The organism is Desulfomonile tiedjei, assembly GCA_016212925.1.
GTDB lineage: Bacteria > Desulfobacterota > Desulfomonilia > Desulfomonilales > Desulfomonilaceae > JACRDF01.
This window is the reverse complement of the sequence record JACRDF010000048.1, coordinates 57,672-173,014: the sequence shown is the minus strand read 5'-3', so window position 1 is coordinate 173,014 and position 115,343 is coordinate 57,672. Positions and strand designations below refer to the sequence as shown.

General features: G+C 53.8%; 97 protein-coding genes and 1 tRNA gene (2 of these 98 cut by a window edge). 66 read left to right on the top strand and 32 right to left on the bottom strand.

Annotated features, from left to right (window positions below; all coding sequences use genetic code 11):
- The 13 genes from HY913_21565 to HY913_21505 form a co-directional block, all read left to right on the top strand.
- A protein-coding gene (locus HY913_21565) for an FAD-dependent oxidoreductase (GenBank protein ID MBI4965881.1) crosses the window boundary here: on the top strand, positions 1 to 2,605 show its 3' portion. 1,832 nt of this gene lie to the left of the window's left edge; only the last 2,605 of its 4,437 coding nucleotides appear in the window; the start codon falls outside the window, past its left edge; it ends in the stop codon at positions 2,603 to 2,605.
- Between the two features lie 85 nt (positions 2,606 to 2,690).
- Entirely contained in the window at positions 2,691 to 3,239 is a 549-nt protein-coding gene (locus HY913_21560) for a 4Fe-4S dicluster domain-containing protein (protein MBI4965880.1), read from the top strand.
- A 94-nt stretch (positions 3,240 to 3,333) separates the two neighbouring features.
- Positions 3,334 to 4,185 (top strand): CoB--CoM heterodisulfide reductase iron-sulfur subunit B family protein, encoded by an 852-nt coding sequence (locus HY913_21555; GenBank protein ID MBI4965879.1) that lies wholly within the window; start codon positions 3,334 to 3,336, stop codon positions 4,183 to 4,185.
- Between the two features lie 265 nt (positions 4,186 to 4,450).
- On the top strand, positions 4,451 to 7,459 hold the full coding sequence (locus tag HY913_21550; GenBank protein ID MBI4965878.1) for a CoB--CoM heterodisulfide reductase iron-sulfur subunit A family protein: 3,009 nt from the start codon (positions 4,451 to 4,453) through the stop codon (positions 7,457 to 7,459).
- 164 nt (positions 7,460 to 7,623) lie between these two features.
- On the top strand, positions 7,624 to 8,052 hold the full coding sequence (locus HY913_21545) for a hydrogenase iron-sulfur subunit (GenBank protein ID MBI4965877.1): 429 nt from the start codon (positions 7,624 to 7,626) through the stop codon (positions 8,050 to 8,052).
- Positions 8,049 to 9,179 carry a (Fe-S)-binding protein gene (locus tag HY913_21540; protein MBI4965876.1) on the top strand — a complete coding sequence of 377 codons (1,131 nt, stop codon included), beginning with the start codon at positions 8,049 to 8,051 and terminating at the stop codon, positions 9,177 to 9,179. Before HY913_21545 ends, HY913_21540 begins: the two co-directional genes overlap by 4 nt.
- 201 nt (positions 9,180 to 9,380) lie before the next feature.
- On the top strand, positions 9,381 to 9,551 hold the full coding sequence (locus tag HY913_21535; GenBank protein ID MBI4965875.1) for an FAD-dependent oxidoreductase: 171 nt from the start codon (positions 9,381 to 9,383) through the stop codon (positions 9,549 to 9,551).
- Positions 9,552 to 9,680: 129 nt separating this feature from the next.
- Positions 9,681 to 10,814, top strand: a complete 1,134-nt coding sequence (locus HY913_21530) for a CoB--CoM heterodisulfide reductase iron-sulfur subunit A family protein (protein MBI4965874.1) — start codon at positions 9,681 to 9,683, stop codon at positions 10,812 to 10,814.
- A gap of 13 nt (positions 10,815 to 10,827) precedes the next feature.
- A complete protein-coding gene (locus tag HY913_21525; protein MBI4965873.1) occupies positions 10,828 to 12,510 on the top strand; it encodes a CoB--CoM heterodisulfide reductase iron-sulfur subunit A family protein in 1,683 nt (560 codons plus the stop codon).
- Between the two features lie 71 nt (positions 12,511 to 12,581).
- Complete coding sequence (locus HY913_21520; protein ID MBI4965872.1) at positions 12,582 to 13,022, top strand: hydrogenase iron-sulfur subunit; 441 nt, start codon at positions 12,582 to 12,584, stop codon at positions 13,020 to 13,022.
- 72 nt (positions 13,023 to 13,094) lie between these two features.
- On the top strand, positions 13,095 to 13,919 hold the full coding sequence (locus HY913_21515) for a 4Fe-4S dicluster domain-containing protein (GenBank protein MBI4965871.1): 825 nt from the start codon (positions 13,095 to 13,097) through the stop codon (positions 13,917 to 13,919).
- A gap of 242 nt (positions 13,920 to 14,161) precedes the next feature.
- Entirely contained in the window at positions 14,162 to 14,425 is a 264-nt protein-coding gene (locus HY913_21510; protein MBI4965870.1) for a hypothetical protein, read from the top strand.
- 386 nt (positions 14,426 to 14,811) lie between these two features.
- Positions 14,812 to 15,351, top strand: a complete 540-nt coding sequence (locus HY913_21505) for a hydrolase (GenBank protein ID MBI4965869.1) — start codon at positions 14,812 to 14,814, stop codon at positions 15,349 to 15,351.
- A gap of 455 nt (positions 15,352 to 15,806) precedes the next feature.
- Here the strand turns inward: HY913_21505 and HY913_21500 are convergent, their stop codons facing one another.
- The 3 genes from HY913_21500 to HY913_21490 form a co-directional block, all read right to left on the bottom strand.
- Positions 15,807 to 16,331, bottom strand: a complete 525-nt coding sequence (locus HY913_21500) for a nuclear transport factor 2 family protein (protein ID MBI4965868.1) — start codon at positions 16,329 to 16,331, stop codon at positions 15,807 to 15,809.
- 9 nt (positions 16,332 to 16,340) lie between these two features.
- Entirely contained in the window at positions 16,341 to 21,815 is a 5,475-nt protein-coding gene (locus HY913_21495) for a hypothetical protein (protein MBI4965867.1), read from the bottom strand.
- A 349-nt stretch (positions 21,816 to 22,164) separates the two neighbouring features.
- Positions 22,165 to 23,079 (bottom strand): polysaccharide deacetylase family protein, encoded by a 915-nt coding sequence (locus HY913_21490; protein MBI4965866.1) that lies wholly within the window; start codon positions 23,077 to 23,079, stop codon positions 22,165 to 22,167.
- 337 nt (positions 23,080 to 23,416) lie between these two features.
- Here HY913_21490 and HY913_21485 point away from each other — a divergent pair, with 337 nt between their 5' ends.
- Complete coding sequence (locus HY913_21485) at positions 23,417 to 23,614, top strand: hypothetical protein (protein MBI4965865.1); 198 nt, start codon at positions 23,417 to 23,419, stop codon at positions 23,612 to 23,614.
- A 154-nt stretch (positions 23,615 to 23,768) separates the two neighbouring features.
- Here HY913_21485 and HY913_21480 read toward each other — a convergent pair whose 3' ends face one another.
- Positions 23,769 to 24,443, bottom strand: a complete 675-nt coding sequence (locus HY913_21480) for a TraR/DksA family transcriptional regulator (GenBank protein MBI4965864.1) — start codon at positions 24,441 to 24,443, stop codon at positions 23,769 to 23,771.
- A gap of 524 nt (positions 24,444 to 24,967) precedes the next feature.
- Between HY913_21480 and HY913_21475 the strand changes: the two genes are divergently transcribed.
- The 27 genes from HY913_21475 (at position 24,968) to HY913_21345 (ending at position 53,633) form a co-directional block, all read left to right on the top strand.
- Positions 24,968 to 25,486, top strand: coding sequence for a hypothetical protein (locus HY913_21475; protein ID MBI4965863.1), 519 nt, complete (start codon positions 24,968 to 24,970; stop codon positions 25,484 to 25,486).
- 186 nt (positions 25,487 to 25,672) lie between these two features.
- Entirely contained in the window at positions 25,673 to 26,350 is a 678-nt protein-coding gene (locus HY913_21470) for a protein-L-isoaspartate(D-aspartate) O-methyltransferase (protein MBI4965862.1), read from the top strand.
- 205 nt (positions 26,351 to 26,555) lie between these two features.
- Entirely contained in the window at positions 26,556 to 27,170 is a 615-nt protein-coding gene (locus HY913_21465) for a LysM peptidoglycan-binding domain-containing M23 family metallopeptidase (protein ID MBI4965861.1), read from the top strand.
- A gap of 518 nt (positions 27,171 to 27,688) precedes the next feature.
- Positions 27,689 to 28,504 (top strand): endonuclease/exonuclease/phosphatase family protein, encoded by an 816-nt coding sequence (locus tag HY913_21460; protein MBI4965860.1) that lies wholly within the window; start codon positions 27,689 to 27,691, stop codon positions 28,502 to 28,504.
- A 20-nt stretch (positions 28,505 to 28,524) separates the two neighbouring features.
- The gene (locus HY913_21455) at positions 28,525 to 28,950 is read left to right on the top strand and encodes a hypothetical protein (GenBank protein MBI4965859.1); all 426 of its coding nucleotides are present in this window, start codon (positions 28,525 to 28,527) and stop codon (positions 28,948 to 28,950) included.
- 79 nt (positions 28,951 to 29,029) lie between these two features.
- A complete protein-coding gene (locus tag HY913_21450) occupies positions 29,030 to 30,697 on the top strand; it encodes a dihydroorotate dehydrogenase (GenBank protein MBI4965858.1) in 1,668 nt (555 codons plus the stop codon).
- A gap of 205 nt (positions 30,698 to 30,902) precedes the next feature.
- Positions 30,903 to 32,108, top strand: coding sequence for a cation:proton antiporter (locus tag HY913_21445; protein MBI4965857.1), 1,206 nt, complete (start codon positions 30,903 to 30,905; stop codon positions 32,106 to 32,108).
- Positions 32,080 to 32,502 (top strand): universal stress protein, encoded by a 423-nt coding sequence (locus HY913_21440; protein ID MBI4965856.1) that lies wholly within the window; start codon positions 32,080 to 32,082, stop codon positions 32,500 to 32,502. The genes HY913_21445 and HY913_21440 overlap by 29 nt, the downstream gene beginning before the upstream one ends.
- A 270-nt stretch (positions 32,503 to 32,772) precedes the next feature.
- Complete coding sequence (locus HY913_21435) at positions 32,773 to 33,258, top strand: cyclic nucleotide-binding domain-containing protein (GenBank protein ID MBI4965855.1); 486 nt, start codon at positions 32,773 to 32,775, stop codon at positions 33,256 to 33,258.
- A gap of 471 nt (positions 33,259 to 33,729) precedes the next feature.
- Positions 33,730 to 34,197: a hypothetical protein gene (locus tag HY913_21430; protein MBI4965854.1), complete on the top strand. Its 468-nt coding sequence runs from the start codon at positions 33,730 to 33,732 to the stop codon at positions 34,195 to 34,197.
- Entirely contained in the window at positions 34,187 to 35,728 is a 1,542-nt protein-coding gene (locus HY913_21425; protein ID MBI4965853.1) for a PAS domain S-box protein, read from the top strand. Before HY913_21430 ends, HY913_21425 begins: the two co-directional genes overlap by 11 nt.
- A 42-nt stretch (positions 35,729 to 35,770) precedes the next feature.
- Positions 35,771 to 37,189 carry a sigma-54-dependent Fis family transcriptional regulator gene (locus HY913_21420; protein ID MBI4965852.1) on the top strand — a complete coding sequence of 473 codons (1,419 nt, stop codon included), beginning with the start codon at positions 35,771 to 35,773 and terminating at the stop codon, positions 37,187 to 37,189.
- 291 nt (positions 37,190 to 37,480) lie between these two features.
- A complete protein-coding gene (locus tag HY913_21415; GenBank protein MBI4965851.1) occupies positions 37,481 to 37,867 on the top strand; it encodes a response regulator in 387 nt (128 codons plus the stop codon).
- A 22-nt stretch (positions 37,868 to 37,889) separates the two neighbouring features.
- Positions 37,890 to 39,056, top strand: a complete 1,167-nt coding sequence (locus tag HY913_21410; protein MBI4965850.1) for a sulfite exporter TauE/SafE family protein — start codon at positions 37,890 to 37,892, stop codon at positions 39,054 to 39,056.
- Between the two features lie 84 nt (positions 39,057 to 39,140).
- Positions 39,141 to 39,737: a hypothetical protein gene (locus HY913_21405; GenBank protein MBI4965849.1), complete on the top strand. Its 597-nt coding sequence runs from the start codon at positions 39,141 to 39,143 to the stop codon at positions 39,735 to 39,737.
- A 97-nt stretch (positions 39,738 to 39,834) separates the two neighbouring features.
- On the top strand, positions 39,835 to 41,928 hold the full coding sequence (locus tag HY913_21400; GenBank protein ID MBI4965848.1) for a molybdopterin-dependent oxidoreductase: 2,094 nt from the start codon (positions 39,835 to 39,837) through the stop codon (positions 41,926 to 41,928).
- Positions 41,929 to 41,954: 26 nt separating this feature from the next.
- Positions 41,955 to 42,467: a 4Fe-4S binding protein gene (locus tag HY913_21395; protein ID MBI4965847.1), complete on the top strand. Its 513-nt coding sequence runs from the start codon at positions 41,955 to 41,957 to the stop codon at positions 42,465 to 42,467.
- Positions 42,468 to 42,494: 27 nt separating this feature from the next.
- On the top strand, positions 42,495 to 44,450 hold the full coding sequence (locus tag HY913_21390; GenBank protein ID MBI4965846.1) for an FAD-dependent oxidoreductase: 1,956 nt from the start codon (positions 42,495 to 42,497) through the stop codon (positions 44,448 to 44,450).
- Between the two features lie 300 nt (positions 44,451 to 44,750).
- Entirely contained in the window at positions 44,751 to 45,479 is a 729-nt protein-coding gene (locus tag HY913_21385) for an epoxyqueuosine reductase (protein ID MBI4965845.1), read from the top strand.
- Positions 45,480 to 45,493: 14 nt separating this feature from the next.
- Positions 45,494 to 46,105: an NUDIX hydrolase gene (locus HY913_21380; protein ID MBI4965844.1), complete on the top strand. Its 612-nt coding sequence runs from the start codon at positions 45,494 to 45,496 to the stop codon at positions 46,103 to 46,105.
- Between the two features lie 547 nt (positions 46,106 to 46,652).
- On the top strand, positions 46,653 to 47,093 hold the full coding sequence (locus HY913_21375; protein ID MBI4965843.1) for a hypothetical protein: 441 nt from the start codon (positions 46,653 to 46,655) through the stop codon (positions 47,091 to 47,093).
- A gap of 316 nt (positions 47,094 to 47,409) precedes the next feature.
- Positions 47,410 to 48,141, top strand: coding sequence for a class I SAM-dependent methyltransferase (locus HY913_21370; GenBank protein ID MBI4965842.1), 732 nt, complete (start codon positions 47,410 to 47,412; stop codon positions 48,139 to 48,141).
- A gap of 330 nt (positions 48,142 to 48,471) precedes the next feature.
- A complete protein-coding gene (locus tag HY913_21365; GenBank protein MBI4965841.1) occupies positions 48,472 to 49,413 on the top strand; it encodes an SDR family oxidoreductase in 942 nt (313 codons plus the stop codon).
- Positions 49,410 to 50,462, top strand: a complete 1,053-nt coding sequence (locus HY913_21360) for a flippase-like domain-containing protein (GenBank protein MBI4965840.1) — start codon at positions 49,410 to 49,412, stop codon at positions 50,460 to 50,462. Before HY913_21365 ends, HY913_21360 begins: the two co-directional genes overlap by 4 nt.
- Positions 50,463 to 50,510: 48 nt before the next feature.
- The gene (gene bioA / locus HY913_21355) at positions 50,511 to 51,932 is read left to right on the top strand and encodes an adenosylmethionine--8-amino-7-oxononanoate transaminase (protein MBI4965839.1); all 1,422 of its coding nucleotides are present in this window, start codon (positions 50,511 to 50,513) and stop codon (positions 51,930 to 51,932) included.
- Positions 51,933 to 52,110: 178 nt separating this feature from the next.
- Complete coding sequence (bioD, locus tag HY913_21350) at positions 52,111 to 52,821, top strand: dethiobiotin synthase (GenBank protein ID MBI4965838.1); 711 nt, start codon at positions 52,111 to 52,113, stop codon at positions 52,819 to 52,821.
- A 38-nt stretch (positions 52,822 to 52,859) separates the two neighbouring features.
- Positions 52,860 to 53,633, top strand: a complete 774-nt coding sequence (locus tag HY913_21345) for a histone deacetylase family protein (protein ID MBI4965837.1) — start codon at positions 52,860 to 52,862, stop codon at positions 53,631 to 53,633.
- 195 nt (positions 53,634 to 53,828) lie between these two features.
- Here the strand turns inward: HY913_21345 and HY913_21340 are convergent, their stop codons facing one another.
- The 4 genes from HY913_21340 to HY913_21325 all read right to left on the bottom strand — a co-directional run bounded on the left by HY913_21340 (position 53,829) and on the right by HY913_21325 (position 59,438).
- Positions 53,829 to 56,444, bottom strand: coding sequence for a DNA translocase FtsK (locus tag HY913_21340; protein ID MBI4965836.1), 2,616 nt, complete (start codon positions 56,442 to 56,444; stop codon positions 53,829 to 53,831).
- A gap of 797 nt (positions 56,445 to 57,241) precedes the next feature.
- Entirely contained in the window at positions 57,242 to 58,036 is a 795-nt protein-coding gene (locus HY913_21335) for a hypothetical protein (GenBank protein ID MBI4965835.1), read from the bottom strand.
- A gap of 45 nt (positions 58,037 to 58,081) precedes the next feature.
- Positions 58,082 to 58,939 carry a 3-hydroxybutyryl-CoA dehydrogenase gene (locus HY913_21330; GenBank protein ID MBI4965834.1) on the bottom strand — a complete coding sequence of 286 codons (858 nt, stop codon included), beginning with the start codon at positions 58,937 to 58,939 and terminating at the stop codon, positions 58,082 to 58,084.
- 307 nt (positions 58,940 to 59,246) lie between these two features.
- Positions 59,247 to 59,438: a hypothetical protein gene (locus HY913_21325; protein ID MBI4965833.1), complete on the bottom strand. Its 192-nt coding sequence runs from the start codon at positions 59,436 to 59,438 to the stop codon at positions 59,247 to 59,249.
- Positions 59,439 to 59,859: 421 nt separating this feature from the next.
- Here HY913_21325 and HY913_21320 point away from each other — a divergent pair, with 421 nt between their 5' ends.
- From HY913_21320 to yqeC, 14 genes are all read left to right on the top strand, one after another.
- Positions 59,860 to 60,198 carry a DUF4388 domain-containing protein gene (locus tag HY913_21320; GenBank protein MBI4965832.1) on the top strand — a complete coding sequence of 113 codons (339 nt, stop codon included), beginning with the start codon at positions 59,860 to 59,862 and terminating at the stop codon, positions 60,196 to 60,198.
- 194 nt (positions 60,199 to 60,392) lie between these two features.
- On the top strand, positions 60,393 to 60,809 hold the full coding sequence (locus tag HY913_21315) for a roadblock/LC7 domain-containing protein (protein MBI4965831.1): 417 nt from the start codon (positions 60,393 to 60,395) through the stop codon (positions 60,807 to 60,809).
- A 77-nt stretch (positions 60,810 to 60,886) separates the two neighbouring features.
- Positions 60,887 to 61,528 carry a GTPase domain-containing protein gene (locus tag HY913_21310; protein ID MBI4965830.1) on the top strand — a complete coding sequence of 214 codons (642 nt, stop codon included), beginning with the start codon at positions 60,887 to 60,889 and terminating at the stop codon, positions 61,526 to 61,528.
- Positions 61,529 to 61,550: 22 nt separating this feature from the next.
- On the top strand, positions 61,551 to 62,828 hold the full coding sequence (locus HY913_21305; GenBank protein MBI4965829.1) for a hypothetical protein: 1,278 nt from the start codon (positions 61,551 to 61,553) through the stop codon (positions 62,826 to 62,828).
- Positions 62,829 to 62,849: 21 nt separating this feature from the next.
- A complete protein-coding gene (locus tag HY913_21300; GenBank protein ID MBI4965828.1) occupies positions 62,850 to 64,634 on the top strand; it encodes a protein kinase in 1,785 nt (594 codons plus the stop codon).
- 29 nt (positions 64,635 to 64,663) lie between these two features.
- The gene (locus HY913_21295) at positions 64,664 to 65,392 is read left to right on the top strand and encodes a flavodoxin family protein (GenBank protein MBI4965827.1); all 729 of its coding nucleotides are present in this window, start codon (positions 64,664 to 64,666) and stop codon (positions 65,390 to 65,392) included.
- Positions 65,389 to 67,695, top strand: a complete 2,307-nt coding sequence (locus HY913_21290; protein MBI4965826.1) for a VWA domain-containing protein — start codon at positions 65,389 to 65,391, stop codon at positions 67,693 to 67,695. The genes HY913_21295 and HY913_21290 overlap by 4 nt, the downstream gene beginning before the upstream one ends.
- A gap of 378 nt (positions 67,696 to 68,073) precedes the next feature.
- On the top strand, positions 68,074 to 69,186 hold the full coding sequence (locus HY913_21285) for a DegT/DnrJ/EryC1/StrS family aminotransferase (GenBank protein MBI4965825.1): 1,113 nt from the start codon (positions 68,074 to 68,076) through the stop codon (positions 69,184 to 69,186).
- Positions 69,187 to 69,259: 73 nt separating this feature from the next.
- Positions 69,260 to 69,973 carry a glycosyltransferase gene (locus HY913_21280; GenBank protein ID MBI4965824.1) on the top strand — a complete coding sequence of 238 codons (714 nt, stop codon included), beginning with the start codon at positions 69,260 to 69,262 and terminating at the stop codon, positions 69,971 to 69,973.
- Positions 69,973 to 70,347, top strand: a complete 375-nt coding sequence (locus HY913_21275; GenBank protein MBI4965823.1) for a hypothetical protein — start codon at positions 69,973 to 69,975, stop codon at positions 70,345 to 70,347. The genes HY913_21280 and HY913_21275 overlap by 1 nt, the downstream gene beginning before the upstream one ends.
- A gap of 5 nt (positions 70,348 to 70,352) precedes the next feature.
- Positions 70,353 to 71,108: a methyltransferase domain-containing protein gene (locus HY913_21270; protein ID MBI4965822.1), complete on the top strand. Its 756-nt coding sequence runs from the start codon at positions 70,353 to 70,355 to the stop codon at positions 71,106 to 71,108.
- A 2-nt stretch (positions 71,109 to 71,110) separates the two neighbouring features.
- Positions 71,111 to 71,719 carry a class I SAM-dependent methyltransferase gene (locus HY913_21265; GenBank protein ID MBI4965821.1) on the top strand — a complete coding sequence of 203 codons (609 nt, stop codon included), beginning with the start codon at positions 71,111 to 71,113 and terminating at the stop codon, positions 71,717 to 71,719.
- Positions 71,720 to 71,932: 213 nt separating this feature from the next.
- The gene (locus HY913_21260; GenBank protein MBI4965820.1) at positions 71,933 to 72,283 is read left to right on the top strand and encodes a hypothetical protein; all 351 of its coding nucleotides are present in this window, start codon (positions 71,933 to 71,935) and stop codon (positions 72,281 to 72,283) included.
- The gene (yqeC, locus tag HY913_21255; GenBank protein MBI4965819.1) at positions 72,274 to 73,062 is read left to right on the top strand and encodes a putative selenium-dependent hydroxylase accessory protein YqeC; all 789 of its coding nucleotides are present in this window, start codon (positions 72,274 to 72,276) and stop codon (positions 73,060 to 73,062) included. Before HY913_21260 ends, yqeC begins: the two co-directional genes overlap by 10 nt.
- A 189-nt stretch (positions 73,063 to 73,251) precedes the next feature.
- Here yqeC and HY913_21250 read toward each other — a convergent pair whose 3' ends face one another.
- The 19 genes from HY913_21250 to HY913_21160 form a co-directional block, all read right to left on the bottom strand.
- Entirely contained in the window at positions 73,252 to 75,600 is a 2,349-nt protein-coding gene (locus HY913_21250; protein MBI4965818.1) for a molybdopterin-dependent oxidoreductase, read from the bottom strand.
- Complete coding sequence (locus HY913_21245; GenBank protein MBI4965817.1) at positions 75,597 to 76,085, bottom strand: (2Fe-2S)-binding protein; 489 nt, start codon at positions 76,083 to 76,085, stop codon at positions 75,597 to 75,599. Before HY913_21245 ends, HY913_21250 begins: the two co-directional genes overlap by 4 nt.
- 57 nt (positions 76,086 to 76,142) lie before the next feature.
- Positions 76,143 to 77,030, bottom strand: coding sequence for a xanthine dehydrogenase family protein subunit M (locus tag HY913_21240; protein MBI4965816.1), 888 nt, complete (start codon positions 77,028 to 77,030; stop codon positions 76,143 to 76,145).
- 267 nt (positions 77,031 to 77,297) lie between these two features.
- Entirely contained in the window at positions 77,298 to 78,518 is a 1,221-nt protein-coding gene (locus HY913_21235; GenBank protein ID MBI4965815.1) for an ABC transporter substrate-binding protein, read from the bottom strand.
- A gap of 153 nt (positions 78,519 to 78,671) precedes the next feature.
- Positions 78,672 to 79,154, bottom strand: coding sequence for a response regulator (locus tag HY913_21230; GenBank protein ID MBI4965814.1), 483 nt, complete (start codon positions 79,152 to 79,154; stop codon positions 78,672 to 78,674).
- 100 nt (positions 79,155 to 79,254) lie between these two features.
- Positions 79,255 to 79,422: a hypothetical protein gene (locus tag HY913_21225; GenBank protein MBI4965813.1), complete on the bottom strand. Its 168-nt coding sequence runs from the start codon at positions 79,420 to 79,422 to the stop codon at positions 79,255 to 79,257.
- 3 nt (positions 79,423 to 79,425) lie between these two features.
- Positions 79,426 to 80,766 (bottom strand): phenylacetate--CoA ligase family protein, encoded by a 1,341-nt coding sequence (locus HY913_21220; protein ID MBI4965812.1) that lies wholly within the window; start codon positions 80,764 to 80,766, stop codon positions 79,426 to 79,428.
- Positions 80,767 to 80,850: 84 nt separating this feature from the next.
- Positions 80,851 to 82,152, bottom strand: coding sequence for a TRAP transporter large permease (locus tag HY913_21215; GenBank protein ID MBI4965811.1), 1,302 nt, complete (start codon positions 82,150 to 82,152; stop codon positions 80,851 to 80,853).
- Positions 82,149 to 82,634, bottom strand: a complete 486-nt coding sequence (locus tag HY913_21210; GenBank protein ID MBI4965810.1) for a TRAP transporter small permease — start codon at positions 82,632 to 82,634, stop codon at positions 82,149 to 82,151. Before HY913_21210 ends, HY913_21215 begins: the two co-directional genes overlap by 4 nt.
- A 66-nt stretch (positions 82,635 to 82,700) precedes the next feature.
- Positions 82,701 to 83,723, bottom strand: coding sequence for a TRAP transporter substrate-binding protein (locus HY913_21205; GenBank protein MBI4965809.1), 1,023 nt, complete (start codon positions 83,721 to 83,723; stop codon positions 82,701 to 82,703).
- 524 nt (positions 83,724 to 84,247) lie between these two features.
- A complete protein-coding gene (locus HY913_21200; protein MBI4965808.1) occupies positions 84,248 to 86,293 on the bottom strand; it encodes a sigma 54-interacting transcriptional regulator in 2,046 nt (681 codons plus the stop codon).
- A gap of 93 nt (positions 86,294 to 86,386) precedes the next feature.
- A complete protein-coding gene (locus HY913_21195; GenBank protein MBI4965807.1) occupies positions 86,387 to 87,118 on the bottom strand; it encodes an IS630 family transposase in 732 nt (243 codons plus the stop codon).
- Positions 87,119 to 87,379: 261 nt separating this feature from the next.
- Positions 87,380 to 88,666 carry a carboxypeptidase regulatory-like domain-containing protein gene (locus HY913_21190; GenBank protein ID MBI4965806.1) on the bottom strand — a complete coding sequence of 429 codons (1,287 nt, stop codon included), beginning with the start codon at positions 88,664 to 88,666 and terminating at the stop codon, positions 87,380 to 87,382.
- Between the two features lie 1,185 nt (positions 88,667 to 89,851).
- Positions 89,852 to 90,169 carry a sugar biosynthesis protein gene (locus tag HY913_21185; protein MBI4965805.1) on the bottom strand — a complete coding sequence of 106 codons (318 nt, stop codon included), beginning with the start codon at positions 90,167 to 90,169 and terminating at the stop codon, positions 89,852 to 89,854.
- 114 nt (positions 90,170 to 90,283) lie between these two features.
- Positions 90,284 to 91,432: a cysteine desulfurase gene (locus HY913_21180; GenBank protein MBI4965804.1), complete on the bottom strand. Its 1,149-nt coding sequence runs from the start codon at positions 91,430 to 91,432 to the stop codon at positions 90,284 to 90,286.
- 153 nt (positions 91,433 to 91,585) lie between these two features.
- The gene (locus tag HY913_21175; GenBank protein MBI4965803.1) at positions 91,586 to 91,759 is read right to left on the bottom strand and encodes a hypothetical protein; all 174 of its coding nucleotides are present in this window, start codon (positions 91,757 to 91,759) and stop codon (positions 91,586 to 91,588) included.
- A 2-nt stretch (positions 91,760 to 91,761) separates the two neighbouring features.
- On the bottom strand, positions 91,762 to 93,105 hold the full coding sequence (locus HY913_21170) for an AMP-binding protein (protein ID MBI4965802.1): 1,344 nt from the start codon (positions 93,103 to 93,105) through the stop codon (positions 91,762 to 91,764).
- Between the two features lie 348 nt (positions 93,106 to 93,453).
- Positions 93,454 to 93,630, bottom strand: coding sequence for a hypothetical protein (locus HY913_21165; protein MBI4965801.1), 177 nt, complete (start codon positions 93,628 to 93,630; stop codon positions 93,454 to 93,456).
- Positions 93,631 to 93,719: 89 nt separating this feature from the next.
- The gene (locus HY913_21160; GenBank protein MBI4965800.1) at positions 93,720 to 93,959 is read right to left on the bottom strand and encodes a hypothetical protein; all 240 of its coding nucleotides are present in this window, start codon (positions 93,957 to 93,959) and stop codon (positions 93,720 to 93,722) included.
- 360 nt (positions 93,960 to 94,319) lie between these two features.
- Here HY913_21160 and HY913_21155 point away from each other — a divergent pair, with 360 nt between their 5' ends.
- From HY913_21155 to HY913_21125, 7 genes are all read left to right on the top strand, one after another.
- Positions 94,320 to 95,564, top strand: coding sequence for a tyrosine--tRNA ligase (locus HY913_21155; GenBank protein MBI4965799.1), 1,245 nt, complete (start codon positions 94,320 to 94,322; stop codon positions 95,562 to 95,564).
- A gap of 232 nt (positions 95,565 to 95,796) precedes the next feature.
- A complete protein-coding gene (locus HY913_21150; protein MBI4965798.1) occupies positions 95,797 to 96,270 on the top strand; it encodes a hypothetical protein in 474 nt (157 codons plus the stop codon).
- 51 nt (positions 96,271 to 96,321) lie between these two features.
- On the top strand, positions 96,322 to 96,984 hold the full coding sequence (locus HY913_21145) for an ankyrin repeat domain-containing protein (protein ID MBI4965797.1): 663 nt from the start codon (positions 96,322 to 96,324) through the stop codon (positions 96,982 to 96,984).
- Positions 96,985 to 97,227: 243 nt separating this feature from the next.
- Positions 97,228 to 98,019 carry an IclR family transcriptional regulator gene (locus tag HY913_21140; GenBank protein ID MBI4965796.1) on the top strand — a complete coding sequence of 264 codons (792 nt, stop codon included), beginning with the start codon at positions 97,228 to 97,230 and terminating at the stop codon, positions 98,017 to 98,019.
- Between the two features lie 78 nt (positions 98,020 to 98,097).
- Complete coding sequence (locus HY913_21135) at positions 98,098 to 98,646, top strand: (2Fe-2S)-binding protein (protein ID MBI4965795.1); 549 nt, start codon at positions 98,098 to 98,100, stop codon at positions 98,644 to 98,646.
- On the top strand, positions 98,636 to 100,924 hold the full coding sequence (locus HY913_21130) for a xanthine dehydrogenase family protein molybdopterin-binding subunit (GenBank protein ID MBI4965794.1): 2,289 nt from the start codon (positions 98,636 to 98,638) through the stop codon (positions 100,922 to 100,924). The genes HY913_21135 and HY913_21130 overlap by 11 nt, the downstream gene beginning before the upstream one ends.
- Positions 100,921 to 101,931 (top strand): FAD binding domain-containing protein, encoded by a 1,011-nt coding sequence (locus tag HY913_21125; protein ID MBI4965793.1) that lies wholly within the window; start codon positions 100,921 to 100,923, stop codon positions 101,929 to 101,931. The genes HY913_21130 and HY913_21125 overlap by 4 nt, the downstream gene beginning before the upstream one ends.
- A 381-nt stretch (positions 101,932 to 102,312) precedes the next feature.
- Here HY913_21125 and HY913_21120 read toward each other — a convergent pair whose 3' ends face one another.
- Together HY913_21120 and HY913_21115 are read right to left on the bottom strand one after the other, a co-directional pair.
- Positions 102,313 to 103,818, bottom strand: coding sequence for a hypothetical protein (locus HY913_21120; protein ID MBI4965792.1), 1,506 nt, complete (start codon positions 103,816 to 103,818; stop codon positions 102,313 to 102,315).
- Positions 103,818 to 105,815, bottom strand: coding sequence for a hypothetical protein (locus HY913_21115; GenBank protein MBI4965791.1), 1,998 nt, complete (start codon positions 105,813 to 105,815; stop codon positions 103,818 to 103,820). The genes HY913_21120 and HY913_21115 overlap by 1 nt, the downstream gene beginning before the upstream one ends.
- 841 nt (positions 105,816 to 106,656) lie before the next feature.
- On the opposite strand from HY913_21115, the gene HY913_21110 reads away from it, so the two are divergent.
- Positions 106,657 to 106,733: transfer RNA gene (locus tag HY913_21110), tRNA-Pro, on the top strand.
- Between the two features lie 199 nt (positions 106,734 to 106,932).
- Here HY913_21110 and HY913_21105 read toward each other — a convergent pair.
- Together HY913_21105 and HY913_21100 are read right to left on the bottom strand one after the other, a co-directional pair.
- Positions 106,933 to 107,253 (bottom strand): type II toxin-antitoxin system RelE/ParE family toxin, encoded by a 321-nt coding sequence (locus HY913_21105; protein MBI4965790.1) that lies wholly within the window; start codon positions 107,251 to 107,253, stop codon positions 106,933 to 106,935.
- On the bottom strand, positions 107,253 to 107,516 hold the full coding sequence (locus tag HY913_21100) for a type II toxin-antitoxin system Phd/YefM family antitoxin (GenBank protein MBI4965789.1): 264 nt from the start codon (positions 107,514 to 107,516) through the stop codon (positions 107,253 to 107,255). Before HY913_21100 ends, HY913_21105 begins: the two co-directional genes overlap by 1 nt.
- A gap of 1,125 nt (positions 107,517 to 108,641) precedes the next feature.
- Between HY913_21100 and HY913_21095 the strand changes: the two genes are divergently transcribed.
- Positions 108,642 to 110,333, top strand: a complete 1,692-nt coding sequence (locus HY913_21095; protein ID MBI4965788.1) for an AMP-binding protein — start codon at positions 108,642 to 108,644, stop codon at positions 110,331 to 110,333.
- 484 nt (positions 110,334 to 110,817) lie between these two features.
- A complete protein-coding gene (locus HY913_21090) occupies positions 110,818 to 113,913 on the top strand; it encodes a DEAD/DEAH box helicase (protein ID MBI4965787.1) in 3,096 nt (1,031 codons plus the stop codon).
- Here the strand turns inward: HY913_21090 and HY913_21085 are convergent.
- Positions 113,891 to 114,094: a hypothetical protein gene (locus tag HY913_21085; protein ID MBI4965786.1), complete on the bottom strand. Its 204-nt coding sequence runs from the start codon at positions 114,092 to 114,094 to the stop codon at positions 113,891 to 113,893. The genes HY913_21090 and HY913_21085 overlap by 23 nt on opposite strands.
- A gap of 672 nt (positions 114,095 to 114,766) precedes the next feature.
- On the opposite strand from HY913_21085, the gene HY913_21080 reads away from it, so the two are divergent.
- Positions 114,767 to 115,343, top strand: partial view of a GMC family oxidoreductase gene (locus HY913_21080; protein ID MBI4965785.1) — the start only. 1,100 nt of this gene lie beyond the right edge of the window; 577 of the gene's 1,677 nt are visible here — the first part of the coding sequence; the start codon lies at positions 114,767 to 114,769; the stop codon falls past the right edge of the window.

Genomic DNA, 115,343 nt, shown 5'->3' with positions numbered 1-115,343 from the left:
AAACGAGGCCCTGAGAGAGGCTAACCGATGCCTCAACTGCGGCGTGTGCTCCGAATGTATGGAGTGCGTCAAGGCGTGTCCCGCGCAAGCAGTGGACCACACCATGACGGATGAATTCCTGGATGTGGAAGTCGGGACCGTGATCCTTTCCCCCGGTTACGAGATGATCGATCCCGAGAAAATTCGCGGTGAGTTTTCTTACGGAATCGCGCCCAATGTCCTCACCAACATGGAATTCGAGAGGATGCTGAGCGCTTCCGGTCCCAATGCCGGTGAAGTGAAGCGTCCTTCGGATGGGCATCACCCCAGGAAGGTCGCGTGGATACAGTGTGTCGGTTCCAGAGATCCTCAAAGGGGCATGCCGCATTGCAGCTCCATCTGTTGCATGGCTTCCATAAAAGAGGCTGTAATTGCAAAGGAACACGACAACAACATCGAGCCCACCATCTTCTACATGGACATTAGAGCTTACGGAAAGGATTTCGACGCTTACTACGAACGAGCGAAAAAAGACGGCGGCGTCCGCTTCATCCATTCCATGATCAGCCGCGTGGTGGAAGATCCGCTGACCAATAATCTCAGCATTACTTACCTCGATGACAATCAAAAGCTGGTCACCGAGACCTTCGACATGGTGATTCTTGCGGTTGGTTTGAAGACGTCCGAGCAGTCACGTGCACTCGCGGAAAAGGTCGGTATTGACCTTAACGAGTCCCAATTCTGCTCTACCACTTCCTTTGAGCCGGTCCAGACAAGCCGAGCGGGCATTTTTGCCGCAGGAATGTTCCAGGGCCCCAAAGACATCCCGCAGACGGTCATGGAAGCTTCGGCAGCCGCGGGAGCTTCATCGAAGCTTCTCAGTTCGGCCAGAAATACGCTTACCACAAAGCAGGAATTCCCGCCTCAGCGAGATGTCACAGGCGAGGAGCCCCGCATCGGGGTGTTCATTTGTCGCTGCGGCATCAACATTGCCAACACGGTGAATGTTCCGAAAGTTGTGGAACATGTCAGGACCCTGCCGAATGTGGTTTATGCGGATGAGAAGCTCTTCACCTGTTCCCAGGACACGCAGGAACAATTCCTCGATATCATTAAAGAGTACAACCTCAACCGTGTGGTGGTTTCCGCGTGCAGCCCGAGGACTCACGAGCCGATGTTCCAGCTCACTATGGAGAAAGCAGGGCTGAATCCGTATCTGTTCACAATGACCAACATTCGGGATCAGTGCTCCTGGGTTCACGCCACCCATAAAGAGGAGGCGACCCTTAAGGCCATGGATCTGGCCAGAATGGCAATCGCTCGGGCTAGACTCCTGGCGCCCTTGCAGAAGTCCAAGATGCCTGTGGTTAGCAATGCCCTGGTTTTGGGCGGAGGCATTTCAGGCATGACCGCCGCGTTGAATCTTGCTGACCAGGGGTTCCAGGTTTACCTGTCTGAACAGAGCGACAGGCTTGGCGGAAATGCCATGTCCATCGAGAAGACGATTCATGGGGAGCCGGTAAAGCCTTTCCTTACGGACATGGTCGGCAGAGTGGAATCACACCCCAAGATCAGCCTGTTCAAGAACGCGAAATTCTCCGACCTTACAGGCCATGTGGGCCACTTCAAGGGAATGATCACCTCACAGGGCCAAGAACCGGTGGAAGTTGATTTCGGCGCGGCTGTAATCGCCACCGGTGCGGTGGAATCCAAACCCACCGAGTACCTGTACGGCGAGCATCAAGCAGTTGAAACGCAGCATACCCTCGAAGAGCGAATCCTGGCAGGTGATCCCACGCTTAAAGAGATCAAGAACGCTGTGTTCATACAGTGCGTAGGCTCCAGATGCGAGGAGCGCCCGTGGTGTTCCAAGGTTTGCTGTTCAGCATCCGTGCGCCTGGCAGAGCGTCTGCGCGAGATCAATCCCAATGTAAATAACTATATAATTTACAGGGACTTGAGAACCTACGGGCTACTGGAGAAGTTTTACACCGAGTCCCGTAGGGCCGGCACGATCTTCATACGATACGAACCGGAAGCAAAGCCTCGGGTGGAAGCGGCCGGCAATAAGGTCAATGTCGTGGTACACGACCCGGTTGTGGATCAGGACATTACCATCCCCGCGGACCTGCTGACCCTGGCCGCGGCCATTGATCCGGCGCAGTCCAACAAAGAAATCGGGCAGCTTTTCAAAGTCACGGTCAATTCGGCCGGGTACTTTGTGGAAGCACACATGAAACTGCGCCCGGTGGACTTCACCACTGAGGGTGTTTTCCTGGCCGGGCTTGCACATTATCCCAAGCCCATTGACGAATCCATAGCTCAGGCGACTGCGGCGGCCCAGAGGGCCAGTATTTTGATCAGCCAGAAAGAGCTGACTTTCCCCGGCGTCATATCAAAGGTTGAACCGGACAAGTGCGCGGCCTGCTTGACATGTGTAAGACTCTGCCCATACGGCGCTCCTCGTATAAGCGAAGAGACTCACAAGGCCGAGATTGTCCCCGCTTTGTGTCAGGGTTGCGGGATATGCTCTTCGGTGTGTCCGGGTAGAGCCATAGATCTTCAGCATTTCAGAGACGACCAGGTGTTCCAGGAGATTGATGCTCTCCTGGAAAGCGCTTCATAGTGAACGGTTGAGAAACGTGGTTCAATGAATTCCAATTAGGATTGTGTCTCCCCGACGGGAGCAATCCTCAACACAGGAGACGACGATGCAGCAAGGCAGTCCGAACGCGCCGACCGGGAAGGTAGGCCCATTGGCCCATGATCTGGCCTCGGTAATTCATCAGTGTTATCAGTGCGGCAAATGCTCCGCAGGATGCCCCGTAGCCCCCGAAATGGACCTGCTCCCGCATCAGATGGTGCGACTGGCCGTTCTGGGAGATGTGGACAAGATAGTGGCTTCCGAGAGCATTTGGTTGTGCCTCACTTGCCACACTTGCGGGGCCAGATGCCCGAACGGCATTGATGTGCCGGCTCTCTTGGATCCGATCCGCCACCAGGTCCTTCAGAAAAAGATCGAGACCAAGGAATCCCAGGTGCCGACTTTCCATGAGACGTTTCTCAAGACTATACGTACTTTTGGGCGAGTGCACGAACTGGCTCTCATCGGCATATACAAGATGAAGACCAAGTCCTATTTCAGCGACATGGAATTGGGCTGGAAGATGTTCCGAAAAGGCAGGATACACCTCCTGCCCCACCGATCGAAGAACATCGGCCAGGTGAAAGAAGTTTTCAACAAGTCGTCAATGAAATGACCCGCTGAGGTAAAAGGCATTCCTCAGTGCCCATTCATAAAGTCCTCCGCACCCGGGCAACCTGGAACGCGGGCGGACGCTTAGAGGATTAACAATGGAACTCAGTTACTATCCCGGATGCACTTTGACAGGTTCGGCCGTCGAGTTGGACGAATCGTTCAGGAACGCCGCAGCGAAACTGGATGTGACGCTCCACGAGCTACCCGATTGGACTTGCTGCGGAGCTTCTTCGGCCCACATGGTCGACGCGTATCTCGAAACCGCTCTACCCGCGCGGGACCTCCTGACCGCTGAAAAGCTGGGCCGAGATGTAGTCGCGCCGTGTGCAGGTTGCCACGTACGGATGAAGGCAGCCTCCAAGCACATACTCGCCGAAAAGGAATTGCAGGCTCAATTTCCTTTCAAGGGCGAAATCAACGTCCTGGCCGGCATGGACATGTTTCACCTTGAGGAACTGCGCAGCAAATTGAAAGAGCGCGTTCAAAAACCGCTAAAGGACCTCCGGGTGGTTCCGTATTACGGGTGCCTTGCCGTCCGACCCCTTGAGGTAGTGGAACCCGAAGACCCCGAAAATCCTGTGCAGATGGACCACATCCTCGAACTCATGGGCGCCGAAGTGCTCAACTGGCCGTATAAGACCGATTGCTGTGGCGGCTCCCTTGCGTTGACCCGCACGGATCTCGTCCTGAAACTCTCCGGCAAGCTTTTGGACATGGCGATCCTCGTTGGAGCGGACGCGATGGTCACTTTCTGTCCCATGTGCCAGGCCAACCTGGACACCAGGCAAGCGGACCTCTCCAAAGCCACGGGCAAGCTCTATGAAATGCCCATCCTGTACCTGACTGAACTGATGGGTGTGGCGTTTGGGGATTCAAAAGTGAGAAGCTGGTTCGGCAAGCATATGGTGTCACCGGAAAAGGTCCTGGCCGCGAAAGGACTGGTTTAGGATATTCCGGGGAGACCGAACAAAAAGGGTCTCCCCAGACCCCTCTCCAAAAACTCTTATATCATGTCCGCTGGAGAGCTTCCGCAGTAAGCGGAAGCTCTCCAGCGGAAAAGATAGGGAGTCTTTTGAAGGGAGCACCAGGGAGACTTTCTTTTACATAAAAGTCTCCCACAGATTCTCAAAAAGCTCGCACAAAGGTGTGCTGAATGATTCTTAAGGCCCGCATCTCAGGAGGGGCGTCGTGAGTGATAGAATTGGCGCGATAATGACCGTCGGTGGCGGCATCGGCGGAGTCCAGGCCTCGCTGGACTTGGCCGAATCCGGATTCAAGGTCTACCTGCTGGAAGAAAAGCCATGCATCGGCGGAGTCATGGCCCAACTGGATAAAACCTTCCCGACGAATGACTGTTCTGCATGTATTTTCTCCCCCAAGCTCCAAACACTGGCTCAGAATCCGAATATTGAGGTCCTGGCCTACAGCGCGTTGGAAGGAATTGAGGGCGAGGCCGGAAATTTTCGGGTAAAGGTTCGCCGGAAAGCAAGGTTCGTCGACCCGGCGAAATGTACCTCCTGCGGCACTTGCGCTGAGAAGTGCCCTACCAAGGTCCCGAACGAGTACAATTTCGGCCACGACGTCCGCAAAGCCATCTATAAGGATTACCCGCAGGGCATACCTTCCGTTTACACGATTGACACCAAGCATTGCCGTATCTTCCAAGGAAAGAAATGCAGCGTCTGCCAAAAGATGTGCCCGGCCGGCGCAGTCGATTACGAGCAACAGGATGAGATCGTTGATGTGGAAGTCGGCGCAGTAATACTTGCGCCGGGATACGAACTGTTCAATACGGCCCATATTTCGGAATACGGACACGGGCGTATGCCCAATGTGGTCACTAACCTGGAGATGGAGCGTATCCTGAGCGCTTCAGGGCCGTTCGGTGGAGAGGTTAAGCGTCCATCGGACGGACGGCATCCCAAGAAGATGGCGTGGATACAGTGTGTCGCTTCGAGGGACCGCAGGAAAGGCATGCCCCATTGCAGTTCCGTATGCTGCATGGCTTCCATAAAGGAAGCAGTCATTGCCAAAGAACATGACGCTTCTATTGAACCCACGATTTTCTACATGGACATACGAGCCTACGGCAAGGACTTTGACAAATATTACGAACGAGCCAAAGGCGACGGCGGCGTGCGATTCATCCGTTCCATGGTAAGTCGGGTGGTCGAAGATCCGATCACTCGCGACTTGCAGATTACCTACGTGTCCGAGGACGGCAAACTGATCACCGAAACCTTTGATATGGTGGTCCTTGCGGTGGGAATAAAGCCGTCGAACTCTACGCTTGAAACAGCGGGCAAGCTGGGCGTCAAACTTGAGGAGAACCACTTCTGTGACACCGGAACATTCGAGCCCGTGCAGACTTCCAGGCCCGGTGTTTTCGTTGCAGGCGCGTTTCAAGCGCCCAAGGATATTCCTCAGACCGTCATGGAAGCTTCCGCGGCTGCGGGCGCGGCGGTGAAAATGCTGGCTGCCGAGCGGAACACCCTAACCGTCAAAAAGGAACTGCCTCCGGAAAAAAATGTCGTCGGTGAGGACCCAAGAATCGGCGTATTCGTCTGTAGGTGCGGGATCAACATAGCTTCCACGGTAAACGTTCCCGAGGTGGTCGAGCAGGTAAAGGAATTGCCGGGCGTAGCTTATGCCGGCGAGAACCTCTTTACATGCTCACAGGACGCGCAGGTTCTGATCAAAAAGATCATAGAGGACAATAACTTAAATCGCGTCATAGTCGCCTCTTGCACCCCTCGCACACATTTGCCCTTGTTCCAGGAAACCGCCAGAGAAGCCGGATTGAACAAGTACCTGGTGGAAATGGCCAACATTCGAGAGCATTGCTCCTGGGTCCACATGCACGAGAAAGAAAAGGCGACCGAAAAAGCCGTGGACCTCATCCGAATGGCCGTGGCTCGTAGTCGTTTGCTGGAGCAAGTTCAGGATCAGCAGTTGGGCATGGTTCAATCCGCTCTTGTGATCGGTGGAGGTGTCGCGGGCATGACATCCGCCCTCAACCTCGCGGAGCAGGGATTCCCTGTTCACGTGATGGAAGCCACCGACAAGCTTGGCGGGAACGCTTGGAGATTGGCCCATACTCTGAAGCGTGAAGACGTGCGGCCTTTTTTGGAGGAGCTGGTCGCGAAGGCCACTTCCCATGAGAACATTACCGTGCACCTTAATTCCCGGATCGAAGATGTGGAGGGCTTCATAGGCAGTTTCAAGACCACGATTGCGGACAACACCGGACAAACCAGTGAAATCCAGCACGGCGTGACCGTCATAGCCACCGGCGCGAGCGAATGGAAGCCGGATATTTACGGGTACGGCAGTGATCCGCGGATCAGAACGCAGCTCGAGATGAGTGAAGCCATGAGGGCTCAAGATCCCTCGGTGCTCAAGGCAGACACCACGGTATTTATCCAGTGTGTAGGTTCCCGTTGCGCGGAACGCCCGTGGTGCAGCAAGGTCTGCTGCAATCACGCGGTGAAGGAAGCTCTTGCGTTGAAGGAGGCCAACCCCGAGGCAAATGTGTTTGTGTTGTACAGAGACATCCGCACGTTCGGCCTCAATGAGCCTTATTACGAAGAGGCTCGCCGAATGGGTGTAGTCTTCGTCCGTTACGAACCTGAAAACCCTCCCGTGGTGGAGATGGGCAAGAAGATAGCAGTAAGGGTCAAGGACCTGATCCTCGGCGGGACTATGGCCTTGCAGGCGGACAGCTTGGTGCTCGCCGCGGCTATCATCCCCAACGATTATAACAAAGAGCTGGCCCGGCTTTATAAGGTATCCACAAACGAAGACGGGTTTTTCCTGGAAGCCCATATGAAGCTCAGGCCGGTCGATTTCGCGACCGACGGGGTCTTTCTGGCGGGATTGGCTCATTATCCCAAGCCGCTGGACGAAACCATAGGCCAGGCCGAGGCTGCCGGCGCTCATGCGGCCCAGGTTTTGGCACGAGGCTATGTTGAAGCGCCGGGTATGGTCTCTGTGGTCAATCCGTTCCTTTGCCGTGGATGCGGCCGATGCGTCGAGGTCTGCCCGTTCCACGCTCCTGAGCTTAAAGAAATCGCGGCGGGAATATCGAAATCGGAAGTCAACCCCGCTCTGTGCAAGGGATGCGGAGCCTGCGGTGTAGCTTGCCCCACCGGCGCTGCGGAAGTCCGACACTTCAAAGACGACCAGATCGGCGACATGATCGACGCTGCTATGATGGGTTGAGAGACGAGTGTGGGAGGGAACTTTTTGCAAAAAGTTCCCCCCACTCCCCCCTCAAAAACTCCTGCATCATTGAGTGTTCCGCTCCGAGACTTCGTGGGATGTGACGGAATAGGCAAGTTATTTTCTTGTTTTTGACTTCAAAGACTCTTCTTTCTGGAGAAGAAATGACAGCAGAATTTGATCCCAAAATCATAGCTTTTGCGTGCAACTGGTGTTCGTACGCTGGCGCGGATCTGGCGGGTGTGGGAAGAATGCAGTATCCGCCAAGCATCCGGCTGATCCGGCTCATGTGCTCCGGTATGCTTGTGCCGTCGTACGTCCTCAAGGCCTTTGAAAAAGGGGCGGACGGCGTCCTTGTCACCGGTTGACACCTCGGTGAATGCCATTACCTGGAAGGTAATGAAAAGGCGACAAAGGTTATCGAGAAAACCCGCAAGCTGATGAAGCTGCTTGGTATAGAAGACGGCCGTCTGCGCAAGCAATGGGTGTCCGCATCGGAAGGATCGCGGTTTGCAGAGACTGTCCGGGAATTCACTGAAGACATTCGAAAGCTGGGAAGGAACCCACTTTCAAAAAGAGAGACCGCGGCATGAACTTACCTGAGATCGTTGATCAGACTCGGGCCTACTATTGCCTTGACTGTGGTATTTGCACGGGTAGCTGTCCTGTTTCACGCGTCACACCCGAGTTTTCACCTCGTTTGATGGTCGAAAAGGTCCTGATGGATGAAGAAGAGAACCCCCTGGAAGACGTAAACATATGGTCTTGCTTGTCATGCGGCCAGTGCAGCTCCAGGTGCCCTTCCAAAATAGATTATCCCGAGTTTGTCCGCATGGTCCGCGAAGAGGCCGTGCGTCAAGGAAAGGGAGGCGTTCCCGCGCACCGAGGTCTCTTTCAGACCATCATGAGGCTCCAGACCCTGGACATCAAGCAGAGCAAGACCGACTGGGCCAGGGAAGCCGGTAGAATTTCCGAATCCGGCGATACTTATTATTTCGTGGGCTGTTCCCCGTTTTTTGACGTGGAATTCCAGACAGACTGGAACCTCGACGTGATGGACGGCCCGAGAGGCGTCCTGAAGCTCCTCAATACCATGGGCATCGAACCGGTTATCCACGACGACGAGCGTTGTTGCGGCCATGATCTGCTCTGGAACGGCGACAAGGAGAACTTCGCCCGACTTGCCGAGCGCAACGTGAAGCTCATAAAAAGCCTCGGTTGCAAGCGGGTGGTTTTCCACTGCCCCGAAGGATACCTCACGTTTAAGAAGTATTATCCCGAGGTGCTTGGCGATCTCGGCATCGAGATAGTCCACTTTTACGAGCTTCTGGCAGCGGAAGTGAAGTCCGGAGCCATATCCTTCGCTCCTTCGGATGGGGTTTTGACCTATCACGACCCATGCAGATTGGGCCGTCAGGCCGGAATCATCGAGCAGCCTCGCGACCTGATCCAGGCTATCCCCGGTATAGAGTTCAAGGAGATGCAGCACAACCGTGAGAACGGCATTTGCTGCGGCACGAGCGCTTGGATGGGATGTTCGAGTTGTTCCAAGGCGATTCAAAAGAACAGGCTTGCAGAGGCTGTTGCGACGGGCGCGGACACGCTCGTGACGGCCTGCCCCAAGTGCCGTTTGCATTTGAGCTGTGCATTGCGAGATATGGACATCGAACTGAAAATCCGTGACATAAACGATTTGCTTGCACAGACCCTCAAGATCTGATCGGAAAAAACCGGCGGAATGCCACCGTTAGCATGGAGAAACGCTATACTGTGCTGCATTGATATTGTGGTCACCTTTGTTGTAGGGGCACGGCATGCCGTGCCCCTACCAAAACAAAACGCGAACCGATGATGTGCTACTGTCGATTCGCATGGTCATAGAGGGTAATTCGGCGCCACGAACCCCAAGGATGGTAACGAAATGGCTTCAAACGAAGTTCTCATAATCGGCGGTGGGATAGCAGGCATGCAAGCCGCTCTGGATCTCGGTGAAATGGGAATCCAGGTCCACCTGGTGGAGAAAAACCCCAGCATAGGCGGCAAGATGGCCCAACTGGACAAAACCTTTCCCACCAACGATTGTACCATATGAATTCTCTCGCCTAAGCTGCTGGATGTCGGTCGGCATCCCAAGATAAATCTTCTGGCTTACAGCGAGGTAACTGAATTCTCGGGTCAGGTGGGCGACTTTCGGGTAAAGGTTCACCGTAGGCCCCGTTTTGTGGACTCCAGCCGGTGCACCGCCTGCGGAGCGTGCGCGGAGAAGTGCCCTACCAAGGTGCCGAACGAGTTCAACTTCGGCCTGGATGACCGCAAGGCTATCTACAAGGACTACGCGCAGGGAATTCCGTCGGTCTACACAATAGATCCCAATTCTTGCAGGGTCATGCAGGGGCAGAAGTGCGGTGTGTGCGCGAAAGTCTGCCAGGCCAAAGCAATTGACTACGAGCAGAAGCCAACGGAAGTTGACCTAAACGTGGCTGCCGTTATTGTCTCCACGGGATATGAGCTTTTCGACGCGACACAGATCTCCGAATACGGGTACGGACGCCTCCCGAACGTGATTTCCTCGTTGGAGATGGAACGCTTGCTCAGCGCGGGCGGTCCGACAAAGGGCCATCTCACGAGGCCATCCACGATTCGAGGCGAGGCTCGTCTCAAAGAGATCCCAAAGCTCATGAAGAAGGCGGAGAAATCAGAAGATCCAAACGATATGGCACGCCTTGTGGAAGAACAGAAACGCCTCGAAGAGCAAGTCCACAAATATCATACAGCTAAGAAGCTGGGATTCATCCAATGCGTGGGATCCAGAGACTTCCGGTTCCATAAGTACTGTTCCAGCTATTGCTGCATGCACTCGATCAAGGAAGCGATTATCGCCAAGGAACACGAACCCCAAACCGAATCCTATATTTTTTATATGGATCTTCGGACCGTGGGCAAAGGATTTGAAGAGTACAAGGTTCGGGGCGCTAAGGTTTCCGGATTGAAGTACGTCCGCGGCCGCGTGGCTGAAATCCTCCAGGATGAGGATCTAAATCCCGTGATTTATTACGAGGATACCGAGCAGCGACGAGTTGTGGAAATGACGTTGGACATGGTGATTCTAGCCAACGCGTGCTCGGCCCCGAAGGGAATCGGCCAGGTGGCGGAACTTTTCGGCCTGGAGCTTGAAGAGAACAATTTTGTTAAAACACATCCGAATAGGCCCCTGGACACGAACGTTCCGGGAATATTCACATGTGGGTGTGCCCAAGGCCCGCTAGACATTCCCGAATCGGTGGCACAAGCCAGCAGTGCAGCGGCCCGAGCCGCAGAAGTGGTCATGACCGGCGGCCAGGCACTGGCCGTTTGATGGAGTAAAGAGATTGAAAGACGAAGCAAAATCCAGTGACGTCCGCGTGGGCGTTTTCATTTGCGATTGCGGGTCCAATATCGCCGGATATCTGCAAATGAAGGAACTGGTCGATTACGCCAAGACCCTTCCCAATGTGGCGTTCGTCCAGGAAAACCTATACACGTGCTCCGAAGGCGGCATAAACGAAATAAAAGAGGCCATTCCGCGGGAGAATTTGAATCGTGTCGTGGTGGCCTCCTGTACCCCGAGGACCCACGAACCGCTGTTCATGAGCGCGTGTGAAGAGGGCGGCATTAATCCGTACCTCTTCGAAATGGCCAACATCAGGGATCAATGCTCCTGGGTTCATATGCGGGAGGGCGAAAAGGGCACCGAACGGGCCAAGGGCCAGATAGCCATGGCAGTGGCGAAGGCAGCCAAACTCAGGCCGCTAAATCGTATCCAGCTCAGCCTTTTCCATCGGGCCGTGGTGATCGGCGGCGGTGTTGCAGGGATGTCCGCGGCAATGGCCCTGGGCAACATGGGATACGAAGTGGATCTGGTCGAAAAACAGGATAAGCTCGGCGGTCTGCTAAACGACCTCAATATGATCCTCCCCTCGAATGAGCCGCCATCAACCTTGGTTAACGACCTGTCGGAACGACTCAAGAACAACCCTAAAGTGACCATCCATACTCGATCCGAGGTGAAGAAGGCCGAAGGGTACGTGGGAAACTACGCGGTGACCCTGAACGATAACGGCACGGAAAACCAGGTCAAAGCCGGGGTAATTATTGTTGCTATCGGCGGGCGTGTTCTTAAACCTGAAGGGCTCTTCGGTTACGACGGCAACAAGGTCATCACCCACCTGGAATTGGAGGGTATGCTTCGCGCGGGAAGCCTTCCGGACACCAAGAAAGTGGTGATCGTTCAATGCGTCGGTTCCAGGTGCGAAGAGCGGACCTATTGTTCACGTATCTGCTGCATGACGGCCGTGAAGAACTCCATACTGCTCAAAGAGGCTAATCCTGATATCTCGATCACCATTCTGTATCGGGACATGCAGATGTATGGCGTAGAAAACGAGGACATGTTCCGACGATCCAAGGAATTGGGCGTGCGTTACGTGACCTACGATCCTGAGCGGCCTCCGACGGTTGAACAAGGCCAGGTCAAAGTGTATCACCTTCGGATGGGCAAACAGATCGCGATGCCTGCAGATCTGGTGGTCCTGTCCACTCCGTTGATAGCACAGGAGGACGCGAGCGACATCTCCACAATGCTGAAGGTGCCCTTGAACGAAAACGGCTTCTTCCTGGAAGGACATGTGAAGCTGAAGCCCTTGGACTTTGCAACAGACGGCGTTTATCTCTGCGGAAACGCGCGCTTCCCGTCAACGATCAGAGAAGCGGTGGCTCAGGGTCTGGGCGCGGCCTCAAGGGCCGCGGGGGTCCTGTCCAAGGAGGCGTTGTTTACCAGCGGCATAGTCGCAGATATCAGTCCTGAGACGTGTTGCGGATGTCTCGGATGCATAAAGGTTTGTCCGTACGGAGCCATAAACTACCTCGACGAACAGGGCATATGCCAGGTTAACAAGGTGCTTTGCAAGGGCTGCGGTGGATGCGCGGCAACCTGCCCGTCAGGAAGCGCCAGGCTCGACGGATTTTCCAACGAACAGATTTACGCGCAGATCGAGCAGGCCCTGGCCGGATAGAATCCAAGCCCTCCGAGGCTGTTTGAACAAGCGAGCTGGAACAAGAACATAAGCCCTTAAAGGGAGTGACAATGTCCGACGAACAGTTTGAACCTACTATAATCGGCTTCCTGTGCAACTGGTGCGCGTACGCGGGAGCGGACCTTGCCGGGGTGAGTCGTCTGCAATATCCCGCGAACCTGCGGACCATAAGAACGCTTTGTTCAGCAACGGTCGGACCGCACCAGATCTTGAAAGCGTTCCAGAAAGGCGCGGACGGCGTCTTCGTAGGCGGCTGACACGTCGGAGATTGCCATTACCTGTACGGTAATTACATGACGGTCAAAAGAATCGCTTTCATGAAGCAGCTCCTGGAATTTTCCGGAATTGACCCGGAGCGTCTGATGCTCAAGTGGGTTTCCTCCGCCGAAGGACCTCGCTTTGCCAAGGTCGTCACAGAATTCGTCGAGAAGATCCGTGGTCTTGGCCCGTCGCCGTTGAGCAACCCGGCGGTCATGGAGAAAGCCGGCTAATTTGTCGCTTCTCCTTTTGTGGAGCCGCTTCTAACGTCCATCGTCAAATAGAACCTTGTACTGAGAGATAAAATGATCGAGCAAGTAGCAGCGCACGTCAAAACACTTTTGGAAGACGGAAAGATAAATGCTTTCCTAGGCCTCAGGAACGAGAACGGAAACATCGTCCCGCATTTGTACGAAAATCCGGCAGACCTCAGCGACGGCCTCAGCATAGGCGACCTGGAAGGACCCGGTGACTCCCGGTATCCGATTGCCAAGATTCTGATGACCGTGGTCAGTAGTACTCCGGACAAGGTGATCGGTGTTTTGCTCCGAGGATGCGATGAACGCGCCCTGAATGAGCTGCTGCGCTGGAATCAGATGACCCGGACCGAGCAGATAGTAAGGGTCGGAATAGCCTGTCCCGCAGAGTTGGCACAAGCCCATGAATGCCGCAAACCTTTCCCCGATGAGTTCGTGGCAGGCGTAAAGGCTGAACCGGTCAAAAACGCCACCGTGGATGACGTCATGGCCTTGGATCTGCTCGGCAGGCTGGATTATTGGAAGAAAATATTTGACCGTTGCATAAAGTGCTACGGTTGCCGCGACGTGTGCCCTGTGTGTTTTTGCAATGTCTGCACCCTCGAAGAGAACGCTTTGATTCGGACCGGCGATCTGCCCCCGGAAAATCCGATGTTTCACTTGACGAGGGCGGTTCACATGGCGGGTCGCTGTATTGACTGCAATTTGTGCACCGAGGTTTGTCCCGCTGAAATACCCTTGCGAACCCTCTACAAAAAGGTGGCAGAAATAGTACGGGATGAATTCGGGTATATCACGGGAGAACCCGGCGAAGGGAAGTCTCCTCTTAATATCCTCGGGCCTGATCCGGGGCACACCGCGGCGAACGAATAAAAGTTCTTGCAAAACCTGACAAACCGTTGAAGAATCATCGGGGGGACGTTTCTGTAAAAGCGGACTCCCCAAGCCACTCCCGACAAACTCTTAAGTTGGAAGCGCGTCCGGCGCTTGATGGTTTATGCCCGTTCATCGGGCGGTTCCCGGCATTGTTACCAAGAATCGCATGGAAAAGAGGTTATGCCCCTTTGTAGGATCGCGGACCATGACCGATTGATTCTGTCGTGCCAGGCCAAGACATGAACCAGAAGCCCAAAACTGCCACCACTGTGTTCTATCCCAAAAAGATCATCATGGAGTGCCCTTTCTGCGGGATGACCTTGATCAAGACGGATTATCTGCGGATCCGCAAATTACTCGAAGAGACGGACTTGCCCATCGGCAAGGTATGTTCCAAATGCGGTGGCGTGGCTGTGATCCGGCTGAATACAAGGGCCAGGGAAATCCTTCTCACCCGATTGGAAGAGCAAGGCATTTCCCCTGACGCGAAATCCGCCGGTTGAAACACACGAACATATTTTCGAGCAGCGAAGTTTCCGGGCAAATCTCTTTGCGTAATGGATTGTTGCCTCAACTCCGCAGGTCTTGCCATGCCGTGGAAATATGGTTCCGAGGCTTTGTCTCATGATGGTTCTGAACATTGTTATTGCGGGGAGTACTATCCCGCGGTCAGCGGGAAAGAAATCTCATTTTCAGTAGGACCGGCATCTTGCCGGTCATTTGAAATGACAGGCTGGAAGCCTGTCCCACCAATGGAGATTGCTTCAGGCTAAGCCGTCGCAATTGTAGATACGTGGTACGTCGCAGCATCAAACGGAGCTAAAGGCATAGTTCGCTGTGCAAGAACATTGCCGGTCGCACTTCACTCATTCGCAAGGAGTCAACAAAAATGCTTGCCATAGAAAATACAATCCTCGTTTTGGTGGATGTTCAAGAAAAACTGGCTCGCGCAATGCACGAAAAAGATGCTCTGTTGGAAAGCACCGTAAAGCTTATTCAGGGCGCGAAGGTCCTGGGCCTTCCGATCATGATGACGGAACAGAATCCCAAGGGATTGGGCAACACCGTGCCTGAGGTGGCGGAGCTGCTTTCCGACCTCCGTCCGGTGACCAAGCTGAGTTTCAGTTGCTGCGGTGAAATCCGTTTCATGGAGCAGCTCGAGGAACTCAATCGCAAACAGGCGCTGGTGGCCGGAATCGAGTCACATGTCTGTGTTTATCAGACCGTAATGGACCTCGTGAACCTGGGGTACGACGTGCAGGTAGTCGCGGACGCTGTGGCATCCCGCACTGCGGAAAACAAGGCCATCGGCCTGGAGAGGTGCAAAGAACTGGGAGCGTCTATTACGAGCACTGAAACCGCCCTGTTCGAACTACTCCGGGTCGCGGAGGGCGAAAAGTTCAAACAGATGTTAAAGGTAGTGAAATAGCAAGGGAGAGCCCGCGTAGGATGCGGTGATCAATGGGAACCGTCCCGCGAGGAGTGGGATTCGTGTTCTTTTCGCGAGCGATGCGGTTCACTTCGTTCACCACATCCTACGCTATAGTGATTCTCAAAAGTTTTGACGTTTTGCAGGTGGTGTTCAACAAATGAGGGTTGTGTCCTGTGTGCCACTGCTGGGCAAGCCAGCAGTGGCACACAAGCCATAGTTCCCGTCGCTGTTTGTGGGATGGAAACAGACAAAATTTCTGGCAACAGCCATAATTGAACAATCCGTTGTGTAACGGAGTCTCCTCGGTGCCCCTTTGCAAGAAATTCTATATATATTACTCGCATGGTGGCTTCCGCTGTCAGCGGAAGCCACCATGCGAGTAGGTTATAGAAGTTTTTGGAGAGGGGTGCGGGGAGGAACCTTTTTTCAAAAAGGTTCTCTCCGCAAATTCCCTACTTCTTCTCTCCGGGCTTTGCTTCAGGCTTCGGCTCTTCTTCCTGCGGCGGTTCCGGCATCGGGAATGAGAGGTGGGACTGGACCAGCAGCCACTTGCCGTCACGTTTCTCCAAGACTCCGGTCCAATGTGCGGGCAGAGTGACCTTCTCTTCTCCTGTGTCCACGCTGACGGCACACTGAGCAGCGAACCACGCCACATCTCCTTTGGCGCCGACCAACGTCGAGGTATATTTTATTGAAGCGCCCTTGATTTGACCAAACTCCTGCTCGTACGCGGCCTTTATCGCTGCCTGGCCCACCACCGGCTTTTCGGAATCCCCATCAATGAACACCACTTCCGCGTCCGGCGCGATCAGCGCCATTGTACCTGCCACATCTTTGCTCTCATAGGCCTTGGCGGAGAGATCCAGGTACTCTTTCACTTCCTTTTCTATTTGAGGGTCGGCCTTTCCGGCTATTACGGGCGAAAATGCCGCCATAAGCACGCACAACGCCAGCCCGACACAATTTGTCAATCGCATGTTTTCCTCCTATTTCTCTCCTGAGAGTATCCGGACCCTTTCCCCAAGGGTCTTGCCGAATGTGTCCGGAGCGTACATGAGAGATATTCTAGAGCCCGGCATCCAAAAATCCCCTTCGGCCACGGCTCTGGCAAGGTAAGAATATCTGAAGTTGCCCGTCCAGGCGTGGTTTTTGAAAACCCTGACGCTGTCATCGCGAAATTCGAAATAGCTCGGAGTGAAATCAGAGAATCCATCCCCGCGATAAGCACCTTCACGCGATGATTTCTCCGCTTCCACGCCTTCGGTTTTAAGTTCGGAGTTTATCGGCACGATACCTGCGGGCACGGGGTCTTCCAGAGCCAAGTAGTCGAATTGATCATATCGTTTGGCTTTGTCCCGAGGGTTAAGGGATATTTCCAGAGTCACCCTTACCACGTCCCCCACTCGGATTTCTTTTTGGCCGTTAAGGTTTTCCATCTTCTTGACAAGCGCGAACCCTCGGGATAGTTCCCCCGGATCGGTAGCCATGTCCGGATAGGTCAGGGAAAGAGTGTAATTAATCAGTGCGTCCTTCGAATCGGATTCCACTCTGATCTTTCCCTGGTCCAGTAGCACGCGAGGGTCCAGCTCCAAATAAGCCGATGCATCGGTGATCTGGACCTCCATTGGTTTTTCTGCGCCATAATTGACCTTCAGCCTCACCGGTGAGGTCTTCTTGGGCTGTCTGGCCTCATAGTATTTGCTCAGTGCGAGCAAACACCATCCGGTGTCCGCTGTCGAGGCCCACTTCCCGTCCGGTTTCAGCCCTCTCAAGAGAAATCCGGCCCAGGCGTCCTCTTTCGGCCGCGTCGCCCCAAGTTCCATACCGGCCATTAGGCAGATGGCAATCTCCCTGAAGCTGGAGTCGGTATAGGATGATCTGCTCGGATCCGGCTTGGGATCCAGCTTATTGACCATTTCCGTTCGTTTCTTGCCCGTCAGGTATCCAATCTTCTTTGCAGCGATGAGGAGCAACGCCTTGCTCTGGTTGCTCAAGGAATCATACCCTGCAAAGAAGCCGTCCAACTCCTGCGAGGTCAATTGCTTGTCCGTGGCGAGGTTTAGCACTGCGAATTCCTTGGTCCACGCGTTGGAATGGTATTCATCGGTGCCTTTCTCCTCGAACAGACTCCCACGCAAGAATTTCATGGCCAAATCCATTCGGTCGGCAGGGACATCGAATCCTGCCTCGCGAGCAGCTGTCAGCGCGAAAGTAGCATACATGGTGCCCCACCATGACGCGTTTAACTGGCCGGGCCAGTAAGCGAAACCGCCGTCGGCCAGTTGCATGGAAAGCAGCCGTTCGACTCCGCCTTTGAGGAACTTGTCCACCTGGTCGATCTCGATGCCTGGAATGGCCCCTGATTTAACCAGTCCCCTGATACCCGCAAGAGGTATCACCCCTGAGCTGGTTTGCTCAACGCAGCCGTACGGATATGTCAGGAGGTATTTGAGCCCTGGCGCGATCCTGGCCCAATTGGTGGTGCTGAGGCTCAAGTGGGCTTTGAAGTCGGCAAGGTTTACGTCCTCGGGTTTGAGCTTCTTCAATACCTCAGGATAAGCAGCCGTAATTTCCACCTGTTGGACAAAATCACCGAACGAGGCCCTGTGAACAGGCCTGTACCTCGAATGTATCGGCAGGGTGAGTTCTATTGCGTCAGTGTATTGGCCGGATTTGCCGATGAACTTGCCGGAGAAAGTGAAAGTGCCTCTGTCCGTCCCCCCGGCCACTTCCGTCATTGCTTTAACCACTGCGGACGACCACGGTTCCAGTCTGATTGCAGACTGGGCAAGCTTCACCGTCAGGTCTTTTGAGGCCTTTGCTTCCAAAGTGGCCTCACCTTGCTCGCCTGTCTTATTGTTCACCACAACGGGAAATGTGAACCGATCACCCGGGATCGCGAATCGAGGCAATGAAGGCTCGACGAAGAACTCTTTGGTGACCACCATGTTTCGTTGGCCCGAAACAAAACCCGAGCCACGGTCGCAAACGACCGCGTAAACTCGGTATGCAGTGGTCGTGTCCGGGAGCTTGAATTCAATTTTGGCCATTCCGGACCCGTCCGTGACCAACGCAGGGTTAAAATATGCCACCGGCCGAAAATCCTTGCGGAGGCTGGCGCTGACCTCCCCCATGCCCACGCCTCCTCCGGTCAGCGGCCGGGTGGAGAACAGCCGGAACAGGTCCTGACTCACAAGCGCCAGACGCAAATCCCCTGAGAACACGGCCAGCGGAATATTGAACTTTGTGAGGGTCGACAATTCAGGGGTCTGGAAACGGGTCAATGCCAGGACAGCCTCGTCAACCACACAAACCGCCAACTCGGACACAATCCCTTTACCGCTCTGGTCCGTCACCTTGAAGTTGATAGTTTTGGTCTCCGCGGGTCGGCCCTTGAGGTCGGAAACGCCAGGGTCAATGTCAAGGCGGAGCTTCTGGCTTTCGCTCCTGATGCTGATATCCGCGTACCCGTAGTAGACCATGGGAATATCAGTGTCAGCTTGGCTGGCATAGACCGGGAACCCTTCCCGGCCGGCCGGGGCCATGACCGACACGAACACATTGGGCTGGAAGCCCTCCTTGGCAGTGAACTCGTAAGTCCCATCCGCGCCTTTGACGTCGATGACCTTGTATTCAAGCACCTCCCCTTTTTCAACTGTCACAAGGCATTTTTTGACCGGTCGAGGCGTGTGAAACTGCACTTGTATGGGCTCGCCGACGCGGTATTCGTTCTTTGCCAGAGCCACCAGGATCTCGTTGCTCGTTGGGGTTGCCTTTTCCGAGCGCATGCGGCTCTGCATCCAGTTGTCGTAATCCTCCCATCCGACTTTGAAGACTGTCTGACTGGTATATCGACCGCCTTGAGCCTCGTAAGTGAAGGCCACCATGTAATTCCCGGAGTCGTTCAGCTCCAGGGGAAAAACACCTTCACCGTTTTCCAGTGACAATTGCGAGGTAAGGGTCTTCATCCAACCCTCTTCCCATTGATAATTCAGGTTTCCCTCGTCGTCTCGTTTGTGAATATTGAAATATTTCTTCTCCATTATCGCGGCTTCGACTTTGCCCGAAGGGATTTTTTTCCCGCTTTCGTCCACCACGACAATCCTGAGCGGGGACGCATAGCCGCTTTGAACCTGTCGTGGATGACCGGAGACCCCTACCAGGAACTTGGGCTTGGGATTGAAGGTCTCGACCTCAGTGGCAGGTTCGCCGTCCACATCCAACACAGTGGCGGACACCTTGACGCCATAGATGCCGGTGAGCAACTTGGGGTCCAGGGGAATTTTGAAATCGAGCTTTCCTTGCCCGTCAAGAGTCGATTCTCCGGATTCGAGGAACCGCGTGGCTTCATCTTCATTGCCGAATAGATAGCCTTCCAGGCCCTGGACTTTGTTAACCACCGGGACGAGCATGGTCTTCCAGCGTACACGAGCATTCTTGACCGGCCCACCCGTGTAGTACAACCCTTTGACCTCGACGTTGAGGTATTCCTCGTCACGCTTCAGGCCGATAAACGCCGGGTCGGGCCGTTCTTCCTTTTTCAGCGAAAGCGAGGCATAGTGCCGGAGTTTCTTGAATTCCTGCACCATAAACGTGGCGGTAAAGACGCCGGGTTTTTGGACCTTCTTCTTACTGCCCTGATTTTCCTCTTGATTCTCCGATTCGGCTTGGGCCTGCTTTTCTGCCGGGGTTTCAGCGATTTCCGCATGGTTCTTCACTGTGACCCTGATAGTGTAAGTTCCTACAGCAAAAAAGCTTTTCACTTGAAGCGAATCGTAGCAGGAGCCGAATTCGTTCAGCTTCAATTCTTTGCTGTAAACCACGTCCTCTCTGGGACTTGTGATCTCGACTTTGACCTCTTCACCCTTCGGAGAGACGATTTTGTGATCCTTGTACGCCCTTGCCACGAACTTGAAATGAACCGTCTCGCCCGGTTTGTACACGCCTCTTTCCGTAAACGCATAGCCTCTGCGGGCATCGGGCTGATCCGTCAACTTGCTGGTTTGGGCAACGGCAAATGGTTTGAGTCGAAGTTGGTCCAACTGAATGCCGCAGGAGTCTTTGTCCGTAGCGACGATCGCCCATTTCAACTTGGCCAATTGTACGGGTCGCGTGGAGGGCCCGGCCGTGTTTTTGAGACCGGCAGTCGCCTGGAGGGCCTGCCCTTCCTTGATCGCCAAGACTCCGCCGGCATCTGTCTTGCCGGCCAGATATCGACTGCCTTCCGAGTCTGTAAGCATTACTTCTGCGTTGGCGACAGGCTCGCCGGTATAGAGATGGGTGACCCACAACAATAGCGACCGGCCGGATATCTTGTAACTGACTGCAAGGTCCGTGATCTGGACTATCCGTGTGGACTCGCCGCGCATTTGCCCGTCCGGATCGGACAAAGCGACCTTGTAAGCCCCGCCATGGTCGGGGTTCTTGCGGAATGAAAGGGGGAGTGAATAAGGTTGAACCAAGCCCTTTGCCTCGGGTGCAAAATAGACTTCCGACTCTTCAGGGGAATCGCTTGAGAAAACGGCCCCAACCTTGCCCGCGGCGGCGAGTTTTTTGAAGGCTTCTTCCTGCTCTTTCCACAGCTTTTGATTCGGCTTGTCCGGAATTCGCAGGGCTTCCGCGGCTTCCGGTATCAGGTAAGCGGGGATCTTGCCGACTCTGCATCGGACCTTGGTAACATTGGAGAGCGTGAGCGGGAGGAGTTGGCGTCCCTTCAGCTCCACCACGGAACGATCGGTCCTCACCGTAATTTCGGGCCGCAACCCCGGACCTTTGAACCGAAAATCCTTGGCCACAAGCAGCCCTCGGCCATTGCCCACGGTCATTTGCGCGACATGCAGGTGGTAGTCCCTATCCAGCTCAAAGTTCCCCTTTATCCGGAAGTTGTTTTCGTAGCCTGGAGGATCGACGCTCAGGCCCTCCACCGCCGGAGTTATCTTGATTGCGCCCGCAAGCTCCTTCTGGTCGATCCTTCCCGATAGAGACAGTTGAAGCCCCTTTTCAGTTGGAGACCTGTAGAAAGTAGTCACGCTGTTAACCCATATCTTTTCCAGCGTTATGAATTGATAAGAGAAATCCTTACCCAGTAGCCTACGACCTGTTGCGTCTGAAAGAGACTTGTCGATGGTGATTTTGACAGATTCGGGCTTGGTCACGGGTTTTATCGGCACAATCCGGAATTCACGCGCGGCCTCGGTTGTTACCTTATTGTCTCGAGTGTCTCGAAGCTCAAATTTCTCGGGTGCTTCTCCGATAGTGACTGTCGTAGCGGAAACCAGATTTGATGGGAAGACCGGGTGATTGAACCTCACCCTCACAGCCCATGTTTCCTTTTTTTCACCGCGGAAAAAGGAATCGCGATAAGCATAGGCGGTAAGCTCGTCGGTAGAAGCAGATGCCGGAGCGATTCCGAGGAGAGCAATTAACCCTACAACAACCATGCCCCAAGAAAACTTGTTCATTTCTCACCCCATCCAAAAATCTTACGGTTTCGTACAATATGAGAGGGAAAATCCCCCTGTTTTGTAATCATTCCCACCAGGTTACCGGAGATCTGACGAAAAAATTACCAAAAAATTTGCACAAGAAAAAAGTGTCTTACAAATTACCTGTTTCACACCAATGCGCTTTTCGTCGGTGATTACTTTATTAAGTCCGGAACGACCGTCTCCGGCAGACCTCCTCCGCCACGTGCAGCAAGCCCGGCTTCGTTTCGGAGGTTCCAAGAAGACACCCCCAACCGGCTTCACTGTTTGAATGCGAACTCGTATGGCGACATATTCCTACAACGCGAGGCCACTATACAGTAAATCAGAGCAATCCCATGGTTTCTTCTTCGGTTGCCTGTTTTTTGTCCCAGCGTCTCATCCACCGAGAGTCATAAGATGACATGGATAAAGAAGTCAATTTCTTGTTTTTCAGAATTTGAAGAACTGAAGGTAAAATCTCGGCCGTGCGTGCTCGGTCGTGGAACAGGACCACATCCCGGGGTTTGACTCTCTTTACCTTGCCCAGGACACGAGACCCGCGATATATGGGAGCGACGCGCATGCGCCAGTCTTCAGTATCCAGGTCCCACCAGGCCTCGTTATAGCCGAGTTGGGTCAGGACCTTTGACGCGGCTGTGTAATTGGTCTTGGAGCCTGTGTGGCCGAAGGGAAATCTGAAGAAAAGAATTTGGGACCGGCCTTTGAGACCCGCCTCCTCGGCCACTTCTTCCAAACGCTTGTGAGTCTCGCGCATCTCCTCTTCGACCTGCTGGCGGCTGAGGGAAAAGAAGGAAGTATGTGTGTAGCTGTGGTTTCCCAGCGAGTGCCCTTCTTTCAGAGAGCGAACCGCAAGATTTCGCCAACGTGTTTTGTCCAGGTTGCGGCCGATCACAAAAAAAGTGGCTTTCTGGCCGTTTTCTGCCAATCGGTCCAAAATGATATCGGTGCTATCCACTGGTCCGTCGTCAAAGGTCAGGAACAGAGGACCCTCTTCGACGGCTTCGCCAATGGCTTCATCGTCCGGCCGTGGAAATACTTCGACATCACTTAGGCCCGACTCCTTGTCTATCGCGGTGGGCAGGAGACCGGCTTGCGAAACTAGAGGGGAAATAACAGGGAATGCTGCAATCCAGGCCGCTCCAAAGCGCAGGAAAGCCCGACGTCCTACGGTTGACGCGGAACGGGTCTGGTTAAGAGTCCGAGTCTTGCTCTCGCCTGACAGAGGATGCTCCTGCAACAGTTGGGACTGTTCGATGGGGGCTGGGCCTCACGCCTGCCGGCCGTAAACCTTATTGACTCGATCGTGCAAAAGAACGTATGAAAACCGTAGCTAGAAAAGGGACCCTGTGTCAAGGCCTTTGCTGGAGAAGCACCACATAATGCCGGTGCACTCTGAAACCGTGAAGATCAGCGGTGAGCAATATAGGCACTGACCTGGCAACCAGGTCAGTGGCACCCAAAATCCCATGAACAGCGGCCTCGCGGTCCTAGTGACCTGAGCAAACACAGATCCGCTTACGATCTGGTGGATTTTTCACTGTTCGACGGAGAACCGGTGTACGAGGATGAGAGAAATGGACGAGGAAGACGCGCAAAAAGACAAGGCTGAGCCGGCCGCGTCCCGTTCGAGCGGCCCATTGAGGATCTACAGAGACGAAAACAACGAACTCTTTGTCACAGGGTTCGGGCTGTGGATTCCGGTCCGAACGGAAAAGGAAGGGACACTACTAATCGAGGAGTTGGAGGACCAGGGTTATCGGATCTGTTATTGAGGGACCAAACACCTGCCGCCTGGCCTGTTGTTCCTGCGCGTACCGCTCTGAAACCATAAAGGAGCGGTGCCAATACCGCTCCAATTAGTTAACCATGAACCATGTTACCGGTAATGTTGCCGGGCAGCCCTTCCGGGGTCAATTGCCGAACGGTTCACTCCTCAAATGTCTTGGTGTATCCCGCTTCGGTGGATTCCTCTCTCCATGCGCCTCCACGGAGCCCTTGGCTTTCCCTGAACTTCTCATACTGATCGAGTTCTTCCTGGCAGCGGACGCACAGACGAGCAGCCGGGAACAGGCGCAGCCGTGCCTCGGGTATGGGTTCGCCGCATTCCTCACACAAGCCGTATTCCCCGAGTTTCAATCTTTCCAGTGCGTCTTCTATTTCCTTTAGCTGGCGGTGCTGCCTCATTGAAATCTTTGCGGCCAGTTCCCTGGATATTTCACCTGTAGCCAGGTCGATCTCATCGCCTTTTTCAATGGCGTCAATGTTACGCTCCAATTTCAGGGAAGCTATTTGATCCAACAAGACCTGCTTCGGGTTGAACGGTGGCCGTTCCGTTTGGGGCTTCTTGGCCTCTTCCATGGGTCTTGGAGCCGGAGGTTTTGAAGGAGCGGGTTTTGGAGTAGGGGGCGGCCCGGGAACATGTTCCCTTTGAATGGTACGAGTCTGTGGCGCTTCGGCACCAGCTACTCTGTACAAGTTCTTACCGTTCTCCACCTTGCGTTCTATTTGGCCTTTTTGGACTTTGCCGCGGACGCTGTTAGGCACTATGCCCAGCACCTCGGCTATCTCTTCACGGGTCATCCAATCATGAGTGGACAGCATGATCACTTACTCCTCGGTTGTCACTTCCGTCCGCGTTAAATAATCATTGAAGTACTTGTGCGCAAGATCCAGGGTCAGCTAATGCGAAAAACCAAGTAGCGGCCGCTGGGCCCAATTGGCCAAGCAGGCAGGTCTCGGACAGATCAATCTTGAGCCGCGCGTACGACACGACCGGGGGGTCTCGTACGCGGACGCGGAACTTATATCTTCCGAGGATGCCTGTCAACATATTTCTGAAGACCACCGTAAACATTCAGTCTTTTGGGGTGGAAGGAATGTTTTTGTTGGGCAGCCCCGCGGGTCGCGGGACTGCCCAACAGGCCCCTGACATCGGCATGATGTGAAGCCCCCGTCCTAAACTGCATAATTTCAGGTAACCGTTAAATGGCCGGCCTGAAGTAGGGTTCATGCGCAGCAAGCCGGGCAGTCCGCTCTAAAAAAACCTGATCCTTTGAAAAAAGAGTTGAAATGTTAGCCGGTTCAGTCTAAGTAGCCCAACTAATAACCCTTTGGGAGAGAAGCACATGAGAATCAACAGCCTGCTTGGTGTCTTCGTGGTGGTCTTCAGCATGGTCTCTATGGTGCAGGCTTGGAATTACCCGCCTGCTCCACCCACGGGCACAGGAACCGTGCCCAATGCTACCCATCCATCGGTTCAGTCCTATGCCCCGCCAGCGCAAACCTATGGAGGGACTCACCAGCCGCCCGCCGCGTACCAGGGGCAACCCGGTTCGCCTGATTACTCATCGGGCACACAGGGCGACCCTGCTTATCCTTACCCGCCCTATCACAACCCTTACTACGAGGGCGCGGTGTCCCCTCGGAATTTCCTGTCAGGCACCATTGATTGGGTTTTCAGTCTGCCGTCAAATGCCATAGACAGCTTCTCCAATTTCCTCGACAGCAATTTTTTCCCGCGCGCGCCGGCAACGAGCGGGGGGGCGCCTTCCGCACAGCCACAGGGAGGCCACCCTTCTCCGGGAGCCCCTGCGAACTCGGCGCCGCTTCCTCCGGCGAGCGTGTACGGGCCTCCTTCGCGATGAGCGCTTCTACCGAAGACTGACGGGCGCTTCGTGCCCGCGTATGCCAATTATGTAGTGGTGGGGACGGTTGGATCTGACAAACCGAACTTTCTTGAGCAGGTTGGTGCGTGTTCAAGTGGGTCAGGCTGATTTATATTAATCACAGGGTCAGGCCGATCACGGACCGAGGACAGGCTGTATATTCGTATGAGCATATTTGAAGGAACCCAAAGCCCCTTGAGAGACTTTGCCACTGCCAGAACAATGATGGTTCAGAGGCAACTTCTGGCTCGCGGCATCATGGATCGCCGCGTCCTGGCCGCTATGGGAGAAGTTCCTCGCCATCTCTTTGTGGCCGAATCTCTTTGGTCGGAGGCCTATGACGACAACCCTCTTCCCATTGGTGAGGGGCAAACGATCAGCCAGCCGTATATGGTGGCCTTAATGACCGAGTTGCTGGACTCGGAGTCAGATAAGCGAGTCCTCGAGATCGGAACCGGCTCAGGGTACCAGGCTGCGGTCCTCACGCGGCTGTGCCGGTGGGTTTACACGGTGGAACGGATAGAGAACCTGTCAGAGAAGGCACGCAAAGTGACGACTGCCTGCGGGTACGACAACATCAGCTTCAAGGTGGGGGATGGAACTGAAGGATGGCCGGAAGAAGCGCCTTTTGAAGGAATTGTAGTAACCGCAGGAGCACCCACCGTGCCCGAAGTCCTCGTAAATCAACTCCAGGTCGGCGGTAGACTGGTAATCCCGGTCGGCAATCGCTTTTCTCAGACCCTCAAGCTGGTCGTCAAGACCCAAGAAGGGACGACAGTAGAAAGCCACACCGGCTGCCGTTTCGTCGACCTGGTGGGGAGGCACGGTTGGCGGGAATTTTGAAATCCCGTGGGTTGCGTCAAACGCGAACCGCGGCATTCGAACGCAAAGGCCTTCGCCCTAAAGACCTCTCAAATCAAGCCGAAAAGAGCGACATCTGCTAGTGACCGTATTCTGCAAATTTCTATTAGTCTTCTTCCTCATGACCCTCCTGGCAGGATGCCCCCATCATAATACCGGGCTACCGCCAAACCTGCGGCTTCCTGCAATGCAGCCAAGTCTACCGGCAAGCGGTCTGTATCATCCTGTCGAGGCAAACGAAAACCTGTCCATGATAGCAAAGGCCTATGATGTAAACCCTCAGCATCTCGCGGAAGTGAACAACCTCAAGCCTCCTTATGACGTGAAGGCCGGCAGCAAGATTTTTGTTCCTGGCGCGTCCCGTGTGAAACATGTCCGCGCAACACCTGACTCCGCCACTCCTCAAACGGATGTGCAAGCATTTACAGGACTCCTTTCATGGCCGGTGAATGGGAAAGTCATTTCGGAATTCGGCGTCCGAGACAAAACCCAGCACGACGGGATAGCTATCCAGGCCCCGGAAGGGACACCCGTCAAAGCAGCGGGTGACGGCAAGGTTGGCCATGTCGGCAAAATGGCCGGTTATGGAAACGTAGTTCTTATCGAACATCCGGACCGTTTGGTCACCGTGTACGCGCATCTGAAAGCGATAAGCGTAAACAAGGGGACCCTTGTTAAGCGCGGCCAGGCGATCGGATCTGTCGGCAGTTCAGGCAGAGCGGCTGAGCCGTCGCTCTATTTTGCGGTCACTTCCCGGTCCAAGCCCCGAAACCCTTTATTTTTTCTGGATAAGAGGACGTGAACCATTCTGGCTCGTGTTACCTTGTCATTGCGAGGAGTGAAACGACGAAGCAATCTCTAACCTTAGGCTTTGAGATTGCTTCGCTGCGCTCGCAATGACAGTTTTTCCGCACCCGTAACCGAGTGCTTACTTCGAACGTAACCATTCAGTCTTGCGGGGGTAGAAGGGATTCTGAGCCCTGAAGGGGCGTACCAATGGTAGCCACGGGTGTAACCCGTGGACCGGAAGTACTGCTACAGCCCTGAATTACCGACCCTGGAGGGGTCGACCAATCCTGAAGTCCAACTCATATTTATGGTCGACCCCGCCAGGGTCGGAGATCCAAATGATTGTGTGGACCATTGTCCACGGGCTTACGCCCGTGGCTACGGTTGGGCTGCCCCTTCGGGGCATGGGAGACGCTCCCGCACGGAAGTGAATGATTACCTTCGAACAACACTTCCGCGTTGACGCAGGCGGGTTATTCTGCCAGAATTTCTTCGGCAGCAAGGAATTTGAAACGTGGAAGGTGGCTCATAATGACCGCGTTCATGTTTTGGAACGTTAATTCCAGACCTCGCGGCGAGATCATAGCCAATCTGGCTCGCAGGCATGACGTTGACGTCATCATGCTTGCTGAGTGTTCAATCTCACCAGCCGCCCTACTGAGCGAACTGAATCGCGTTGAGACGCAATATCATTATGCCGAGCAACGGGCTTGCAAAAAGATTGAAATTTATAGTAGATTTCCGGGCGATTTTATTCCACCTATAATTGAGGACGACAGACTGACTGTTCGACATCTGCAGCTACCGGGTCTAACGGATATACTCCTCGCAGTGGTCCATTTTCCCAGTAAACTCTGGTGGTCGGACCACAGTCAAGCCGCTGAGTGCTGCCAACTGACCGGATCTCTTGAAGAAGCAGAGAACATGGTAGGCCATTCCCGAACGGTCCTGGTCGGTGACCTCAACATGAACCCTTTCGAGGCCGGAGTCGTGGGCGCTAACGGCCTTCATGGTGTAATGACTAAGCGAATTGCCGAGACGGGGTCGCGGATTGTTCAGGGCAGGCAATACCAGTTTTTCTATAACCCAATGTGGAGCCTTTTGGGCGACGCATCACCCGGTCCCCCTGGAACACACTTCTACAGCGCAGCGGAACATGCAGTATTTTTCTGGAATATGTTCGATCAAGTCTTGATCCGTCCAGCACTTTTAGACCGTTTCAGGAACAAGGACCTGCGAATAATAGAGTCAGACGATCAAAGGAGTTTTCTGTCGCCTCGCACTGGAAATCCCGATCCGAATGTAGCATCGGATCATCTTCCGCTGGTCTTCAGCCTAGATCTCTAGATCGTAGGGGGAAATGTACCATGGACGATCTGTGGCCCGACCACTTGCAAACTGTGGCACCGTACTCGCCAGTCAGAATCCTGAAAGAACAGGCTGCATTGTTGGGGGAAAAAACCAAAAACATTGTGCAGGCCTCTCTTCGAATCTCCGGGGAAGGGAGTAGCTCCGCGAAGCCTTTTCTTTACAGCTTTTCTATTGACTGCCCGGCTCTTAGTTACCACTATAGAGTCTTTTCGGTAGCACTGGGTTTTGAACCTTATCCCGTCAGCTTCAGAATCGATGGTGATATTCGTAAGGAGATTTCTCCCGACACTCCGGAAGGGGTTTCCCTTTCGGCAGAATCTGAGCAGGACTTTGTTTCAATTCTTGGGAAAATCCTCCAATCAGAGAAGACAAAAAAAATCGTAGCATCACTAGTGGCCCATGCACAGGCGGGTGAAGTCTAGCAATTCTAACGCGTCTAAACCCTTAGTTGGTGTATTTAGTGTAGATGCCGATGGCAAACAAGTCGGAGGTATGACGTTTTTGTCTCAAGATCCGTTGATAAGGAAGCCGCTTGCTAACCTCAAGATAAGTTCGCCCTTCACCATTCCTTCAGGGGTTGTCACCACTGTGCCCGCGGTGCTTGCGCGGATAGCGCGGGACGTGCCCGCCATAGGATTCCTTACCACCAAGACCTTGAGCGTCAATCCGCGAGAAGGGTACCGCGAACCGATCGTTCACGAATACTATCCGGGCTGTTTCGTGAATGCTGTGGGGCTGGCCAATCCGGGCGCTAGGAATTTTGTGGAAGCCATGCAACCGCTGTTGCCTCTCCACGACAACAAGCCACTGCTAGTCTCCATCATGGGCAACGATCCGGAAGAGTTCCTGGAGTGCGCTGTAATCCTCGATCCTATTGCAGACGCGTTTGAGCTTAATCTGTCTTGCCCTCATGTAAAAGGCGCGGGCCAAAGTGTGGGTTCCGATCCTGAAGCTGTAGGGGCGATCATGCGGCTCCTGACCGCCCACATCAAGAAGCCTATTATCCCGAAACTTTCGCCGAACCTCGGAGATATCCCGGGCATGGCTCGGCTGTGCGAGGAAGAAGGCGCGGCCGGACTGTCATTGATCAATACCGTCGGGCCGGGCACTGCGGTAGATGCAGAAGGCAACCCGATCCTCAGCAATGTCAACGGAGGATTGTCCGGAGCGGGGATCTTGCCAGTGGGATTGAAAGCCGTGAGAGAAGCCGCTTCCGCTGTGAACATTCTCATAATAGCTTCAGGAGGAATCGGATCTGCAGAGGATGTCATAGCGTATTCGGAGGCAGGAGCCTCCTTTTTTGCGGTGGGATCTGCCATGGCCGGGTTGACCACCCGCGAAATTGCCGACTTTTTCGCGAGGCTGACCAAAGCCATGGAGAAAAGACCTGAACAGCCTTCCCCTGCAAAATGCCTTACCTCGGAATCCCGCACTACCTATTCAAAAACGCGGGTTGTGGAGAACACTCGCATCGGCGACGACATATTTAAACTCCGCTTGGAAAAAGGTCCGGCATGCGATCCGGGGAAGTTTTTCTTTCTTCGGCTTCCAGGCGTCGGCGAGAAACCCTTTTCTCCTGCTTATGACTTAGAGCCGGTTTACTTTGTGAGAAAAGTCGGACCGTTCACTTCGGCCCTGGAAGGCCTCAAGCCGGGTGACTGGATTTACATGCGAGGGCCTTACGGTAAGGGTTTTCCCGCGCCTCCCTCGGACAGGCCTTTGGTGCTCGTTGCCGGAGGCACAGGTTCAGCGCCGATAATTTTCGCGGCAACGCGATGGAAGACTTCTGTTGCAAAGGCCTTTTTTGGGTTTTCCAGAGAAGTGACCGATCCGTTCCGTGAAGATATCAGCCGCGATGTCCCTGGAGCCACTGTGGTAATCGACACCCCCGATCGAGTCGGCCAGGTGGTGCGATTCCTGGCTGAGGACATGCAGACGGAACCGGAGCTTTACAGGCAAAGTCTGGTTTTGGTTTGCGGTCCCTCGGCCATGATGCAGGCCGCCGTGGCCGTGCTGGAGGAGCAGATCCCTGAAGAGAGGATCTTCGTAGCTCGCGAGGACGTAATGCGCTGCGGGATAGGACTGTGCGGAAGTTGCGGAACCAAGAGCGGTCTGCGATCCTGCATAGACGGGCCGGTAATGCCGGCCGGCGCGGATCTTGACTTCTAGACATTTTGGCCTTAGCATCCGGACCGAAATTCGACCTTGAGGGGATGGAGTCCCCCTGAAACCGCCTTCAAGGCTGATGACTCCTACCGCGGTGTGTCTTGCGGTGGGAGCGCGACCCGACTGGAGCCCACCCTACGGTGGGTTTTTCATTTTCGGGTGCCGACCTGGAACGTGACCCGGTACATCAAGTCGTTTGGAGTAATTCATGGACCAAACTTGGTTTGTGGCTATGATTTGGATCGGACTGGCGCTACTGGCCAGCGTCATCTCGATGCGGACCGCTATTTCCGTCGCGCTAGTGGAAATTTGCGTCGGCGTAATAGGCGGGAACTACCTGGGGCTGGACCCGAAGGCCGAATGGATCAGTTTTCTTGCAGGCTTCGGCGCTATTCTCCTAACTTTTCTGGCGGGCGCGGAAATCGACCCTGAAGTTCTCCGAAAATACGGAAAAGAAAGCATTGGCATAGGGTTCTTCAGTTTCCTGCTTCCCTTCCTGTCCGCTATGGCCTACGCGTACTACGTGGCCGACTGGACGGCTGAAGCCTCCATGATATGCGGCATTGCGCTTTCGACAACCTCGGTCGCTGTGGTCTACGCTGTCATGGTCGAAACGGGCCTGAACGAGTCGGAATTGGGCAAGCTTATACTTGCGGCTTGCTTTGTCACCGACCTTGGAACCGTGGTCGCGCTGGGCATCCTGTTTGCCAACTATGACGTTTGGCTGATAATCTTCGGTGTTGTAACCGCATTGGTTCTCGGCATAACTCCACGATTTGCGCGTTGGTTTTTCAAGGCTTTCAACGGCCACGTGAGTGAACCCGAAATCAAGCTCCTTTTCTTCATTCTTTTTGGGCTCGGCTGGCTGGCCACTCGCGCGAACAGCGAAGCTGTGCTGCCGGCTTACTTGTTGGGGCTGGTCGTCGCAGGGCTGTTCAAGGAAAACCGTGAAATGGTGCGACACCTTCGCACCGCGACTTTTGCACTGCTGACCCCGTTCTATTTCCTGAAAGCAGGCACCATCGTTTCTATTCCTGCCCTTTTAGCCGGCCTGGGGTTGATTTTAGTGCTTCTTGGGGTCAAGGTGGCAGCAAAGTTCATCGGTGTGTATCCTCTGACCGCTGTGTTTCGCTTTTCGCGCAAGATAGGCATGTATACTACGCTGCTCATGAGCACAGGCCTGACCTTCGGCAGCATTTCAGCGCTGTTCGGTTATACTCGAGGCATCATAACTCAGGACCAATACACAATTCTGGTCACCGTGGTGATCGGGAGCGCGGTTGTTCCCACGCTCATTGCACAATGGTTCTTTCAACCCCGGCATGAAGAGGTAGACGGCAGCGAAGGGGGATGGATTGTGCTCCAGCCATCAGGAGGTGAGACAGATGTTCAAAAAAATTCTGATAGCCTATGACGGCTCCGAGGGTTCGAAGAAGGCCCTCAAGAAGGCAATTGAGCTGGCCGCATGCTTTGACGCGGAGTTCCATTCGATTTCGGTGGAAGAAGACCTGCCTCAATATGTTGCCACGGTTGGCGAATTTGAGGAGGTCAAGCGCCAGAAAGACGCGTTCTTTGAACAGTTGAACAACGAAGCTGTTGAGCTGGCAAAAGCCGGTGGCGCAAAACTCCTAACGCATATCGTGGCGGGCCATGAAGTCGAGAGCATAGTGAGCTTCTGCGCGGCCGGTGAGTTCGATCTGCTCATCGTGGGTTTTATGGGCCACAGCCGGATCTTTGAAAGGGTATGGGGGAGCACTTCGCAAACTCTGACACGCCTGGCCCCGTGCTCAGTTCTTGTTGTGAAGTAGAGCCGTTCAAGGTTGCCGGGATTGAAATATTTAGTAATCGAGAGGGCAAATCAATCGCCCGACCCCTGTCGATTCCGATGCTTCTGACCGTGAATAAGAAATTGCGTGCCACCGTCCAATCATAATCGGAGACAGCTTTTCCGATCCTCGCACCGGCAACCTCGAACTCCGGTGTGGTCGATTGTAAGACAACGCTAACCGAAGTAAAATGAAATCAGGTTCAGACCGGCCGGATTCACCTGGAAGTCTTTCCGCAAGAAAGGAGCAGCTATGTTTCTCAAAGAAGCTGACCTTTTCATGGGGCTTAGCCAGGAAACCATGAGCGAAATTGGCAAAATCATGGTTGAAGAATCCTACAACAAAGGCGCCCTTCTGTTTTCAGAGGGTGACCCGGCACAGTATTTTTATGTCTTGCAGGAAGGGAGGGTGAGACTCGCGATCGGCAAGGAGGGGAAAATAGATTACACCGTGAGCAATCCGGGAGAAGCGTTCGGATGGTCCGCTCTGGTTGACCGCCAATGTTACACCACCGCCGCGGAGTGCGAATCGCCGACGAAGTTGATCAGAATCGAAAAAGAGAAACTCAACAAGGTCTTGGAAAGGGACCCAGGCGGCGGAATGATGTTCTTCAAACGTTTGGCAGGCGCCATAGGGGAGAGATTGATTCACAGCTACAACTCATTTCTGTCCGAACAGAGGCCGGGTGGCGGCGCGTCCTATGGCTCGGGGCAAGTCACGGACGCCCGAGAGGATTAGCTGAGTTCATCCACCCTGAACGAGCACAGTTTGAACGGCGCGCCGGCGCTCTCACGCTTTTAACGGCTGACGCACCCAACGCGGATCCGGTCGGTTGAACCTTGAAACGTCAAAAGGTCGGCTGTAGTCATTATGTGGTGAGGCAGCAGTCTGCACAGCTTTCCCCTGGTGCTTCTGCGATATGCATGATGATATATCAATTCACAAAAGAAATGTCCGAAAAGGCCATTTACTCAGGGCTGTTAGAAACCACCAGAATCGGCGGGCACGGCCCGCCCTACAGGAAGCGTCGCACCTATTTGTAGGGCGGGCCGTGCCCGCCATATTGAGGCGGTTACCAAAGGCGATGTTGGAAATCGAGGTCTTTCAGCCAAATTCTCGCCGGCCACACGGACAAAAACCTTGCCGCGGGCGTAACTCCCCTGGGGAGGCGAGGAATGTCACTTCCTTTTCCGCGAGGACTTTGAAACGATGACTCCTCTGAAGATTGGTTTTTTTATCGTATGGGCCTATCTCCTTCTTGGCCCGACCGTGGCCTCGGCATTTCAGTCGCATCCCGGTCCGGAAGGGCTTTACGCTCACCAGTTGGCCCACATTTTTTTCATTTTGGCAATGGCCTTTCTAGGTTACTGGCTACAGGTAAACGGTTTCACTCGCGAGCGAGGGTGGCGACTGATCCAGATATCATGCATTCTGCTGATACTCTGGAATATTGTGGCTTTTACCGGCCATTGGCTGGAGGAGCGAATCCCGGAGACCGTGGTCTCCGGCGAGCCTGACTGGACTCAACGAATTGCCGTGAACTCAGCGTGGACCGGCCTGTACTACGCTCTGAAACTGGACCACCTGGTTTCCGTCCCGGCGATGCTTTTCCTCTTGCTGGGCATAAGATCGCTGTACAGACAAGCGGTCACGGAGGGACGGAGAGGTGACCGGTAGTTCGTACTCGTTAGCGCCCATCTGGTTCACTGATGTGGCAGGCTCGGCTCTGATAATCGTCCTTTCGTTTCTCGCCGTGTGGTATGCGGTTCGCCTCGCGAAGGCTCAGCCGTCCAATGTCATCTGGATATATTTGTTGTGGCTCTGCGTGGCGCTTGCAGTATTTGGAGTTTCGCGAGGGGTGGGCCATATAGCCAAGCGTTTCCTTTTGCTCATGGATATGCGTGACGTATGGATCAGCCTGCGGTCATACAGCGGGGCGTTCAATACTCTCGCCTTCGTCGTAGTGGCTTCGATAACTCTGTTCTTCCAACGAATCCACAGAATCAATACAGCTATCCTGAAAGATAAAGAGGCCCTGGAACAAGCGAGCCAGGAAGTCATGCACCTAAACCGCAATCTGGAAACCCTCGTTCGACATCGCACGGAAGAGCTAAGCCTGTCGGAAAAGAAATACCGACGGATTTTCGAGGGCTCCATGGACATGATTTTCATCCTGGATGAGAAGGGGGACTTCGTTGATATCAACAGAGCAGGATTGGACGTCCTTGGCTTCCAAAATCGTGACGATTTTATCGGAAAGGTGAGCCTGGGCGGACTTTTCGCTTCAGGAGAAGAATTTGACCAGCTTATGTCGGGCCTTCATGCCAACGGCTTTGTAAGGGACCGGCAATGCAGACTCCGGAAAAGCGAAGAAACGGAAGTTTTCCTTCTCCTGAGCGCGACCAGCCGCAGAGACGCCTCGGGGAAGATCGTCAGCTACGAAGGGATCGCAAAAGATGTGACTGCGCGGCTCTACATGGAGCGTCAACTCCAGCAGGCTGAAAAACTCGCGTCCCTAGGCCAGATTTCCACCGGAATCGCACATGAAATAAACAATCCGTTGGGGGTGATGCTGGGGTACACGCAACTGCTTCTCAGAGATCACCCTTCCGGCAGCCAGATCCATGACGACCTGAAAACCATTGAAAAGCATGCGCGAAACTGCAAAGCTGTAGTGGAAGACTTGCTTAAATTTTCTCGCAGCACCCAGACTAGGAAATCCTCCATTGATATCAACCAATGTGTCGGGGAGGTAATTTCCTTGCTGGAGCACCAATTCGAACTGGACAAGATAACCGTCGAGACCCGGCTCTCGCCCAATCTGCCCAGAGTTACCGCGGACGGCGAAAAATTGCAGCAGGTCTTCATGAACCTGCTCATGAACGCCAGGCAGGCCATTTCCGGGAAGGGCCGAATCTCGGTGGGCACCGAAGGCGACCCTGGAACGCGTGCGATCCGTGTAGTCTTCTCCGACGACGGATGCGGAATCGCGGCAGAGCACATTGACAAAATATTCGATCCATTCTTCAGCACCAAGCCGGTCGGAGAAGGCACCGGATTGGGCCTTTCAGTCAGCTATGGTATCGTTCAGGATCATAACGGCCGCATCCAAGTGGAAAGCCGACCTGGTAAGGGCAGCACCTTTACGGTTGTGTTGCCGGTCGAGCAGGACGGGGAGAGCGCTTCCCGCATAGAGGCAAGTCAGTAGCCAAGGCCAAAGCCGGCCCCATGAAAGAAAATGGACCAACCGATTAAAGCAAGACTCCTGATTGTAGATGACGAAGTGGACATGTTGCGCCTTTTAAAGCGCAGTCTGTCTACGGACCTGAACTGCGAAATAGAAACGGCCCCCGATGCCTATAGGGCATTGTCCCTGCTGGAAGGGAATTCCTTTGACGTGATACTCGCGGACGTACGTATGCCGGGCATGGACGGTATGGAATTCCTCGATCGCATTAAGCGGGATTATCACGGCCTGACTGTAGTCATGATGACCGCGTACGGCACGATAGACCTGGCTGTACAGGCAATCAAGCAGGGCGCCTACGATTTCATAACCAAGCCCTTCGAACATGACAAATTGGTTCACATGCTGGACAAAGCCATTGAAAGGAGCCGGCTGGTCAGAGAAAACCTTTTTCTCCAGCGTCGAGTGAAAGAGCAGGAAAGTTTTCAGGAGATGGTGGGTGCAAGCCCGAAGATGCAGAAGATATTTGACACCATCCGCCTGATTAGCAACACCGACGTGACCGTCCTGATTACCGGTGAATCAGGCACCGGCAAGGATATGGCCGCCAAGGCAATTCACAGACTTAGCCAACGCGGAAACGGCAAGTTCGTTGCAGTCAACTGCCCTAACCTGCCGGAGAGCATTCTGGAGAGTGAGCTGTTCGGTTATCGAAAAGGGGCGTTCACCCATGCCACGCAAGACAAGGCAGGACTGTTCTGGGAAGCGCAGGGGGGGACCATCTACCTGGACGAGATCGGCGATATTTCTCCCACCCTTCAGACCAAACTGCTCCGAGTGCTGCAAGACAAGGAAATAAGACCCCTTGGTCAGACCAAGAGCTTGAAGGTGGATGTACGGATTGTCGCCTCAACCAACCAGGATTTGGCGGCCAAAATCAAGGTAGGCCTCTTTCGCGAAGATCTTTTCTACCGGCTCAACGTCATGTCACTGCACATGCCTCCGCTGAGGGAGAGGCAACAGGACATACCTTCGCTGGTCGATCATTTTCTCAAGCGCTTCTGCGCTGAGTTCAAAAAAGAGCCAAAAACAGCCTCTTCAGGCCTAATGCAGCGGCTTATCAAATATCCTTGGAGAGGTAATGTTCGCGAATTGGAGAACGTTATAAGCCGAGCGGTCCTGCTCACAGCCGACGCCACAATTCAACCCGAGGACTTGCAGTTGGATCTTGATTCCGTGGAATGTCTCGTCACCGAAGCGATAAAGGGGCTTCCCTACAAACATGCAAAGGCCTCGGTGCTGGAACGCTTTAACAGGGAATACCTGACAGACTTGCTTGGGCGCAACAACGGGAATGTTACCAAGGCGGCGAAAGAATGCGGATTGGAACGTCAGGCCCTCCAACAGATCTTGCGGCGGTACGGCATAAAGTCTCGCGATTTTCAGACATCTGAGGACCGAGACACCTTGGTCGAGAATTAGTGACGCAACAAATTTGTTGCAGTGCAAGGTTTTTGCTTCTAGGATATAAACGATCAATAATATTGCATTATGTCAACCAGCGAGTTGTCGAGCGCTCTAATTTCATTGCGGGAATCAGTCTTTCGCAATTCTCAAAATATTTTGTCAGGGCAGATTTCGCGACTGATTCGCATGTAATTTCAGCCGCATTCACTTTTTCTTCACGAGAGCCTAACGGGGCATAATTATTGCTACCGTTAATTTGACCTTATGACACTAGCCACTGAATAATAGTCGTAGTTGGACGGCAAATTGGCAATCATTCTGGTGTTGGACGAAGAAGCGGACTCTTGCACGCTGCTCAAGCGGGTCTTGCAGCGCATGGGCCACAAGGTTTTCGCATTCGGAAACAGCGAGGCAGCCGTGAAATGGGCCGCTTTCAATGTCCCGGACCTGGGGATTGTCAACGTGAGAGGAAGATTCATCCAGGGTTTTCCCATGTTCGAGCGGCTCAAAGAAGTCAACCGCGACATGAAGGTCATGGTGATAACGGACGCGTTCTCAGAGCAATTGTCCGAAAGGTTGTTCGCGGACGACTTCGTGATCAAGCCTCTGGACATCGACCAGTTAGAAACTAAGGTTCGCGATCTCTTAGGGCTGCAAAAGGCCAGGAATCCGGAATCGCGCATGAAAGGCTAAACCGTAACGATCGGAGGTTTTTATGACGAAAAAGTATTGGATCATTGTTGGCTTGGTGGCGGCGGTCGCTGTCATCACTACCCTCATGCTTGCATCCCCCGCTGCCGCGGGCAAGCTGGAGGAAGCTATAGCGAAAACCCCGCAGGGGGTTGGCAAGGGCATGATCGACTCCAAGGCAGCCCCGGGTTTTATGGGAATACCGGGAGCGCCCAGTCCCTTCTGGCTCTTCGGGATACTCTGGGGAATCTGGGTTGGCTGGATCTTCTCCACGGTTGGAGCGTTCGGCGGCATCATGGCTGGTGTCGGCCACATAACCGTGTTCGGACTCGCTGATTACGGCAGATCGTTCAAGGATACGAGTCCTGTGCTCAACAAGCTCCTGACCGATTCAATCCGGACGAGTAACCAATACCTCGTGGGACTGTCTGCCTTCATATCGTCTCTCACCTACTATCGGATGGGGCGACTCGTGTTGCCGCTCGGCCTGTGTCTGGCGGGTGGAGGTATAGCCGGGGCCTATCTTATCCCGGTTCTTACCGCAGGGAAGATCAACCTTAGCCAGTACATAGGGTTCTTTGGAATAATCGTCCTGGTTATCGGATGCTTCCTCTTCTACGAGACCACCGAAGCGGGACAAAAAAGCAAGAAGGCGGCGAAAGCGGCCGCGGCAGCATTTGAAAGTGAACACATAAAGAGAGCGGCAGGTGAGGTTACGGAGCATGGCGCGGCCGGTGTGCAAGTTACGCACTGGGGCGCTTCCAAAATCTCCTTCACATTCTACGGTGTCGAGTTCTCGTTTGCGCCCATTTGGCCTATTCTAGGTGGGTTCGTCATCGCGGCTATTTCAGCGTTCATAGGTGTGGGCGGCGGTTTTCTGTACGTTCCGTTCCTGACGTCCATTGCAGGATTGCCGATGTACGTGGTTGCGGGCACCTCGGCTATGGCCGTGTTAGTCAGCATGATCACCTCGATCTTTACCTTCATGTTCATCAAAGGGACGCCCATAGACTTCCTCTTCATCGGTGTCGAACTGGTGGGCATCTTCATCGGCTCCATCTTGGGACCGTATACGTCCAAATATATTCCCGATCGTTGGCTCAAGAGGATTTTTGTCGTGTTGGCCGTTTATGTAGGCGTGGGCTACACCACGAAAGGTTTCCTGGGGTACTCGATTTTCCCCGGAATGTAGACAGAAAAAGCCCAATCACAGATAATATAAACAGGGGCCGGCTTTGTCCGGCCCCATTCACCATGCCTTTTTCAGTAGCACATCATGGAAATGCACCCCTTGTGGATGCTCGTTGATCCGTACATCATCTGGTTCTATCGCCTGACGGGATACGCTTTTGCGGATTTTCTCTTGGGGACCTTTGTCCTTGCATGGATCGCACTCCTGGTCGGGGAATTTACCATCTCGATGGTTTTCCTGGTATCCAAACAGCGGATCGACGCAAGTACGGAAGAATCGCGGCACTATCAAGATCTATCTGCCGAGGCTCTTTCCGCTGGGGACAAAGAAGCTTACCGAGCGGCCAACAAGTTGGCCAATGACGCATTCGGGAAGTCTTTCTTCATGCAAATAGCTCTCTCTGCCGCTTTCCTATGGCCGGTGTTTGTGGCTCTTGCCTGGATGAATCAGCGCTTTGCGGAGTTGGAATTCCCGTTGATCTTCACCGACTATGCTCTCGGCTGCGTTGGTGTCTTCATTGTGCTCTATGTCGCGGCCTATCTCATTTTTAAGAAGATCAAATACAAACTGCCATATTTCCGATGGATAAAGACGATCCTCGATTCATATCAGAGCGGCCCCGTAGAAGCGAAGAGCTTCACAGACGGGTTGCCCGCGGTTCGCAAGGACGAGAAACGATGAAATGAGTCGTGCATCGCGGCGTTCGAGTTTGGAGGAACGGCGAGTGTGGCACGAACGACAGTTTCGATATACGATGTCAAGGAAAGGGAGAACGACCATGCCGGAAGGTACGAAAAAATCAGTGTACTCGGTTTGTTCCATGTGCACTGTCCGCTGCCCGATTGAAGTGGAAGTGGAAAACGGTGCGGTGAGGCACATCTGGGGGAACCCGCATCTGCTTGGGGGCCACTATCTCTGCCCCAGGGGAGCCGCGGGCAAGGTCTTTCAGAATGATACCGAGCGCTTGCAGCATCCCATGATACGGGACGGCGAAAGAGGGTCAGGAAAGTGGAAAAAGGCCTCATGGGATGAGGCGCTGGATTATATCGCGAGCAATCTGAAGAAAATCATAAGCAAGCACGGCGGAGAGAGCGTAGTGCTCGGCGATAGGGGCGGGCCGTTTACCGACATGCAGAAGGCCTTCATAAAAGCCCTCGGGTCACCGAACTATTTCAATCACCACGGCGCCTGTTCCAACAGCGTACATAATGCTCACAACGCCATGACAGGCCACCGCCGCAACACCGTGGCTTACGACTGGAAGAACTGTGACTATTGCATCCTTTACGGCAGGAACATCCTCGAGTCCATAGGAACCAAAGAGGCCAAGGATTTCATAGACGCGCTGGAGCGCGGCATGAAATTCACTCATATAGACGTGCGATGGAACTATACCGCGGCCAAGGCAGACAGGTTCCTGATGCTCAAGCCCGGGACGGACTACGCTCTGAACCTGGCCTTGATAAACGTGATCGTCAAAGAGAAACTCTACGATGCCGCGTTCGTCGAACGATGGGTCACGGGCATGAAAGAGCTGGTGGCCTTCGTAGAGCCTTACACACCCGAGTGGGCGGAGAAAGAGACCGGTATTCCCGCGAAACAGATTGTCACCATCGCGCACGAACTGGCCGAAGCCAAACCCGCGGTCATACTCTATCAGGGCTGGATGACGGCCTGGACCGAGAATGACTACTATTTCAGGCGGTCCATCTACATGCTGTACGCACTGTTGGGAGGGTACGAAGCAAAGGGAGGACTGCTCTTCAACAAGAATGAAACCCATACCGGGCGCAAGCCGTTGAGGAAACTTGTTGACGGTGTGCCGAAAGTCAACAAAAAGAGGTTCGACGGTGTGGGATGGAAGTACAAACATCTTTCACCCGACTACGGCCTGGCCCAGATGCTGCCGTATGCAATCCTCAAGGAAGACCCTTACCCTGTGAAGGCCTTCATAAACTACCGCTTCGATCCTCTGTCCGCGTTTCCCGACCCGGAGGCTTTCAAAAAGGGCCTGATGAAACTGGACTTGCTGGTAACCGTTGACGTGAACTATAGCCACACCGGCTGGATTTCCGACGTCATACTGCCTGAGGCCACCTATCTGGAACGCACCGATCCGGCCATAGCAAAAGGCGGTCCGAAACCGGCCCTCTGGTTGAGAAGACAAGCGGTCGAGCCTCAATATGATTCCAAGCCCAAGTGGTGGATTTTCAAGCAATTGGCCGAACGGCTCGGAATAGGAGAGTATTTTCCTTACAATAGCGCCGAAGAGCTGATCGAGTGGCAGTTGAAAGATATCGGGTTTCAGCTGTCCGACTTTGATGCCAAAGGGTACATAGAGCTGGCAAAGGATCAAATCCTGTGGGACCGTTCAGATGGCCTGAAGTTCAAGACACCTTCGGGAAAGATCGAGTTCGTGTCCAGCATGCTCCAAGACAGCGGACTCCCGTCATTCCCTCCTTACGAAAGCCCGAAATCGCCGCCCAAAGGGCATTACAGGCTGCTGACAGGTAAAATCGCCATTCACACCCAGGGAACTACTTTGAACAACCTGTACCTGAACGAGTTGCAGCCCGAAAACACTCTATGGATCAACACCAATGAGGCCAAAAAGCTCGGCATCAAGACAGGGGACACCGTGGAGGTCTCGTCCAATGGTTGCGTCCAAACCGTAAAGGCGTCAGTGACCGATTTCATTCATCCCGACGCGGTTTACACGCTCCATGGATTCGGCAGGGAGATTCCTCAACAGACCAGAGCTTACAAGAGAGGGATGAGGGACAATACACTGATGGGAGGCCTGCTTACGGTGGCCGTAGGTGGGAATTGCCCGATAACCGACTGCTTCGTCCGAGTCAAAAAAGCTTCTTAAGATCGCCAGCGTAAGGAGTTCACTACATGAGCGAGTACTATATATACCAAGATCAGAAGAGGTGCATCGGGTGCCGCGCTTGTGAGCTGCACTGTAAAACCGAAAACGACGTTCGCGTCGGACCCAGCTTCGGCAAAATAATCAATGTAGGGCCCACAGTGAGGGGCGACGTGCCTCGGATCAACTTCATTTTCATGCCCTGTTTTCATTGCGAGAATCCCTGGTGCGTCTCCGCCTGTCCGACCGGGGCCATGCAGAAAAGGTCCAAGGACGGTATAGTCTTTGTTGACCCGTCTTTGTGCATTGGGTGTAAGGCATGTATCACCGCTTGTCCGTGGGGCGCGCCTCAGTGGGACAAAGACACGGGCAAAGCAATCAAATGTGATTACTGTAAAGACAGGGTCGATCAAGGGCTCGAACCCGCGTGTGTCACGGGATGCACCACCGATGCCCTGAAGTGGATATCGCCGGCCAAGTCCTCGCAGGTGAGGCGAGAGCGGTTTGCAAAGGCCATAACTGAAGAAATACCCTTTCCGTAATGGCCAAAGGCGCCGCGGGAGTAATCCATGTCAAGCAATCCTATGTTTCCTCCAGGTCCGGGAGCGGACAAAAGCCGCATCGTGTACGACGAGGAGGACGGTCTTAAACGCGAATCGTCCGCGCCGTGCCAATTAAACTGCCCGGCAGGGATAGATATTCCCTCATATGTTGCTCTGATAGGCCTTGGTCGGTACGAAGAAGCGATCGAGATCATAAGGCAGGACAACCCCTTTCCTTGGGTATGCGGGTTGATTTGTCCGAATCCGTGCGAGGCATGGTGTCAACGGCGGTACTTGGACAAGCCGCTCTGTATCAAAGACCTTAAGGGATTGGCCGCCAAAATGGTCATGGACAAAGGCAGGGGCTACAAAATCCCTGAACCCAAGGCCACGTACAAGGAAAAAATAGCTGTCATCGGTTCGGGCCCCGCGGGGCTTACAGCTGCCTATTTTCTGGCGTGGGAGGGCTACCGAGTAACTGTCTTCGAGGCCATGCCCGAAGCCGGTGGGCTTATGATAGCAGGCATTCCGGAATTTCGTCTTCCACGGCATGTGGTGCGAAGAGAAATCGAGGCAATCAAGGAAATGGGTGTTGAGATCGTTGTTAACACCCCGGTGGGCCAGGATCTTACCCTCGACCACCTGCGAAAGGATGATTACAAGGCCTTCTTTCTCGGAATCGGCGCTTGGGAGAGCTTCAAGCTCGGCATTGAAGGAGAGGATGACTTCCCCCAGGTAGTGGGCGCTCTGAATTTCCTCAAAGACGTGTCCTTCGGATACAGGGTGAAGCCGGCCAATAGCGTGGCCATCGTGGGTGGCGGGAACGCGGCCATTGACACCGCGCGGACCTGCGTGCGCCTCGGTTCCCAGTCTGTGAGCATTGTCTACCGCCGTACACGTTCCGAAATGCCCGCGCATTTCGAGGAAATTATCCAGATGGCCGAAGAGGGGATCCATGTCCATCAATTGACTATTCCTTCCAAGATTGTCGGTAGTTATGGAAAGATCGATTCTCTTGAGTGCGTCATGGCCACGTTGGGTGAACCGGACGATACCGGCCGCCGCCGCCCTGTTCCCGTTGCGGACTCCTCTTACAAGATGCCTGTCGGAGCCGTCATATCCGCCATTGGCCAAAGGCCTGCCACAAGACAATATCCGGGTCTTGGGGATTTAGATCTGACCAGAAAAGAGACCATAAAAGTTCGGGGCGACAATCAGCAGACGAGCATTCCGGATGTCTTCGCGGGTGGCGACGCGGTCACCGGGCCCGCGACCGTGGTTCAGGCTATCGGCGCGGGCAAAAGGGCCGCCAGGGCTATTCACGCATACCTGAGGGATCAGCGCTTCGATGCCAAAGCCCTCCCGAGACCAAGGGAGATGGTCAGACCCGCTGAGATGAATTACCACGAGAAGTCATTCATTCAACGCCAGGAAATACCCCTGATAGACCTGGACAGAAGGATGCATTCTTTCGACCAGGTAGAGCTGGGGCTGGACGAGATCGCCGCCAGACAAGAAGCCAAGAGATGCATGCGGTGCGACATTTGCGAGAGATGCGGAAAATGTGTGGAGGTCTGCCGCGACCGGCTGGGGGTTTCGGCAATCAGGTTTCACCACGCGGGAGAAAGCTCTCTGATCCTTAAAGACTATGTGCACGGATTGCCCAAATGTATCGGATGCGGCTCCTGTGCCAACATTTGTCCCACCGGGGCCCTTGAGATGAAGGATCAGGGCGATGAGCGGCTGATTCTGATGTCCGGGACCGTTATTAACAGAATTAAAATGGAGAAATGTGAGGGCTGCGGCGTGTACTACGTGCCCAAAATTTTCGTGAAGCACGTGGCAAAACTGGTCGACGCTCCGGAAGAATCTTTTGAGCGAAAGCTTTGCCCGCAGTGCAAGCGCATATCCGCCGCGTCAAGAATCGCGGGTGCAGAGCCGGACTATACCCGGGTGGACGAATCCGAGGTGCAGGTTTACTGAGGTCCGGTAAAATGGACCTCATGCTCAGTCCTGACTGAGCGGATCTTGCCCGTTCGCCAAAATTCATGAACACAAAATCGGTAATGATTTCCGAGAATCGCTGAACGCCCTGCCTCCCTACCAAAGAGCACAAGGCTCCAAAGGAGTCTGACCCCGTAATTTGACTGCGCTGCCTCCAACAGTTATACCTGAAAAGAAGAGTTGTCCGCTGTCACCAGGGCGGCCGTTAAAGACCCCCCGGCGTTTGATAGTCTCGCTCGATCCACCCGTTCCGAAAATGCGTTTCTACAGGAGGCCATATTGACCAGCGAAAAAATAAAGAAATTTGCCCGTAAATGCGGGGCTGACCTTGTGGGTGTGGCTGATCTTGAGTTGCTAAAAGGAATAGACACAGAACCAGCGGATCTTCTTGAAGGGTACAGCCGGGCGATCAGCATAGGGGTCAGGCTGGCGGACGGCGTGATCGATCCGATTGTGGACCGGCCTACACCTTTGTACCAACAGCATTACCTCAAAGTTAACGCTTTGCTGGACGACATCGCTATTCGGGCATCACAGTATATTCACGAAGCGGGCGGGAAAGCTTTGCCGATTCCAGCTTCTCAATTGCTGGACAAGACGGAGTGGCGTTCGTACATTTCGCACAAGGCGGTTGCAATCGCGGCAGGGCTGGGATGGCAAGGGAAGAGCCTGCTGGTGGTCAATCCGCAGTGCGGACCACGGCTAAGGCTTGCCACGGTGCTCACGGATTTACCTTTGATCCCGGACCCACCCCTCAAGAACCGATGCGGCAAATGCTCGCATTGCACCGAAGCGTGCCCCGCGCAAGCTATTAAGAACGTCAACACAGTCAGGCATTACGCGGACAGAAACGAGGCTTTGTATTTCGAGCGATGCGTCACCAGAGTCACTGAGAACGCGGGCTCTCTTCCCTTCATCGAAAGCCCGATTTGCGGGGTCTGCATAAAGGTCTGCCCGTGGGGCCGCAAAAAGCGGGGGAAAAAATCCACAAAGGGTGCGAGTGAATAAAAGTGAAATCAGGCATGCGTGAAGTGGAGGAAGCCAATTTGGCTACGGGCCCGGAAAATAGGGACCTGGCCTGGCAACTGATCGATAGCTACGAAGACAGAAAATATGGGCTCTTCTCAGTTGCGATTAATCGGAGTAGGTCTCCCAGGACCGGAGGCATACACGAATTTCAGGTGCTCAAGTCTCCCGACTGGGTGGCCGTGATCGCTCTCACCCCTGACAACGAGGTGATAATGGTCCGGCAATACAGGCACGGAACGGGCGAGCTATCCCTTGAGCCGCCCGGCGGACTCGCTAAGGCGGATAAGACCCTTGAGCAATCCGGCCGCGAGGAGCTTGAAGAGGAAACAGGATATCAGGCTGAAAGGCTCGAACTTCTGGGTTGGATGCACCCAATGCCCGCCCTGTTCTCGAATCGTTTCTATGTTTATCTTGCCAAAGACGCCAGGCCGACCGGCACCCTCAACCCCGACGAGACGGAAGAAATCGAGACCCTCCTCGTACCGGTGGACAGTATAAGAGAGTACATCAGATCGGGGCGAATTACCTGCTCGGTCATGATTGCCGCTCTGTATATGTTCCTGGACCGCGAGGAAGCCGCGCGTGAGAAAGGACCCCCTCGCTAAACTTCCAGTGACCCTTCTCTTTTAATCCTCTTGATCAACAGGTTTTTCCCGCTCGCCTAGTCGTCCTGTCATACGGATTCGCCTTCAAACGGTGAAGATTGTTTGATCCAAAATCAGCACTGACCTGGTTCCCATGTCAGTGGCACCCAACAGCCTACCAGCATCGGCCTTCGGGTGCCACGGACCTGAGGTCGCTCCAGTCCGTGCGGGATCTACCTGATCCTTCAGTGTTTGACCGCGACCTCGTATGAAAGCTTGCGCGGTCCTGCAATTTTTTTCTTGCCATTGGTTTTTAATGTGGTAAGAGAGGCGGCACAACTTATCACCATACCGCATTATGCGTACCTGAGAAGCCTGGCGGCTTCAAATGTCCTGTCGTCGGGCTTTTCGTTTGTCTGGAGCCAGCATACCTGATAGATATACCGGTCTTTTCAGGATGTTACTATTATTTGCCATCTAGATATTGAAATATAGCTAACCTTATGCTATAATCAAACCTGTTAACTATATGATTCGACATTATAAGCAACGTCGAGTGAGGTCTGCCATGGAAAGGGTTATGGTTTCGATTGTGATAGTGATGGTTTTTCTCGTAGGAGTCGTCGGCTCTGCACAAAGCATGACACCCTACCCGCCTCAAGGTGCCTGTGGCCCGCAGCGAACTATGGTCACCAAAATGATCCCGTGCATGAAGACTGAGATGGTGGCCGAGGTCGTTCCGTGCACCCGCGTGGTTCCGGTAAAACGGATCGGATACCGGATGCAAAATGTCATGCTGAAGGGAATGCCTGTCGGACAACCCTGTGGCTTGGACCCTTGCATCAAATGTTGCCCGCAGCCGTTTTGCCAGGTGGTCCAGCAAAAGGTCCCTTACGAGTATTATGAACCGCAAACCGTACGCACGTACAACGTGGTGTACAAGCCGGTTTGCCGCCCGGTTATGCTGCCCCAAAATTATTTGGTGGAAGCGATTCCCATGTGCCGTTAACGGCCGCATGGATTGTCCTAATTTCCTAAATTTAGGGGGGCCTCTGCGTAATTGATCGGCCCCCCGCCCCCTTTCAAACCCTCGAGCATTCTTCGCGGCCAAGCTTCCATTAATTTCCCTGGACAGGCAAAAACCAAGAATTTGGACCTAAAGTAGTTTTCGGTCTTTTTGCAGACGCTTGGAAATCAAGTAAGCCCAATTAATCAAGTTATTACTGCAAAAAATCCTTGACGCGCTTGAAATCTTGTGGAATTACGTCCGGCAAAAGCGACGAGGATCAGTATCCGTGCCTGCATCGACCAATAGGCAAAGTCCTTTGACCCGAGCACCACTCTCCGATCTTGCCGGGGAACCGACAGCCGGGCCTTGCTTGCCTTCTGCCGGGTTCGGAGACCGCAGGTCGGTTGATTATTACACCGGCGTGCGCCACGACGTGGTGGCCATGATACCTGAAGGAGTAAGGTCGATTCTCGAAATAGGTTGCGCAGCAGGAGGCACAGGCAGATTGTTGCGGTCAATGGGGTTCGAAAGGCTCATCGGCGTTGAGTTGGATCCCTACTACGCATCCTCCGCGCGTGAATTCTATTCCAATATCATTGTCGGAGACGCGGAGGAGATGGATCTCCACGAGATAAAAGACCAATCCCTGGATTGCATTCTTTATCCTGATGTCCTGGAGCATTTTCGCGATCCATGGGCGGTTCTACGCCGCCATTTGCGCGTCTTGGCGCCGGGGGGTTACGTCATCGCCAGCATCCCGAACATAAGATACTACAAAGCCGTCAGGGACCTGGTCTTGCGGGGGAAATGGGAATATTCGGACGCGGGCATTTTGGACCGGGGCCACCTGAGATTCTTCACTCTAGCGTCCATACAAGCTCTTTTCACGGAGAATGGCCTGCAAGTGCTCGAGTGGGGCCATCGTGCACGCGGATCAAACATGCTGAAGCTGCTGAATAAGGTCCTGTTAAACAGGCTAAGCTCTTTTCTCGTTAAACAATACCTGGTCCTCGGACAGAAGCCCCGATGGGGGCAATCATCTTCCTAAGCCTTCTTCGTCTCAAAGTCCCGAATCCATCCCTAGGTTTTTGACCCTTTCGGCGTTTCTGTAAACCCTCAGTTACGGATGGGGACAGCAGCCCGCCAACGAGCCCAGAAAACCAGTAGCGCCGGCATCTTGCCGGTCCTACCATTGTTTCTGACCTGACGCCCATGGCTTTCCCCGCGTAACTGAGGGGTTACACGGTTCTGACACCCGCGATTGACACAGATAGTGCTTTCCGATAATGTGACGTTTTGCCTTATTAATTTGCCTTCTAAGCGGACCTGATTTATTCAAGCCGCCGCGGATTGGCAATCGACGTCCTGGAGAACCCTGATGAAAACCGCAATAGTGACAGGTGGGGCAGGGTTTATCGGCAGTCATCTCGTTGAAACCCTGCTTGCCCAAGATCTCACAGTGCTGTGCCTGGACAACTTCTTTACTGGAAGCAAGCAGAACATCCTGCCGTTCATGGACAATCCCAGTTTTGAGCTGATCCGCCACGATGTAGTGGTTCCCATTCTTCTGGAAGCCGACGTCGTATATCACCTCGCGTGTCCGGCTTCCCCTGTGCACTACCAGAACAATCCCATTAAGACGCTCAAGACCTCGGTGCTCGGAACCCTTAATATGCTCGGGTTGGCCAAGCGAACCAGAGGCAGGATCTTGCTGGCCTCCACGTCCGAGGTCTATGGGGACCCTGATGTCCACCCTCAGCCCGAGACCTATTACGGACACGTGAACCCGGTCGGACCGCGAGCCTGTTATGATGAAGGGAAACGGGCCGCAGAGACCCTCATGGTGGGTTACCGCGATTACAACCATGTGAACGTGACTATTGCCCGTATCTTCAATACTTATGGACCGCGGATGCTGCCCAACGACGGGAGGGTAGTAAGCAACTTCATTTGTCAGGTCCTCCGTGGTGAGGAAATCACCGTTTATGGGGATGGCTCTCAGACCCGCTCATTCTGCTTCATTTCGGACCTGGTGGACGGACTAATTCGCCTTATGGACAGTTCCGAGCCCGGCCCGATCAATCTGGGAAATCCCCATGAGGTTACTGTCGAAGACTTGGCGCGAACGATCATGCGCATGATTCCGGGCACAGGTTCCACAATAGTGTATAAGCCGTTGCCCAAAGACGATCCCACACGACGCAAACCGGATATCTCCCTGGCCAGGAAGGCCTTGGGATGGGAACCCACGGTGCCGCTTGAACAGGGCCTCGAAAAAACGATTGCTTATTTCAGGAGAGAACTGGGATCGTCCTTATGAATGAGAGCAAAACCAACAGCAGCCTCAAGCGCAATTTGCTGATCGTATTTGGCACATTGTTGGGGCTGGTTTTTCTGTATATCACCTTTAAAGATATATCGTGGAAAGACCTGCTGGACGGGGTACGGCAGGTGAAGCTCATTTATTTCTTGCCGTGCGCGTTCCTGATGCTTCTTATCCAGTTTATTCGGGCGTCCCGGTTTGGGTTGATCTTACGTCCGTTTTGCCGCCTGAGCATCAAAGACTTGTGGGACATTCTCAACCTCTGGGCGGCGGCGAGTATGATAATGCCCGCCCGGTTGGGCGAGTTGGTCCGGCCGTATTTGGTTCGTCAAAGTGGCGGCTCCTTTTCCAGTGCCCTCGGCGGAGTGATCGTGGAGAGGTTTTTCGATCTTTCAAGCCTTCTTTTGTTGTTGGCAATTATTCTCTGGACAACGCCCCAAGTACCTCCGATCTACACATCGATTGGGGAAATCATGCTCGTGTTTCTGGCCATCGGGTACGCGGCGGTCTTGCTGGTTCTGGCGCGGAGGGAAAAGGTCCAGGCTGCGGTGACGTATCTTCTCTCCTGGCTCCCTCCGAAGGCTGCGGCATTTCTGGGAACAATTTTTCAGAAACTGCTTGACGGCTTCGGGATTATGGCCAGCTTCAAACAAGCTGTGATCATCTTCTTGTTAAGCTTGACCATTTGGGTCCTGTTCTCGACCATGACATATCTCGTTCTTCTCGCGTTTTCCATCGAGGCCCCGTTCCTGGTGGCCGTCACCATACAGGTCTTCATCTGTTTCGGCGTGGCCCTTCCTTCTGCCCCGGGATTTATCGGGACGTTTCATGCCGCGGGGCGTTACGCTCTCACCTTGTTCGGCATTCAAGCAATCTCTGCGGTGTCTTTTGCCACTGTGTACCACCTTTTCAGCGTGGTCATGTGCCTGCTGTTGGGACTAAGTTCTTACTGGACCAGCAACTTTCGGTTCGATTCCTCAGCATTCTCCGGAAGCACGCGGGAGGAAACCGATCCACGCGCTCAGACCCGACTTGCCGAACCCTAGAATTGCGCCGTTGCCTGGTGAACAAAAGACAGAGTTTACTGAAGGGGGATGCGGGCAGACCCCCTTTTGTACAAAGGTTCACCCCGCATATGCGTCTCCTGGAAGAGGCAAGAGGAAGCGACTTTGACGAATTGGTCTGAACTCGACAAAAAATACATCTGGCATCCATTTACCCAGATGGAGGAATGGCTGCAATCCGACTCGCTGGTGATCGAGAGAGCCGACGGGAACTATCTTATCGACACGAAAGGGCGGAGATACCTGGACGGTGTCTCGTCCCTGTGGGTCAACGTTCACGGCCACCGCAAGGCACAGATAGATGACGCGGTCATTGTCCAACTCGGAAAGGTCGCACACTCCACCCTTCTCGGTCTGGCCGCTGTTCCGTCGATAGAGCTTGCGCAAAAGCTGGTGCAGGTTACACCGGAAGGTCTCAACCGTGTTTTCTATTCGGATTCAGGTTCCACCGCGGTTGAGGTCGCGCTCAAGATTGCATTCCAGTACTGGAAAAACCTCGGACATGAGAAGAAGCGGCTCTTTGTAACACTGTCAGAGGCATATCACGGAGACACCATCGGCTCCGTCAGCTTGGGCGGAATTGATCTGTTCCACTCGATTTTTCACCCTTTGCTATTCCAGACGCTGACCATTCCAACTCCGTTTCCGTATCGCTCACCCGAATTGACCCCCGAACAGTGCCGCGACCGATCCCTGGACCACTTTCGAGCGCTGGCCACAAACCGGGTCGATGAAATCGCCGCGCTGGTCGTAGAGCCTCTGGTTCAAGGCGCTGCCGGCATGATCGTTCACCCGAAAGGATTCCTGAAAGGTTTGGAAGAGATCTGCCGGGAACACCACATCCTTCTCATTTGCGATGAGGTGGCCACAGGCTTCGGCAGGACAGGCAAGATGTTTGCCTGTGAGCACGAGGACGTACGGCCCGATATGATGGCTCTGGCAAAAGGCCTGTCCGGAGGCTATCTCCCGCTGGCCGCAACTCTGGTCACTGATGAAATCCACCGGGCCTTCCTCGGGCAACACACCGAGTATAAGACATTTTTCCACGGGCACAGTTATACGGGCAATGCGCTTGCGTGTGCCGCGGCCTGTGCGTGCCTCGATGTCTTCGAACAGGAAGAAGTGCTCGGAAAAGCCCCATCCAAGATCGCCTTGTTGGCCCAAGTCCTTAAGGAACAGATAGAGCCTCTTCCGCATGTGGGCGAAATAAGGCAATACGGTTTTATGGTCGGGATTGAGCTTGTCGAAGACCCTGCCACGCGAAGTCCTTATCCTCCTGAATTGAGAATGGGCGCTCGCGTTACACAGAATGTGAGAAAATACGGCGTGATTCTGCGGCCCCTTGGCGACGTCGTGGTCCTTATGCCGCCTCTTTCAATTACCGACGGCCAAATTCGAGAGCTTGTGGCTGCCACAGCAAAGTCCATCAAGGAGATATGCGGAAGTGAGTAAGCCTCCTTGCTTCCAATCGTGGCTCTGTGGAGACTTGAGGCTTGGCGAAGGCAGGAAAGCTTGACCCACAATAAAAACCCAGGGCTCACTCTTTAAGGCGACCCTCTTGGGACAGCGGCCCCGACCGCCATACCTGCCTGTGTGAAAGCTAAATGGCATGAGTTGTAAGAAAAGAGGAATGTTTATAACCGGCACCGATACAGGTGTCGGCAAGACAATGGTGGCCGCGGGTCTGGTCAGATTGGCCCGGGATCGCGGGATTCGCTGCGTTGCCGTGAAACCCATCGAAACAGGATGCCCGGTCCGAGAAGGGAAGCTCTACCCGGAAGACGGCGTTTTTCTGCAACTGGCGGCACAAGGAGCCTTGACCCTGGATCAGTGTGCTCCTGTCCGTTTGTCCGTACCGGCTTCACCTGCAAGAGCCGCCGCGATGGAAGGTCGCAGGCTTAACCTGTCGGATCTGGAGGAACACATCAGGACCATCGCCGAGGATGCGGATCTAACTATTGTGGAGGGCGCGGGCGGCCTCATGGTTCCGATCCAAGGGAAGCTGATGATGATCGATCTCATCGAAAGGCTCGGGTACCCCACTCTGCTGGTCGGGAGAACAAGGCTTGGGACCTTGAATCACACCTTGCTGAGCCTGGAGGCTCTCCAACGAAGGGGAATAGAAACCGCCGGGATAGTGCTTTCCACAACTGAACCCATTCCCGGACCCGAGGAAGAATTTACCGCGGGAGATCTGGCCGGAATTGTGAAGGACGTACCAGTGGCAGTGCTGCCGCATCTTGAAGAGGGAATACGAAGAAGCCCGGAAGAGATAGCGAACACAATGGCTCGGATCTGGCCTTCCGCTTTTGTGGCAAAATGCTTGGGACAACAGGAATGAATTGACGTTTTTGCCAATTTGGACGGGGGAGATTCACCATGACTGCAAAGCCTCTTCAAGTCATTTATGACGATGTCTACTTGACCGATTATCCCACAGCTTCTTGCGAGACTCCCGAGCGGGTGTCTGCCATAATGGCCGTCCTGAGAAAACACTATCCTGTGATGAAGCCTGAGCCCGCGTCGGAAGAAGATGTTTTGCGAGTGCACACGCGATCGGTGCTGAAGGAGATTCAAGCAGATCCGGGTCTTTATCAGGCAGCGATAACGGCCGCTGGTGGGGCTATTCTGGCCGCCAATTTAGCATTGAAGGGCCAGCCTGCTTTCGCGGCTGTGCGTCCGCCCGGACATCACGCGAGTCCCGCAAGTTACTGGGGCTTCTGCTTTTTCAACAACGTGGCCGTTTCCATCGAAGGCTTGCTGCGCCGAAAAGCGATCTTCAGCGCTCTGGTTTTGGACATAGATCTCCATTTCGGTGACGGGACAAACAATTTCTTCACAGGAAGGCCCCAGGTTACTGTGGCGAATATCCAGGACAACGACCGAGGAAGATTCCTCCAAAATGTCGATCTCGCGCTGAGCGCCAACGAATACGACATTATCGCCATCAGCGCCGGGTTCGATCGCCATGTCCAGGATTGGGGCGGTACCCTTACTACCGAAGACTATTTCACTATCGGAAGAGCGGTCTGTAAGTACGCGGAGACCCGCTGTGAAGGAAGGTACTACGCGGTGCTCGAAGGCGGATACAACACCGAAGTTCTAGGAGAGAATGCGCTCGCACTTTGTAAAGGCATGGACCCGGCTTCGTAGGAGAAAGAATTGCGGGGAGCCCCTTTTTGTAAAAAGGGGCTCCCCGCACCCCTCTCCAAAAACTTCAATATCATGTCCGTTGGTTGGCCTCCGCTGTCGGCGGAAGCCAACCAGCGGGCAAGACGGATGTTTCTTGAAGAGGGAGCGGAGGAAACTCCAGCAAAAAAGTTTCCCCCAAGGTCTCCTCACCTCTGATTAGCCGGGGGTGTCGGGGATGTGTGCCAGGGAGCGGGCCATTACTTCGCGGGGACGGCTGGTACCGTCGGACGGTCCGATAAGGCCTTCGGCCTCCATGGCCTCGATTATGCGCGCGGCCCGATTGTATCCGATGCGCATATGGCGCTGAATCAGAGAGATGGACGCGTGGCCCAAACGACTCACAAGCTCGACAGCCTCATCGTACTTTACGTCATCTATCAAGTCGCCGGCGGCCATCTTTGACTCGTCTTCGGCGAGTTGCTTGGAGATCTCTTGCAAGTAGACGGGTGCTCGCTGCGCTTTTATGAAATCCACGATGCTCTTGATCTCTCGCTCGGAAACGTATGCTCCGTGCAAACGCCTCATTTTGGCGGTTCCCGGCGGCAGGAATAGCATGTCCCCCATGCCAAGGAGGTTTTCCGCACCGGTGGTGTCCAGAATCGTGCGGGAGTCAGGTTTGGCCGACACCTGAAACGACAAGCGCGCTGGGAAATTGGCCTTGATCACCCCGGTGATGACGTCCACTGAAGGCCTTTGCGTTGCAAGTATCAGATGAATGCCCGAGGCCCTTGCCATCTGGGCGAGGCGCGCGATGGATATCTCGATATCTTTGGCCGCAACCATCATCAATTCCGCAAGTTCATCCACAATGATCACTATGTAGGGCAGCTTTTCCGCAGGCGGACCTTCGGGATCAACCTTTATTTCGTTCAGACGTACTTTTTCATTATACCCTTCGATATTTTTAGCCCCGGCAAGGCTCAGGAGATCGTATCTCCTCTCCATTTCCCGTATTGCCCAACCCAATACGCGAGGGACCTTTTCCGCCTCCGTCACCACAGGATGGATCAGATGTGGAATGTCCTGATAGTAGGACAGCTCCAGCTTTTTTGGGTCCACCATGAGGAATTTGACTTCATCCGGATGACAGGTCATCAGCCAGGAGCAGATGAGGACATTCAGCCCCACGGACTTGCCCGTTCCGGTAGCGCCCGCTATGAGCAAGTGAGGCATGCGGGTCAGGCTGGTCGCGAAGGGTTCTCCGTCTATACCCTTGCCCACAGCTACCTTCAGAGGCGCTGTGGACTCCATGAACGCGGGGGATTCGATAATTTCCCTGAAATACACTATCTCACGATTAAGGTTGGGCACTTCTATGCCCACCGTGTCTTTTCCCGGAATAGGGGCCACTACGCGCGTAGAACCGCATTTCAATGCCATGGCCAGGTCGTCTGCGGTGTTGAGCACTTTTCGCAAAGGAATGCCGGCCGCCAGGGTCAGTTCATACATAGTAATGACCGGACCCGGGTGAATCTCCACAACCTCTCCCTTGATTCCCAGGTCCAGCAGCTTCTGTTCCAGTGTGGCCGCGTTTTGTTCAAGTAGCTTTTCATCTACGGACCGGGTCGAACTCGGAGGGGGATCAAGAAGGTCCGGGGACGGCAGCTTGAAATTGTCATCTGTCGAGGGGTCGTTCTTGCGGGTGTTCGCCCGAGCTATCTGCTCATCAGCTCGCCTGGTAACTCTGATAGGCCTGCCGTTTGAATCGGCCTCGCCTCCCTCGGGCTTTGCGCACAGTTTTGCAGCGCGTCCTTGGTCGCGGCCCTTGGACAGCAACTCTTCCTTTATGTATTCGTCTATTGCCGCTTCCAACTCCCGGTGGCTCACCGCACCGCGTCCGTTGCGCGCGGATTCACTGCCCGTCTCCAATGCTTTCCAAGGCACAGGATTCGGAACCACGGCCTCCGTCGGTACAGGCTTAGCCTTGGTCCCGTTGGTGCCATTATCGGGATTCGATATGAGCGCTCTCGCTCCCTCCCGCGGCAAGCACGACATCCGTTCCCAGGAGGGGATCCCGATGTGGGTGGTATCGAATTCGATTCCTGCGGTGTCGGGCTGACTCACCTCGGGCAACACCTTTTTAGGCAAGGGATCTTCTCTGACGGCCGGCGGATCGGCACTGACGTATTCGTCTTCGGGATAGTACGGGGGCTCGGCCGTAACGGCCTTGAGCCTTCCCCAAAGCACCAGGAAGTAACCGCCTACGATCTTGGATGTCGCCGCGATGATTGGGATGCTTCCCCGTAAAGAAGCTTTAGAGAGCTGTAGAATGCACAGCAGAGCCAATGTGAGGCTCAACACTACCTCACCCGCGCTCCCGACAAGCCTCAAGAACGATTGATGAAGGAAAGTCCCAATAGCGCCGCCCGCGTGGAGCACTGGAAACTTGAGAAAAGGACCCGGTGAGAAGCGCTCCAGCAGGGTGGATATTCCGGCGAGCAACAGGAACACCGAGCAAATTTCAATCCAGCGAGAAGGCGCGCGAGGGGGAACAAAAGCCCTTAAACCCAGAACCGCGAGCCCGACGGGAATCAGCAGGGCGGTCAGGCCGAAAACCTGCACCAACGCGTCAGCAACATGCGAACCTATTAGACCGCACAGGTTTGATATGTGATTGCGCGTGGTGGAAACGTTGAGCGACGGGTCCCGAGGATCGTAAGAAACCAAACAAAGCAGTAAGAACAGTGCCAAGGCAAAAAAGACGATCGCGCGATACTCGCTCCTGCGCGAGACTAGGGGCATACCAAGGGACCGCGGAATCTTCTTCGTCACAGGCTGTTTTCTCAGCGGTTTTCCTTCCATAAACCGAAATGGCCTTTACGGGAAAGGGCTGCGCTTCGTCCTGAGGACAGAGCACAGACCAAAAATATTAAAAAACAGTTGCTTTCGAGGTTATAATAACACAACACATGATGTTTTTTCAATAGTAAGTTGATTTTAATGGAAAGTAGTTATGGCTGGTGAGGTTGGCTCGGGATAGGACTGCAATACCGGCAAGATTGGCTGGCTGGAAGTCGTTATCGAGGCAGACAGCCGGGGGCAGTGCACATATTTGGGGGGCAAGGCGGCGGAGCGCATGGCGGTGGCGGACAGGGCGGCGGAGGAGCGAGCCTGTAATCCGCCGGAGTCGGGCATAGCCCCCAACATATCGTGACCGGGCACGGCGGTGGACCGACGATTTTCTTGGGGTAGCATTTCATCGGGGGGCAGGGTCCGCAGAACGGAGGAGGGGGTGGCCCCGCGCAAGTCGGCCCCGGGGGGGGACCATAGGTTAACGGCACAAGCTCACATGGATCGGGTGGGGGCATGTACGCAAAGCTGGGCTGCGGCAGGGCAACCAGGGCCACCACCATCAAACACACAGATCCAGTAATGAGTGAGGACAGCCGCAAACCAAAACTCTCCTCGGGCGCTCCTGCTCGGAGTCCCGTCATTTCCTCAAAACACTATTTTCCGACAGATCGGTGACGTAACAATACAGGAACGACCCATCAGCGTCAAGAATTTTCCACATCATCAGGACAAATTCTTCAATGATCAATTTAATATAGATATATAAGTATTTAATATTATGTCTTGTTTTGCGCGGTATCATGATAAGATTTGACGAACTCCGCGACCCGTTGAGCAACGTATGCTTCAGCCCCGTCCATTTCGTCCCGGCTGTCGAATGTGAACCGCAGGCTTTCCAGGATCGTCCCAACCCAGGAGCCGTTGCCGGTGGCACCGTTTACATCAGCCTCCTGAAAATAGTACCGGCTTCGCCTGACCTTGGAGGAACCTCTAAACGGCCAATCATTCTTCCAGGAAAGGATTTCTTTGAAGATTTCTCCCGCAGGAGACGAAAGCAGGACCTCCGGGTCCAACGCAAAGCCCAGGGCTCTTTCCAGGAGACCGAAAACGGCTCTGACAAAGTTCACATCAGTCGCGACCAACCCGTAGGTGTGCCAGTCATCAATCACCGCGGCCAATATCGTCCGGTGATGGTGGTCAAGAGCCTCCCATGCCGGGCAAAAGAATGACTTACAGGCTACGCTGCCGTAGTAGCACAGACCTCTGAAATCCACTCCTCCGTTACCCGGAGAAAGGGGGTGCAGCAGACAGCCCACGGTCAACCATCCCTCGTCCAGGAAGCCCGTGAACTCGCAGACGTGGATTCCCAGGTCCAGGGGCGCTTCTTTTTCCAGCAATCTGACGCTTTCCTCATATTTGATCAGAGCTTCGGCCGATCTTTCCGTAGCGGCAAAAAGAGTAGTACGCGCGCCGAGCTTCTTTGTGAGGGAAGCCTTGGTACCGTCCGCCACGTTGTAAAGACCGCAGCAGGCCGCACAGGACTTGCCGCGGTCGGGGCGGCAGAGATTCATTCCACCATCCCCGCCGATGGAGCGTGCCACCGCCTATACTTACGGCTAATCGCCGGAATAGTCATAAAATCCTCGGCCGCTCTTTTTGCCAAGATACCCCGCGTCCACGTACTTTCTTAACAGCGGACACGGGCGGTATTTCGGGTCGCCAAATCCTTCATAAAGGACGTTCAATACGGCGAGGCAGGTGTCCAATCCGATGAAATCAGCCAGGGTCAGAGGTCCCATAGGATGGTTCATGCCGAGCTTCATTACTTCGTCAATGGCTTCGGGTGTGCCCACGCCTTCGAACAGAGCAAAAACCGCCTCGTTGATCATGGGCATGAGAACGCGATTGGATATGAACCCCGGAAAGTCCTGAGCCTCCACAGGGGTTTTCCCGAACTTCTTGGCCAAATCCACGGTCAGTTTGGTGGTCTCGTCGTCAGTCGCCAGGCCGTTGATCACTTCGACGAGCTTCATGACCGGAACCGGGTTCATAAAGTGCATCCCGATGAACTTCTCCGGGCGCCTGGTTGCCGAAGCCAGTTTCGTGATGGAGATGGAAGAAGTGTTGCTGGCAAGGACCACGCCGGGCTTGACCACGTCGTCCAGAGTGCGGAAGATCTTTTTCTTCAGATCCAAATCCTCGATTATGGCCTCCACCACGAAATCGGCACCTTTGAAATCCGCTAGATCGGTGCTGCCTTTAATCCTACGGAGGATTTGAGCCTTATCATCCTCGCTCATTTTCTGTTTGGACACGGCGCGGTCCAGGTTTTTTTCGATCGTTCGCAGCCCTTTGTCCACGAAATCTTGGCTCACGTCGTTCATTATCACGGTTAAACCCGCGACCGCCGCTACATGAGCGATTCCGTTTCCCATTTGACCCGCGCCCACCACACCGAACACCTTCACGTCCATTTGATTCCTCCCTTAACATTGGCCCTTCCAGGCGGAAGGTTAAAAGAATTGCCCGCATGTCGTACCACGACTCGTTCGGCTGCAGGTCAGCCGTTGTCGGAAAAGCCGGCACATCGCCTGCCAGAGGAACGAGCCCCGGCCTCAAAATCCTTGGTCTGTTTAATCAGCGCGATTCTGAAGGAAGAGATTGATTTTCGACTATTAGCATAATTGACTGAGGAATGCGAACGTGCGGGGCAATCCGCACACACGTCTCCGCGTGCAGGTGTTTCATCACATGATTTCTTTGCATGAGCGCATGCCGACGCTAAAGCGCTTCTCTTACGCTCTGCATGAGCAAATAGCTGAAGCCCAGGAAAACCAGAGCGCGGACGATGGTCATGTGGTCGCTGAATTCGCCGGCCTGCACGGCAGGATAGAGAAAGTACCCCATCAGGGCCATTCCAAGCAAGCACAGCACCATCTTTAAGTAAGGGTTGAGGAATTTGTTTCCGGCCATAGCGTCTCCAAAATCTAGCGGAGAATTGAATCGAAGAATAACATAATAACACAAAGCTCTTCGGGAGCCTCGCCCATAATGGCCAAAGCTCCAAGCCGGCCAATGCTAAAATTACCTGTTTGATTGCCCACCGGTGTTAACTCTCATCTCGTCACTTCATTCGCGAGCCTCCTATCGCGTGCTCCACGAGTCGGACTATTCGGAATTTATTGTATTCATTTTATAACCCTGCTATATTATGCGCATAAAAATCTGAGGATTACGGTGATTCTACTCAAAGAACCAGGAAGAATCTTGCCTTAGCTTGATGTGGCCGTTCCACGGCAGTCACAAAGGCGCAGCAGGAGGGCCTAAAACAGTCCTTTTGAGACATTAGGCCCGCAGGCGGCGATACTTCCGGTCCAGGAGCCAGGCTTCCACCATGGACAGCAATAAACAGTTGAAGATCCAAGGCTTCAGCGGCACAATTACGAACACGAGCCTTCATGATATGATTCAGTTGCTCTGCATAGGCCGAAACAGCTGTAGGATGCATGTGAGGAGCGGGCCCAAGAAGGGACTTATATGCTTCCGTGAAGGTGAGATTGTTCACGCCCAAGGGTCTCAGTTGGAAGGGGAAGAGGCCTTCTACGATATCCTGTCATGGGAATTGGGTACCTTCGAGTGCGACGATGTAGCGTGGCGAAAAGAGACCATTCAGGAAAGCTGGGACTTTTTGTTGATGGAGAGTATGCGTCGCCTTGACACCCTGATTAGCTAGGAGCAGCTTTGGATCTCGGGCTGTTTTTATGATGGCTGGCATGACTCGTGATACTGACAAGCCGCGTGCATGAGCGACTTGAGTCAAAGGCCCAAGGGAAAGGGGAGTAGCCGGCGAGAGCCTCATTTCTGTTATCGGAGTTGCCGCAGATTTCTGCTACCGCAATCTCCAGGAAGGCCGGTTGACCGAAACACATGGCAGATCTTGTCTTAACAAAGCAGTCCCTTGATCGCATCGACGCTATCCTGGCGAATCTGATAACCAGGAGTGGCGCTCATACGGTGCTTTTGATCGACAAGGCCGGGCAACTCATCAGCTTTCAGGGGTCTATGGATCAGGAGAAAGTAGCCTCTCTGGCCGCCTTGACTGCCGCCAACTACGGAGCCACCACGGCAATTGCACGCCTTTTCGGTGAACAAGAGTTCACTCTTCTATTCCACAAAGGGAAGGAGGAGAACATCCACTTTTCCAACGTGGGCGACGAATATCTGATGATAACGATCTTCAATAATAACACCCATCTGGGCCTCGTACGGTTAGAGGTGCGTAAGGGGTTGGAACAAATAGAGGCTATGTTTGCCGAAAATCTTCGGCAGTGGTTTAACACCTGATGGGTGGACGCGGCGGCGCTTACTCTGTCAACCTGAGTTGTAGTTTGGATATATAGCCGGTTTTATGGATTGTTTGGATGGCCATTATAAGTTTCAGATCTGACGAGATTCACTGCAAGATAGTCTACTATGGGCCTGGGAGAGGCGGCAAAACGACCAACCTCATAACCATTCACAAGGCTCTGGGGCATCAGGTGAGGGGCGAGCTTTTGTCAATCGACACAGCAGGTGACCGTACTTTATTCTTTGACTTTCTTCCCATGGACCTGGGTACTATCGGCAAGTTCCGAATCAAGATCTCTCTGTACACCGTTCCTGGTCAGGTGCGATATAACGACACTCGAAAGTTGGTGCTAAAAGGCGTGGACGGGATAGTTTTTGTCGCTGATTCTCTCGAAGCGCGGAAGAACAACAACTTGGAGAGTTTCGCAAACCTCGAAGACAACCTTCGGGAGCAAGGGAAATCGACGTCAGTTCTGCCGGTTGTGTTGCAGTACAACAAAAGGGACCTTGAAGGGACCAAAGTGGCGGTCCTGCCTCTGAACGAACTCAACGAGGACCTGAACCCACTGTCCAACTACCCGGCGTTTCCCGCAAGCGCGCTGAAGGGTGACGGTGTGCGAGAAACATTTAAGAAAATCTGCATGATGACCGTAGTGGACGTTAGTACGCGACTGCTGAAGGACAGAGGAATGGGTCTTTCAGGATCCGGGACATGATTGCGACGTTGGGAGAAAAACAGTGGCCGACCAGATAAAGCACAAATCCCCGCAGGAGCTTGGAGAAGCTGTCGGCAGGAAAATCGAAGAACTGTTCGGGGGAATGTTCGGGGATGAAGAAAGCCAAGCGACTGAGGCCGCCCCTTCGTCTCCTCCACAGGCCGCACCGGCGGGAAAGACTGCCCCGCCACCCGGACCATCGGCTCCAGGGGCGCCTAGCGGTCCAGGGCGCTCCGCGGGCGGCGGCAACATTTCCGCGCCGGGTGGTTCCCGTGAAGACCCGGGAAAGGCAAAAATGCCTTTTGAGGATTTGGTGGAACGTGCTGAAGCCCTGATTCTTAGCATGGAATGGGAAGTAAGTCCTGATTCGGCGACGGAGCTTTCGGCAAGGTTCAAAGAAATGGAGCCGCTAATGCCGGCCTCTGGTCCGGCCCGCAACATTCTGGCCATGAATGCTCGTGTGCTGGCGCGCTGCAATGCTCCGGAAGCAATCCCCCACCCGGCCTTAAACAAGTTTTTTCAGCAGAGTGTCACGGGTCTGAGATCCATATATGAGTCGCAAGGCAAACGACCGCTTGGCCAAGATCTGATTGACAGCCTGACCAAAGGGTACAAGCAAATAATGGCCGCTCCCGTGGTTGCCAAACCAACCCCCGAATCCGGCGAACCAGCGCAGGGCAGTGGTCGGGACTACGGTGGATTACTCGAGCAGTTGGGAAATTCCATCCGCTCGCTAGGGGAGGCCGGCCAGAGGTTGTCCAGAATTCTCGGGGCGCTTCGCCAAGGTGGAGAAATGTCCAGGGAGGAAATGAGAAGGCGGTTGGGGACCTTGGAAGGTCTTTTGTCCGACCGGATGGATGAGCTTTCTTCATACCACAAAGCATTAGCTCAAATAGCGCCCCCGATGACCGACGGCTCAACGGCAGGGACCTCCGCTGAAGGGATTTTGATGGTGGTCTGGGAGGGGATGCCACTTGCCATCCCTGCCTCCGCAGTAGCAGCTCTTTTTCCGCTTAACAAGGCGCAGGCCGAACAGTTCGTCGGCAAATCAACAGTGACGCTCGGCTCGCACCAGGTGCAGCGATTACCTTTAAAGAAGCCTGCCGGCTCCGATCAGAGGGCTACGAGTCTGCCCTCCTGGTTCGTCCGTCTGGCCTGGGGCGGAAAAGACTGCTTTCTTGTGGCAGACAGATCCTTGGGCTATCGCCGAACCCCAGAGGGCGTAGACCTCCTCCGAGACAAGCAAATAAAGATTGGTGCCACAACATTTGCCGTCTTGAAGCTCGCGGCTTTCCGCTAGTCAAGCGGAGCATATACAGGTATGACCGATCCGAAAACCAAAGGCCTCTCGTCTCCGATGGCTCGACAGGCGATCTTCGAACCTAGGATGTTCGGACGTTACTGCCTGATCGATCAGATCTCTCAGGGCGGGATGTGCGGGATCTTCCTGGCCAAGACGATGAGCGTCGGCGGATTTCAAAAGCCACTGATCATCAAGAAGCTCCTTCCTGAGTATTCCACCAGGCCCAGATATGTAAAAAGATTCGTAAACGAAGCGAGGACCCTCGCGCGGCTTAGCCATTCGAACATTGCTCAAATAATAGATATGGGCGTGATCAACGGGGAGTACTATATTGCCCTGGAATATATCGAGGGCCGCAATGTGGCCCACGTACTGTCCAAGGCAGCCAAGACCGGCCGCTACCCTTCTTTGGAATTTGTGTTGCACGTAGCGTTGGAGGTTGCCAAAGGACTCGCTTACGCTCACCGGAAAAAGGCGCCTTCCGGCGAAAGTCTTATGCTTGTCCACCAGGACGTCAATTCTTTCAACGTAATGGTTTCGTACGAGGCCGAAGTCAAGATCATTGATTTCGGCATTGCTCGAATCTTCCTGGGCAAGGCGCAGGACGGCCTGCCGGTCGCGGGAAAGCTGCTGTACTTTTCTCCGGAACAACTTCAGAAGAAACCGGTAGATCGGAGAGTGGACATTTATGGAACCGGGGTGCTGCTCTATGAGATGCTCGCTGGCAAGCGACTGATACAGCATCAGGCTACCGTTGGACAGACCGTGAAGACGATTCTGGAGATGGACGTTGCAGAAAAAGTTAATAATAACGCCAAGATCAGGCCTGAATTGAAGCCCATCCTGATCAAGGCAATGGCCTTGAATCCTGATGACAGGTACTCATGGATGGAGGAGATGATTGAAGACCTGCGGCCGGCAGTCAAGAAATGTGCTCTGGATCTCGATCCTGTGCCTCTTTCCGCTTACATGAAGGAAGAGTTCCGTCGGGAAATCCTGTTGGACAGGCACCGAATGCGAAGGCTCCTGGACGATGAAAGGCCCCGATTGCTTCTTGCGGGAAAATCAGGGAAACCGCCCAAGGAAGGCCAATCTGAGGAGGGGGTCGTTCCGGAAGCGAGGCGATTGACAGGTAATTCCTGGCCTTTCAACCGAGAACCTAGACCGCAATGGGAGGGGGACACCCCGGGGATAAAAAGCGTTTGCTTCCGGGCCGGACAAATCATCTACCGGACGACTGATTCTGCATCTGAGGTATACGTCATCCGTTCCGGAAAGATCCGCCTATTCTTTAAAGCGGGGAAAGTCAGGCAGACACTGTGTGTTCTCGGTGAAGGTGATTTCTTCGGAGAGACGGCCCTTCTCAATGATCGATATAGAAGTTCGTGGGCACTGGCCGAGGAGAATTGCGAAGTGGTGTGTTTGGAAAGGCAGGTTTTCGAATCCTTCTTGGGTGAAGGGCTGCCGGGCGAAATCACCTGTAGTCTGATAGAAAAATTGCGAGATACCACGGCTCTGCTCGAAGGCAACATATTTACCGACAACCTGGCCCGCTTAATACACGCCCTTGTGTTCTTTCAGCGACGTAACTCTCAGCGCAATGGCCGCGATATTGACCTGAATGAATTGAAGGATTTGTTTCATCTGGAGGATGAGCGGCAGGTCCAAAAGTATTTGGGCAAACTGGAAGACCTTAACATCTTGAAGGCCCAAGAAACCTCAGTGCAAATCCAAAATCCGGAAAAGCTGGAAAACATTCTCAGCATCCTTTCAGGCCGGGGTCGATTGACGCTGAAATTGTGAGTTCCCCTGGCCTTTCGGGCAAAGAAAAAATGAGAATCATGGTTGTAAACGCGGCCCCGCGTATGGAGGCCGGTAATACGCAAATGCTCCTCACTCCCTTCCTCGTAGGATGCCGGGGTAAAGGGGCCGAGGTGGACATTGCCCTTCTGGGTCGGAAAAAAATCAACACGTGTATAGGATGTTTCAACTGCTATGCTGAAACTCCCGGAACATGCATACAGTCTGACGACATGGCTGCTCTGATCGAGAGGATACGAGTTGCCGACATGATGATATTGGCCACCCCAATATATCTTGACGGCATGACGGCATTGGCCAAGATTTTCATCGATAGATTGGTCACATTCTTGGACCCGCATTTCACGATTGACGAGCAAGGTGTCGTACACCCCTTGAGATGGGTTTTTCCATCCAAGCTTTTTCTGGTTTCCATATGCGGTTATCCGGGGTTGCACAATTTCGATCCGCTTCTTCTTCATTGTGAAAGGCTTGCCCGAAACCTGCATACCGAGTTTTGCGGCGCGCTATTGCGTCCGGCGGTCTTTTCCCTTCTCCTCGGGAGGAAGTATCCGGATCGCGTTAAGAAGGTTATGGACGCTGTAAGGGCCGCGGGAGAAGAGTTGGTGCAATTCGGGAAAGTTTCGGAATCGACCTTGGATGGGGTGGCCGCTGACATTTGCAGCACCGAAGAACTGGTGGATACCGCCAACGCGTACTGGGATCGAGAACTTGAAGGATCAGGCGATAGACCTTCATGAGAACCGACGAGCCGCGACCGGTCGCGGGCGGCTTCAGGCCACCGAATACCGGCGTGCAACTACACGGACAATATCGAACGGACTCCGGCTACCTACCAAATGTCGTCAAATCCTACCCCCCGCCCTTTAATAACGGAGGCTTAGGGAAGAAATTACTTGCCGTTTGGGCCTCAGCAATAGAATTCGTTACTTCTCTGAAACCTCGCGGGCATAAGCTTTTTTCCGCTTCTCTAACCCCCCGAGTCTTGTCGCTCCTGCTGGTAGCTTGTGTTGTTCTATTCCCTACCTGTTGCTTGGCAGGCGGTTTACTGCACGTTTTTCCTCCGACCTTCAAAGAAGAAGCTTTCCCTGTAGCGAGGCCGATTGTCCTGTCTTCCAAGGCAGCGGTCACGGTTTCCGAGTCAGTGATTGAATACAGGTTCGATCAAACTTTCTTCAATGACAATGAATTCCCGTTGTCCGGCCTGTTCCTGCTGCCACTCCGCAGCGATAAGGTCCTCGGCGGTATCGATGTGAAGGTTGACGGACTCTCTGCGCCGTACGCGGTGAAGTCTCCAGGCGAATTCTTTTCTTCCTTGCAAGAGCTTTCGACAACCATGAAAGACCCTTCGCTGCTGGGACTCGCAGGAAAGAGTATTCTGGAAGTCAGGCCTGTAAATGTAGGAGTACGCAGGTCTGTCTCAGTCAGCATCCAATACCGGCAGCCCCATTCCATGCTAGGCGATGCCTTGGAGTTGGTCGTTCCTATGGACGGCGAACGCTATTCTTTGGCGCCCATCGGAGACTTCGAGGTCATTGTGCGCTTCAAAATGTCACGGACCCTCCGCAACCTGGTATCTCCATCGCATCACATTTCCATTTTTAGGGAAACTCCGGGCAGATGTGTTGTCAGTGCACGAAGTCAGGAACAGAGAGCACGAGAGGATTTTTGTCTGCTTACCACCTTTGGCGGGGACGACCTTGATGTAAAGCTTTTTCCCCACAAGCCCGCCGGCGGCAAAGGGACGTTCATGGCGCTGCTCAATCCGCCGGTTCTGCCGCCCAAGGAGAAGGAGCCCGAGAAAGACGTAGTCTTCCTTATGGACACTTCGGCGAGCATGGGACCGGCAAACTTGCACTGGGCCAAACGCGCCGTGATCCTAGGTTTGTCTCGGCTGAACCCTCTGGACAGGTTTAACGTCGTCATCATTGGGACGCGCAGTTCAAGAATGACCGAGCGGCTCGTCCCGGCGACAAGAGAAAACCTGCTTCAGGCTGTAAAGTTCGTGAATTCCGCTCAGAATGCCGGCGGAACCGATCTGTACAACAGCCTGATGGACGCGTTGGAACAGTTCACTTCTCGCCGCAGGCCGGCGCTGCTGATGCTCGTTGGAGACGGCCATGCAACCATAGGCATCACAAAACCCGACAGTATCATTGAGGCTGCCCGCCGGAACAACAAGACAAAAACCCGAATTTTCGTTCTAGCCGTGGGTGCTAAAGCCGACGCTGCAATGTTGGATAAATTGGCGGTTTCCAGCAAGGGCGGCTCGTTCCGCCTTGATGAGACCCAGGATTTTCATGCCGTGGTGGATCGCTTCTTTGCGGGAATATACCCGCCGCAGGCGGCAGATCTTAGCCTGGAGTTTCAAGACATAGAGGTCGAGGAAATAGATCCGCATCCGCTGCCTGATATATTCGGCCAGGACGGCGTTGCCGTTCTCGGACGTTACTCCGGAGACCGGGATTTGGAAGCGAGAATACGCTTGCGCTGCAAGGTGAAGGGGAAGCCCAAGGTCTTGACGGAGGTCTTCACATTTCCGGCTGTGCAGAAGGCCTATCCTTACGTTCCTTCAATTTGGGCCATGCGTAGAATGGCACGCCTTCTGGAACAAGACCAGATCAAGGGCCCCAAGCCCGAGGTGAGGAAAGAAATCGCCGATCTTGCCAATGAATTCGGCTTCAAAATCCCCGCCACATGGGAAACTGAGGGCCCTGCTCCCGCGACGGCCGGTGAAAAAGACGCGGGAGAGCTGCTGTGGAGGTTCAAAACCTCTTACGTGCCTTCCGACGTGTCTTCGGACCTGTTCAGGAGAGTCAACGACAAGGTGTTTCGTTTGGAAAAGAATGGGTGGGTTGAGACTCGGTATGGTCCTGATGTTCGGGTTCGCTCTGTCGAGTTTCTCAGCGAGGAGTATTTCTCCCTCTTGCGAGCGGAGCCGGACTTGGGTCCATGCCTGGCCCTGGGCCCTGATGTCACCGTGATCACCGCAAAGGGGCCGGTGAGGACTACGTCCAACGGTAGAAACCGTCAACGAAGATAGATTGCCAACGGGTGTTTGTGGCGTGATGCCTTAATGGCTTGTGCCGATTTGCGATTGTAGCAGTTCTCGAAAGTAATCGCGGATTGACTTGTGGGCGTCACGCCAACGCGGGACCGGCTTGTTCGGCAGCGCTACTCCATTCGGAAAAAACTTCGGAGAATCATTATGGGGATTACCCATCATGCCACGATATTCTTGACCTGAAACAGGTTGGGGTGTAATGGATAAAAGTTTAAAGGATCGGAGGGGCTGAGGCACGCGCTCGGCCCCTTAAACGAATGTTCGTCGAAACGGAGAATTTCCGGGGAGAACCTTGTTGTAAAGAGGTTCTCCCCGCATTTTCGCCTACTTGAGCCGCAAACTGGAGGATTTGAAAACATGATACCCGTGTGCGAACCGGTGCTCAACGGCCGTGAGATTAAGTACGTCATGGACGCGATGGAGACCAATTGGATTTCATCGGCCGGCAAGTATATTTCCCTCTTTGAAGAAAAGTTCAGCCAGTACTGTGGTGTTCCCTATGGGGTCGCGTGCAGCAACTGCACGACCGGCCTGCACATGTCATTAGTGGCTATGGGAATTGGCCCCGGCGATGAGGTGATCATTCCGGACTTCACGCTGGTCGTCTCCGCGAACACGGTGATCCTTGCAGGCGCCAAGCCTGTCCTTGTGGACGTGGACCCACGGACGTGGTGCATAGACGCATCTTTGATCGAGGCGAAGATAACCCCTCGCACCAAGGCCATTATGGTGGTTCACATGTACGGGCACCCGTGTGACATGGAAGCCATCATGGACATTGCCGCGCGGCACAATCTGCGCGTCATCGAGGACTGCGCCCAGTCCGTGGGCGCTGAAGTCAATGGCCGCAAGACCGGCAGTTTCGGTGATGCGGCCTGTTTCAGCTTCTACGGTAACAAGATACTTACGAGCGGCGAAGGAGGGATGGTCCTTTGCCGTGACAAAAAACTGGCGGAGACCCTGCAGTTGCTCAGAAATCAGGGATTCCAGGAGCCGCGGTTCGTTCATGAGGTCATGGGGTTCAATTACAGGATGACCAATATTCAGGCGGCCATCGGACTGGCCCAAACGGAGATGGTAGACGAAAAGGTTACACAAAAGCGCTGGATCGGTCAGACATACAATGAGCTGCTTTCAGGGCAGAGCGATCTAGTCCTCCCGTACGAAGAGCCTTGGGCCAAAAACGTTTACTGGATGTACGGAATTGTCGTGCAAGACGGCTTCGGCCTGACCAAGGAAGAGCTTATGAAGACACTCAGAGATAAAGGGGTGGACACGAGAGCTTTCTTCTGCCCCATGTCTCTTCAGCCCGTTTTCAAAGGTAACGACGAGCGCTTCCCTGAAACGTCGGGCGACTACCGCGTCTCCGTAGACCTGTGGAATCGCGGACTATACCTTCCCTCGGGCCTGGGCCTCACCCACAGCCAAATAGAGGAAGTAGTTCAAAAACTTTTGGAGTGCAAAGCTTAGAACAGAAAATGACAGGGGATTTTTTGTTAGGAAAATTCCCTCGCCATTTCTGGCGGCCACCGGAGGTGACATTGTGGAGGGAGATCCTCGGGTCTCTATAGTTCTTGCGACTTACAACGAGCGTGAGAATATTCTAGATACCATCAACAGTATTTTCGAACACGTGAAGGACCCCGTGGAGGTTGTTGTGGTTGACGACGACTCTGCGGATAAGACCTGGAAATTGGTTGGGGATTTGAACGACCAGCGGGTAACCATTATACGAAGGGTGGCCACTCGTGGACTGGCGTCGGCGTTTAATCGGGGCATCATTGAATCCAGAGGTCAAGTAGTCGGATGGATGGATGCGGACATGTGTATGCCGCCTTCCATGCTGCCGGAAATGATAGAGAAGTTGAATGAATACGACATCGTTGTCGGGTCCCGGTACGCGGAGGGAGGCCAGGACGATCGTGCTCCGCTGAGGGTAATCTCCAGCCGACTCATCAACGGCCTTGCCGGATTGGTGCTAGGGTTCGGGATAAAGGACTATGACAGCGGCTTTGTGGTTCTCCGGCGGACCGTATTTGACAAGGTTTCGATAATACCGACCGGATATGGTGCGTACTTTATGGAATTCTTATACACGTGCAGCAAAAAGGGCTTGACCGTCTATGAAATGCCGTATGTATTCCGCGATAGAGCCAAGGGAATATCCAAGTCTGCGCCCAGCATCTTCAAGTTCTTCAAAACCGGGATGCAGTATGTTATCCGCATATTCATAGCCCGCCTGCGGAGGATAGATTGATGCCGCACGAAGTTCAGCCCGCGACCTTTGAACGGAACGACGAAAGAGGGCTATTCCGCGAGATCCTGAACGAAGGACAGTGGGAGGCACTCATCGCAGGGCGAATGAATCCTCAGGCTGTCATCGGCAATCATTACCATAAGAAGACCGTCATCTTCTTTCACATTTCGAACGGAGCGGCCCGCATTAAGACCATTAATGTCGACACCGGCGCCAAAGACGATTTCCTTGTGCAGAGCGGGCAAGGTGTGATCCTCCCCACAAACGAGTCACATGCTATCCGCTTCCTGGAAGAATCCGACTTCCTTATGCTCAAATCCGTGAAGTACGACCCCGCGGATCCGGATACATTCGATTTCCCGGTCGAGGACTGAGCCTGGTGGAAGCACACGAGTACGCCACACTTTTCGAATTTGAATCATCTTACTGGTGGTACCGAAGCCTCCATTCTATTCTTATCGATACTCTAAGGAGCTTGGGTGTCGGCGATCGGGGCAAAGTGCTCGACGCGGGCTGCGGGACCGGACAAAACCTGGTGAATGTCAGCGAACACATCGCTCCCGGAGGGGCCTACGGCTTCGATTTCTCACACGCTGCCGCACCGTTTTGGGCCAAAAGACACCTGTCCGGAGTGTGCCTTGCCTCGATCAATGAAATCCCTTTTCAATCGGATACCTTCGACGCGGCAATGTCCGTGGATGTTCTTGAATGCGACGCGGTCAGTGAAGACAGCGCGTACGGTGAACTTTGGCGAGTCGTCAAGCCCGGTGGATACATCATCCTGGTTGTCCCGGCGTACGACTGGCTGATGTCTCCGGAACATCACAAGGCCGTACATGCCTCTCGACGGTACTCCAGGTCCCGGCTGACGGCTTTACTTCGAAAGCAGCCGGTGGACTTGATCCGCATGACGCACCTGTTCGCGACCTTGCTGCCCGCTGTAGCCGTGTATCGCCTGTTCCTGAAGTACCTGGCCCCGAAGCCTGACGGGCCACCTCGATCCGAACTCAAAGCCATGCACCCGGCCGTGAACGAATTGCTCTCAGGTGTGATGAGTGTGGAACGGAGATTGGTTAGACGGTGGGACCTGCCTTTCGGCAGTTCGATCATGGCAGTGGCTCGAAAGGTTGGATGACAATGGCTGTCAAGGCATGGCAACTGGGCGCGCCCGGGACGGGCATTTATAGGTTCTACGATTGGCTTCGCAGTAGGCTCAATAGCAGGCTGGTGGAATACTTGCTTTCGCGGGGAATTGCAGGTGAAAAGACTCGAGTGCTCGAGGCCGGATCAGGCCCGGCCTTTGCGTCTTCCATCCTGGCCCGGGATAGCAGGGTGGAGTTGAGCATTGCCGCAGACATAGACATAGAAGCCTTGCATGAGGCGCGAAATCGTGATCCCCAGCTTGCGTTGGTGGTGGCGGATCTGCAAAGCCTGCCGTTCAGGAGCGAAAGCGTGGACCTTTGCTGGAACAGCAGCACCATAGAGCATCTAGCCGGCCCTGACGCGGCCATCGCGGAAATGCATAGAGTCACCCGCAGAGGTGGGAAGGTCTTCGTGGGAGTGCCCAATCTCTACGGACCACTGGGATTCCAGCGCTGGATCAGCCAGACCCCGGTCGGCATCTGGATCGGCACGACCTTCAACCGGTCGCAATTACAGGCCATAATGGCCGGCGCGGGGGTTCGGCCTAAACACACCATCTTTTATTTCTTCCGGTTCTTTGTTGGTGTGCTGGGTGAGAAATAGCCCTGTTTGCCCGTCTGTAAAGGGACTGGTAGGGGGTGTACGACACAGGTGAACAGCATTCTTGAGCAGATCTTTTCTAGAAATGGCTACTTTGGCAGCCATTCCCATCTCAATAAATAGAATTAAGATTAGAAATATCTTCCAACTTGCTGGTAATTATGATATATTGTTCATGATGAGTCTGCCGATGCTTCGGGTCAACTGAGAGGAATTATGATGAGGAAATGGATCTGCCGTCTGGTCGTTGCAGCAGCCATAGTAGCAATCATCCCAGCCGCGGCCTGGCCGCGCGGCACCAGGTACTTCATAAACTGGCCCGCAGGCCATGTGGGACCCGTGTACGTTCAGGTCTTTGACATACGCCCCGGCCCGCCATACGAACTACTGGATGAATTCAAGGTCTGGGTAACTTGGGGGAAACAAACCAAGTGCTACGAGATAGGTAACCGAGGGACCTATCTTTTGACCTTCCACAAGTTCGAAAACTGCGAAGGCCCGATGATCATATCCGGCAACGCCGCATCCTTTCGCATAAGATACAGTATTGCTCCCCCTTGGATTTAGGCTCTACTGTGCCCGGCGGGCTTGTACAGGCCTTCGGAATAAGCGACAAAGTTCGTATTGTATCTCTTGTGGGCGCGGGAGGTAAGACCTCCCTCATGTACGCGCTGGCCCGGGACCTAGTCGGCCGTGGGCAAACCGTAGTCAGCACCACAACCACAAAAATCTACCCTCCCCGGGCCGACCAATCATCCCATCTGGTGCTTGCCGACAATGCCGCACAGCTTGCGGAACTGCCTGCGCGACTTGATCATTTCAGACACGTCACGGTTGGAAGATCAATCGATCCGTCAAGCTCCAAACTTCAAGGGGTTTCAGAGGAAATCATAAGCGCGCTGGCCGGTATTTCTCAAAGAGTGCTGGTGGAAGCGGATGGGGCCGCGGGCAGACCGGTCAAAGCCCCCGCTCCGTGGGAACCCGTAATCCCCTCTATCACAAATCTGGTTATCCCGGTTGTAGGCCTGGATTGCCTCGGGCGCAGGGCGGACGAGAAGTGGGTATTCAGGCTCACGCATTTCCTGGCCGTGACCGGGCTGGCCATTGGCGATCCCGTAACCCCCACTTCCATCGGTAAGCTGGTTACCGACCCAAACGGAGGGCTCAAGGGTGTGGCTCCCGGCATGAGCGTCGTCCCTTTTTTGAACAAATTGGACCTGCTGGCCGAGCGAGAACCCGTAATGGAGACGATAAATGCCATTCGACACTACTCGGGGGCTCGAATCCAAAGGGTTGTCGTGGGAACCCTAAAAGGAACCGTTCGGGTGGAGGCCTACGAGTTCTGATACCGGTTCGCTATTATTTTCGTAAAATACGTTTGTGAGCTGTCATTGCAATGACAACAGTCGGGAATGTTGTATTTTTTTTGGCGAATCGGTATTAGTCGCAGGGTGCAGCTCAGTTGGTGCCACAACGCAGAGCTCCAATGTATCCCTCCCAGAAAATGGTCCCGGAACCCTGAACAGCAACTTTACCTATTTCTTGTTACCTTTCATCGCCATGAAAAGTCGTTCGGGGGTTACCGGAAGTTCGTTGATTCGGACTCCTGTGGCATCGTAAATGGCATTGATGATCGCGGGGATAGTCGGCATGATGGCCCCTTCACCCACCTCCTTCGCGCCGTAAGGCCCGTTGGGCTCATTGGATTCCACAATAATGGACTTCACGTTGGGCATGTCCAGAGCGGTGGGGATTTTGTACTCGCCTAGGTTGGCGTTGATAACGCGGCCGCGGGAGTCGAATTTCACCTCTTCAAAGAGCGTCTCTCCCAGACCCATCGACAGAGAGCCCTGCATCTGACCTTCTACTTGGGTCCTATTGATTGCGAGGCCGCAATCGTGCGCGTCCGTCATCTTGTCGATAGTTACCTGGCCTGTTTCCAGGTCCACGGTTACTTCTACCACCTGCGCGGAACAGCCGTACGCGGGGGAAGTCCCGACCGCAGCGCCCTTATAGGAACCGCCCAGCCGTGGAGGCTTGTACTTGCCCGTGCCCACTAGACTGCCTGCTTTCATGAACGCCAAGCGCGCAGCCTCTTTGAACGTCAGGTAATCGCCGCCGGGAGGATCGGTCCACCCGCGATGCTCCTTAATGTAAAGGCTGCGAATTTTGTCAAAGTTTCCGCGGCTGCCGTGGAACATCACGGTTCCATTGCGGAAAGTTATGGCCGACGCGTCACACTCCATTTCTTCGGCTAGGTATTTGGCGATCTGGTCCCGGACCTGTTCGGCAGCTTCCTTGGTGGCATGTCCGGTCATCAAGGTCTGGCGACTTGAATATGCCCCCAGATCCACGCTCAGGTCGGTGTCTCCCGAAGCGACTCGAACATTTTCCAGCGGCACACCCAGAGTCTCGGCAGCTATCATCGCCACCATGGTGTCGGAACCTTGGCCTATCTCCGCAGAGCCGGTAAGCACGTTTACAATGCCGCCGTCTTCACTCATTTTTATGACCACGGTAGAGTGGTACGTGTCAGAACGATATATCGGGTACCCCGCTCCGGATACGAAGAACCCGCAGGCCGCGCCGATACCTTTCCCGCGGGGCAGCTTCCCTTTCTTGTTGTTCCAGTCTGATCCGTCTCTGACCGCTTCGATGCACTCTTTCATCCCGAGGCTGGACATGTCCAGCTCATTTATGGTCATGTCACCAGTCGTCATAATATTCTTCAGGCGCATCTCCACGGGATCCATCCCCAATTTTTCGGCTGTCATGTCCAGCAATTGCTCGAAAGCGGCCCGGTGGGCCACTCCGCCGTGGCCTCTCTGCGCGCCGCAAGCGGGCTTGTTGGTGTACGCCCTGTAACCGTCATACTTCATCGCTTTGAGCTTGTACGGTCCCCCGAGGAGCGAGCCGGCATAATAGACTGTAGCGATGCCGAAACTGGTGTATGCCCCTCCATCCAGGGTCGCTTTGTTGCGCAGAGCAACCATTGTGCCGTCATTCTTCACGCCCAGTGTCATCTCTGCGTAGAACTGGTGTCTCGCTCGACTGTGCAAGAAAACCTGTTCACGAGAATAGTTCCCCTTGACGGGTTTGCCCGTATATCGAGCCAGCAGAGCGGCGCTCATCTCCAATGGCGTCGCTTCGGCCTTGGGGCCGAATCCGCCACCGACGTAGGGTTTTACCACTCGCACGTTGCCCACAGGGATTTGGAGCACCATAGCTACGGTACGCATAACGTAATGCGGAACCTGGGTAGACGTGTGAAGCGTGAGTCTGCCATCGAGATCAAATACGGCCAAGCATGCATGAGGTTCTATGAAAGCCGCGTCTTGTCGTTTGTTGAGGAACGTGTGATTCATCACTAGGTCACATTCGGCAAGAGCCGCTTCCGTGTCCCCGAACTCTTGGTGCACTTCCGCTGTTAGATTGCCCGGAAACTCATCATGAATCTGCGGAGCGCCTTCTTTCATAGCTTCAAACATATCGAAGACCGCGGGAAGTTCCTCGTAATCCACTTTGATGAGACTGACCGCTTCCAGCGCAGTGGCCTGATCCACGGCGGCGACGGCCGCTATTTCATCCCCCACGTATCGGACCTTTTCATGCGCGAAGACCGTTTCATCGTACCGGGCAGGTGAAACCCCGTACTTCACGAGGCCGGCTTCCTTGGCAGTAATAATTGCCTTCACACCGTGCAACTTGCTGGCCTTGGAGGTATCGATATTGAGTATTTTGGCGTGCGCTACGGGGCTCTGTAGGATGGCTGCGTGGAGCATTCCCGGCATGCTGAAGTCATCCGCGTACTTTGCACGGCCTGTGGCTTTGGCCGGAGCGTCGATTCTGGGGGCGGTGCTATTGAGAACTGCGAATTCGCTCATTTCACGGTACCTCCCTTCTCTAACAAGGAGCCGGCAGCGTCCTGGATTGCTTCGACGATCTTCTGATATCCGGTGCACCTGCAAAGATTCCCTGAGATTGCCGTACGGATTTCTAGTTCAGTGGGTTTGGGATTGTCTTCCAGTAGGGCCTTCGCGGCGAGGATCATGCCGGGTGAGCAAAAACCGCACTGAATACCGCCTTTGTCCACAAAGGCTTGTTGAATGGGGTGGAGTTTCCCGTTTTCGGCGAGTCCCTCTATTGTAAGGACCTCTCTCCCCTGCGCTTGGACGGCGAGAACGAGGCAGGAGTTTACCGGCTTTCCGTCAAGAATGACGGTGCAGGCTCCGCAATCCCCAACGCCGCAACCGTGCTTTGTGCCGGTCAATCCCAAATCCTCCCTCAATAACTGCAAGAGAGTCCGGTTTGGCTCCACAACCGCTTCCACCGTCTCCCCATTGACAACTAATTGAACGAAAGTCTTCATAGTCTGCTCTCCCGGAAGTCAAAATCCATTGGTCGCGAAGGGCCAGGCACTTGTGGGTCACGGTTTCCAAGTGCGAGCCTTTTCCAAAGCCATTCCCAAGGCCCTTTTGGTAAGGACCTCGATCATCATACAGCGATATTCCATAGTTCCCCGGTGATCAGTAATCGGACTGCACATGCCCACGCCCACTTCGCCGGCTTTCTGGAACAATTCTTCGGACGGCTTCTCGCCGATAAGCAATTGTTCGGCTGCGAATGCCCGTACCGGGGTCGGAGCAACCGCGCCAAGGGCTATTCGTACATTCGTTATGGGACCATCCGGTGATTCAAGGGTGAGCCAGGTGGCAACGTTGACCATGGAGATTTCCAGGGACTTACGCTGCCCGAGCTTAATGTAGGCTCCACCGCTCCAGGGGGGTGGAGTTTCTATGTCGATGGCCATTAAAAGCTCATGCGGCTCAATCACCGTCTCCCCCGGCCCGCGAAAAAAGTCGCACACCGGGATGTCCCTTTCGCCGGCGCTACTTTTCAGTCGCAGCGTCGCATTGAGGACCATGCAGGGAGGTGGAAAATCCGCGGCGGGGCGTGCATTGACAAGATTCCCTCCAATGGTGGCCCTATTGCGAATCATCGGCGCTCCAAGCCTGCCCGCGGCAACGGCCAGCGGACCGAACCTGTCCATAACGAGTTCGTGCCGCGACAGTGCAGTCGCAGTTACGCCGCCTCCCACCGTGATCCCGTGTCGGTCTCTAGGAATGATCTGATCCAGCCCTGGAACCCGAGCTATAGAAATGAGATGGGTGGGTTTGTCTACCTTGAGCTTCATCCTCACGAGGACATCGGTGCCTCCCGCGAGCAGTTTCGCATTGCCGCCGAACTCGGAAAGAAGGTGCAAGGCCTCTTCGAGGGTCGGGGGTTCGTGGTAATTAAATTGCGGCAGCAGCATACTTCTTGCCTCCCGTTATTATGGTTAGAAGCGATTGCAAAAAATCATAAAGGTTTTAGGACATTCATGACGTAGGCGGTCGGAAGGACAGCCTCGTACACGTAGACGTGGTTCTCGTATCGGACCACGCTGCGTCGAGAGTTCCGAACCAACTGATAGTTCTCTCGATTGTATGTCCTCTCCTGTAGCGATCCCATTGTCGGTCAACTTGTCGGGCCGAACCAATTCTCGGAGGCAAGGTCATAAGGGTGCAATAGCTTCGAGCACTCACTGCATTTGACACCCTGTCTTTTCAACCGGAACGGCTATTTGCTCTGCCGGAATTCGTTTGATCGAATCAAGTCCCCTGAAGGGCCTTCTGAGCTTGGTAACCTCGAAACGGGAAGACACCCTCCCGGCAACCCCTGGAAAAATAGCCTGATGATCCTCGGCTCGTATGGTCAAGTGGCCAACTGGAAGTTCCATAGTGAGCCCTTCCAATGATTTAACCACGGCGTCTGAGTCTACTGTCGCAGCTTTCCTGGCAGCCTCTGAATACGCTTTGACCCCGGCATACGCAAACTGGGCCTGGTACGAAGGAGGGCTTCCAAACTTTTCTCTGTAAGTTTCTACGAACTTGTCATTAACCTGAGTAGGATTGGCCTTGGACCAGTATGGAGTTACCACCCAGAAGCCGGCGGGTGCTTGGCTTCCGAGCGATACCAATTCACTCTCTGACGCCACGCAGCACAAAACTGTACGTTCCCCCTCGAGAAGTCCCGCCTGTCTCGCCTCTCGCATGAAATCGATGAGGTTGCCTCCCCACAATGAGACCAGAATTCCGTTGGCCTTCGATGCTTCCAGCGTTTTGATGTGAGGCTTCCAGTCCGTGATGTCCATAGGTGCGAATACCGCTTCCGACTTAGGTAAGAAGGAAATTTCAGGTTTGATCTCCTTCAAGTACTTTTGAAACAGATCCCAGGACTCCCAGCCCAATGCGTAATCCGGACCAACGGTGGTCCAAGTCTTCGCCGGCATCTCGGCGGCAACCAAAGCAACCGTCTTCAAAGCTTGGTCATTGTTCCAGGTCATTCGAAACGTGTACCGGTTGCATTGTTGGCCCGTGACCACATTGGTTTGCGCTGTGGTGATTATCAGCGGGACTTGCAGGCCCTTGGCCACGGCAGCCACGCGCGGGGCCACCGCGCTGGATATTACCCCAATTATTGCATTCACCTTTTCCGTCTTGACAAGATTCTCAGCTCTCTGGGTTGCTGCATCCGGGGCCCCTTCATCCTCAAAAACTCCTACAACCTTCCGCCCCAGGATGCCTCCCGATGCATTCACCTCGGCCAAGGCAATTTCAGCCCCTTGTTTTGCTGTAACCCCATGAGCCGCGCCTCGACCGGACATGGTGAACAAGAATCCGATCTTCACGGGATCCGCAGGTAGAGCTTCCGATGCAAGAAGAACCAGCAGCCACACACAAGCGATGATTGATCTTTTCATAGCGCACTAACCCCCCCCTGACAGGATATTGTGGTGAGAGCCCCCAATCTTGGTGAGAGTTCACCACGGATGACCTCACGTACAATCCACAGACGACCGAGATGCGCGCCTATTGAAGGCCCGGCACACGCTGCAATTGACTGCCTTCGACCCTTAATAATATCCGGGATGTTGTGGTTTCTCTAAGTCCTTCCAGCTGACCCCGAGCTTTTCTTTGAAATAGGAGCCAAGTCGTTCAAATAGCTTGGCCCAGTGGGTCCTTCCCTGTTCCAGTTCACTCAGGATTTCAGCTACAAGCTCAGGTAATCTCTTCAGTTCTTCTTTAGGTAAAAATGATACGGCGCCTTCTCTGATGGCCGTATTGATACTCTCCACGTTGATTGCCCGCGAGGTGAGCATTGCTGCAGGTAGATGTCTGGCTCGGCATGCTTTGAGCAATTCAAAGCCATTTACACCCATAATGTCGAGAATGACCAGGTCGAACACATCTTCGTTGATCAGTTTTAAAGCGCCTGTAAATTCCTGCGCAGTAATTACAGTGGAACCCGGGAATTCCTCCTTGATGATTTCCAGTACATCGGCTTCGTCATCTACCGCCAACAGCTTCTTGCCATGTAAGAGAGTCTGAACGTCCATAGCACTTACTCCTAGGACACAAAGCAGGCGTAGCAGGAGAGGGATTTCGGGTACCGGTTTTACGAAACCCGTCCGTCAAACTCGCCCGAGGGACGCGCCTCTACGTTTCCTCTAAGTTGATTCTCAGCATCTCCACCGAAGCGAGGACCCGTTTGCTATTGCGGTTTATCGCTGGAAAGTCTTCTGAAGCTTCGTAAAGCTGTCGAGTGAGCGTAGCCAGAGTGTCAACAGTCTTGCGCATCTCTGTAAGCGAATACGGGCCTTCCATCTTCTATATCCCCTTTTTCCTCAAGTCCTTGAACCGCCTGGCCTTTACCTCGTACCGCGGTAAGCTGTTGGGCGGAAAGAACTCCAGGTTGTAGCCAAGGTTGGTTTTGAGACGCAGTTGAGTCGCAAGTTCTGCCTTAAGTCCCTCCGTCGCGGTGCCAGCCTGATCTTCTATCAATTCAACCTTCAACGTGATGTTGTCCGCATCTCCTCGCTTATCTACGATCACTTCATATTCATTGCCGAGTCCTCGAATGGAACGAACCACATCCTCGATGGCGGACGGGGCTAAGAGCACTCCCTTGACCTTGGTTATGTCATCAGATCGTCCGACTACTCCGCCCTTGAACATTTTGTACGTACGGCCGCATTCACACCGGTCCTCACCGATCTGGACGATGTCCTTGGAGTCGAACCGAACGCATGGTTGGGCGTACCTATCCAGGGCCGTAATGACAAGCTTACCCTTTTGCCCGGGTTCTGTTACCGGCTCCCCTGTTTCCACATCTTCGACCTCGGCAAGGAACATGGCCTCATTGAGATGGAGAGCCCCAGGCTGGCTGGAACATTCGAATCCCCAGGCCCCTATCTCAGTTGCGCCGGCGTGGTCGTAAACCTTCGCCCCCCATACTTCTTCGATTCGTTTTTTTGTCGCGGGAATCAGAGCACCCGGTTCGCCCGCGCAGGTTATCTTGGTAATCGGTAGAGCGGCAGGGTCCAGATGAAGTTGATTGAGTGCTGTGTCGGCCATCCCCAGAATATAAGTCGGTGTGGCCATGAGCGCTGTGGCCTGAAGTTCTTGGATTTTGAGGATACGAGATTTTGTGTCCAGCACTCCTCCCGGGATCGTCTCGCAGCCTATTTTCTCTGAGGCATAGTGAGCAGCCCAAAATGCAACAAACACATTGTACCCAAAAGGAAGAAAGACGCGATCGGAAGGCCGATAACCCTGTGCCCATAACAATGTGGCCCAACAGTCGGACCACCACTCCCAATCTTGCCAGGTGTCAGGTTGATAGACCGGCTGCCCTGTGGTGCCACTGGTCTGGCGAAATACACAGACATCCTCGAGATCGACACATAGTGCATCGCCGTACGGAAAGGGATCCTTTCGCTGAATCGGCTGCATCATGGCCTTTTCGACTTTCGGGACCTTGCGCACATCTTCCAGCGAATTGATATCATCGGGATGCACGCCTGCGCTTTGGTAGAGCGCTCGGTGAAACCGAGAGTTGTCATAGGCCCACGTCACAATTCGCTTGAATTTCTTGAGCTGTAGCGTTTCCAGGCTGTCTCGGGTGAGTCTTTCCAGATACGGATTCCAGTATAGGACTTCTCTATTCATGTTTTCCTCACAGAAGTAATTGACCGGCACCCAACTGTATTCCGACTGTGCAACATCGTTAAAGAACCCGACTAATAGGCATACCTATTTCATAAACACGCTGGGAAGCCACAGAGAGATCTGGGGGAAAAAAATTAGAATCAAAAGACAGATGGACATGCCCACGACAAACGGGTAAATTCCTTTATACACGGTGGAAATCGGTTCCTTGGTCACGCCTGACACAACAAAGGCGTTAATGGCCATTGGCGGAAGAATGACGCCTATCATCGTGACCACACTTATGATGATGCCAAACCAGACCGGATCGTATCCCAGCTTCAGAACCACCGGCAGGAAAATGGGAGTGGCCAGAATCAAGAATGCCAGATCCTCAATAAACGACCCACCGATGAGGTAGACGCCAATTATCAAGAATATAATGATGGAAGGACTTACATTAAGGCTCTCCAGCCATGTGGCAACCAAGTACGGTGTTCGTGTGACCGCGAAGAAGTGCCCGAGAATAGTCGCGCCGGCTAGAAGGATTAGGACCATGCACCCGATGCGGAGGGTATCGCTGACCGCCGTTATAAAGCGTTTCAGGTTCATGTCCTTTTTCGCAAGGGTGAGGATCAGCACTGCGAAGGTACCCACGCTTCCAGCCTCGGTGGGTGTGAAGAAGCCCTGCATAAGCCCTCCGACCACAAGCAAAAAGACCAGGAGAACCCATACCACAGAAGGCAGCGCCGCGAATCGCTCCCGCCAGGTCGACTTCGCGCCCTTCGGTCCGAGTTTTGGATTGAGCATGCTCCAGCCCAGCAAGGTCACGACAAAAGAAAATGCCACCATTAAGCCGGGAATTATTCCCGCCAAGAACAGGCGGCCGATGGATGTTTCCGTCAACACGCCATAAATAATAAGCACTACACTGGGCGGAATGAGTATTCCAAGCGTCCCTACCGTGGCAACGGTCCCACACGAAAGCCTTCTATCGTACTTGTACCGGTCCATTTCCGGAACGGCTATGGTGGCGAAGGTCGCGGCAGTGGCTGGGGATGATCCACAGATAGCCTTGAAGCAAGTGGCCGCCGCGACCGTACCTATCGCCAGTCCGCCAGGAACATGTCCAATGAATCTGTACGCGCAATCGTACAGATTGCGCGCGATTCCCCCGCTGGCGCCCAACTGTCCCATGAGAACGAACAGCGGTATGACCGTGAAACCGTAGGAATCGAAGACACTGAACACGTCTTTTGCAACCAGGTTCAGAGCAGCGTCTACATTGACGATGGCAGCGAAGCCTATAAATCCCGCGAGACCCATGGAGAAGCCTATTTCTAGCCCCATAAGGAAAAACACGAAGAGCAACAAAATAACAAGTATGCTGATAGTCGCGACACTCATGTTTCTATTTCCTGTTTTTCTACTTCGAATATCTGGAGGAACAACACCAGACACTCCACGAAGCAGCATATCGCGATGCCGTACGCCACCGGATAAAGCGGTACCTGAAGTGTCAGGGTTACCTCGCCGGCTTTGATGTAGTCACTTCCCAGGACCCACATATTCCATGCAATGATAAAGAAGGTGGCTATGGCCAACAGCCTGGTGAGAACCTGAAACAGCCTCTGTAGACCGGGCGGGAGGCTGCCCGTGACAAAGTCCATCACCACGTGTCCCTGCACCCTCGATGTCTGCGGGATAGCAAAGCCGACTGCGACCGCGCCCAGCATCCCCACAAGCTCATACGTGCCCACAATGGGGCTCTTGAACGTTCTCAGCGCCACATCCGCGACCGTGAGGAACACCATGCCCGTCAAGGCGACGCCTGCTATCGCGTACATGACCCGGGAGAGCACTCTAACTAGAGCTAATAGTGTTTTCATAGTGGTTCGTCATTTCTCCGCCTGATGATCGGCCCAACCAGCCGACTCAGGCGGAGAAGAGAAATGTCAGGGGTTTTTCTGCAGCCATTCCTGGCAGAATTTCAGCGCTTCGTCACCAGGGAGGCCCTTGGCCTTAGTGTCTTTCACATACTCTTCCAGGACAGGCTGTACCTTTTCTGCCCACCGTGCATCCTCCTCTTTGGAAAGAGGAATGATCTTGTGTCCTTTGGCTAGGGCAAATTTGGTGCCTTCCTCGTCCACGTCAACCCAAAGCTGGGCCGTCTTTTCAATCCATTCCTGATTTATCTTTTCGATTGTGGCCTGCACATCTTTCGGCAAGGATTCCCACTTCTTCTTGTTCATGGCCACAAAGAACAGAAGCGAGTACGAGGCGCCGAAGTCCTGAGTGGTTGATGAGGTAACCTCGGCGAATTTCCATCCTTTGAGGGTTTCGATGGGTGAGAGCACTCCGTCCACGACGCCTTTCTGAAGCGCGTCATAAGTCTCATTCTGAGCCATGGCCACAGGAGTAGCCCCCAGAGCGGACGCTATCTTGGCGCTTGTTCCAGTGCATCGGAGCTTCATACCCTTCAAGTCTTCCAGCTTATAGACGGGCTTCTTAGTGTTGACAAGCCCCGGACCATGGCCATGGAAGTACATGATTTTTACATCGTCGAATTCCTTGGGCTTGAACTTGGCGTAATACGCATTGCCAAGCTTGGTTGCTTGGTTCCCTTTCTTGTACCCCAACGGAAGGTCGATCACCTCACTCAAGGGAAACCTCCCCTTGACGTAACTCACAACGGACATACCGATGTCGGATATCCCTTTCACAATGCCGTCGTAGCACTGGTCAGCAGGCGTAAGGGTACCGCCCGGGAACATGTTGACCTTGACTGCACCATTTGTTCGCTTCTCGATTTCCTTGGCCCATTCTGTAGCAAGAATGCATTGGCCGTGCGTGGCAGGAAAGAAAATGGAGTAAGTAAACGTTACAGTTGCGCAATAACCGGGACCTGCCGCCATCACGATCGGTAACAGAACCATTAAGCAACCGCAGACGCAAGCCCTAAACCGCTTCTTCAGCATGCTACACCTCCTGGCTTAGATCTTCTGGGACATCTGGTTTATCAAAAAATGCATGACAACCTTGCCGTGCAGTCTAGATGCTTGGGGAAGAGACAAAGACATGCCCCCTACCCGCCAGCAGCCGTACCAGTTCGAAGGTTTACGCTGGCGGCTGTTTGAGCGTCGCAACAAGGCATCGCTAATGGCTAAGAAACTCGCACGCACTCCGGTGCTTTAGTTGGACCCCGCAACATGCCAAGTTATTGCTTCGGCGGTAGTAAACTATCAGCCACTACGAAGCTTTCGCTATGCACTCCGTGTGCCAGTATTATCAACTGGTGACAAAAATGTGAAAAAGCTAATCCTGTTGGGATATTGAGGGGATTCATCAACAACGGGTTCGGGGCAGGATCAATCCATTCTCAGCACGCAGTAGGGCGATGTAGCCCACTAAATGGAGATTCTTCGTTTAACATATTAATATTACGTGGCAATACCTTGTGGGCGAAACAGCACAAACAGAGGCCGTACATGGGCGATATCGCTCAACCCATCTTCAGTGCTTTCAACTGTCGCTGGAGCGCATATCGAGAAACACCCAAAATACGAGCAGCAGCGCACTTGTTGCCGTCAGTCCTTTGCAACGCCAGCTCTATGAACTGGCGTCTCAGGTCCCCGATGACAGAAGTCATGGATGGAGAAGGTGGAAATTCCACGCTCCATGGTGACTCACATTGATTAGGTTCTGCCAGTTCCAAGAAATCAAGCCTCAGATCAGGTCCCTCGGAAAGAATAACTGAGCGTTCCAAGACATTCTTCAGTTCCCGTACGTTTCCCGGCCAGGAGTACTGCATCAATTTTTCCATGTCTTCAGGACGAATGCTCAATCCCGCTGTTAGCCGGAGTTCGCGGGCCAGTTGGCCAACGATCTGCCGCGTCAGCACCGGTATATCTGCAAGCCTTTCACGTAATGGCGGTACCCGGATCCCGTACACATTCAGACGAAAAAAAAGATCTCTCCGAAACTCACCTTTGGGGACAGCTTGACTCAAATCTCTATTGGTGGCCGCCATAATCCGAACGTTGACCGTCACATTTTTCTCGCCTCCAACACGAGTGAAGGAGAATGTGTCCAGGAAAGTGAGTAATTTGGCTTGTATCGGCAATGACAGCTCTCCGATTTCGTTCAATAGCAGAGTTCCACCCTCAGCCAACTCGACGAGTCCTCGCTTGCGCCTTATTGCACCAGTGTAGGCCCCGGCTTCATGCCCGAATAGCTCGGATTCCGCCAAATCTTCCGTAATAGCAGCACAATTGATGGCATAAAACGGTCCGCCGCTGCGCTTCGAGTTGTTATGAATGTAGCGCGCCAGGTAGTCTTTCCCGCAGCCACTTTCTCCTTCGATGAGCACTATGAGATCGGAATTAGCGGCAACGCTGGCTCTGGCCAGTGAAGCGCGCATGGCAGGGGACAGATATTCCTCCGCCGTACCCTGATTAAGGGCAAAAATCCTGCTGCGGTCCGTTATATTGCGTGATATCCCGCAGATGCCAATGATCTGTCCCTCACTGTTTCGGATAGGTGAGCGTACGTCCAAGAAAGTTGTGGGCAATCCTTTCACTGGCCGGGTATGTTCTTCTTCAATCGTTTCCCCTGCCAGCACTCGTTGGTCCACCTGTCTGAGGTGTTGTCCCGCTTCCTGTCCGAAGAGTTCTTCATCGACCCGGCCGGCGATGTCCCTTGCGGGCAGTTCCAACAGATTTGCCATATATGGGTTCACCAGCGTATACTTTAGTGAACGATTCTTAATGAATATGCATTCTGTGGCCGCCTCGAAGATAGCTCTCATTCGCTCTTCACTAAGGGTCAGCGCCTCTTGGGCACGCGCTCTCTCGATAATTTCAGCTTTGAGGCGAGCATTTGCTTCCGCCAGTTCGGCAGTGCGTTCCCGGACGCGTATTTGGAGTTCGTCGCGGGCCTCTTGCAGTGCCTTCCGGGCTAGCTTTTGTTCCGTAATGTCCCGCATGATCCCCTGATATCCGCTGACTCGGCCCTCCCTGTCCAAACGAACATTGATGGTATGGAGAGTATCGACCTCGCTCCCATCGATCCGCCGCAGCTTGAGTTCAAAGTTTGTTGCTCCTCCGGACCGATCCACCTTTCGCCGCATTTGATGACGTTGGCGGGGATTTGCATAAAAGTCCTGAATTTTACTGGCGAAAACTTCCTGTTTGGTTCTACAGCCAACCAAGCGGACGAAGCCCTGATTCACGGCCAGGAAATTCCCCGCCTTCGTAGTTATGACTATTCCATCGTCGGAATCCTCGAAAACAGCTTCGTGGAGCGCGCCCTTTGCTTGCAGCATCTCATTCTCGAGCCTAAGCTCCTCAATCTCTTTTTCAAGGATTTGAGTGGTCTTTATCCATTCTCGTTCACAATCCTTCACAAGGTGGCTGATTTCAGCCACAGTCTCACGGACTTCATCAGTCATCTGCTTTACGGCTGTACCGACTGCAAGCCGGTCCACTTTCTCACTGAGCCGTCTCAGCTGATCCCTAAACTTGAAACTTGAGTCATCTACATTTGTCATGGAAATCATCCAGCGTGGGGCACCAGAGCGCCGAAACTAAACTTCCTCAAGAACCGAGACCTGTCGAGGCAATTGCCGTGGCCGTTCCCCGTATTATGTACCACTTGTTGGGTCGGAGGTATACAGCGTTTCTCTAAAGTTCTTTCCGAATGGCGCATGTATTTTGGTTTTTCGGTCAATGACCCAGTTCAAGGCGTCACAGAGGCGATCAATGAGATCGTCTCGGGTCTTTGCGAAGAAACCGGAGAACCACTCGGCTTTCATTAAGAGCCAGAGCCGTTCGATGGAGTTGAGGTCGGGCGAGTAAGGCGGTAGAAACACGGGTTCAAAACGGCCCCATCTGATGGACTTGCTCTTATGCGAGCTTGCGTTATCCATTATCAGGAGATTTCGTTTGCGTTCAAAGCCGATATCCTCATTGGCATGATCCAAGAAGATCCGGAAGATTTCAGTATCGGAATGACTGAACATAAGCGCATGGAATTCCCCGCTTCTCGGACAGACCGTTCCTGTCGCACTCATGCGAATGTGAGTCCCTTCGTAGGGCAGGCGTATCTTTTCACCCTTTTGGGCCCAGCGCCGACGTGGACGGGGATCTGCTTCTATCCCCGTTTCATCCAGATACCACGCGTCAGTGTCTGAGTTTGCTAAGATCTCTCCGAACCATTCCAGAAAGGTTTTCCGCTTCTCCTGGTCTTGCCCGTTCGACCGGGGTCGAGGAACTTTAAGAGCAAAGCCCTGGCCCCACCCAACAGCAACGCCTTGATGGCCATCATCCGAACATGACTTCGCTGCGAGGGAACAGCCCCGGCTGCAGTGTGCCATTCCGCCAGCGAGCAGTTCTCCCCATTGGGCATGTTCGTGAGACGGGCCATGCCCACTCTAAACCAGATCTTCGACCCGAACGCGAGATAAATCTCACGGCCAATCGGAAATTATTTTCGAGAATCGCTATAACAGGATTTTCTTTCATTTTCTTGACCGCCTATTTGCGTAACATAGCAGTATTATTCATATTAATCATTCATGAGGCCAAGCCTGCCGGAAGGCTTCGTTAGGCGGAGTGACGACTGTACTTAATGATGTTTATTGGATTTGGCTTGCGGGTTGAGGGGTAGTCTTATTCGAGGGTTGTCGTGGTTCCGGGTCTTCCGAGGCCGTCTCTGACGAATCGCCACGAGGGCCGACGGTCACGTTCATGTGGATTTCCCTTTTGCGCGCGGTATCAAAAGTCTCCGACGCGCCCAATAAGACGCCGTCTTTGTTTCTGACTTCGACAACGCACTCCGAGGTCATGGGCATCCCAGTGATCCTGAAGCCTGCTACAGAGTCTGTGACAGCCGCGCGGGAAAAGTTTTTGCCGGTACACGAGCAACGAACCTCCAGGCCTCCCGGCATGGTTTCAGAATCCGCAATGACAACCTTACCCTGAATCACGCATCCTTCAGGAATCATGCAGAAGCTGTAACCTTCCAGCCTGCCCGACTCGTTGGGGAGAAGCAGCGGGTCGGAACTCTCCATAATAAGCCCCCGCTTGTACCCACTGAGAACGTATTGGCCCGGTTCATTGGCCAAGACTTTGAATTCTCCTGTTTCCTTACTGCTGCGGCATGATTGTCCTACGCGATTGCCCTCGTTGTCGGAGAGGAAAACCAAGACATCGGCGATTCCCGCTCCGTCAGAGCCAACCACAGTCCCGGAGACCACAAGCTGCTCCTTTTGGCGCCTTTCCATTTCTTCTCGCGATGGCAAATCCACTGCGGAAGAAAACTTGAAATCTGGTGGTACCACTTCTTTCGGCGCTTTGGTTTCAGCGACTTTTTGGGAACTGCCCGATGGCCTAATTCTGGAAGCAAAATCCGGCAGGGGGTGGTTCATCCCTTCGAGCGGTGTGGGGGTGCTCGATGGTGACGGGTGCTCGCGCTCTGCGCTTTTACGCCGAACACTGAGGACACCATCGTCCAGGAGTTCTCTCGATACCACGGGAACAGGTGCTCCGGGCGTGTTTCCGCGCGCAGGAGCCATAGGGTCGCGGGGCCGCCGTCGATTGGTCCGGGACGCGGCTGATGAGCTTCGATATCCGCTCCCAAATAAAGGGGGAAGGCTGGAAAAAGGCCACGTCGCGCTCGACAAGTGCCCCTGGAAGACGAGGTTCACGACGGCCAGGACGACGATAAGAAAAAGAATGAGATAGGCCGCGGGATGCAAATGGGTCAGGGCGTAAAGCAGGCCCATCCGGCTGTCGCCCGAGATCCCGGGCGGGGCTGCCAACAGCTCGGAAGCACAAAAAGCCCAAACGATGAAAAAGGCGCCTCCAATAAGAGCGCGCTGAAGGTTCAAACCGGAGCGCCATACGGACCAGGCGGGACTCATGCCTCCACGCAAAGTTCTGCGAGATTCCTGAATTCTGGGCTTATTGGGCAATCCCTGCACCACACCTTCTCCTGGTCGACGCCAAAAGGTCGTTTCTTCGTCCCACCACTGCCAATGCATGCCCCCCGGTTTTGAGTCGGATCTCTACCATCGCCGCGTCTCAAAGTAAATAAGAAACATGTCTGTTCAGTAACCATTCGGTTACCATTCAGTTACCAGCGGCAAAGATTGTCATTGCGAGCGCAGCGAAGCAATCTCAACGCTCAAAGGCAGAGATTGCTTTCCCGCGGAACGCGGGATTTCACTCCTCGCAATGAGGCAGAATGGCAAATTCCCCGCGTAACCGAAGGGTTACTCTGTTTACTCACGCCTGGGCCGGGGGGCGCAGATGGGAATTTCATCGCAGAGAGCGCGAAGGGGATTTTCGAAGGGCCGGGTGCAAGAACCCGCATGTCCGGACCCTATTTGAGTTAGGAGCCCGGACATGCCGAAAAATGCTCGCCTGTTGACAAAATTATAGCTCATTCTCTGTTTGAGTCAATACTTGTCCACCTCGAGTGGTGCGCAGACGGTTGCCTGGACGAGAGGTGCAGAGGGTCAGCTACCACTGTGTTTCCACGCCGATTAACTGCTCATACCGATTCGCTTTCAAAAAAGAGACTTAGATCTCCAAGTTGTCCGGCACTGACCTGGTTCCCAGGTCAGTGGCACCCAATTATTTCAACTGCACACCGGCGTTGGGTGCCACGAACCTGCCCGAGCAGGTCCGTGCTTCTTCGCTGCGATGTTACAAGTTTCGTTGCAAATCGGTATCACTTTCGCTCACATAGCTTTGCGGTTGCGCGCAGTGGCGACAATTCGATAGTAAGAGTCGACTTGCCGGGGGGAATATGTACAAAAAAAAGCCCGTTCGGAAACGGGCCAAAGGAAGGATTAGGTTTGGTTTGTCGCTGGCACAGAAAAAGATCATATTCAGGAAGTGTTGTCAAGTTTTTTTAAATAAAAATATTATAAAAAGTGAATCCATAGTCATTGATATCAATATAACACCGTGTTATTAATTGATTTAAGTCCCATTAATAAAGTGGAGCCGCCTAGCCGAAGACCGCGCGGCCACGCCCCCCCGGACAAACCTCAACACCGCACCACGCATCTTCCGGCCGTCCAAAACAAGGCTGGGCAAGATCAAGCCATGTCCACCCATTCAGGAATTCTTTCCCCTGTCAGGAAAACCTCAGCTTCCTCCGGGGCATCCAGCAAGCTTTCCAGCTTTTGCACGGCGTCTTTCCTCTTCTGATTGGCTTGCCACTCTTGCCAGCGGTTCGCGCTGATCCAGGTGCTGATGACAACCAGTGTGTTGGGATCATCCGCGCCTATCAGCGTTTCGCCGGACACGTAGCCGGTTTGCAGCGTGGCCAGTGACCTGAGTTCCATGAGCAGCTTATATGCCTGCTTTATTTTGTCCCCCTTGAACCGCCTCTTGATGAGAACCTTGACAGCCATGGCGTCCCCCTTTCTAGGAATTGGATTCATACGACTGCCCAACGCGCGGAAGAAATCTCTTCCTTTAGAAAGTGCCCTCCGAGCGCCCAGTACTATTTCCCCGAAAAACCTTAATCATCCTGCCTCGCCGCGGCAAGCTTCGACTCCTTTAACTATAGCGTCCGTTGCCTGAATAATGTCCATCTCGGTCGTCATACGGCCCGTGGTGAATCTTAATGTGCCTTTGGCCCATTCCAACGGGACGTGCATTGCTTCCAGCACATGGGATATCTGTACAGAGTCGGAATGGCATGCCGCACCGGCTGAGGCGGCCACTTCCAGACCTATTTCCTCGAGTATGCGGTCTGCCTCCAGCCCGCGAAAAGAAAGGCTCAGCGTATTGGGCAAGCGTTTCACGGGATGGCCGTTTAGCCTGATCTCCTGCAATCGCTCTTGTAATCCTTCATGCAGCATGTCTCTCATGGTCTTCATGTGATTCATGTTGCGCTCCAGGTCCTTCGAGGCAATCTCGCAGGCCTTCCCAAGTCCGACTATTTCCAACATGTTTTCTGTTCCGGCTCTCCTACCCATCTCCTGGCCCGCGCCGAACATGAACTTTTCGAGTACGGTTCCTGTTCGAACGTAGAGCGCGCCCACACCCTTCGGCGCGTAGAGCTTGTGGCCTGCCACGGAAAGCAGATCCACTCTCAGCCTGTCAACACCAGCGGGTATTTTGCCAAGGGATTGAGCCGCATCGGTGTGGACTGCAATTCCGCGGTCCCTGGCCAGCGCGGCGATCTCCTCGACAGGCTGGATGGTCCCCACTTCGTTGTTGGCGTGCATGATTGTGATCAGGATGGTCTGGGAGGTTACCGCAGCCTCGACCTCGGAGACGGCCACCAGACCGTGTTCATCCACAGGCAGAATCGTAATCCTGAAGCCCTGCTGCTCTAAATAGCGGCAGACTTCTAGCACCGCGGGATGTTCGACTTGACAGGTGATGATATGGTTGCCTTTGTTTCGATTGGCTAGCGCGATCCCGCGAATGGCATGGTTGTTCGATTCTGTGCCTCCACTGGTAAAGATGATTTCTTGCGGGTCGCAATTTATCAGCTCCGCGACCTGTTCTCGGGCCTTGGTAAGGGCCCTTTTCGGAGCGATCCCGTACCAGTGAGTGCTGGAAGGGTTACCGAATTCTTCTTCCAGAAAAGGCCTGATAGCCCCTATCACTTCCGGATCGAGCGGTGTGGTCCCGTTATAATCGAGGTAGATCGGTTTTTTCATTTTGTCCTCGACTTGCTTTTTACGGACTCGCGTTGCAATTGAAGCAAATAAGCGGCGAAACTCTGCGGGGGCACGGCGTGCCGTCCCTCTACAAGAGCACAAGACCCGACGGTTACGTACCTTTATTGATCTGTATCAATATAACAGAGGCCCTCAGTCCGAAGTCTCCTCCAGGTTAATTCGCAGCATCTCAATGGAAGCGAGAATACGTTTAGCGTTGCGATTTATCGCGGGAAAGCCGTCAGACGCGTCGTATAGGTCCTGAGCCAGCCGGGCCAGTTCTTCCGCTTGTGAAGCCATCTGACCCAAAGCGCTTTTTTCGTCCATCACTACACACTCCCCATTTTCCTGAGATCTTTGAACCTTTTTGCCTTCACTTCGTAACGGGGCAAGGTCCCGTAGGGATACACTGCAATATCGTACCCGAGGTTGGTCTTTACGCGAAGTTCGGTGCGCAATTGGGCCTCCAATTCCTTGGCCGAGGAGGCATGTTGTTCCAGTAGTTCCACCTTAAGCGAGATGTGGTCCACATCGCCCCTCTTCTCGACCACGACTTCGTATTCGTCGCCAAATCCGGGGATGGAACGAACCACATCTTCTATGGCCGAAGGCGCGAGCAACACCCCTTTGACCTTGGTAATATCATCTGCCCGGCCCACAACCCCTCCCGGGAGGAGACGATAGCTCCTGCCGCATTCACATGGCTCGTCACTCAGTTCAACAATGTCCTTCGCGTCGAAGCGGATGCAGGGCTGAGCCATTCTGTTCAGGGCCGTGATCACCAGTTTGCCCTGCCTGCCTGGTTCCGTGATCGGCTCACCGGATTCCAAGTCTTCAACCTCGGCAAGGAACATTGCCTCATTGATGTGGAGCCCGCCTGACTGGGCTTCACATTCGAAGCCCCACGCGCCGATTTCCGTGGCGCCCGCATGGTCGAAGACCTTGGCTCCCCAGGCTTGTTCCATGCGCTTTTTGGTTGAAGGTACCAGAGCTCCAGGCTCACCGGCACAGGTAATCCTGCGGATTCCAAGATCGGACGCGGGATTCAACGAGAGCTTCTTTGCTGCGACGTCTGCCATCCCCAGCACGTACGTGGGTGTAGCCATCATGGCTGTGGGCCTGATTTCCTGAATCTTTAGAATTCGAGCTTGTGTGTCCAGGACGCCGCCGGGGATCACTTCGCAGCCGATCTTTTCGCAAGCGTAATGAGCGGTCCAGAAGGCCACGAAAACATTATACCCGAACGGAAGAAACACCCGGTCGTGAGGGCGATAGCCCTGTGCCCACAACAGAGTGGCCCAGCATTCCGAGAACCATTCCCAGTCTTGCCACGTGTCCGGCTGGTATACCGGTTGGCCGGTGGTTCCGCTGGTCTGATGAAATTCCGTCACCTCGTCCAACGGCACGCACAGAGCATCGCCATAAGGAAACGGGTCCTTGCGCTGAACCGTCCGCATCATGGACTTTTCCACCTTTGGGACGTGCCGCAGGTCTTCCATGGTGCGGATGTCATCAGGCTGCAACCCGGCTTCCCTGTAAAGGGCCCTGTGGAAGCTCGACTTGTCGTACGCCCATCGCAAGATGCGTTTGAACTTCTTCAATTGTAGCTTTTCGAGGCTTTCTCTAGGAAGAGTCTCCAGATACGGATTCCAGTACGGGATTGCTTTATTCATAGGCTCGCGAGTTTGAATAACTACTCCCTTTCTTCAGGATTTAGAACCGAGGTTCCGGAGCCGTACCTTGAACGGCGAAAACCCGCCGCGCTCCCCTGGACCGATGGCGGAATAGCACGACTGCCGCCGTCCACTCTAATCGATGTTAGCATTTTATCTGCGGGGGATACCAGTTATTAGGTGATAATTATTGACAGTGCTCAAAAAAAAGCGGGACCCTTGCGGGAAATATTTGGGCCGACTTGCCCCTTGGGTTTTCCGTTGATAAAAGCTGGTTAAACAAAAGCCGGGACGTACTTCCCGGCATTACCCAATTCAACAGGTGGGGATTCTCTCAACAGGTAGTTTTCAGAATCCGCAGGCAGAAGAGCAAGTCGATTCGCCTTTGAGGTCCCATGCATCGTCCATGCATCGCCCGTAGCACGCTTCCTTTTTTGCTTCTCCTCTAAAATGCTTCTCGATTTCAGAGAATTCCACGGAGCCTTCAAATATGCCTGTTGCTCTCACATCAGTTTCTTCTTCCATAGCAATCACCTCCCGAAGTTATTTTGAACACGATTTCGAAAATGGAAAGAAGTTGGCAGCGAAGACCGCCCTGGTCAGTTCTCCGGAGGCTACAGGCCACAGGCAGTCGCACAAGCAACTTCCTTGTTCGTGTTCCAAAAGAAGTCTTTCATGCAATCCGCATAGCAGTCCGAGTGTGGTAACGGCTGCCGAGCCATTTCCTCCCGCGAGCGCTCCATGTTTTCGTCGTGTCTTTTGTCTTCAGACCGGCCTGTAGCAACCAGGACACCTATGATGACAGCAACCGCCAGGGCCCAGGCTACCATTCCGAAAATCGCTAGGATAGACATCTCACTACTCCTTGGCAAGTGGTCGTCTAGGGATCAATTCCTTCTTCTAAAATTAGATGCATTTCAACTCGCCAATGCTTCAATTTGAGGAAGATTCTTGTTTCTCGGCCGACAATTGAACTGCCACAGAAAGCGTAACCACTCAATTACGCAGGGTAGAGAAGCGCAGGGGCCAGAGTCCGGAACTCCCGGGTGGAACTCCGGATTGAAGGAAAGCCTGGATTCCGGCACGCTCCGGAATGACTGGAAGCAGGGGGCCACGTTTTGGGCTTGACTTTGAGCCGGAAGTGTGGACTTTTTTTGGATTAACATTGCATTCCACGAGCGAACGCCAATCGTTGAACACAGGAAGGTAATTTCATGCCATTTCCCGACATTGAAACCCAGATGCAAAAGATCATGCGAGGCGTAGAGGAAATCATACACGAGCAGGAGATGCGGCAGCGCATTGCAGACAGCATGAAAACAGGAAGACCGCTTCGAGTTAAGCTGGGAGTGGACCCCACAGCCGCGGACATTCATCTGGGCCACATGGTAACAATCAGGAAGCTTAAACATTTTCAGGATGTTGGACACATCGCGATCTTTTTGGTGGGAGATTTCACGGCCCGCATCGGTGACCCCACGGAGCGCAGCGAGGCCAGGGTACGGTTGACCAAGGAGCAGGTCTGGGAGCATGCAAAGACCTTCAAGGATCAGGTTTTCAGAATACTTAACGAAGAAAAAACCGAACTGCGCAGCAACGGTGAATGGTTTGATTCCATGTCCTTCGCGGACTGCCTGGATTTGGCTTACAGATCGACCGTGGCCAGAATGCTGGAACGGAACGACTTTGAAAAGCGATTTCGCGAAGGTAGCCCCATCAGCATTACCGAATTCCTTTACCCGCTCATGCAGGGCTACGATTCTGTGGCTCTGCAATGTGATGTGGAACTTGGCGGCACAGACCAGAAATTTAATCTCTTGGCCGGCCGAGATCTGCAAATTCAGTTCGGCCAGGCGCCCCAAGTGGTCATCATGACGCCTCTGATCGAAGGGCTCGACGGCTCCAAAAAAATGAGCAAAACCGAAGGCAATTACATTGCCGTGGATGATACGCCCGAAGACATGTTTGGAAAGACCATGTCCATTCAGGACAACTTGATAATAAAATATTTTACTCTGCTCACGGATGTGGACCCGGCGGAGGTGCAGCGATATGCGGCAGCTTTGTCGGAAATCGAAAAACATCAAGATCACGGGGACCCGTTGCACCCCATGCAGATAAAGAAGGCGCTCGCTCGCAGCATTGTCACGGAATATCACCACGCGAGCGCCGCGGCCAAAGGTGAAGAGCATTTTGAGAAGGTGGTTCAGCGGAAAGAATTGCCCGATCAAATGCCTCGCGTAGTGCTTCCGTCAAGCAAAATGGCCGCATATGAAATCGTTGCCGCTTGCGCCTCGGTTTCGAAAGGTGAGGCGAGAAGGTTGGTGGACCAGGGTGGAGTGAAACTGGAAGGCGAAAAGGTCTCTGACCCGTCTGCAGAAATCGTCCTCGGACCCAGTGAGAAGATCCTCCAGGTAGGGAAACGGAAGTATTTCCGCATAATATGTGAGAAAGAATAGGCGGTTGCGTTTCCGGTCAGGATCGTATAGATTGGGATTGTTTGTCATCGAGAATGAAGGGATTCATGAACTGGCGGATCTAAGGTCCGCTTTGTGCTTGAATCTGAGCGAGTTCCGCGGATCGAAAGGGCGTGGAAGTCGCTGATACGTTAAGTGCTGGTCGAGGGCATCTCGGGCCTGCCGCAGAATTTTTGTCGGCCACCTTACGCCCATAATTTACTATGAATTGCTCATGAAAAAAGGAGTCACCGTGGTTGACGAGGGCCGAAAAGGGAAAAAAGTCGGGGTTGGTCCGGCCGAACCTGATGAGGGCGCACATTGGTGGCCTGATTCCAGGGAGTTGGAACCCTGGCTCAACGGGGAACCGGCAAACGAGTTTGATACGGACGAAGATTTTATTCATGGCGCCGTGCCTGGGGACCTGGCCTCCAGGACCCGACTTGAAAGAATTAAGCAAAGCTACGAACTTCTGCGCCAATTTACGCCCAAAGAATTGAAGGTTTTGATGAGTCTGAAGAGGAACACCTCGCCAAAGGCATGGACTCTCCGGGAGGACCTTGTGGTACTGACCTTGGCGCTCAGCAATCGGGAAATTGCAGAGATGTTGCAGGATCGGAACAAGGAAGCAGTCAAGAAAAGGTTGCAGCTATTGAAATCCAAGGGGCTGGCCAAGAGACCGTCCGAGTCACCCGTGGCTTCTTCATAAACGTCCGGCGGATAACCAATCCATTTCATTCGCAAGTGCTGTGTCGTCGGCATGAAAAGAAAAGCACCAACCATAGCAATGATCATTGTCCTGGTGACCTGGGGTGGTCTGTCTGCGGCTCAGGACAAGGGCGACATGAACGCGGCATTGATGAGCGCTGCTGCACGAATGGACGTGCAGGACGCAGAGACCCTTCTAAGCGAAGGGGCTGACGCCAATTCCAAGGACAAAAACGATCGAACAGCCTTAATGATGGCTTGCGTCAGAGGAAGTCTCGAAATTGTCAGGCTGCTACTGGAAAAAGGGGCCGATATCAATGCGCACAGCAAGAACGGCGAAACAGCCTTGCTGTCGGCTTCGGGACGAGGCGGCTACGAGGTTGTCAAACTGCTCCTGGACAACGGGGCGAATGTCCACGCAAGAGACAAGAAAAACCAAACTGCCTTGATGTTGCCCGCCTGGGCCGGACAGATCGAAGTAGTAAAGTTGCTTGTTGGCAGAGGCGCAGACATCAATGCACAGGATGAGAACGGCCGAACGCCATTGATCTGGGCGGCGGAACAAGGCCACCTGGAAGTTGTCGAGGTCCTTTTGGAAAAGGGAGCCAACGCCAACGCCAAGGACAAAAACGGCGAGACGGCTTCGCTGGCCGCTGCCGCCAATGGCCACAGCCAGGTGGTCGAGCGGCTAAAGAGACATGGGACTGGGGACTAAGGCTTCCAGCGATTCGCCCAGGGCAATGGCAAGGCCATGTCTTGAAAACAAGTGACTCCGTGCCGACTGTGGCCGAATCAGAAACACGCAGACCCCACCGTACCCCCAACCCAACACCCCCGGTTTTCCCTACATAACTCAAGGCTCAATCTTTCCGTCTAATTTTCTTGACAACACCATTTCAAACACGGTACGAAGTTAGTTGTTTGTATATAGCGAACTGTAGTTCGCCAGGACGAACTCATGACAACCCCCAAGAAAACCGCATCAACCGATAAGTACGTTGTGCCTGCTGTGGAACAGGCTTTACGCGTGTTGTTCCGCATGGCACAGGCCGATTCGGCCCACATGAACCTGACGGAAATCTGTGAAGAAGTAGGAATGCACAAGAGCACAGCCTTCTGTATTCTCCACACACTCCGGAAGTTCGGCCTCGTCCAAACAGGCGGCAGGGGAAAAGGCTATACCCTCGGCCCTGGTCTGATCGGTCTTTCCCGCAGGTTTCTTGACACTCTCAGCACTCCAAAACTTGCCGAACCTCTTCTGGCGGAACTTGCCGGCAAGGCAGGGGCTACGGCCGCACTCGGGTTGATAGCGGATAAAAACGTCTTCGTTGCCGCTAAGCACGAAGGTGGGCGCGTGCTTGGCATCACCATGCGCGTCGGGCATCGGTTTCCCATTACCTACGGCTGCCACGGCAAGGCCATTGCCGCTTTCCTGCCGGAGAATGAACTTGATAGGCTGCTACAGGATGAGGATCTCTACTTTCACGGAGATCCGGCGAAGTTTGACAGCGGTAAGCTGAACGAGGAAATACTCAGATGCCGCCGAGACTGGTACGCCGAGGACCTGGAGGAGATGGTGCCGGGACTGAATGTTGTGGCAGCGCCTGTGCTAGGCCCCAACCAGCGACCGGTTGGATATGTGGCGGTGCTCGGTCTTTCTTCTGCAGAGGCTGCCCGACAGTGCGGGCCCCTGGTTGCCCAAGCGGGGAAAAGCCTTTCGCGGCAGCTTGGAGCCAAGGTCGAGGAATGAGCATTCGGCCGAGGCAGTGCGGTGCGCGAGAGTGGCACAGTATCAAGCGAGTCCATGTTCAAGAATAAAGGAAGCGAAATGGCAGCAAGCAAAGAGGATCGCATCGCCCGCGAAGCAGCCGAACTGCGTCGCGTGGGCTTCACGGTTAATGGACAGTACCACCGGTTCAACGTGGGGGGTGAGGCCGGCGAAATCTCCCCGACCCACACGCTGTCCCATACGCTCAGAGAGACCCTCGGACTTACCGGCACCAAGGTTTCCTGTGACCAGGGCGCATGCGGATGTTGTGCGGTCATCATGGACGGAAAGGCTGTCCTTTCCTGTAAGGTTCTGACGATCGAGTGCGATGGAAAGACAATAACAACAATCGAAGGCCTGAGGGACCCGAAAACAGGTGCACTCGATCCCCTTCAGCAGTCTTTTATCGACCACACCGCTTTTCAGTGCGGCTTCTGCACCCCTGGAATGATCGTAACCGCCAGGGCCTTCCTCAACGAAACCCCGCACCCTTCTGAAGAAGAGGTAAAGGAGGCCCTTTCAGGTAATTTCTGCCGGTGCATAAGTCACTACCAGGTGATCAAAGCTGTAATGTCCGTTGTGGAGAAAGGGCATGAGCATGGGCAATAAATACAGATATATAGGGAAACCCATGCCGCGGAGGGACGCTGAGGAGATCGTCACAGGGGCCGTCCAATACCTCGACGACCTGAAATTTCAGAATCTCCTCCACGGAAAGGTGCTGAGAAGCCCTTATGCCCATGCACTCATCAAGAAAATTGACAAGAGCAAGGCTGAAGTGCTGCCGGGCGTAAAAGCCGTCTTGACGTGGGAAGACATCCCCGACTGGAGGGGTGGCACACCCCGCAAGGTGCCCGTCCTAGACAAAAAAGTCAGGTACGTGGGTGACGCTGTGGCACTTGTCGCGGCCACCACTGAAGAAATCGCGGAAGAGGCCTTGGATCTGATCGAAGTAGATTACAAAGTCCTGCCTGCGGCCCTGGATATGGATTCGGCCCTCAAACCCGGCGCTCCCCTCGTTTACGACGAGTTTCCCGGCAATATCATACCCGGCGGTACTATCGTTTTCGGGCCCAACTGCCTTAAAGGCGTAGTCAGGGGGGATGTAGACAAAGGGTTTGCAGAAGCCGACGTCATAGCGGAAGGGGCCTTTGGATACGAGAACATACCCAATGCCCTTCCTCCTGAATCGGTGGGTGCAGTTGCCCTGTGGGAGGAGCCGAACAAGGTCACTGTGTGGAGCACCAGCCAGGCGCCGTACATGGACAAGATCACCCTCTTCCATGTTTTTAACAGGCAGGTGGAAGTAAGAAGCATCGGAAACCATGTGGGCGGCAGTTTCGGGACAAAGATCATGTGCTGGCAGGTTCAAGCCTATGCCGTCCTTTTGAGCAGGGCGACCGGGAGGCCGGTAAAGTGCATGTTTACCAAGGAAGAACATATGGCCGCGTTCACCCTGAGGGTCGGCTCCCGGATTCACGCCAGGGTGGGCATGAAGAAAGACGGCACCCTGACGGCTATACAGGGCACATGGTACGTCGACACAGGCTACTATTCCTTTACCACGCAAGCCCAAGTCGCGGTGGGATCGGGCGAACTCATGATCATGGCCCAGTGCCCTAACTGGGACTTGAAGAACCTTGTTGTGGCCACAAACCGGAACGCCTCAGGCAGCACAAGGGGCTTCGGAGGCCAGGAATTGAAGTGCTCATTCATACCTCTTCTGTGTCTGGCCATGGGAAAGGCAGGCCTTGATCCATTCGAAGTGCTCAAGAAGAACTTCGTCAAGCCCGGCGGAGGGTACTTCTGGCGGGATGGCAACTGGTATCAGTACCGCGGCATTGACTATTCCAGGGCCATGGACAAGGGTGCGGAACAATTCGGCTGGAAAGAGAAATGGAAGGGCTGGCTGACGCCTACCTCGGTGAACGGCGCAAAGCGGACAGGGATCGGCGTGGGCGTCCACGGAAACGCCGACGTTGGCGAAGACGCGGCAGAGGCATACGTTCAGCTTGATTACAACGGCACGGCCACAATTTTTCTCTGTGCGGCGGAGCACGGGACCGGCCAAAAGAGCAATTATGCCAAGATGGTGGCTGAGGTGCTTCAGATACCGCCGGATCGGATCTCAATGACCCCTGCTGATTCGCTGGTCACGCCTTTCGAGTTCGGACCGGTGGGCTCTCGCGGGACCTATGCCATTGGGAGTGCTGTCATCAACGCGGCAGAAGATGCGAAGAGAAAGCTCTTCGAGTTTGCCGCCCCAAAGCTGGATGCGGACCTTCAAGACCTGGAAACAGCCGACGGGGTTGTGTTTGTGAAAGGACATCCGGAAAAGAGCTTAAAATGGAGGGCCTTGGGAAATGACCGCACCATACTGGGGTTCGGGCGCTTTGAGCCGGATTTCACCTTGTGCAATTGCATGATGAGCTTTGTAGAGGTCGAGGTGGACACGGAGACGGGAAAGGTGACCTTGCTGCGGGTGGTGCTTGCCACTGATGTCGGTCAGATCATAGATCCGCAGGGTCTCGAAGGCCAGCTCAACGGATGCATCGGTTCCGCGGGTATCGACAGCGCCATTTTCGAAGAGACAATCATCAATCCTTCCTCGGGTCACATACTAAATGCGAACCTGATTGATTATAAGTGGCGGACCTTTGCCGAGCTGCCTGCCATGGAGCATGTGGTGCTCGAGACGCCTATTCCCACCCACCGCTTTCATGCGGTCGGTGTAGGGGAAGTGGCCACGTCTCCCGGGCCTTCGGCTGTCCTCATGGCTGTTTCGAATGCCGTGGGTTCGTGGCTGCATGAGTATCCCGTCACTCCCCAAAGGGTGCTGAAGGCCCTGGGGAAAATGGGCAATGCAGCAACAGGAGGCACGAGATGAAGCGGTTTGCGCACCATAATGCGCGCTCGATCGAGGAAGCGGTTGAACTCCTGAACGAGTACAAAGGCAAAGCAAAGGTCATTGCAGGCGGCACGGATCTTTTGGGAGCTTTGAAGGACAATATTGTCCCTGAATACCCGGCCGCGGTGATCAACATAAAGCCCATTGCCGGCCTCGACCACATCAGAAGCGAGGAAAATGGCCTCACCATAGGCGCGCTAGCCAAATTAGTCGATATTGTCAAGTCCCCGGTAGTGAAAGAAGAATATGAGCTGCTTGCAGAAGCCGCGTACTCGGTAGGCACTCCCCATATCCGTAACATGGCCACCATTGGGGGTAACCTGGCCCAGGACGTTCGTTGCTGGTTTTACAGGTACCCTCGCCAAATCGGCGGACCCATGGTCTGTCTTCGCAGAGGAGGCAAGTTTTGCAGTGCCCTGGCCGGCGACAACCGGTACCATTCCATATTCGGCGCTGCCGGTTTCGCGGACAGCCCCTCCGATTTCGGCAGGGTTCGGAAGGGCTGCTTTGCTGTTGGTCCATCGGACATAGCGGTTGCGCTGATTGCGCTTGACGCCGGCATCGTCACCACAAAACGGAGTGTCTCTGCGAAACTGTTATTCAAAGCCACGGCGACGAACTCAACCGTCCTAGAACCCGATGAGCTAATAAGTGAGATCAGGATACCGAAGCCGCCCGCCACCGCGAGACAGAGGTACGAAAAATTCACTCTCAGAAAACCGATCGATTTCGCGGTTGTGAGTGTGGCATCCATCCTGGCGGTCGACAATGGGGTCTGCAAGGATGCACGGATTGTGCTCGGCGCAGTGGCTCCCGAACCGCTGAGGGCGCGGAAGGCGGAAAAGGTGATTAAAGGGCGGACCATTGATGAGAATATTGCCGCGGAAGCCGCGGAGCATGGCCTAGCAGACGCGATTCCGCTCAAAATGAACGGGTACAAGGTTGAAATCGCGAAGGTGCTCCTGAAGAGGGCGATTTTGAGCTGAAATTATGGCGTTTCTCTAATGTTCTTTCCGAATGGCGCATGTTTTTTGGTTGTTGGGTTTTCGGTCGGCGACCCGGTTCAATGTGTCAGAAGTGCGATCAATGAGATCGTCTCGGGTCTTTATGCCAATTGCCACAATTCTTGACCTTTTGCACAGCCTTGGCTATGAGACAACCGGTGGGGGCCGGCGTCCCTGCCGGCCCGAACTAGTTGATTTGTAACCGAAAACTGTGCCGGCACGGAGGCCGGCACCTACCAAATTCCAAGAGGCACTTTTCACAATCGGACACTATTTTTTGACACTTGCTTTGGCAGTTCTCGAAGGTTTTTACTGGTTCACTCCCGGGTGCCACGGACCTGGGCTCCGTCAGGTCCGTGCGGGCTATCCCGGTACGGTGTACTGCACCCACAGCCTATCCGAACTGCGGTCCCAGTCCAGCCGTGAGACGAAGGATTGCCAGTCTCTCTCTGTAGCCTCATCCGGCTTTGGAGGGCTGTCGTCGCCTGATGGTATCCGATCTGCCCGAATGATTTTGCCTCCAGTCTTCTGCTTGAGTCGGTCAAACAGTTTTTCGGCTGGATGATCCCAATGCATTTCTTCATTTGCCCAGCGCTGATCCACTGGGATCATGGCAACCAGGTTGGGACTCTCCATCATCTCCAGGCCCTTTTGTGCAAGAGTCGCATTTCGGCTGCCGTGGTGTCCGACCTTGTACAGTACCGTGCGGCGGAGGAGATCTGCGACGGTCACCGTTCCGCTACTAGTTCCCTCGGCAGGCCAAGACAAATTGCTCCAGGAAAGCCAGTTTCCCGCTTGGGCATCCGCGGCAAAGAGCAGGGTCTTGTGTGGCTCGGTTTCCGTAATCTCGATCGCAAGGACCAGAGAGGTGTTGTTGGTCTTAGCATTGATGGCTAGCGCCAGTTGCTCGGCGGCACCTAACCAGTCGGTGTCGATGCGGCGCCACTCCGCGCCATCTGTGCCGGTATTTGAGAAGCCATAGTATTTACTGAAGAATCGCCCATAATTTGGATGCCTGCCTGCTGAATCTCTGGCGATTTCAACAGACTCATCAAAAGGGCAACTTCGCCTGAAGAGCTGCCTATCTTTGTCGTCCTCGAAAACAGTACCCACAGAAGCCAACGCTGCCGCGGTGAACGATCCTGCCCCGATTATGGCCGCAACATCAGGGTAGAATTCACTCTCAGCCTGCAACTTCTTGATATACTCTTCGTCTCTGGGAGGTCCGAGTACGTAGACCTTTACGCCCTCTACGCCAGGCACGATGAGCGGCTCTTCCCCCGGGCGGCGATAGTCTTCCGGCCTGTGGAGTTTATTCCGTGTCTTTGTGCGCAGGTACTCCAGCGGGCTTGCTTTGACACCCAGTGCAGAGGTCAAGGCATTCGGGAACTCAAAGTCCAGGACTGCCTGGAGCGCCGCAGCCGACGGTGCATTGGCGAGCCTGAGCTGATTGACAGCCGCTGCCACCGCTCTAATCTGTATTCCATAGATTTGCTTCAAATGCTTGGCGACCGGGTCCGTAGGGTCCTCTGTCCAGGCCAGCCAGAGATCGTCTATTTCGATGTTGTCGAAGACATCCTTTCCATATTCGAATCCGGACAAATGATCGGTGTGTTCATGCGTGGCCACGACAACGTGGAGATGATTTCCGGTTGCTTTCGCCATATCCGTGGCAAGCAGCCGCATTCTCTCCTTTCCTCCGGGATACCGGTGGTGGACTCCGCAATCAATGAGAATATAACGCGCGCTGCCGTCCTTGGCTCGCAAAGCCAGGAGAAAGCAGTCCCCGAAACCAGGGTTGTACATGCGAACTGTAACGCCCGATTCGGGCGGTTGCATTACCGGCTGACTTATATTTTTTGGAGCCATTATTCCACCTCCTCTAGCCCGAAGGAACGATGGAGAAAGGCAAAAGGCTCCCCGGCGGCCCCTTGCTCCAGGTCCTGACTTTTCCTGGAAAAGCTCCGGGAAGAAGTTTTCACCGGATCGCCTAAGTAGGTGGCGCGGAGAGATGGACTTGCCCCTCTGGTAAGATATCTACGCACGCGTTCCAGGCGAGTGTCGCTCCGTATCCTCTTTTGGATGCAATACCTGACCTCTGCGTTGTCCGGGTTTACCAAGAGAGTGCATCCGCCCCGGAACCAAAAGTCCGGCGCAGGCCGATCGCGGGGCGCGAACACACCTCGATCTACCTTGTCCTGAATTTCAGGATCATAGTACCCTTTACGGCGCTGGGTCATCTCAACTACCAACTCGGTAACAGTTTGGCCTCCCGGTCCGATCCGACGGGCAGGCCGCACCGAGTGAATTTCCAGCGACGGGACGCCTTCCCTATCCCTATGGAAGGCCTCGGGTGCATTTCTGTCGAGCACTATCCGGGCGACGTTGGCGGCCTCGCTCCCACTTGCATCGGTAAACCACCCATGAAGCAGTTTTTGGCTCCTCCTGGCTTGTTCAAAGATCTTCTTGCGGCTCGTCGTCAGTCCCCAATCGGGAACAAGCTTACGCAGTCTAGCAGGGTTGCGAAACACCTTGAGGAAAGCCTTTTGCTCGTTGCTATCCGGTGAGTGCCATAAGAGGCTGTCTACGGACAGGCTGCTCACGTCATTAGGGTAGATGCCGCGTCGGCGGAACGCTTCGACCATAGCAAGCCGATAGTTGTACCGATCGTTCATTACAAGGTCCGCATCCGCGGTGATCAAAGCCCGCAAGTAATCGCCGAAATCAACATCAACAGGTGGACAGTAGTCGAGAGCGCGGATACACATGTGAAGGACATGCCCGGCCGTCTTGGCCGCCTCTTGCGCCAGCCTTTCGACCAGGTCGGGGTGCAGTTCGCCCGGGGAAAGTTGACCGGACCCCCCGCTGGCGATGCGCAGAAGGTCGGCGATTCGCCACTTGTAAATGGTCAGAAATGCTTCAAAAACGGCGGCAACTAGGATCTTTCCCCGCTCATGCGGTTCGGTGGTGCGTAGGAGCATCCCAGGGTCAGGTTTCTCCGGAATCCACTCCTGTGTCTCGGGGTCATGGTGTCCGAGTGCGCTGCGCAGAGCACCGTAGCGTCCAATGGCCTGTCCGAACTGGAAAGCAAGCTCACCTAGAAGATTCTGGCTTTGAAGGTCCCCGCGAGTGCGGGCGATTTGTCGTCGCAACGCCTCCGGGTAAGTGAAGTGCTGGAATAGGGCTACAATGTCGGCGAAGGCTTCATGCAGGGCCAGAACATCATTGTTGGTTGCCTCAATGAATCGCCGGTGCAGGCCGTCCAGCAATGCGTGGGTCGTCTCGTGGGCGACTATGTCGTGTGAAAGGCATGCAAACACTATCTCGCCGGGCATGTTTTCTCCGGGATTGGTGGTTGAGGCAGGAAAGTAGCCAAAGAGCAAGGCTTTCTTGACGGGGCTGTAATAGGCATTGGCCTCTCGCAGAGCGTGGGGATAGACGCGCAAGCGTTCCACGAACTCAGTCCTCACGAACCCGTCTTCCTTGAACCCTCGATGTGACCACAAAGATCGGCGTCCCAGAGCCTGCTCGAAGTGACTGATAGTGGTTCGAGCTACGGCGAACACCATTTGCTGGTGAAACTGGGGGTTGCCTTCCGACGGAGGAAGCCCGTCTTGAGCGAGCAAATGCTCATCGGTCAGGTTCACCGGTGCGTAAAAAACCTGGCTTGCCGGGTCGTAGTCGACGACTTCCAGGTAATCGTCCACCGGCCCCACCATCACGTTATTTTCCCAAGGGAGATTGATAGTGATTTGATTGATATCGTAGCTCTCGATTCGACGGCTGAGGATCGGGTCAAAAGCGAAGGCGCGCAACCGCCTATATGGGGGCTGCGTTGGTTGTTTTATACTCGAGATTGATGGCATGGTGACATCCTCCTCTGACCATGAATTTTCGACTACCAGTATATGCTCGATCCATTCGTATCCTGGTCGCTTTACGCCTGCTATGCCGGATGGTTCGCGTGGGACGGAACTCGTATGAGTCCGTCGTCATTCCAGGGGAAAGGCTGATCCTGATAAGCAAGGCAATCACGGCTTTGTCCTCTCCCCTCGTACAAGCCTCTAGAATACGGCAGTCAAATAGCGTTTATCGTATGAAACCCGGAACTAGAGTTCTTTCGAGACGAACCAGCTTGGAATTTATTATGTGGGCTGTTGAGCCCATTGCTCCCTACTTTTTCAAGAGGGTCATGCCGGTGTCATGTGAGGAATAGGTTGGTAAGCAACCTCGCTGAGTTGACGAGTAGTCCCCCTTTGTTTAGGGTAATGCAATTGCTGCCTTTCCGTCAATGATAATCATGGCTCTTGATAACCAATTTCGCAGAACCCCCACTGATCGATCCTCGAGCCGGCGGTTATACCTGTTCTCGAAAGTAATCACGAATTGGCTTGCGGATGCCTCTGCCAGCTTCAGCTTGACTCGCCCCCGTAATTTGCGGCGGCCAATAGGCCGCCGTTGACCCAGGCACCACTGTGGCTTCATTCCGCGAAAACTTTTGAGAATCACTTTAGGATTGTGTAATGGGCAAGTCCGGCGAGGCTCAGCATTGGCCAAGATTGTCCGGCAGATCCTTTTTACTCCCGCAAAGCAGAAGCAAAGCGGACCATTGTGAGACCAGTCGTTTTGGTTTCTGTTAGCCAGCGGACGTTTTTCAAGCAATTCGTCCCTTGACACGAGCGCAGAAAGCCTGTAATTTGGCGGAGTCGGGACGTGGCTCAGCCTGGTAGAGCACTGCATTCGGGATGCAGGGGTCGCTGGTTCAAATCCAGTCGTCCCGACCACTGAAAGAAAGATAACGCCGTCGATTTGCTCAAGAGGATTAGACGGTTTTTCATCTTTGCCACGCCACATTGAAACCCGTCCGGTTTTCTCCTGCACTTCCGACCGCCAAACCCGTCAGAAATAGGCGTGGTTTCCCCCGAATTGCGCCGCGCCCTAAAGTGAAGCGAATTAAGTATGGTGTCCCCAGCATCCAACGCGCTATTTCATGAGCTTGCGCTCTATGAGGTCTCTCAGGGACTTGCCGATTGATTCACCACGGTAGACTTCCTTCCGATGCCCTACTTTGAGAATCAGGACCCACAAAACCCGGTCATAGACGTCATAAAGGACGCGATATTTCCCGATGCGGAGCCTGTAGGTATCGGAGTATCCTTTCAGCTTCTTTGAGCCTGGCGGGCGGGGGTCCATTTCTAACGATTTGATAGCCATGCCGAGGCGGGCCTGCTCTTCATGGGGGAGCTTGCCGATTTGACGTTGCGCGGCCGGCGAAAGTTCAATCTGGTAGGTCTCTGAAGACATCAGAGTCGGAGCCGGGCCATGAATTCAGCCAAGGGAATCGTGCCCTTCTCTTGAGCCTCTTTGCGAGCAGCTTCAAGCTCGGGAATATCGGCCTGGTCGAGTATCTCGTCAAGTTCTTCCAGCGATTCCAGGTCATCGAGAGGGACTATTGCGGCAACTCCTTTCCCGTCTCGGACAATAATCAACCGCTCGCTTTCAGTGCTTACCCTTTCAATCGCGTCGGAGATTCGGCTTTCTTCAACCGTTGCTGGTGTCTGGGGCATGGTCTTTGCCTCCGAGGAGAAATTCACTATTAGTTTAACACAGAATCTTGCAAATGCAGCTGTCCGCTTGATGCCTCAATATGATTCCCTCCTTTGATAACCGCGCGGCGGCAAGAATGGCATATTTGTCCGGTCCAGAATCTTGTTCAGTAAAAGTTCAGGTTTTTCTGAACTGAAACGACTTCAAAGTATTGCGCACAAGTTGACGGATTGAAACGGATTGAATAGGATTGAGTTGGACTGAGGTGGCTTGAAATCGTTGATGATTTGGAGCAAACGTTTGATATAGTTAGGGTCTAGTTCGCATTCGGGATGCCGGGGTCGCTGGTTCAAATCCAGTCGTCCCGACCAGTAGAATTCAAAAAGGCCCTGTTGCAGCATGGCCTTTTTTGCCCCTCGGCCCAGGGCTTCGGCCCTGAACCGGATTCCAGCCGTAGACCTCCGAGCGCCTTCTCAAAATCGATTATTGTCGAGCGAGGCCTGTAAACAAATTACAAAGTAGCACCTCTACTTTTGACCAATATTGAGCGAACTATCGCTTCAAATCATCAAGGTCGCAAACGGGCCATGAGCAAGCGTGGCCCCTCCGATGTCCCCTTGGATTGTTCCTAAAGCCGTTTCCGTATACTCCGCAGGTTACTGAAAGACACCCGTCAGTGCGACATACCAAGTCAAAGATCTTTGTTGACCGAGAGCATGTGGAGCGGTATGCTTCAAGTATCTTAACAGTGTCTTTTTCATCCACATGACTACGGCCCAGCCTCTAACGGGCCTTATGAAGGACCACAAGGATGCCTTCTCGGCGGCCAAAGCGGCTCCCCCACCCGACGCCAGCCGTTCAGCCGAGCCGGATAGTTCTTCGTTGCAACCGATAGCCAAGATTTATCCATAACGATTGTCATAGTTTTTGTCTGATTTGCTGGGACTACGTTCCGTCATTCCTGCGATCCTCAAGTTTACCCCGGTGAAAACCGGGGCAGGAATCCGGAGGTCTTTGCCGGGCTACAATCACGGAGCCTGTTCGGGGCTCACACGTTCGGAGGCCTAGTCATTGGGGACTCGGGGGGCTTCTTGTCGCAATGAAGGGGCTTTTCCGGAGCATTTTCAAGCAGAAGGGAGGGGGCCATGGTGTATGATGGCAAATTCTGGCTGAGGTCTTATGATCCGGGGGTCCAGCCGGAGATTGAGCTTGAGGACGAGTCTCTGACTGAATGCTTCGAGAAGGTCCGGCGGGAGCATGCGGATCGGCCTGCGTTGCACTTTCTGGGGGTGACGCTGAGTTTCGAGCAGTTGATGGCCGCGTCGGACCGGTTCGCTGCTTGTCTCGCGGATCACGGTATTGGGAAGGGCGACGCGGTTGCAGTGAGCCTTCCCAACTCACCGCAGTACCTCATAACGCTGATCGGTGGTCTCAAGGCCGGCTGCGCGGTTTCAGGGATCTCGCCGCTCCTCACAGCCGGAGAAATGGCCCACCAATTGGAAGATAGCGGCGCTCGCGCTTTTGTGGTGATGGACGCGCTGTTCCAGCACCGTCTTTTGGGGGTAGCGGACCGGCTAAAAAGCTTGGAGCTGGTCTGTCCCACGGGTTTGCTGGATTTCTTGCCCGGCTACAAACAGGTCCTGGCGAAGTGGTTGAAAAAGGTCCCGACCGGTCAAATACAGCCAATTCCCGAGAAAAAGGTCATCCCGTTCAAGGAAGTGCTGTCGCGCTATTCGCCGAATCCTCCGGCGATTCCGCTTACCATAGAGGACCCCGCGTTCATCCAGTACACCGGTGGCACCACGGGTGTGCCCAAGGGAGCTGTTTGTCCGCATCGGAACATGCTGGCAAACGTGACCCAGTTCCATAAATGGCTCCAGGTGGAAGAAGGAAAAGATGTGCTGCTTTCAGCATATCCCATGTTTCATATAGCAGGTCTATTCACGGCCATTACGGGGTTGTCGTTCGGCATTACCCAGGTGCTCGTTCCAAACCCCCGTGACACCAAGCACATAGTAAAAGAAATAGCCAAATATGGCCCGCATTGGCTTGCCAATGTGCCGTCGCTCTATCTCATGCTGCTCAAGGAGCCCGGATTTCACAAGCTCGACTTTTCGGGTCTCAAACATTGCATTTCCGGAGCGGCTCCCTTTCCGGTAGAGGCCATCAAGCAATTCGAAAATGTAGTCGGTACGGGAAAAGTGATCGAGCTGTACGGCATGACCGAGACCTGCGTGCTGCTGACCTGCAATCCCAGAAAAGGACTCAAGAAAATCGGGACCGTGGGGCTTCCTATGCCGTCGACCAGGATCAGAATCATGGACCTGGAAACAGGCACCCGAGACGTTCCTGTGGGCGAGGAAGGCGAGATCGTCGGCGCAGGTCCTCAAATAATGAAATGCTACCACAACAAGGCGGAGGAGACTGCGCTGGCGCTACGGGAACACGACGGAACAATCTGGATGCACACCGGCGACATCGGGACCATGGACGAAGACGGGTACGTCACCATAGTGGACCGCAAGAAAGACATGATCAGCGTGGGCGGATTCAAGGTGTTCCCTCGAGAAGTCGAAGAGAAACTCTACGAGCACCCAGCGGTGGGTGTGTGCGCAGTCATCGGCGTGCCCAATCCGGAGCGCCCCGAAACCGAGATGGTAAAGCTGGTGGTGCAAAAAAGCCCTGCGTACGCGAACAAGCTCGACGACCAAGTCACATCGGAAGTCCTGGCCTTCGCCCGAGAACAAATGGCCCCGTACAAAGTCCCCCGCGTGGTTGAATTCAGAGAAATCCCCATTACCGCGGCGGGCAAAGTGGACAAAAAGGCGCTTCGGTAAGATCTTCTGGGGAGGCCCTTTTTGCAAAAAGGGCCTCCCCAGACCCCTCCCCAAAAACTCCCATAATTTTGGACCATTGTCACCGCAGGCGATAATGGTGTGGTGCGCGAAACTCCGGTGTCCACTCCGGCTAAGGGGTTTTGAAGCCACTTCTAACAGGGTATTCCGCGGCAGCGGAAGAAGGATCTGGGCCAAGACGCCACTCCAAGACCGGGCGCGGCCGTGAACATTTTGCGTAGGTCATGCAGAAACGCATTGGGGTTTGCTTACAAACACACGCCTCTAACTCCTCCCGTCAAGGGAAGGGGATTCTCTTCCTTGTGGGGCAGGCTTTCCAGCCTGCCGGTGGCCTTCTAGGCACGCTTCGAACCGTAATTCTCAGCGCACGTCCCCATAAAGTCGAATAAGGCTTGTCCCCTGCCATAATCCATCATAATATGAGGCTTGAAACGGCGGTGCTGCCAAGGAGGCGCGTCGGGCGCTCATGATCAACCTGGATCTCAAGACCAATACCAAAGCTGTCAAAGACTATTACGCAGGTCTCGAAGAGTTTGCCAAGCTGGGCGTCACGCACGAAACAGCGGTACGCAGTGCCTTCCAAAGATTGTTGGAGCATTGCAGCCGAAAGCGTGGGTGGACTTTCATCGGAGAGTACAAGTACACCAGAAAAGGCCAGCGTCCACTCAGCATTGACGGCGCGGCGGTGGATACTTTCAAAATCCCGCAGGCTTATTGGGAAGCCAAGGACCTAAAGGACGACCTCCCCGCAGAAGTGCAGAAGAAATTCGAGAAAGGCTACCCAAAGAGCAATATTCTCTTCCAAAGCCCGCACAGAGCCATTCTATATCAGGACAGCCGACCAATACTTGATGAAGATATTACCAAACCGAGCACGTTGGTTTATGTCGTAAAGGAGCTGTTTGCGTACCGGTCCGAGAGCCAACGGGATTGGGAAGTCGCGGTTGAAGAGTTCAAGTCTGACATCCCGGCTATTGCGTCCACGGTCGTCGAACTCATCGAGGTCGAACGTAAGGAAAACAAGGGTTTTGTCCAGGCATTCAACGCCTTTGCCGACGTATGCCGCACATCTATCAACCCCAATCTGTCAGATGCCGCGGTTGAAGAAATGCTTGTGCAACATTTGTTGACTGAGCGGATCTTTCGAAAGGTGTTTCACAATCCTGATTTCACGGATCGGAACATAATTGCCCGTGAGATCGAACGGGTCATTCACGCGCTTACATCAAGAAAATTCAGTAGGGAAGAATTTCTGAAACGGTTGGACCGCTTTTACGGCGCACTTGAAAAAAGGGCCGATACGCTCGACGACTATAGCCAGCAGCAGACCTTTCTTAATACGGTTTACGAGAAATTCTTTCAAGGGTTCGCGGTCAAACAGGCGGACACACATGGAATCGTGTATACCCCGCAGCCTATAGTGGAATTCATGGTGCGGTCGGTTGAAGAAATCCTGAAAAAGGAATTCGGTAAAAGCCTTAGCGATGAAGGGGTGCACATAATTGATCCGTTTGTGGGCACGGGAAACTTCATCACACGAGTTATGCGGGAGATCAAGAAAACCGCGCTGCCTCAAAAGTATGCCAATGAATTGCACTGCAATGAGGTCATGCTGCTTCCGTACTATATCTCCTCCATGAACATTGAACATGAGTATTACGAGCGAACCGGAGAGTACAAGCCTTTTGAGGGCATCTGTCTGGTGGATACCTTTGAGCTAGCTGAGGATAAGCAATTGTCCTTTATGTTCACGGAAGAAAATACAGAGCGAGTGGAGAGACTTAGGAAAACGAAATTGTTCGTTATCATAGGTAATCCGCCTTACAATGCTTGGCAGGTAAACGAGAACGACAACAACAAGAATCGAAAATACAAGACTATGGACAAGCGGGTAGGGCTTACTTACTCCAGAGATGGCGCTGCAACAAACAAGAATGCGCTTTCTGATCCCTACGTAAAGGCTATGCGATGGGCCTCTGACAAGATTCTGGACAATGGCGAGGGCATAGTGGCATTTGTCTCAAACAATAGTTTTATTGGAGATTTTGCCTTTGATGGAATGCGCAAACATTTGACATCTGATTTCGATCTCATTTACATCATTGATCTCGGAGGAAACGTCAGGAAGAATCCTAAAATCTCGGGCACAACCCATAATGTATTCGGAATACAGGTAGGTGTGAGTATTAATCTCTTTGTTAAGACGAAGGCTTATTGTGGTCACGGAAGGATTTTCTATTTCCGGGTGGACGATTTTTGGCGAAAAGAGGAAAGATTTTCGTTCTTGGAATCCTCTGACTCCTGTTCTTACATCAATTGGACGGAATTATTTCCTGATGGCAAACACACTTGGCTGACAAAAGGACTGAAGAGTGATTTCGATGAGTTTCTACCTATCGGAACGCGAGAGACCAAGACAGGAATAGGCACTGCTATTTTTCGTGACTACACTCGTGGCCTAACCACGTGTCGGGACGCCTGGGTGTACAATTTCAACTCGACGCAACTGTGTCGCAATGTTCAAACTACGATTAACACCTACAATGCCGAGGTAATTAAGTGGCAATCGCGAGCAGACAAGCCCAAGAATAGGGATGACTTGAGGGACTTCTTAGATTCTTTCGTTTTAGATGATGAGAGTAGAATTAGTTGGAGCAGAGACCTCAAGATTGATGTCACTCGGGGCCGCAGCGCGGAGTATGCGGATTCAAAGATAAGAAAGGCGATTTATAGGCCATTCACCAAAACTCTTCTCTATTTTGACCGAGTGATGAATGAAGAAGTCTATCGGTTCCCGCTAATTCTTCCTTTAGGCGAGTGTGAAACGGAGAACCGTATAATTTGCCTAAAGGGTCCTGGAGGAGACAAGCCGTTTTTCGCATTAATGACTAATTCCTTGACCGATGTTTCCTTACTGGGTTTTGGGACAAACACCCAATGTTTTCCTTTTTATGCATACGATGAAGATGGCAGTAACCGCCGCGAAAACATCACAGATTGGACTATTGAGCAATTTTTCTCCCCGATAAGTGTTAAGGTAGGCAAGTGGCAAATCTTTCATTACGTCTACGGCCTCCTCCATTCGCCAGAATACCGCGAGAAGTACAAAGCCAACCTTAAAAGGGAGCTTCCACGAATACCATTGCCCAAGAGCGTGGAACAGTTTCGTGCGTTTGTGTCAGCAGGCGAGAGACTCGCGGATTTGCACGTCAATTATGAATCCCAACCGGAGTACCGTCTTGAGGAAGTACTGAATCCTGACAGACAACTCAACTGGCGCGTCCAGAAAATGAAGCTTACAAAGGACAAAACCACAATTATCTACAATGACTTTCTGACGCTTTCCGGCATCCCGTCCGAGGTCTTCGAGTACAAATTAGGCAATCGTTCGGCATTGGAATGGATAATTGACAAATATCAGGTTCACACGGACAAGAGGAGCGGTATTGTTAACGACCCGAACCGGCCGGATGACAAGGAATACATTGTGAGGCTGATCGGGCAGGTTATCACGGTAAGCTTAGAGACGGTGAAGATCGTCAACGAACTTCCGAGCCTGTAAAGCCCCGGCGGTCGGCTATTTCCCGTTCCAACTCCTCTGGCGTCAACAGTTTGCCGCCCTCGGCAATGAATTTCTTGCGTATTTCCATTAATCGGTTACCGAGAGGGGACATTTCCAAATTATCGGGTCGATCCGTCTCTGCAAACTCAGGGGAACCGGTTTCTTCGTGTTCGCGAATCATGGAACTATTCTCCGTGTGTAAACACAACATGTTGAGTTTGGGCATCATCCCCGCTGTAGGTATTATAGCAAAGAACGGCTCGAAATTGGCAAGTTGTGTAATCCGAAGAGGGGAATCAACAGTTGTTTTGGAAAATCCCGCACCTGCAACCATGAGGAGAGAAAGCCCAAGAAAGCCAGCGGCATCTTGGCCGAGATCAGTCTGTCCTGATTCTTTCGTTCCGGATGAAAATGGTCACAAAACGGTCTTTTTTTTGTGGCCGGTAGAGATCGAAAATTCTTGAAATCATTAGCACCGAGGTGTAAATTCTTTATATTAGTTTACCAGTCCCAAGGAATTAGGGATGCAGGGGGACGATGGTGCGGATCCGGTCGTCCTTAGAGATAATTGTTAAACAAAATCATGGTGCTAGCTTGCACAGCAGCATCCTAATGTTCCTGTTCCAGGCCCTGAATATCCAAATAGTGATTCTTAACAGCATTTGTCGGACCTGATACCGGCCGCAATTTGATTGGATCGCACTGGTGGACAAGCCAGTCCCGCGTTGGCGGGACACCCGCAAGTCAAACCGTGATTAGTTTCGAAAACTGCTGTAAAGGCCTCCACAGGCTGGTGTCGGATCAATTACCCACCGGGGGAACGTAACGGTCTTCTTCTTTTAAGGGGGATTCCGTGAGCGAGAAACCAACAGTTGTCATTGTCGGATCGGGGTTCGGCGCTTCCGTTCTGGCCTGCCGTTTGGCGGAGCAAGGCTGCCACACCGTTTACGTCCTTGAACGTGGCCGCCGTTACGGGCGGAACGAGTTTCCTCGTCGGCCGGACCAATTGCGGGATGCATTCTGGGACCCTTCGGACGGAATGTTTGGGCTCTATGAGTATCAATCCTTCGGGAGGACCGATATCGACGTCTGGACCGCGAGCGGACTTGGAGGCGGTTCGTTAATTTATGCCAACGTCTTGTATGAAATGCCGCCTGAATTCTTTGCGGGTTGGCCGGGTGGGATAACCCGGCAGGTCCTCCAACCTTATTACGACAAGGTTATGGATATGTTGGAGGCGCGGTCCTATCCCATGGATGAACCGTCCTGGCCCTACGCTCAAACGCCTAAGTCCAGGGCATTGCAGCGGGCCTATGAAAGGCTCTCCACGCATCCACTGTGGCAGCCGGCCGCGAGGCTTGAATGGCCCAAACTGGCCATCCAATTTGGCCCCAGGCCTGGGGAGCAGAAGCTAAACAAGCAGGGGGTGA

Coding starts and splice junctions, on each gene's coding strand:
- HY913_21230 (MBI4965814.1), bottom strand. CDS start 79,154: ATGGACGTTCAGACTCTCTTACATGGCAAGAAGCTGTTGGCGGTAGAT.
- HY913_21160 (MBI4965800.1), bottom strand. CDS start 93,959: ATGTCTATCCTAGCGATTTTCGGAATGGTAGCCTGGGCCCTGGCGGTT.
- HY913_21330 (MBI4965834.1), bottom strand. CDS start 58,939: ATGGACGTGAAGGTGTTCGGTGTGGTGGGCGCGGGTCAAATGGGAAAC.
- HY913_21485 (MBI4965865.1), top strand. CDS start 23,417: ATGGACGAGGAAGACGCGCAAAAAGACAAGGCTGAGCCGGCCGCGTCC.
- HY913_21365 (MBI4965841.1), top strand. CDS start 48,472: ATGAAAACCGCAATAGTGACAGGTGGGGCAGGGTTTATCGGCAGTCAT.
- HY913_21480 (MBI4965864.1), bottom strand. CDS start 24,443: ATGCTGTCCACTCATGATTGGATGACCCGTGAAGAGATAGCCGAGGTG.
- HY913_21300 (MBI4965828.1), top strand. CDS start 62,850: ATGACCGATCCGAAAACCAAAGGCCTCTCGTCTCCGATGGCTCGACAG.
- bioA (MBI4965839.1), top strand. CDS start 50,511: ATGCGGGCAGACCCCCTTTTGTACAAAGGTTCACCCCGCATATGCGTC.
- HY913_21390 (MBI4965846.1), top strand. CDS start 42,495: ATGTCAAGCAATCCTATGTTTCCTCCAGGTCCGGGAGCGGACAAAAGC.
- HY913_21200 (MBI4965808.1), bottom strand. CDS start 86,293: ATGACAAATGTAGATGACTCAAGTTTCAAGTTTAGGGATCAGCTGAGA.
- HY913_21535 (MBI4965875.1), top strand. CDS start 9,381: ATGGCTTCAAACGAAGTTCTCATAATCGGCGGTGGGATAGCAGGCATG.
- HY913_21400 (MBI4965848.1), top strand. CDS start 39,835: ATGCCGGAAGGTACGAAAAAATCAGTGTACTCGGTTTGTTCCATGTGC.
- HY913_21100 (MBI4965789.1), bottom strand. CDS start 107,516: ATGCCCCAGACACCAGCAACGGTTGAAGAAAGCCGAATCTCCGACGCG.
- HY913_21165 (MBI4965801.1), bottom strand. CDS start 93,630: ATGGAAGAAGAAACTGATGTGAGAGCAACAGGCATATTTGAAGGCTCC.
- HY913_21290 (MBI4965826.1), top strand. CDS start 65,389: ATGAGAACCGACGAGCCGCGACCGGTCGCGGGCGGCTTCAGGCCACCG.
- HY913_21540 (MBI4965876.1), top strand. CDS start 8,049: ATGAACTTACCTGAGATCGTTGATCAGACTCGGGCCTACTATTGCCTT.
- HY913_21195 (MBI4965807.1), bottom strand. CDS start 87,118: ATGGCACACTGCAGCCGGGGCTGTTCCCTCGCAGCGAAGTCATGTTCG.
- HY913_21180 (MBI4965804.1), bottom strand. CDS start 91,432: ATGAAAAAACCGATCTACCTCGATTATAACGGGACCACACCGCTCGAT.
- HY913_21320 (MBI4965832.1), top strand. CDS start 59,860: ATGGACAGCAATAAACAGTTGAAGATCCAAGGCTTCAGCGGCACAATT.
- HY913_21265 (MBI4965821.1), top strand. CDS start 71,111: ATGGCTGTCAAGGCATGGCAACTGGGCGCGCCCGGGACGGGCATTTAT.
- HY913_21405 (MBI4965849.1), top strand. CDS start 39,141: ATGGAAATGCACCCCTTGTGGATGCTCGTTGATCCGTACATCATCTGG.
- HY913_21445 (MBI4965857.1), top strand. CDS start 30,903: ATGGACCAAACTTGGTTTGTGGCTATGATTTGGATCGGACTGGCGCTA.
- HY913_21395 (MBI4965847.1), top strand. CDS start 41,955: ATGAGCGAGTACTATATATACCAAGATCAGAAGAGGTGCATCGGGTGC.
- HY913_21435 (MBI4965855.1), top strand. CDS start 32,773: ATGTTTCTCAAAGAAGCTGACCTTTTCATGGGGCTTAGCCAGGAAACC.
- bioD (MBI4965838.1), top strand. CDS start 52,111: ATGTTTATAACCGGCACCGATACAGGTGTCGGCAAGACAATGGTGGCC.
- HY913_21500 (MBI4965868.1), bottom strand. CDS start 16,331: ATGCGATTGACAAATTGTGTCGGGCTGGCGTTGTGCGTGCTTATGGCG.
- HY913_21460 (MBI4965860.1), top strand. CDS start 27,689: ATGACCGCGTTCATGTTTTGGAACGTTAATTCCAGACCTCGCGGCGAG.
- HY913_21090 (MBI4965787.1), top strand. CDS start 110,818: ATGATCAACCTGGATCTCAAGACCAATACCAAAGCTGTCAAAGACTAT.
- HY913_21375 (MBI4965843.1), top strand. CDS start 46,653: ATGGAAAGGGTTATGGTTTCGATTGTGATAGTGATGGTTTTTCTCGTA.
- HY913_21315 (MBI4965831.1), top strand. CDS start 60,393: ATGGCAGATCTTGTCTTAACAAAGCAGTCCCTTGATCGCATCGACGCT.
- HY913_21470 (MBI4965862.1), top strand. CDS start 25,673: ATGAGCATATTTGAAGGAACCCAAAGCCCCTTGAGAGACTTTGCCACT.
- HY913_21510 (MBI4965870.1), top strand. CDS start 14,162: ATGAACCAGAAGCCCAAAACTGCCACCACTGTGTTCTATCCCAAAAAG.
- HY913_21220 (MBI4965812.1), bottom strand. CDS start 80,766: ATGAATAGAGAAGTCCTATACTGGAATCCGTATCTGGAAAGACTCACC.
- HY913_21475 (MBI4965863.1), top strand. CDS start 24,968: ATGAGAATCAACAGCCTGCTTGGTGTCTTCGTGGTGGTCTTCAGCATG.
- HY913_21150 (MBI4965798.1), top strand. CDS start 95,797: ATGAAAAAAGGAGTCACCGTGGTTGACGAGGGCCGAAAAGGGAAAAAA.
- HY913_21210 (MBI4965810.1), bottom strand. CDS start 82,634: ATGAAAACACTATTAGCTCTAGTTAGAGTGCTCTCCCGGGTCATGTAC.
- HY913_21285 (MBI4965825.1), top strand. CDS start 68,074: ATGATACCCGTGTGCGAACCGGTGCTCAACGGCCGTGAGATTAAGTAC.
- HY913_21430 (MBI4965854.1), top strand. CDS start 33,730: ATGACTCCTCTGAAGATTGGTTTTTTTATCGTATGGGCCTATCTCCTT.
- HY913_21515 (MBI4965871.1), top strand. CDS start 13,095: ATGATCGAGCAAGTAGCAGCGCACGTCAAAACACTTTTGGAAGACGGA.
- HY913_21245 (MBI4965817.1), bottom strand. CDS start 76,085: ATGAAGACTTTCGTTCAATTAGTTGTCAATGGGGAGACGGTGGAAGCG.
- HY913_21325 (MBI4965833.1), bottom strand. CDS start 59,438: ATGGCCGGAAACAAATTCCTCAACCCTTACTTAAAGATGGTGCTGTGC.
- HY913_21360 (MBI4965840.1), top strand. CDS start 49,410: ATGAATGAGAGCAAAACCAACAGCAGCCTCAAGCGCAATTTGCTGATC.
- HY913_21125 (MBI4965793.1), top strand. CDS start 100,921: ATGAAGCGGTTTGCGCACCATAATGCGCGCTCGATCGAGGAAGCGGTT.
- HY913_21440 (MBI4965856.1), top strand. CDS start 32,080: ATGTTCAAAAAAATTCTGATAGCCTATGACGGCTCCGAGGGTTCGAAG.
- HY913_21455 (MBI4965859.1), top strand. CDS start 28,525: ATGGACGATCTGTGGCCCGACCACTTGCAAACTGTGGCACCGTACTCG.
- HY913_21105 (MBI4965790.1), bottom strand. CDS start 107,253: ATGTCTTCAGAGACCTACCAGATTGAACTTTCGCCGGCCGCGCAACGT.
- HY913_21505 (MBI4965869.1), top strand. CDS start 14,812: ATGCTTGCCATAGAAAATACAATCCTCGTTTTGGTGGATGTTCAAGAA.
- HY913_21560 (MBI4965880.1), top strand. CDS start 2,691: ATGCAGCAAGGCAGTCCGAACGCGCCGACCGGGAAGGTAGGCCCATTG.
- HY913_21205 (MBI4965809.1), bottom strand. CDS start 83,723: ATGCTGAAGAAGCGGTTTAGGGCTTGCGTCTGCGGTTGCTTAATGGTT.
- HY913_21310 (MBI4965830.1), top strand. CDS start 60,887: ATGGCCATTATAAGTTTCAGATCTGACGAGATTCACTGCAAGATAGTC.
- HY913_21495 (MBI4965867.1), bottom strand. CDS start 21,815: ATGAACAAGTTTTCTTGGGGCATGGTTGTTGTAGGGTTAATTGCTCTC.
- HY913_21185 (MBI4965805.1), bottom strand. CDS start 90,169: ATGGCTGTCAAGGTTCTCATCAAGAGGCGGTTCAAGGGGGACAAAATA.
- HY913_21215 (MBI4965811.1), bottom strand. CDS start 82,152: ATGAGTGTCGCGACTATCAGCATACTTGTTATTTTGTTGCTCTTCGTG.
- HY913_21250 (MBI4965818.1), bottom strand. CDS start 75,600: ATGAGCGAATTCGCAGTTCTCAATAGCACCGCCCCCAGAATCGACGCT.
- HY913_21140 (MBI4965796.1), top strand. CDS start 97,228: ATGACAACCCCCAAGAAAACCGCATCAACCGATAAGTACGTTGTGCCT.
- HY913_21225 (MBI4965813.1), bottom strand. CDS start 79,422: ATGGAAGGCCCGTATTCGCTTACAGAGATGCGCAAGACTGTTGACACT.
- HY913_21240 (MBI4965816.1), bottom strand. CDS start 77,030: ATGCTGCTGCCGCAATTTAATTACCACGAACCCCCGACCCTCGAAGAG.
- HY913_21190 (MBI4965806.1), bottom strand. CDS start 88,666: ATGAGTCCCGCCTGGTCCGTATGGCGCTCCGGTTTGAACCTTCAGCGC.
- HY913_21095 (MBI4965788.1), top strand. CDS start 108,642: ATGGTGTATGATGGCAAATTCTGGCTGAGGTCTTATGATCCGGGGGTC.
- HY913_21465 (MBI4965861.1), top strand. CDS start 26,556: ATGCAGCCAAGTCTACCGGCAAGCGGTCTGTATCATCCTGTCGAGGCA.
- HY913_21275 (MBI4965823.1), top strand. CDS start 69,973: ATGCCGCACGAAGTTCAGCCCGCGACCTTTGAACGGAACGACGAAAGA.
- HY913_21085 (MBI4965786.1), bottom strand. CDS start 114,094: ATGATTCGCGAACACGAAGAAACCGGTTCCCCTGAGTTTGCAGAGACG.
- HY913_21145 (MBI4965797.1), top strand. CDS start 96,322: ATGAAAAGAAAAGCACCAACCATAGCAATGATCATTGTCCTGGTGACC.
- HY913_21135 (MBI4965795.1), top strand. CDS start 98,098: ATGGCAGCAAGCAAAGAGGATCGCATCGCCCGCGAAGCAGCCGAACTG.
- HY913_21235 (MBI4965815.1), bottom strand. CDS start 78,518: ATGAAAAGATCAATCATCGCTTGTGTGTGGCTGCTGGTTCTTCTTGCA.
- HY913_21115 (MBI4965791.1), bottom strand. CDS start 105,815: ATGCCATCAATCTCGAGTATAAAACAACCAACGCAGCCCCCATATAGG.
- HY913_21260 (MBI4965820.1), top strand. CDS start 71,933: ATGATGAGGAAATGGATCTGCCGTCTGGTCGTTGCAGCAGCCATAGTA.
- HY913_21410 (MBI4965850.1), top strand. CDS start 37,890: ATGACGAAAAAGTATTGGATCATTGTTGGCTTGGTGGCGGCGGTCGCT.
- HY913_21170 (MBI4965802.1), bottom strand. CDS start 93,105: ATGAATAAAGCAATCCCGTACTGGAATCCGTATCTGGAGACTCTTCCT.
- HY913_21120 (MBI4965792.1), bottom strand. CDS start 103,818: ATGGCTCCAAAAAATATAAGTCAGCCGGTAATGCAACCGCCCGAATCG.
- HY913_21550 (MBI4965878.1), top strand. CDS start 4,451: ATGACCGTCGGTGGCGGCATCGGCGGAGTCCAGGCCTCGCTGGACTTG.
- HY913_21380 (MBI4965844.1), top strand. CDS start 45,494: ATGCGTGAAGTGGAGGAAGCCAATTTGGCTACGGGCCCGGAAAATAGG.
- HY913_21130 (MBI4965794.1), top strand. CDS start 98,636: ATGGGCAATAAATACAGATATATAGGGAAACCCATGCCGCGGAGGGAC.
- HY913_21335 (MBI4965835.1), bottom strand. CDS start 58,036: ATGAATCTCTGCCGCCCCGACCGCGGCAAGTCCTGTGCGGCCTGCTGC.
- HY913_21295 (MBI4965827.1), top strand. CDS start 64,664: ATGAGAATCATGGTTGTAAACGCGGCCCCGCGTATGGAGGCCGGTAAT.
- HY913_21175 (MBI4965803.1), bottom strand. CDS start 91,759: ATGGACGAAAAAAGCGCTTTGGGTCAGATGGCTTCACAAGCGGAAGAA.
- HY913_21155 (MBI4965799.1), top strand. CDS start 94,320: ATGCCATTTCCCGACATTGAAACCCAGATGCAAAAGATCATGCGAGGC.
- HY913_21345 (MBI4965837.1), top strand. CDS start 52,860: ATGACTGCAAAGCCTCTTCAAGTCATTTATGACGATGTCTACTTGACC.
- HY913_21555 (MBI4965879.1), top strand. CDS start 3,334: ATGGAACTCAGTTACTATCCCGGATGCACTTTGACAGGTTCGGCCGTC.